Annotated in this window: 93 protein-coding genes and 2 tRNA genes (1 of these 95 running past the window's edge); 18 read left to right on the top strand and 77 right to left on the bottom strand. The window is 43.8% G+C overall.

Annotated elements, in window-relative coordinates; translation table 11 throughout:
- Nucleotides 1–8 precede the first annotated feature (8 nt).
- Nucleotides 9–617, top strand: coding sequence for a hypothetical protein (locus QQL66_RS04300; RefSeq protein ID WP_284379169.1), 609 nt, complete (start codon nucleotides 9–11; stop codon nucleotides 615–617).
- 16 nt (nucleotides 618–633) lie between these two features.
- Here QQL66_RS04300 and QQL66_RS04295 read toward each other — a convergent pair whose 3' ends face one another.
- From QQL66_RS04295 to QQL66_RS04260, 8 genes are all read right to left on the bottom strand, one after another.
- Nucleotides 634–780: a hypothetical protein gene (locus QQL66_RS04295; protein WP_284379378.1), complete on the bottom strand. Its 147-nt coding sequence runs from the start codon at nucleotides 778–780 to the stop codon at nucleotides 634–636.
- A gap of 122 nt (nucleotides 781–902) precedes the next feature.
- Nucleotides 903–1508, bottom strand: a complete 606-nt coding sequence (locus QQL66_RS04290) for a DUF4326 domain-containing protein (RefSeq protein WP_431356883.1) — start codon at nucleotides 1506–1508, stop codon at nucleotides 903–905.
- Complete coding sequence (locus tag QQL66_RS04285) at nucleotides 1508–1948, bottom strand: DUF488 domain-containing protein (protein ID WP_284379166.1); 441 nt, start codon at nucleotides 1946–1948, stop codon at nucleotides 1508–1510. Before QQL66_RS04285 ends, QQL66_RS04290 begins: the two co-directional genes overlap by 1 nt.
- An 8-nt stretch (nucleotides 1949–1956) precedes the next feature.
- The gene (locus tag QQL66_RS04280; protein WP_284379164.1) at nucleotides 1957–2571 is read right to left on the bottom strand and encodes a dual OB domain-containing protein; all 615 of its coding nucleotides are present in this window, start codon (nucleotides 2569–2571) and stop codon (nucleotides 1957–1959) included.
- Nucleotides 2572–2803: 232 nt separating this feature from the next.
- Entirely contained in the window at nucleotides 2804–2968 is a 165-nt protein-coding gene (locus QQL66_RS04275; RefSeq protein WP_284379162.1) for a hypothetical protein, read from the bottom strand.
- A gap of 2 nt (nucleotides 2969–2970) precedes the next feature.
- Entirely contained in the window at nucleotides 2971–4356 is a 1386-nt protein-coding gene (locus QQL66_RS04270; RefSeq protein ID WP_284379160.1) for an ammonium transporter, read from the bottom strand.
- 89 nt (nucleotides 4357–4445) lie between these two features.
- Complete coding sequence (gene eutC, locus QQL66_RS04265; RefSeq protein WP_284379156.1) at nucleotides 4446–5459, bottom strand: ethanolamine ammonia-lyase subunit EutC; 1014 nt, start codon at nucleotides 5457–5459, stop codon at nucleotides 4446–4448.
- A gap of 2 nt (nucleotides 5460–5461) precedes the next feature.
- Nucleotides 5462–6922, bottom strand: coding sequence for an ethanolamine ammonia-lyase subunit EutB (locus QQL66_RS04260; RefSeq protein WP_284379153.1), 1461 nt, complete (start codon nucleotides 6920–6922; stop codon nucleotides 5462–5464).
- Nucleotides 6923–7316: 394 nt separating this feature from the next.
- On the opposite strand from QQL66_RS04260, the gene QQL66_RS04255 reads away from it, so the two are divergent.
- Entirely contained in the window at nucleotides 7317–8288 is a 972-nt protein-coding gene (locus QQL66_RS04255) for a helix-turn-helix domain-containing protein (protein WP_284379151.1), read from the top strand.
- A 19-nt stretch (nucleotides 8289–8307) separates the two neighbouring features.
- Here QQL66_RS04255 and QQL66_RS04250 read toward each other — a convergent pair whose 3' ends face one another.
- The 7 genes from QQL66_RS04250 to QQL66_RS04220 are packed head-to-tail and all read right to left on the bottom strand — an operon-like array spanning nucleotide 8308 to nucleotide 19820.
- A complete protein-coding gene (locus QQL66_RS04250; protein WP_284379148.1) occupies nucleotides 8308–10536 on the bottom strand; it encodes a dynamin family protein in 2229 nt (742 codons plus the stop codon).
- Nucleotides 10537–10541: 5 nt separating this feature from the next.
- A complete protein-coding gene (locus tag QQL66_RS04245; protein ID WP_284379145.1) occupies nucleotides 10542–11813 on the bottom strand; it encodes a hypothetical protein in 1272 nt (423 codons plus the stop codon).
- Nucleotides 11810–13063 (bottom strand): TerB family tellurite resistance protein, encoded by a 1254-nt coding sequence (locus QQL66_RS04240; RefSeq protein WP_284379142.1) that lies wholly within the window; start codon nucleotides 13061–13063, stop codon nucleotides 11810–11812. The genes QQL66_RS04245 and QQL66_RS04240 overlap by 4 nt, the downstream gene beginning before the upstream one ends.
- 24 nt (nucleotides 13064–13087) lie before the next feature.
- Nucleotides 13088–14740 carry a dynamin family protein gene (locus tag QQL66_RS04235; RefSeq protein ID WP_284379141.1) on the bottom strand — a complete coding sequence of 551 codons (1653 nt, stop codon included), beginning with the start codon at nucleotides 14738–14740 and terminating at the stop codon, nucleotides 13088–13090.
- Nucleotides 14737–18429: a patatin-like phospholipase family protein gene (locus tag QQL66_RS04230; protein WP_284379139.1), complete on the bottom strand. Its 3693-nt coding sequence runs from the start codon at nucleotides 18427–18429 to the stop codon at nucleotides 14737–14739. The genes QQL66_RS04235 and QQL66_RS04230 overlap by 4 nt, the downstream gene beginning before the upstream one ends.
- 21 nt (nucleotides 18430–18450) lie before the next feature.
- Entirely contained in the window at nucleotides 18451–19356 is a 906-nt protein-coding gene (locus QQL66_RS04225) for a helix-turn-helix transcriptional regulator (protein WP_284379136.1), read from the bottom strand.
- Complete coding sequence (locus QQL66_RS04220) at nucleotides 19353–19820, bottom strand: hypothetical protein (RefSeq protein ID WP_284379134.1); 468 nt, start codon at nucleotides 19818–19820, stop codon at nucleotides 19353–19355. The genes QQL66_RS04225 and QQL66_RS04220 overlap by 4 nt, the downstream gene beginning before the upstream one ends.
- Nucleotides 19821–20264: 444 nt before the next feature.
- Here QQL66_RS04220 and QQL66_RS21220 point away from each other — a divergent pair, with 444 nt between their 5' ends.
- Nucleotides 20265–20660, top strand: coding sequence for a substrate-binding periplasmic protein (locus tag QQL66_RS21220; RefSeq protein WP_431356882.1), 396 nt, complete (start codon nucleotides 20265–20267; stop codon nucleotides 20658–20660).
- Between the two features lie 36 nt (nucleotides 20661–20696).
- Nucleotides 20697–21050, top strand: a complete 354-nt coding sequence (locus QQL66_RS21215; protein ID WP_431356881.1) for a substrate-binding periplasmic protein — start codon at nucleotides 20697–20699, stop codon at nucleotides 21048–21050.
- Between the two features lie 61 nt (nucleotides 21051–21111).
- Here the strand turns inward: QQL66_RS21215 and QQL66_RS04210 are convergent, their stop codons facing one another.
- The 7 genes from QQL66_RS04210 to QQL66_RS04180 all read right to left on the bottom strand — a co-directional run bounded on the left by QQL66_RS04210 (nucleotide 21112) and on the right by QQL66_RS04180 (nucleotide 31035).
- Nucleotides 21112–22890, bottom strand: a complete 1779-nt coding sequence (locus QQL66_RS04210) for a hypothetical protein (RefSeq protein WP_284379132.1) — start codon at nucleotides 22888–22890, stop codon at nucleotides 21112–21114.
- A 9-nt stretch (nucleotides 22891–22899) separates the two neighbouring features.
- A complete protein-coding gene (locus tag QQL66_RS04205) occupies nucleotides 22900–25065 on the bottom strand; it encodes a TonB-dependent receptor (RefSeq protein WP_284379130.1) in 2166 nt (721 codons plus the stop codon).
- Between the two features lie 294 nt (nucleotides 25066–25359).
- Nucleotides 25360–26475 (bottom strand): hypothetical protein, encoded by a 1116-nt coding sequence (locus tag QQL66_RS04200; RefSeq protein ID WP_284379127.1) that lies wholly within the window; start codon nucleotides 26473–26475, stop codon nucleotides 25360–25362.
- A 209-nt stretch (nucleotides 26476–26684) separates the two neighbouring features.
- Entirely contained in the window at nucleotides 26685–27452 is a 768-nt protein-coding gene (locus QQL66_RS04195) for an SGNH/GDSL hydrolase family protein (protein ID WP_284379125.1), read from the bottom strand.
- Between the two features lie 125 nt (nucleotides 27453–27577).
- Complete coding sequence (locus QQL66_RS04190; RefSeq protein ID WP_284379123.1) at nucleotides 27578–29224, bottom strand: cache domain-containing protein; 1647 nt, start codon at nucleotides 29222–29224, stop codon at nucleotides 27578–27580.
- Between the two features lie 16 nt (nucleotides 29225–29240).
- Nucleotides 29241–30476 carry a hypothetical protein gene (locus QQL66_RS04185; protein ID WP_284379122.1) on the bottom strand — a complete coding sequence of 412 codons (1236 nt, stop codon included), beginning with the start codon at nucleotides 30474–30476 and terminating at the stop codon, nucleotides 29241–29243.
- A 43-nt stretch (nucleotides 30477–30519) separates the two neighbouring features.
- Nucleotides 30520–31035 (bottom strand): substrate-binding domain-containing protein, encoded by a 516-nt coding sequence (locus tag QQL66_RS04180; RefSeq protein WP_284379120.1) that lies wholly within the window; start codon nucleotides 31033–31035, stop codon nucleotides 30520–30522.
- A 299-nt stretch (nucleotides 31036–31334) separates the two neighbouring features.
- On the opposite strand from QQL66_RS04180, the gene QQL66_RS04175 reads away from it, so the two are divergent.
- The 3 genes from QQL66_RS04175 to QQL66_RS04165 all read left to right on the top strand — a co-directional run bounded on the left by QQL66_RS04175 (nucleotide 31335) and on the right by QQL66_RS04165 (nucleotide 35932).
- A complete protein-coding gene (locus QQL66_RS04175; RefSeq protein ID WP_284379118.1) occupies nucleotides 31335–32378 on the top strand; it encodes an AraC family transcriptional regulator in 1044 nt (347 codons plus the stop codon).
- Nucleotides 32379–32531: 153 nt separating this feature from the next.
- Entirely contained in the window at nucleotides 32532–34067 is a 1536-nt protein-coding gene (locus tag QQL66_RS04170; RefSeq protein WP_284379116.1) for a M20 family peptidase, read from the top strand.
- A gap of 221 nt (nucleotides 34068–34288) precedes the next feature.
- Nucleotides 34289–35932, top strand: a complete 1644-nt coding sequence (locus QQL66_RS04165) for a GAF domain-containing hybrid sensor histidine kinase/response regulator (RefSeq protein WP_284379114.1) — start codon at nucleotides 34289–34291, stop codon at nucleotides 35930–35932.
- A gap of 81 nt (nucleotides 35933–36013) precedes the next feature.
- Here the strand turns inward: QQL66_RS04165 and QQL66_RS04160 are convergent, their stop codons facing one another.
- The 13 genes from QQL66_RS04160 to QQL66_RS04100 all read right to left on the bottom strand — a co-directional run bounded on the left by QQL66_RS04160 (nucleotide 36014) and on the right by QQL66_RS04100 (nucleotide 50440).
- Nucleotides 36014–36304, bottom strand: coding sequence for a DUF1330 domain-containing protein (locus tag QQL66_RS04160; protein ID WP_284379111.1), 291 nt, complete (start codon nucleotides 36302–36304; stop codon nucleotides 36014–36016).
- A 101-nt stretch (nucleotides 36305–36405) separates the two neighbouring features.
- Nucleotides 36406–36888, bottom strand: a complete 483-nt coding sequence (locus QQL66_RS04155) for a GNAT family N-acetyltransferase (RefSeq protein WP_284379108.1) — start codon at nucleotides 36886–36888, stop codon at nucleotides 36406–36408.
- A 192-nt stretch (nucleotides 36889–37080) separates the two neighbouring features.
- Nucleotides 37081–39132: a methyl-accepting chemotaxis protein gene (locus tag QQL66_RS04150; protein ID WP_284379105.1), complete on the bottom strand. Its 2052-nt coding sequence runs from the start codon at nucleotides 39130–39132 to the stop codon at nucleotides 37081–37083.
- A gap of 533 nt (nucleotides 39133–39665) precedes the next feature.
- Nucleotides 39666–40820, bottom strand: a complete 1155-nt coding sequence (locus tag QQL66_RS04145; protein WP_284379100.1) for a hypothetical protein — start codon at nucleotides 40818–40820, stop codon at nucleotides 39666–39668.
- A 196-nt stretch (nucleotides 40821–41016) separates the two neighbouring features.
- Entirely contained in the window at nucleotides 41017–41892 is an 876-nt protein-coding gene (locus tag QQL66_RS04140; RefSeq protein WP_284379098.1) for an outer membrane lipoprotein-sorting protein, read from the bottom strand.
- Nucleotides 41885–44272: an efflux RND transporter permease subunit gene (locus tag QQL66_RS04135; protein WP_284379096.1), complete on the bottom strand. Its 2388-nt coding sequence runs from the start codon at nucleotides 44270–44272 to the stop codon at nucleotides 41885–41887. Before QQL66_RS04135 ends, QQL66_RS04140 begins: the two co-directional genes overlap by 8 nt.
- A gap of 285 nt (nucleotides 44273–44557) precedes the next feature.
- On the bottom strand, nucleotides 44558–45166 hold the full coding sequence (locus QQL66_RS04130) for a TetR/AcrR family transcriptional regulator (protein WP_284379095.1): 609 nt from the start codon (nucleotides 45164–45166) through the stop codon (nucleotides 44558–44560).
- Between the two features lie 390 nt (nucleotides 45167–45556).
- Complete coding sequence (locus tag QQL66_RS04125) at nucleotides 45557–46408, bottom strand: heme ABC transporter ATP-binding protein (protein WP_284379093.1); 852 nt, start codon at nucleotides 46406–46408, stop codon at nucleotides 45557–45559.
- Nucleotides 46409–47455, bottom strand: coding sequence for a FecCD family ABC transporter permease (locus tag QQL66_RS04120; RefSeq protein ID WP_284379091.1), 1047 nt, complete (start codon nucleotides 47453–47455; stop codon nucleotides 46409–46411). It lies immediately after the preceding gene.
- A gap of 47 nt (nucleotides 47456–47502) precedes the next feature.
- Nucleotides 47503–48441 carry a heme/hemin ABC transporter substrate-binding protein gene (locus tag QQL66_RS04115; RefSeq protein WP_284379090.1) on the bottom strand — a complete coding sequence of 313 codons (939 nt, stop codon included), beginning with the start codon at nucleotides 48439–48441 and terminating at the stop codon, nucleotides 47503–47505.
- A 33-nt stretch (nucleotides 48442–48474) separates the two neighbouring features.
- Nucleotides 48475–48909, bottom strand: coding sequence for an ExbD/TolR family protein (locus QQL66_RS04110; protein WP_284379088.1), 435 nt, complete (start codon nucleotides 48907–48909; stop codon nucleotides 48475–48477).
- Nucleotides 48906–49625 carry a MotA/TolQ/ExbB proton channel family protein gene (locus tag QQL66_RS04105; protein WP_284379085.1) on the bottom strand — a complete coding sequence of 240 codons (720 nt, stop codon included), beginning with the start codon at nucleotides 49623–49625 and terminating at the stop codon, nucleotides 48906–48908. The genes QQL66_RS04110 and QQL66_RS04105 overlap by 4 nt, the downstream gene beginning before the upstream one ends.
- A 38-nt stretch (nucleotides 49626–49663) precedes the next feature.
- A complete protein-coding gene (locus tag QQL66_RS04100; RefSeq protein WP_284379082.1) occupies nucleotides 49664–50440 on the bottom strand; it encodes an energy transducer TonB in 777 nt (258 codons plus the stop codon).
- Between the two features lie 316 nt (nucleotides 50441–50756).
- Here QQL66_RS04100 and QQL66_RS04095 point away from each other — a divergent pair, with 316 nt between their 5' ends.
- From QQL66_RS04095 to QQL66_RS04080, 4 genes are all read left to right on the top strand, one after another.
- Complete coding sequence (locus QQL66_RS04095; RefSeq protein ID WP_284379080.1) at nucleotides 50757–52859, top strand: TonB-dependent hemoglobin/transferrin/lactoferrin family receptor; 2103 nt, start codon at nucleotides 50757–50759, stop codon at nucleotides 52857–52859.
- Nucleotides 52860–52897: 38 nt separating this feature from the next.
- The gene (hutX, locus tag QQL66_RS04090) at nucleotides 52898–53296 is read left to right on the top strand and encodes a heme utilization cystosolic carrier protein HutX (protein ID WP_284379371.1); all 399 of its coding nucleotides are present in this window, start codon (nucleotides 52898–52900) and stop codon (nucleotides 53294–53296) included.
- Nucleotides 53297–53349: 53 nt separating this feature from the next.
- Complete coding sequence (locus QQL66_RS04085; protein WP_284379078.1) at nucleotides 53350–53895, top strand: HugZ family pyridoxamine 5'-phosphate oxidase; 546 nt, start codon at nucleotides 53350–53352, stop codon at nucleotides 53893–53895.
- A gap of 192 nt (nucleotides 53896–54087) precedes the next feature.
- Nucleotides 54088–54753, top strand: a complete 666-nt coding sequence (locus QQL66_RS04080; protein ID WP_284379075.1) for an SDR family oxidoreductase — start codon at nucleotides 54088–54090, stop codon at nucleotides 54751–54753.
- 95 nt (nucleotides 54754–54848) lie between these two features.
- On the opposite strand, the gene QQL66_RS04075 is transcribed toward QQL66_RS04080, so the two are convergent.
- The 10 genes from QQL66_RS04075 to QQL66_RS04030 form a co-directional block, all read right to left on the bottom strand.
- Nucleotides 54849–55565: a hypothetical protein gene (locus QQL66_RS04075; protein ID WP_284379072.1), complete on the bottom strand. Its 717-nt coding sequence runs from the start codon at nucleotides 55563–55565 to the stop codon at nucleotides 54849–54851.
- Nucleotides 55566–55676: 111 nt separating this feature from the next.
- Entirely contained in the window at nucleotides 55677–56771 is a 1095-nt protein-coding gene (locus QQL66_RS04070; protein WP_284379069.1) for a lipase family protein, read from the bottom strand.
- A gap of 193 nt (nucleotides 56772–56964) precedes the next feature.
- Nucleotides 56965–57636: a cupredoxin domain-containing protein gene (locus tag QQL66_RS04065; RefSeq protein ID WP_284379066.1), complete on the bottom strand. Its 672-nt coding sequence runs from the start codon at nucleotides 57634–57636 to the stop codon at nucleotides 56965–56967.
- 96 nt (nucleotides 57637–57732) lie between these two features.
- Nucleotides 57733–60840, bottom strand: coding sequence for an efflux RND transporter permease subunit (locus QQL66_RS04060; protein WP_284379062.1), 3108 nt, complete (start codon nucleotides 60838–60840; stop codon nucleotides 57733–57735).
- 2 nt (nucleotides 60841–60842) lie between these two features.
- The gene (locus QQL66_RS04055) at nucleotides 60843–62513 is read right to left on the bottom strand and encodes an efflux RND transporter periplasmic adaptor subunit (RefSeq protein ID WP_284379060.1); all 1671 of its coding nucleotides are present in this window, start codon (nucleotides 62511–62513) and stop codon (nucleotides 60843–60845) included.
- Between the two features lie 105 nt (nucleotides 62514–62618).
- The gene (locus QQL66_RS04050) at nucleotides 62619–63071 is read right to left on the bottom strand and encodes a hypothetical protein (RefSeq protein ID WP_284379057.1); all 453 of its coding nucleotides are present in this window, start codon (nucleotides 63069–63071) and stop codon (nucleotides 62619–62621) included.
- A 115-nt stretch (nucleotides 63072–63186) separates the two neighbouring features.
- A complete protein-coding gene (locus QQL66_RS04045) occupies nucleotides 63187–63975 on the bottom strand; it encodes a substrate-binding periplasmic protein (RefSeq protein ID WP_284379055.1) in 789 nt (262 codons plus the stop codon).
- Nucleotides 63976–64180: 205 nt separating this feature from the next.
- Complete coding sequence (locus QQL66_RS04040; protein WP_284379052.1) at nucleotides 64181–64558, bottom strand: GFA family protein; 378 nt, start codon at nucleotides 64556–64558, stop codon at nucleotides 64181–64183.
- A 93-nt stretch (nucleotides 64559–64651) separates the two neighbouring features.
- Nucleotides 64652–65986 (bottom strand): tetratricopeptide repeat protein, encoded by a 1335-nt coding sequence (locus QQL66_RS04035; protein WP_284379049.1) that lies wholly within the window; start codon nucleotides 65984–65986, stop codon nucleotides 64652–64654.
- Between the two features lie 200 nt (nucleotides 65987–66186).
- Entirely contained in the window at nucleotides 66187–68466 is a 2280-nt protein-coding gene (locus QQL66_RS04030) for a choice-of-anchor I family protein (RefSeq protein WP_284379047.1), read from the bottom strand.
- 272 nt (nucleotides 68467–68738) lie between these two features.
- Between QQL66_RS04030 and QQL66_RS04025 the strand changes: the two genes are divergently transcribed.
- The gene (locus QQL66_RS04025) at nucleotides 68739–69500 is read left to right on the top strand and encodes a TlyA family RNA methyltransferase (RefSeq protein ID WP_284379046.1); all 762 of its coding nucleotides are present in this window, start codon (nucleotides 68739–68741) and stop codon (nucleotides 69498–69500) included.
- Between the two features lie 3 nt (nucleotides 69501–69503).
- On the opposite strand, the gene QQL66_RS04020 is transcribed toward QQL66_RS04025, so the two are convergent.
- Nucleotides 69504–69977, bottom strand: a complete 474-nt coding sequence (locus QQL66_RS04020) for an Lrp/AsnC family transcriptional regulator (protein ID WP_284379369.1) — start codon at nucleotides 69975–69977, stop codon at nucleotides 69504–69506.
- 389 nt (nucleotides 69978–70366) lie between these two features.
- Here QQL66_RS04020 and leuA point away from each other — a divergent pair, with 389 nt between their 5' ends.
- Nucleotides 70367–72082 (top strand): 2-isopropylmalate synthase, encoded by a 1716-nt coding sequence (gene leuA / locus QQL66_RS04015; RefSeq protein ID WP_284379045.1) that lies wholly within the window; start codon nucleotides 70367–70369, stop codon nucleotides 72080–72082.
- Nucleotides 72083–72170: 88 nt separating this feature from the next.
- On the opposite strand, the gene QQL66_RS04010 is transcribed toward leuA, so the two are convergent.
- The 5 genes from QQL66_RS04010 to QQL66_RS03990 form a co-directional block, all read right to left on the bottom strand.
- Nucleotides 72171–72872, bottom strand: coding sequence for a GGDEF domain-containing protein (locus QQL66_RS04010; protein WP_284379043.1), 702 nt, complete (start codon nucleotides 72870–72872; stop codon nucleotides 72171–72173).
- 339 nt (nucleotides 72873–73211) lie between these two features.
- Nucleotides 73212–73287, bottom strand: a tRNA-Glu gene (locus tag QQL66_RS04005).
- A gap of 30 nt (nucleotides 73288–73317) precedes the next feature.
- A tRNA-Ala gene (locus tag QQL66_RS04000) sits at nucleotides 73318–73393 on the bottom strand.
- Nucleotides 73394–73505: 112 nt separating this feature from the next.
- Nucleotides 73506–75002: a glutamate--tRNA ligase gene (gltX, locus tag QQL66_RS03995; RefSeq protein WP_284379041.1), complete on the bottom strand. Its 1497-nt coding sequence runs from the start codon at nucleotides 75000–75002 to the stop codon at nucleotides 73506–73508.
- A 127-nt stretch (nucleotides 75003–75129) separates the two neighbouring features.
- On the bottom strand, nucleotides 75130–76683 hold the full coding sequence (locus QQL66_RS03990) for a DUF3369 domain-containing protein (protein ID WP_284379039.1): 1554 nt from the start codon (nucleotides 76681–76683) through the stop codon (nucleotides 75130–75132).
- A gap of 215 nt (nucleotides 76684–76898) precedes the next feature.
- Between QQL66_RS03990 and dusA the strand changes: the two genes are divergently transcribed.
- Nucleotides 76899–77888, top strand: coding sequence for a tRNA dihydrouridine(20/20a) synthase DusA (dusA, locus tag QQL66_RS03985; RefSeq protein ID WP_284379037.1), 990 nt, complete (start codon nucleotides 76899–76901; stop codon nucleotides 77886–77888).
- Between the two features lie 90 nt (nucleotides 77889–77978).
- A complete protein-coding gene (gene tal, locus QQL66_RS03980; RefSeq protein WP_284379035.1) occupies nucleotides 77979–78932 on the top strand; it encodes a transaldolase in 954 nt (317 codons plus the stop codon).
- A 63-nt stretch (nucleotides 78933–78995) separates the two neighbouring features.
- Here the strand turns inward: tal and QQL66_RS03975 are convergent, their stop codons facing one another.
- The 12 genes from QQL66_RS03975 to QQL66_RS03920 all read right to left on the bottom strand — a co-directional run bounded on the left by QQL66_RS03975 (nucleotide 78996) and on the right by QQL66_RS03920 (nucleotide 90973).
- Entirely contained in the window at nucleotides 78996–79817 is an 822-nt protein-coding gene (locus QQL66_RS03975; protein WP_284379033.1) for a mechanosensitive ion channel family protein, read from the bottom strand.
- Nucleotides 79818–79920: 103 nt separating this feature from the next.
- Complete coding sequence (locus QQL66_RS03970; protein ID WP_284379030.1) at nucleotides 79921–80196, bottom strand: PA4642 family protein; 276 nt, start codon at nucleotides 80194–80196, stop codon at nucleotides 79921–79923.
- A 224-nt stretch (nucleotides 80197–80420) separates the two neighbouring features.
- On the bottom strand, nucleotides 80421–81815 hold the full coding sequence (gene sthA, locus QQL66_RS03965; RefSeq protein WP_284379028.1) for a Si-specific NAD(P)(+) transhydrogenase: 1395 nt from the start codon (nucleotides 81813–81815) through the stop codon (nucleotides 80421–80423).
- A gap of 89 nt (nucleotides 81816–81904) precedes the next feature.
- A complete protein-coding gene (gene nqrM / locus QQL66_RS03960) occupies nucleotides 81905–82141 on the bottom strand; it encodes a (Na+)-NQR maturation NqrM (protein WP_284379025.1) in 237 nt (78 codons plus the stop codon).
- A 127-nt stretch (nucleotides 82142–82268) separates the two neighbouring features.
- On the bottom strand, nucleotides 82269–83312 hold the full coding sequence (locus QQL66_RS03955) for an FAD:protein FMN transferase (RefSeq protein WP_284379022.1): 1044 nt from the start codon (nucleotides 83310–83312) through the stop codon (nucleotides 82269–82271).
- An 84-nt stretch (nucleotides 83313–83396) separates the two neighbouring features.
- A complete protein-coding gene (nqrF, locus tag QQL66_RS03950) occupies nucleotides 83397–84626 on the bottom strand; it encodes an NADH:ubiquinone reductase (Na(+)-transporting) subunit F (protein ID WP_284379019.1) in 1230 nt (409 codons plus the stop codon).
- Nucleotides 84627–84652: 26 nt separating this feature from the next.
- Nucleotides 84653–85267 (bottom strand): NADH:ubiquinone reductase (Na(+)-transporting) subunit E, encoded by a 615-nt coding sequence (nqrE, locus tag QQL66_RS03945; protein ID WP_284379016.1) that lies wholly within the window; start codon nucleotides 85265–85267, stop codon nucleotides 84653–84655.
- Entirely contained in the window at nucleotides 85267–85926 is a 660-nt protein-coding gene (locus QQL66_RS03940) for an NADH:ubiquinone reductase (Na(+)-transporting) subunit D (protein WP_284379013.1), read from the bottom strand. The genes nqrE and QQL66_RS03940 overlap by 1 nt, the downstream gene beginning before the upstream one ends.
- Before the next feature lie 3 nt (nucleotides 85927–85929).
- Nucleotides 85930–86721, bottom strand: a complete 792-nt coding sequence (locus QQL66_RS03935; RefSeq protein WP_284379010.1) for a Na(+)-translocating NADH-quinone reductase subunit C — start codon at nucleotides 86719–86721, stop codon at nucleotides 85930–85932.
- Nucleotides 86711–87907, bottom strand: a complete 1197-nt coding sequence (locus tag QQL66_RS03930; RefSeq protein WP_284379008.1) for an NADH:ubiquinone reductase (Na(+)-transporting) subunit B — start codon at nucleotides 87905–87907, stop codon at nucleotides 86711–86713. Before QQL66_RS03930 ends, QQL66_RS03935 begins: the two co-directional genes overlap by 11 nt.
- A gap of 2 nt (nucleotides 87908–87909) precedes the next feature.
- Nucleotides 87910–89247, bottom strand: coding sequence for a Na(+)-translocating NADH-quinone reductase subunit A (locus QQL66_RS03925; RefSeq protein WP_284378984.1), 1338 nt, complete (start codon nucleotides 89245–89247; stop codon nucleotides 87910–87912).
- 286 nt (nucleotides 89248–89533) lie between these two features.
- Entirely contained in the window at nucleotides 89534–90973 is a 1440-nt protein-coding gene (locus QQL66_RS03920; protein ID WP_431356885.1) for a glyceraldehyde-3-phosphate dehydrogenase, read from the bottom strand.
- Nucleotides 90974–91405: 432 nt separating this feature from the next.
- On the opposite strand from QQL66_RS03920, the gene mfd reads away from it, so the two are divergent.
- From mfd to QQL66_RS03905, 3 genes are all read left to right on the top strand, one after another.
- On the top strand, nucleotides 91406–94873 hold the full coding sequence (gene mfd, locus QQL66_RS03915; protein ID WP_284378979.1) for a transcription-repair coupling factor: 3468 nt from the start codon (nucleotides 91406–91408) through the stop codon (nucleotides 94871–94873).
- Nucleotides 94874–94876: 3 nt separating this feature from the next.
- A complete protein-coding gene (locus QQL66_RS03910) occupies nucleotides 94877–95983 on the top strand; it encodes a CsiV family protein (RefSeq protein ID WP_284378977.1) in 1107 nt (368 codons plus the stop codon).
- A 98-nt stretch (nucleotides 95984–96081) separates the two neighbouring features.
- Nucleotides 96082–98484: a M48 family metallopeptidase gene (locus QQL66_RS03905; RefSeq protein WP_284378975.1), complete on the top strand. Its 2403-nt coding sequence runs from the start codon at nucleotides 96082–96084 to the stop codon at nucleotides 98482–98484.
- 62 nt (nucleotides 98485–98546) lie between these two features.
- Here QQL66_RS03905 and QQL66_RS03900 read toward each other — a convergent pair whose 3' ends face one another.
- The 14 genes from QQL66_RS03900 to QQL66_RS03835 all read right to left on the bottom strand — a co-directional run.
- Nucleotides 98547–99713 carry a nucleotide sugar dehydrogenase gene (locus QQL66_RS03900; RefSeq protein ID WP_284379367.1) on the bottom strand — a complete coding sequence of 389 codons (1167 nt, stop codon included), beginning with the start codon at nucleotides 99711–99713 and terminating at the stop codon, nucleotides 98547–98549.
- Nucleotides 99714–99803: 90 nt separating this feature from the next.
- A complete protein-coding gene (galU, locus tag QQL66_RS03895) occupies nucleotides 99804–100685 on the bottom strand; it encodes a UTP--glucose-1-phosphate uridylyltransferase GalU (RefSeq protein ID WP_284378972.1) in 882 nt (293 codons plus the stop codon).
- Nucleotides 100686–100725: 40 nt separating this feature from the next.
- Nucleotides 100726–102090, bottom strand: a complete 1365-nt coding sequence (locus QQL66_RS03890) for a phosphohexomutase domain-containing protein (RefSeq protein ID WP_284378970.1) — start codon at nucleotides 102088–102090, stop codon at nucleotides 100726–100728.
- 27 nt (nucleotides 102091–102117) lie between these two features.
- Nucleotides 102118–103566: a mannose-1-phosphate guanylyltransferase/mannose-6-phosphate isomerase gene (locus QQL66_RS03885; RefSeq protein WP_284378968.1), complete on the bottom strand. Its 1449-nt coding sequence runs from the start codon at nucleotides 103564–103566 to the stop codon at nucleotides 102118–102120.
- Between the two features lie 238 nt (nucleotides 103567–103804).
- Nucleotides 103805–105283, bottom strand: coding sequence for an undecaprenyl-phosphate glucose phosphotransferase (locus QQL66_RS03880; RefSeq protein ID WP_284378966.1), 1479 nt, complete (start codon nucleotides 105281–105283; stop codon nucleotides 103805–103807).
- 183 nt (nucleotides 105284–105466) lie between these two features.
- On the bottom strand, nucleotides 105467–106210 hold the full coding sequence (locus tag QQL66_RS03875; protein WP_284378964.1) for a hypothetical protein: 744 nt from the start codon (nucleotides 106208–106210) through the stop codon (nucleotides 105467–105469).
- Between the two features lie 20 nt (nucleotides 106211–106230).
- Nucleotides 106231–106962 (bottom strand): tyrosine-protein phosphatase, encoded by a 732-nt coding sequence (locus QQL66_RS03870; RefSeq protein WP_284378962.1) that lies wholly within the window; start codon nucleotides 106960–106962, stop codon nucleotides 106231–106233.
- Between the two features lie 3 nt (nucleotides 106963–106965).
- Nucleotides 106966–109176 carry a GumC family protein gene (locus tag QQL66_RS03865; protein ID WP_284378960.1) on the bottom strand — a complete coding sequence of 737 codons (2211 nt, stop codon included), beginning with the start codon at nucleotides 109174–109176 and terminating at the stop codon, nucleotides 106966–106968.
- 25 nt (nucleotides 109177–109201) lie between these two features.
- Nucleotides 109202–109816, bottom strand: coding sequence for a polysaccharide biosynthesis/export family protein (locus QQL66_RS03860; protein ID WP_284378958.1), 615 nt, complete (start codon nucleotides 109814–109816; stop codon nucleotides 109202–109204).
- A 37-nt stretch (nucleotides 109817–109853) separates the two neighbouring features.
- Entirely contained in the window at nucleotides 109854–111071 is a 1218-nt protein-coding gene (locus QQL66_RS03855; protein ID WP_284378955.1) for an outer membrane beta-barrel protein, read from the bottom strand.
- Between the two features lie 192 nt (nucleotides 111072–111263).
- On the bottom strand, nucleotides 111264–112922 hold the full coding sequence (locus QQL66_RS03850) for an AMP-binding protein (RefSeq protein ID WP_284378953.1): 1659 nt from the start codon (nucleotides 112920–112922) through the stop codon (nucleotides 111264–111266).
- 12 nt (nucleotides 112923–112934) lie between these two features.
- Nucleotides 112935–113921, bottom strand: coding sequence for an acyltransferase family protein (locus QQL66_RS03845; RefSeq protein ID WP_284378951.1), 987 nt, complete (start codon nucleotides 113919–113921; stop codon nucleotides 112935–112937).
- A gap of 27 nt (nucleotides 113922–113948) precedes the next feature.
- Nucleotides 113949–114956 carry a right-handed parallel beta-helix repeat-containing protein gene (locus QQL66_RS03840; protein WP_284378949.1) on the bottom strand — a complete coding sequence of 336 codons (1008 nt, stop codon included), beginning with the start codon at nucleotides 114954–114956 and terminating at the stop codon, nucleotides 113949–113951.
- On the bottom strand, nucleotides 114953–115343 hold the 3' end of the coding sequence (locus tag QQL66_RS03835) for an oligosaccharide flippase family protein (RefSeq protein WP_284378947.1). It continues 1037 nt past the right edge of the window; 391 of the gene's 1428 nt are visible here — the last part of the coding sequence; its start codon lies off the right edge, out of view; its stop codon occupies nucleotides 114953–114955. Before QQL66_RS03835 ends, QQL66_RS03840 begins: the two co-directional genes overlap by 4 nt.

The following is a 115343-nucleotide window of genomic DNA, read 5'->3' as shown; positions in this document are numbered from 1 at the left end:
AGAGAATAATGAATAAACTACTTAATTGCTTCATTTCTGCATTTGTACTTTTAAGTGCAAATGCAGCTCTTAGCTCAGAGCTTGAATGTGACCTTTCTAGTTTTGAAGGTTATAAGCAATCATCTTTAGCTTACACACCAACCTCTTTTAAAAAAGCAGAAGTTAATTTTCAGGATCAAGCTATTCTTTGGAATATTAAAACCTATCAAATACCTCTAGACTCAGCATCTAGTCTATGGAATGGCAGTAATGATTCTTATGAAAAAAAGCAGGTTATCGATACGGTTTACAGAAACTTCAGGTTTAAAACTCTAGAAGAGCTTCTATTTGTTAAAACCAAGTTGGAGAGTGCTACAGAAGAATCGCACTTTGGTTTAGAAGGTAAAGAATACTTAATATCTACGATATACGATGATAGGCCAGATACAGTAAGTAAATATATGCTTTGGATCTCGTCAGATGAAAGAAACATATATTTTATTTCTGTTGTTGGAGCCCTTTTAGATGAAGAAGGGGGACACAGCATGAAGGACGAACTGCAAAACAACTTTAATAAGTTCATGGATAGCTGTACTGTTAAAACATATAAGCTGCCAAATCCAAAACAATACGACTAATCAAAGGCTCGTCACTTTAAAAATTACCGCCTCGGCGAGGCTCGTAACTCTTGCCTGTTAAGTCATCCAGACCGCAAAGAAAGGCTCGTCGAACACAGCATGAGACACAATGATAGAAAGGCGTGGCATCTAGCGATATTTGCGCTTTGCGTGGCTTAGGCATGAGATTGGCCTTAGATAGTGAAGACATGAAACTGTATATAAATACAGTTAAAAACACTATCGGCCAATCTTCTTACATTGGATGTCCGAGGTTTTGCGTACGAGGTTTTGCGTAAAATCCACTCACTTTCCGTCGTCCCACGAATTTAGAAAATCGGCAAGGACGTCACCATGACAGGCTTGTGGCTTACAAAAGCAGCCCAAACGCTTTCCTGCTAACTTGAATACTTCAGACTTTTCCTTATTTGGGAATTTTTCGAAATCAAAGTCATACTTGTATTTTCGAATAACTTCATCACGATCATCGCCTTCCTCATACATAGAGTAAGGGTTTCCCCAATAGGATCCCCTTCCGATATACTCGTAACTCGGTGTACTTTTATCTGATTGGTATTCCGTTTCGGTTTTAATATTTATAACCCGAGTTATTGAAATCCCAATAACCCTTAATGGCTTCCCACTTTCTTTTAGCTGCGCCGTTTCTTCCATGAACTCCTCACCATCATCAAAAACAATGGCATGAGTTATATCTTTGGTAGTCCAGCCAGCGAACTCCTTATTTGTTATGTATTCAGATGATTCATCACAGAGCCTTGCAATCAAACCGTTTGGATCAGATGGGTACACCAATGTGACAGCGCCAAGACTCGAGGTTATTTTCATAATTTTTCTCGAGAATTTCGAATAGCAGTTAAAGAGCTTCGGATAAAGAACTAGTACGGTAGCCATTAGAATAAATGCTTAACTTTTAAATCTAAGTCTGAATGTTGATTAAGGTATTCCACTACAAGCCTTCTATGGCAGAGGTGTGGTTCATGTTCACTACATAACAAACAACCATGATCAAGCAAGGCTGGCTTTATAGACCGCTCTATATTTCTCTGCCCCATCAAGTTCATAAATTTATCCGTGTACACTTCCCAAGACATATCACCTTTCTTGTAGGCATTTAATATATGTTTAGTTGGGGCTAGTTCAGGTGAGTGCACGTAATCTGCACCGCAAAGTTCATTTAAAAAGAATTTCAAGTCATCCCTTTTAGCAAAACCAGCCAGTTGAGACACGTTATTTAAACGAACATCGATTAGTGTTTTAACATTCGATAACTTTAAAAAATTAAAAAATGTTTCAGCATTTTTTTTTGTAAAACCGATCGTATAGATATCCATGTAAGACCTTAAAAAATTGTGGCTACTAGCTTGTAGCAATATCCTTGATATTCTTCACCTAAGCTAATACAAAGAATACCGTTTAATTCACGCTGCTCCCGCACAATATCGTCAAATCTTGGATCGGTAACAGCTAAATCGTAGCTACTCCCATTGTAGTCAAATGAAGCTCGCCTTTTCCCATCACCATTAGTGTACAAATTGAGATTATCAACCTGTATGAGATAAAGGGATTGATCAATATTGTAAAGACCCATAGTAATCAGACTATGCTGCACTCTATTATCATGGCCCCATAGATCGTCAGGAGTGTCGAGATGAGCCGCTAACTCAGCTTCGCCAATCGAATAGTTTTGGCGCCACAAGTTACCATCGATCAGATAATTTTCTGGTTGATGTGAAAGAGGAACATGCTGCGAAAAACCCATTCTAATCTTTTGAAGAGGCCTAACACCAAAAGTGCCATAGGGGTTTTGATATTTAGCTTGTTCATGGCTTAATTCGGCTCCATTTGCATTAGAAACCGGGCGAATCCAACTACCTGTGTTTGTGCACTTTCCAGCAACGCAATGCTGCCCATGTTTAACAGAGTTTGCGAGTACAATAATTTCTGCTTGAGTCATAGTACATCCTTGTTTCGTGATTAGTGGCGCTTAACAGTTAACCGACGAAAAAACTCCATAATTCAAACACAGAACTAATCCGCCCCTCTACCATCCCAAAAGGTTGGTTTTAAATCGATCCATTCCAACCCAAATAACTTAGATAGTCAATTACCTTGAATAACAGGTAATTAGTGCCCACAAAAAACGGCGCCCGAGGGCGCCGTCATATCAACATCAAAAGCATCCAAACTTACTTATGCTTTTCAAATGCCTCGTTCTCATGCTTAACAATGTAGCTAATCAAGCCCACTACGATGCCTGCTGTGCCAAGGGCAAACAGCACAAGCGCCGCTGGGTTGTCAGCAAAAGTGAAGTAAGCGGAGACGTTTTCCCACGTTGAAATTGATGTACCCATGATTAAGCTCCTTGTGGTGATAGGCCGTCGTGTGATTGACCAGCCAGTTTGTTTGGTACGTCGCTGTCTGCTGTTGCAGGTACGTTTGCTTCCGGGTATGGCTTAGCCAGGATTTCAACTTCATCGATACCGATGTCTTCACACGCTTCCGGTACACGTAGCATGTTCAGTTTTTTCAGTGCGAAGGAGATGCCGTAGCCAGGGATGAAGCCAAGTAGCGCCATAATCACCGCCGCCGTTGCCTGACCCATGAAGGTAATATCAGGTGCGCCGTTTACGTTTGGTGTGCCGCCTGCGAATACGCCCACTAGCGCTACTGCAACTACACCGGTAAAGCCGTGAACCGCTACTGCGCCGACTGCATCGTCGATGCCCATTTTTTCCAGGAATTTCGCAAATTGAACCGCTGCCACACCCATCACAACTGCGATGATAAAGGCCAAGCTTGGGCTGTACAGATCCAGACCAGCCGCCACAGAGATGATGCCAACCAGACCGCCAGACATTGTCCAGAACGGGTCACGGGTCGCTATGTAGCAGCCAATCACGCCACCGGCAAAGCCCATTAGGGTGTTGAATGCGAAGGCAGATAAGTTCGTTGGTGTGTTGTAGATGGTTGTCCAACCGGTTTCACCACCATTAAAGATGATGCAGCCGCCAAGGAAGCCGAAGAAACCAAAGATGATCATCATCAAACCAATCAGCGTCATAGGTAAGCTGTGTGGTGCGATGGTTTGTGCCACGCCATTGATGAATTTACCTTTACGCGCGCCCAGGTTGATCAGCACACCCAAGGTGAAGAAGCCTGCGACTGCGTGAACCACACCCGATGCACCTACGTCATGGTAACCAAGATCAGTCAGCAACCAACCGTCCGGGTGCCAGCCCCAGGCACCGGCCAAAATCCAGATCGCACTGCCTAAGAAGACGGTCAAAATCAGGAAGGCGCTGACTCGGATACGCTCGATCACCGCACCAGACAGAATCGACCCAGTGGTGGCACCAAACAGCGCAAACGCAGCCCAGAAAATACCCGTGCCCATGTCTTGAACATCTGGGCCCATGCTTTGCGACCAAGGCAAGGCCGCTGCGGCATCAACAGGTACAAAGCCATTCGGGAAGGCGTTGTAAATCCACCAGCCGAACAAATAGAAAGTCGGGATAATCACCGCCAACGCCAGGATGTTTTTAATCCCTGCGGCCAGCGCGTTTTTACTTCGGGATGCGCCCATTTCATAGGCTAGGAAGCCTGCGTGGATCATCATCATGATGGCGGTACACCACCAGTAGAACACCTCGACATTCATTGCCTGGTGCATTTCGAAGGTCGCCTGCTGCATTTGCAACGCAGCCTGTAACGACTCCAGGGTTGGAGTTTCTGTAGCCATAAGCTAGTTTCCTCGTGCTAGTTTTTATGTGAAATAGTTGTTTTTTTCTATTGCTCGTAACGATAAAGGTCATCCGTCATCGCCAGTGCTTAATCACTGACTAGGAAGTTCTTTTCGTTGGCGGTCTTAGTGCCGCTTTCCAAGCCTGTCTGTTCTGAGTGTTCTGAGTGTTCTGATTGAGTTATCTGTGTTGATTGAGAATCCAAGATCAGATCGCCCTCTTCCGAGCGGTCTTTTAATTTCACCCCGGACAGTTTCAACTGACGGGATTCCTTCAATAAATACATGGCTTTTCGAACGGCATCTGGGTAATCCAGCCCGGCTTTACGCACGTTTGAAATGCAGTTGCGGGCAGCATCGGTCAACCCTACTTTGGGTGCCCAGGTCAGGTATAAGCCCAAACTGTCGGGTGAGCTAAGCCCTGGGCGTTCACCCACCAAGAGCAAGACGCATCGAGCATGGAGTAACGCCCCTACTTCATCGCCCACGGCCACCCGACCTTGTTGAACGATGGTGATCGGTGCGAGATTCCAGGGCTGCGTATCCGCCTCCAATGCCGCATAGAGTTCGGTTAAAAACGGGGCGGTGTTCTGTTGAATGGCTAATGAAGACAGGCCATCCACCACAACCACCGCCAAATCGTAGGCTTCCTGAGTCGAAGCCGTTGAAAATTGAGAGCCATGTTTGCTTAAAACCGAAATGGAATGTTTGTTTAAAACCGAGGTGGAATGTTCCTTTAAAACCGAAATCGAGTGATCATCCAACCGACGGCCTAAATCCGGGCGCTGCAAATAAACAGAACGATCCTCCGCCTGGCTGTGCAACAACACGGCCTGCTCCGGGCTTTGAAGTACACCACTGGCGCACAATGATTGAGTGAGGTCATCTGTATCCAGAGGCAAATGCACTGCATCCTGAGCTTGCGCGTGCGCTAACTGAAATTCCAATAAGTGCTTGGTGGGAATGCTGACACCGGATCGACCTAAGCCAATGCGCGCGTCGGTAAAGTCCCGTAATTTGCGCCACGGGTTTTCAATGACACTGTTTTTTTCTGAAGCGTTCTCGCCGGTATTTTTAGCCGGGTGATCAATGACGTTTTTCATGCTCATTCTCCCGATGCCTTGTTGTTAGACGCGACATTCAGCAAGGGCTTGGCAAAGGCTGAAGGCAATTCGTCGTTCAGACGGCAACGGTCAACATCAGAGAAGATCTGCATCTCTTCTAACCAACGTTCGAATTCCGGCGCAGGTTTGAGGTTCAGCACCCGACGTGCGTATAAAGCATCGTGAAACGAGGTGGTTTGGTAGTTGAGCATGATGTCGTCAGAACCGGGAATACCCATGATGAAGGTGCAACCTGCAACGCCCAATAAGGTCAGCAGGTTGTCCATGTCGTTTTGATCCGCTTGGGCGTGGTTGGTGTAACACACATCGCACCCCATCGGCACACCGAGTAACTTGCCGCAGAAGTGATCTTCAAGACCGGCTCGAATGATCTCTTTTCCGTCGAACAAGTACTCGGGACCAATGAAGCCCACCACGGTATTGACCAGTAAAGGCTCAAATTTTCTGGCCACCGCGTAGGCGCGCGCTTCGCAGGTCTGTTGATCCAACCCGTGATGCGCATTTGCGGAGAGCGAGCTTCCTTGCCCGGTTTCGAAGTACATGACGTTCTTTCCAATAGCACCGTTGCTTCCAGAGCAAGTGCTATCAGAGCCAACACCAACCGTACCCCGATTCAGTGACAGCGCAGCATCGTGCGCTTCTTGTAAGGTATTGAGGTTAAAGCCAAAGCTGCTATTGGTCGCTTCGGTGCCACCGATGGACTGAAACACCAAGTCGACCGGCGCGCCCTGCTCTATGGCTTCCATCGTATTGGTTACATGGGTTAGAACACAGGATTGCGTAGGAATCTGGTATTTCTGGATCACCTCATCCATCAGATTCATCAGCTTGATGGCTTGCGCCACATTATCGGTGGCCGGATTAATGCCAATCACCGCATCACCGTTGCCATAGAGCAAGCCATCCAACATGCTCGCCGCAATGCCAGTAACATCGTCGGTTGGGTGGTTCGGTTGCAACCGCGTAGAAAAACGCCCTTCCAGTCCTATCGTATTTCTAAATGCGGTCACCACCCGACACTTCTGCGCCACCATGATTAAATCCTGATTACGCATGAGCTTGCTCACCGCCGCCGCCATTTCTGGGGTGATGGCATTACGGACACTGGCAAGCACCTCTGGCGTGGCCTCATCACTCAACAGCCAATTTCGAAAATCGCCAACGGTGAGATGCGAAATTGTGCCAAAGGCTGTTTTATCGTGATCATCCAGAATCAAACGAGTTACTTCGTCCTCTTCGTACGGCACCAAGGCTTCATTTAAGAAAGTTTTCAATGGCACGTCTGCCAACGCCATTTGTGCCATAACACGTTCTTCCGCCGACTCTGCGGCAACACCTGCAAGACGATCTCCCGAACGTGCCTGTGTCGCTTTGGCCATTAACTCTGCCAGGTTCTTAAAGTGAACCGTCTGACTGCCCAGAGTAAACCGATACTGACTCATACCCTTACCTCGTAACCTACTTTCTATTCCTTGATTGGTTCGTTTCCAAAACCACCATAAAACGCGAGATGACATACTTTTATTACAGCGTATGAATCTCACCTTGCTGTGTTTTATGTAACCTGCATTTGAACCTTCCGATGAACGCTGAGTGAAGTTTTCATGGTGAGTGCCTGACCTCACTTCACCCAACGCTTAGAGGAATGGGCAACCTCTGTCATCGGACGTCCAAAAAATCAAACTTCGGAATAGCTTTTGCTCTTTACCAAGGTAACAACAACCGATTTTTTGAGTTAACGAATTTTGGCAAATCTAAAAACTCTTTATTGAACAACCATTTAGTCAAGATATTTGCCAAGATTTGTCATCACGTATGTGACTATGGAGCCACCGAATGAAGCCAGCACACGAGGCATTTGCACCAAATAAGAGCACCCACCCCATACTTACGGAAGCCTACGATGCAGACGAACACGCCCAAAACCTGACTAATTGGCAACAGCAGTACGACCAAGTCAGTGGCGGTGGCTTTTACGGAAGCATCGCTGAACTGGCCTTACCACAACTGCAAGTTTTTAAAGAGCACACCAGCCATGCACTCAGACAAACCTGCAATGTTTGGTCGGATTCCATTTGGTTGGGATTGCCAGAAAACGGTCATAAGGTCAGCCGGATTAATGGCCTTGAGATCAAAGACGAACATGTAATGTGTCGTCCGGGTGATACAGAGTTTGAGCTGATCACGCCAGAAGATTTCAACATCTTTGGCATAGTGATTACTCAACAAGCATTGCAGGCGGTGGCAGACATTCAGGGGCTAGAATTGAACTGGTTAGACTTGGTGCAACACGGACGATTGGCCGTACCAAGAAAAACCCTTTACCACATCCGCTATGTTCTGAATCGGATGCTGAATGAAGATCACAACGCCACACCCAGCAAAGTACTGAATGACATGGTGATGATGTCAGTGCTTGAAGTACTGAAACAGGAAAGCCATGAAACGCCCGTGCTGCCGAGCTTTCAGCGCCGTAAAGCCGTGGTTGATAAAGTGAAAGCCTTTGTGGAATCTCACCCAGACAGCCCAGTAACCGTGACCGAGCTGTGCGAGTTCGCCAACGTCAGCCGCCGAACCCTCCAATACTCCTTTACCTCTGTGTTGGGAATCAGCCCTGTGCAGTTTATTCGAGCGAGTCGTTTGAATGGCGTGCGTCGTGCCCTGCATCAAAATCAGTTCAAGCCAGTAGCTGATCGGGAATCCATCTCTGATATTGCCAGCCAATGGGGCTTCTGGCATTTGAGCCAGTTCGCCAAGGACTACAAGCAATTATTTGGGGAACGCCCTTCGGAGACGCTTCAACGTTAGCTTCAGCAGATTAAAAAATCTAAATCTCTGAAAGATCATTACGTAAAGTGTAGAGTATCTCTTCGTAATTATTTAATCGCGCTTCTTTATCTTTAAGGTCTTCTTCTAGCTGAGCTACTGTCGCTTTCAGGTCTTTGGTTAGGCTCGGAATGAATTGTTCTTCCTCTTTAACCATTTTCTGTAAGATTAAACCAATACTGGTTTCGAGCTCTCTCGCTATGTCTTTCAGTAACACCCCAACCACACGGCTTTGTTCATTGCGTAATTGATTAATCTCATCATCCTCTACTTGAGCAGAAGTGAACTGCTCCCTCACGGTTTGAATATGGTGATCCATATCTAACTGAACAGCGGGGATGGTAATGCGCTCAATGGCATTACTTAAAGGCAATAGAATATTTTCGGGATCAAAAGAATCGTCCGAAAAGTCTAATAACCCTCTAACACACTCTTTAATATCTTTTCTGAATAGCGCTAAGTTGACGGCATTCAAGCTGGCTTTAAACAAAGCCTTAGATGAGTCAATAACAAAAGATTCAAGCTTATCAACTGCTTCATTTACATTGGCATAGCTGTAATTAACCGTTCGATAATGGGTGGTGTATTCAGTTCTAGTCGCGCGCCAAGACCAAGGTTTATACCATGTACTATCACTGACCTCATGAGAGGTCTCATAGCTTTCTTGTCTTGATCCAGTCTGTGATTCAACACGCTTAACACCTTGAGCATCTTGTTGAATCTCTGCTAAAAGTGATCTGAGCTTTTTTTCTGCACTGATACGATATTTCTCAAATGTGGCTTTGACTCTTACCTCGCCCGATTCAAGCTTCTTAATATGCTCTGCTTGTTTTTGTGATAGAGATTCGATATCCCCTTCTTCTAGGAGCTTCTTTTTCTGCTCAACATCTTGTTTTATTTGAGTCAGAAGAGATCGAGCCCCCGTCATAGAGCCTTCGATTAACCCTTCAAGCCGACTGGAAAGAATTTCTTCCTTTTTATCTCGCACTTCATTCACTTGAGTTTCAACACGCGAAATATTAGCCAGCACTTCTAATATTTCAGCAGTGAATTCAAAACCTTCAAATGTACTATTAATCTGCTTAAGAGTATGTGCTTCTTCCTCACTCAGTTCTTCTCCGGCTTTTAGTTTCTTGGAAATATCTAGCCAACGTGCAGAAACAAAGGTAGCCGGTAAAGAGTTTTGCAAAGTTTTCATCAGATGGCTTTGGTTACCGTTTTCCCCATCCTGTTCACAGACTTGGTTAATAGCGCCGACAGCAGCCTCATTGAGCTTCTGTGTTATAGAACGAATAGCAGTGGGTGCATCCTGATACTCATGGCACTCATCCAGTAAAACACTGTCAAAAATTGAACCTATCAGAATGATATTTTCGATGCCTTTATTTGGAATACTCTGAGCTAACAGCCTCATATCGACAACATCAAGGAATTGACCACAATAGCTAACGAACAACACCACATCGCATTGGCCGATGAAATCCTGTGTTCGTCTGCTACGGGAAACAATCGGATCATTCATTCCCGGTGTATCCACCACTTCAATATCTTTTAAGGAATCAATGCTTAATCGTAACTCTGTGCTTTTTACGAAAGCTGTGTATTTACCACTAGAACCCACGTATTCATGTAGTTTGGATACAAGATCAGATGACTGCTTCACACCGCTAATTTGCTTTGACTGACCTAAACAAGCATTAATATCAACATCCGATTGGAGTGCCATTTCTAATAACTCAATAGAAGCCTCTTCTTCATTGCTTAATGTTGGCTTAACCGGTGGACGCACGCCCTTCTCTTTCATCGTCTTCTTTCGTTCAAACTCTTGGCGTTGATGCTGATAATTCTCCATCTTTGCTTTGGCTTGTTCGGCCATCAGTTTGACTTTCTGCCACTCATCTTCGGTATAAAATTCAACCGTCGCTGAAGGCTCCTCTGCATAGCTTATTTTAGTCAGTGCAGCGGTCATAGGGGTCGCGGCTTTGGGCAGGATATCCTGACTATCAAACAATAGGCTATTAAGCAAAGATGATTTACCGCGCTTAACCTGGCCAACAATACCTATTCTTAATAGCCTGTTTTCATTCCGTGCATTTTCGGCATCGCTTAAAAAAGTACTAACCAGACTGTCTAGATTAGATAATGTATCTTGGTTTATTTGTCCTGAAAACTTCTGATACTTCTTATTTAATGATTCTAAATGGTCAAATCTAATGTTAATGCTATCCATGCCCTCTACCTCTTAACCCAACGAATTTTTCCAGAATTTAAAATATCAAAAATCGAACCATCAATTTTAGTTGAGCAAAGATCTAACTCATCGGAAGAAGGTGGACTCTTATTATCTCTATAAAAAGACGTTAGAGTCTCAACCATATTTGCTGGATCAAAACTACGTGATTGTTTTGAACAAGTAGCTCTAAACTCACCACCCGAAACATATATTTCACCCTTACTCATACTCTTCGCCGATCCTTTCAATATTTCACACCCCCAAAGCCAGTCTAAGATCCTATCTAATGACTCAGAAGAATCCAAGAATAAAGCGTCACCCAAAACATGAGAAAGTAAGTCAATAATCAGTCGTTCTACAAGCAATATATCTTTATCCGAAATTTCATATAAATAGAAATATCTCGACTCTTTAGAGTAACCAAAGCCTGAGGCATTCAGATTAAAATATATGCTACCATCTGAGCAATAGACCTTGTCATCACATCCAATTCTTATCTCTTGCCTATCTAGTTTACTTTGCAGAAATGGAAGTAATTCTTCATTAACTATTAGACTTTTTAGATCTAATTTCGGAGCAACCCCTTCGGTTATTTGTCTAAACCCTTTTTTATAGTGAGGAGAACTTTCTGGTAAATCTTTCCAACGAACATCAACTTCAGAGACATCAAGTAGCTTACTAAAGCGTTCTAAATAAAGAGCTTTTCTTAATTCTTGCGTCCGATCTAATAACTCAGAAAGATCAACCTCATAATAATCAAGCAGGTGTTTAAAGTGATCTGGGTTTAACAGGTGCGAGCTGAAATATAATGAGCTTAGCTCCCAATCTTTGTGTTTGATATGACAAAAAAGATCATAAATGTCCTCTTGAGTTGCTTTAGTAATCTCCAAGCCATCGCCAAACTTGCTCAAAAGTAACTTTTCATTCTCATGCTCTTTATCGTCGATGAAGGCCATCATCAAGGCATCAAACAAGAAGACCTGTGCAATTGGCCTTCGTTTAAAAGACGCCCAAAACGCTTCTAGCGTTTTTAGGTCAGGGGCTTTTGCAAAGTCAACAAAATCATCGTAGGTAGATATATCTATATCCAACGAACGAATCATAACTTTGAGATAATCGAGCTCAGACTGGTGAATCTCATCATCCACGTTAATAACCAACGCCAAACCATTTAGATAGAGAATGCGCTCTTCAAATGAAAGCGCTTTAGCAGGGTGGTTATCAAAAGAAAGCGAATTCTCAAGGGATTTTTCGACAATATCGAGGATATTCATTTTTTACCTGTACGCATGAGACGGAAACGACCAGAGTTTAGGACATCAATGATGTTCATATCTAAAGCAGGAGAATCTGATGAAATATATTCTCGACGTTGTGGGTTGTTATAGAATCTACCTGAATGTCCTAGAACTATCTGATTTATATTATTTCCCTGTTTAGATGGAAATTTAATATCAAAATCAGAACTCCCATATTTCCGACCATAAGAAATAACACTACCAAATATAGGTTTAAGAACCTTATTAATATCACTAGGCTTATTTACATCAATATCATTTCCAAAGAGTTTCGTTATATCCTTAATTAATTCTTCTGAATATTTTCTAGATTTACCCTCAGCATCATCACTCCTTTCCTTTAAGATTTCCGGATTGATATACAAAGCCATATTTTCCTGATCGTAAAGTAAATCCAAATCTTTTAAACTGGCATATACATTTGTGCCTGAACCTTGATAAGCAATACCATCTTCTATGCGTAACTCACCCCTATCAAGCTTTGCCTGCATAAGAGATAAATATAACTCTGAGGTAAACAGAGGTTGTTTAAGAAACTCTGTTGTAATCTCGGTTTCTTTAGGATCTAACTTACTCCCATCTAGGTAACTAATTGGTTCCCAACTGTATTGCTCAAGGTTCACTTTCCTTTGAATTGCAGCCTTCAATCTGTCCAGCCGGAACTCTCGAGCACTGGCTAATACTTCATCCATATCCAACCCATGGTAATCCAGCAGGTGCTTAAAATGATCAGGGTTCAATAAGTGGGAGCTGAAATATAAAGCACTCTCTGCCCAGTTTTTGTTTTTGATAAAACAGAACAAGTCGTAAATGTCTTTTTGTGTGCCTTTAAGAATTTCTAGTTGGTCGGCCATTTTATTCACTACGGCCATTTCTTTGTCATGAACTACTTCATCACGACGAGTCATCATCAGTGTATCAAACAAGAAAAGCTGGGCAATTGGCTTGCGACGGTAGGTTTTAAAAAAGGCTTGTATCGTGTCTTTATCAGGTTGATTAGCAAATTCAACAAGGCTTTCTAATGACGATTGGTCCATATCAAAGGATTTAATCAGTATTCGAAGATACTCTTTTTCGTCTTCATGGACTGCGCCATCAGCATTCATCACAAGGGCTAACCCCTGAAGGTATAGAAGCTGGTCTTCCAATGAAAAGTCTTTTATTGGGTGATTTTCAAATGCATCGGCCTCTTTAGTTGCATCTTCGAGAAACTCTAAAATATCCATACCATCATTCCTATTAATTACTTGTTACTGTTCGACACTAACTTTCACGACACACTTTTTGTTGTCTAATATTTGCAGCGATACCGCTGTGCCTACACATAAGCTATTCTCAATTTCCGATTGAGAGAGCACTTTATTTAATTTCTGTTTAAGTATCAGCACACTTATAGAATCGTTGTTATCTAAAGATATTTTCACGCCAACGGCACTGGCTTTCTCAATCGTACCAGGGATATTTTCAACATCGGCCATGGATGAGAGTGTTGAAATATCACCGTCAATCAAAGCATCAAAACGATGGACTTGTTGACTCTTTGATTTATGGCTTTTCTTTTTCAGGCTATTAATACTGTGCTTTTGTGGCTCTGAGGAAATATCCAGGCCTAACAATTCACATAACTCAGTAATACGCTCAATGAAAGCCTCTTGAACTTTGTTCGCTTCCATTTTCGCCCGAGTCAGCTCATCAAGCTGGCCTTTAATTTTGTTTTTAAAGTCAGTCAGGTGTTGTTTTTTCTCTTCTGACACACCCTCTTCAAAGATCAGTTCGTTAATCATGCCTTGAGTAAGTTTTAGACTTTGTTTATCCGACTCAAAGTAGCTTTGATAGTCTGCAAATATCTTTTTTGCCTGCCAATACAGTGTGGTGCTGTGTCCTTTATCACTAACGTCCTGCATAAAAGAAGAAATCACCGAAGCAGACTCCGAATACTCTTTATGCTCTGCCGACGAATAGCCCACTACATCAATATATTCTATGTCGTTGTCTTCAAGGCTTTGCTTGGTTGTTTCAATAACGCTCTGAATCTCTTTTTCCGTTTTCTTATCTGCTTTACTTAAAACACATAAAATGGGTGTATCCATATTGAGATCATAAATGAACTCAATATCTTGCTGTGGAATGGTGCCGTTCTGGATATCAATTAACCAAATAAGAAAATCAGAACACGCGAGATGTTCTTTGGCGATATTGGCATCGGTAGCGTGCTTATCTTGCGCCAGACTGTCAGCTTTACTGTAGCCCGGCGTATCTAAAAAGATTAGATTGGGATATGTGAAGCTTTCACGTTCAACCGAAATCAATTGCAACAAATGGCTAAAAGTAACATTGAAGCGTTTACTGAACGCATGACAGATTGCTTTAAGGGCCTCTTCATCTATTTGAGTTTTTTTCTTATAAAAGTTAAGCGCATAAATCGCATCATGATCACTTTTAGAAATATAAGTAGGAATAGACGTGGTCGGTGTGGTATCTGTAGGCAGCAACGAAGGGCAACCTAATACCGAATTCAAAAAACGAGATTTACCGGCACTGAACGAACCACCTACAGCCACCGTACAAGCTTTTTCAAAGAAGGGAAAACTCACGACTTCCGAGACATGCAGTAGTAATCGATTCAAATCTGCATAGGTTTGGGCGGCGTAGGTGTTATCGCTGTTTTCAGTGTGCTCTAAAAATTTCTCTTGAACTAACTCATCCAGCTCACTAACCAAAGTGGCTGCACGATTCTTTTGATTACCTTTTTCAATTAAGGATGCACAAAGCTCCAACCCTAACTCTGGGTCGGCCAGATACTTATTTTTATCTGACGGCACATGAGATTTACTTTCTGGTACTGACTTTGGCTCTGATGCCGTTTGATGGGCATTCATTAAATCTGAACAGACATTAGTCATGCTATTGCCTCACCTACACATTCTTGATCTTTCATCGCATCTATTGCCTGAAGTTGGTTTCCTGACAACTGTAGCTGATTAATTTCATTTAAGACTTCAGTATATGAGGCCACTTTAGTTTCATAATTCGCCTGATCTTCTTTCATTTGCTTGATCAATAGCTCAAGCTTTTCCTGGTGATGTTTTTGTTCATCTGAGAATGAGTTCATAACGGCTGTACGAAGGTTTTGCGCTGCTTTTCTAAGCTCCCCCTCTACAAATTGAATAACACTGGAAATAATTTGAGGTATTACTCGGTTCAGAATTTCATTGCGAAGCTGTTCTTCTTTTTCTTGAGCGTCATTGCCACCAAAGAACGTATCCCAAAGCCCTTTAAGCAATCCACTGATCACACCACCTAGCGGGCCAGCAACAGCCCAACCAATACCAGCCGCAATCACTGCCCCCTTCACAGAGAAATTACTTTTCTCTTCTTGTGGGATATTGATATTAATTCCTGCATGTCCAGTAAACTCAGCAGATACTTGCTCTAAGCTGGTTTCGAGTTTATTCATTTCTTGCTGTATTAATTCATTCAAACCGTGCTGAAGAATAGGCCTTACTATGTCAGAAACAGCCACACTTACCGTGTTCGTTCTTGCTGCATTAAGCAGCTGAGACTGAGCCTCATTCAGAGCCTGCTGCACTTGCCCAACAATCTGCTCTTTACCTTTCGAGCACAGATTCATTTCCATTTCGGATAAGCCGTTCTCAACGGATTTTTTTAAGCTCTTGAATTGTTCTTCTAACGACTGTTTTTCTTGCTCCAACTCCCCCTGATTGGATGAGGCGTATTGAATTAAACCTTCAATTTCTTTAACTTGCCTTGATTTAAGCTCATCAATGTTGGTTAAGTAGCGTTGGCCAAGTAGCTGATCGAAATTCTTTGCGGCCATATCCAATAAATTTTCAAAGTCCGATATATCAGTCTCAGCCCCTTTACTCTCTACGTGACCAATATCATTTATTTCAATGTTCAATTGAAGGGAATCTCGTAGCTCTTCAGTAAGCGCATTTAACTGGGATGGCGATCTACGGCTAGACTTGGATATCAACACAGAAATGTCTTTTCCATAGTCGTATTCGATTTCAGCCAACTGATTCATAATGGTTGCATCAAAAGGTACATTGGATGGAATCAGGCAAACGAAGCGATCACCACGCTCTAGATAACGGGAAATGGCTTTAGTATGGGCAAGACTGTTTGAGTCAAAGCCAGGCATATCAACCAGCACCGTATCAGACCGATGTTTTAGCTTTGTGTGATTTATATAGAGTTCCGCGAAATACACATCATGATCAAATGATGTTGATCTGAAGCTGTCTAATGACAGTTTGACAGAAGGTATATCCCCCATGAAATGGACAATTGCATACTCAGACTCGGAGTAACGAAGTTCAGTTGCAAAGGCAGTTTCTGGCGTGATTGCACAGCTTAAATAGTCTTTGCCTAAGAAGGCGTTAAGTAAGGTACTCTTACCCGCTGAGAACTTACCAATGATAGGTACTACAACCTTAAATGTTTCAACAGCCTCTTTTAGAAAACTAAGGTCTTTTGCTTGGGATTCATTAACGACCAATCGATCATTTACTTCGATTAGTTTGTTGAGCATAGCCAAGCATTCCGCTTGTTTACCATGGTGTGAGTGCTCCAGTAGCTCATTGTCCTTCAACGTGGTTGTCAAAACCGGTGTACGTCGATCATTCACTTTTAAGCTGTAAAGAAGCTCCAAACCAATATCTTTGGCCTTTAACTCAGTGCCTAAATCAAGAGCATAGTCTTGATTTATCTCTTGAAGCACATCGTCAAGCGCATCTTCTTCTAAAACTTCCTGAATGGCTTTTAGGGTTGGATGGGAACAGGCTTTTTTATTAACAACAGGGAACACGGATTTAACGTCTACTCTGTTAGAAAAAACCGCCAGATTTGTCTTAGACAGTAAATCACTTGGAGTGAGACTCGTATTCTTTATGCCCAAATCATCTAGGGCGTTCACATAGCGCTGTAATTCCGCATGCTGCCAATCACGCCCTGTAGCATTGTAAAAGCTGGTTGTAACTTCCATCAGAAGTTCATCTACAGGAAGTGTCTTTGGTAAGCCTCTTATTTCGTGGTACCAGTTATCAATCCAGTCTGCCCTTTCCAATCTCTCTAGGCGTTGATCATGATATGAGAACTGCTTAGCTGTTTCATCTGCTAAACGCTGAACACCCACCTTCATTAATTGAAGATTACGAATACTCTGGCTTTCCAGCAGCTTTAGATTCGCATTAATGTGGTTTACATGGGTAAACAAATAGTTGGTTTTATTCGAAAGGGACACCATCACTTCCATGGATAGCATCTGCTTTTTATTGAGTTTCTGAATCAACTGTTGATTGGCATAAATGGCTCGATTCAAATCCCAGTTTATGCCTGCTTGCTGTTTAGCTTTTGTGCCTGTAAATACCTCAGTGACTGAACTAAGTAAGCGACCAAAGACGCCTTCTTCATATTGTTCATTGATTCGCCCTTCCGTAGAAGCAAGCGTACTAATGGAAGTGAACGCTTCGTCCAGTAACTCTGAAGATGCATCCTTCATCTCATCAAGAATATCGTCGAGTTTATCATTGATTAAGTCTCTTTCTTGCTCATCCAACGAACATGACAGTTCGTCGATAACGTCCTCATAAGAGAGTTCTTCAATATTTGAGTCACTATCACTCACTCGAAGTTCTTTGGAAAGTTCTATCTGATCTTTAAAGTCGGAATTAGATTGTCCCAATTCAAAGACTGCGTCTAAATAGCGATCTTCATCATCCTGAAACGCTTTAAATTGCTCCAGAATTTTAATGACATCCTGATAACCACAATCAATAAGTTTGGCTGCATTTTCTGAAGTAAATACTAGCGGTGCTGCTAATCCCCCATCAAAGGCTCCGGTCGGAACGATATTCCAGAAGTTTATTCCAGGGTAAGCTTTTTGAACTTCTATAAGATCAGGGGTTCTTGAAAGAAAAACATTGATGATATGCGTGCAGTCATATTCTTCGATCAACACCTTGTAAGGAGTATTATCACTGTACTTACCAGGTAAGACTCCACCGTCATAATAGTTCTTACCGTTAATCTTAACCGCATCAAAAACCACGGGTATCGCCGCACTGGCCAAAAGCCACTTTTTGATAGTGCTAGAACTTTTGTCGTTCAATAAAGGATATTTCAACTCACCTTTTGGAGTACTCAATGCACATACATGAAAGGGTAAACTGTCTTCATGAATACCATCACATGCGTTACTCTCTTCAATCAATTCAGACAGGCCGGACTGATTAAAAAAACCTTCACCATTAGTAATTCTATCTATCGCCAATATGGCTTTTCCAGGAATACCAGGAACCAAAGTTTGAAGGCCCGCCTTGGCAACCTGCTTAGCCAAACTATCTTTGTTTGGTACCATAATTTTTTCAGGTGCAATATTAAGCCAGAGAGATTCAGCGGCGTCATAATCACCATTTACAAACAGTGCACCATTTAACCCACCGACAGATGTACCCGCTACGGCTTCAACATTCTTATCAATACCGAATTCTTTAAGTGCCTTCCATACACCAATCTCGTAGGCACCTTTACCGCCACCGCCTGAAAATGCTAGTCCTAGCTTTGCCATTTTTTGTTTCTTCCTTTAACACTATTCTTCTAAATATCGCTGAATATCAAGTTTTACACTTTTTGAAATCGATCCTGGCCCCACCACCCTCAAATGTGGCATCCAATACTTAATCAGCGGCACAATTTCATTGGGGTGATAAACGGTGGACTTCACTTTCAAATCACCATCTTTTAATTCCTGTTCAATTACTTGATTCGGTAATAAGTCTCTGCGTTTGAAATAATCCGCCACCTTGCTATCAACAAGAACGATCACCTCAATCTGTTGAGAGCTAATCCAAACACCATCCTGTTCCTTAATCTCTTTATTGAAGGCTTCATTCTTTTGGAAGCGACTTTGATGGATAATCAAGCAATCTATTTTGGATATTGAAAAGGACTTGATCTTGCCACCATCTACGGCCATCAAATACCAAATGCCATTGGCGTTTTTGATTTGGTAAGGGTGAATATCTGAGTAGTTTTTTTCTTTGTAGATGAACTTAATAATCTGCTGTTCTTTGATGGCAGAATTTAGTTTTTGGAAAAGAGAGCGGTACTCCTGATTATTTTCGTAGTTATACCCTTCCACGTCATAAACAGTTTCAGAACCTTGATCTAAAAGTTCTTTGATAAAGCGATTTGTTAATTCTGGGTAGAGCCCGCCAATGCCAGCATTGTTTGCTAAGCCACGAAAATCAGAAGTGGTTAGTTTCCCTAAAAGACTCGGAGTGATGTAGTAATTGTTATTAGAATCACGCTCAACATAATTAGATAAGCGTTCATTAAGGTCACGACGAATAGTACGCTGATCGACACCAAATTCTTCTGCTAACTTGGCAGTAGTAAACTTCTGACCCGAAGCCAGTTTAATAATAATTTCGACCAGTCTAGGTGCTAGCTTTTCGCCCCTAGATTCCATTGGACCGATATCCATATCGCTCATATATCTGTCTTTAAATCAGAATTCAATTCCTTTGGGTATCCATAGTTATAGTCAATGAATAGTTGACCTACAAGTTGGATAAGTGTGTTCTTTTGTATCTTCCGTATTTGCCTTTCCAGAACACCACCCTCAGAAGTTTGATTTTTAGAACTCTTCGTCAAAATATGAGTCATTAATGCCTTAGCTTTTTGCTCAGCATGACCATGCACATCGGGGTAATCTCTAAAACAAGCTGAAAACTTGATCAAAATCAAAGCTAAAGACTCTGAGCAAAGATGGATGCTAATTCTCAAGCCAAACGGATCTAGGCCATACGGCCAAGCAGCAGTAATGCATCCTTTTTTAAAGTTTCTTTCAATAGGAATGCCACCAAAAAAGTCAATTTCCCTTATAAGGGAATCAAAGATTTTCTGATGTTTAGCATCTGAACTTAATTCAAATTCTGAGATTTTTTGAAATTCCATAAACTTCGCATCCTTTGCCCCCTGATAACAATCACAGTTTTACTTATCTAGCGGACAGGTTTTGTCCCGGAGAGTTTTCGTTTTAAAAATAATTTAAAGGACAAGACCTGTCCGGCTACTGATTAAGATGTGAAATGAAGTTATAACTTCATCGCAATGTAAAAAAGGAGTACTTATGGCAGTCAAACCACCAGGAAAAAGCAATTGGATGTGCAAGAAGTGCCATCATATTCTAACAACTAAAGAAGCAGCGCTACATTATGCGCCATGGAAGAAGGAACCTCGATGCCCCAAATGCAATGGAGAGCTGACCTATATTGCTTATTGAAAGCACAAACAACCAATACTTTCTTCGTATACAAAGTCATTTTGTGATGAACTATTTTGCAATGAACTATAGTCAAAAAATAACAATTATTAGTTCGCTGTTAGGCCGTTCACAAAATGCGTGTATTACTGGTAGTCCTACTTTCACTCTTATTCTCTTTTGATGCCATCGCTCAACAACCGTCTTCTGAATCACTCTATTCGGGTGCCCTGTCCATCGGGATGGCCGAGTTCCCGCCCTATGAGTTTTCCACTTCCGATCATCAGATTCATGGATTTTCAGCGGAGTTAATCAATTTGACTCTGGCCCACATGAAGATCACCAGCTACCACCATAAATCTTACCCGTGGAAACGCGCATTGGAATCCACCTATGCCGGTAAAATCCACGCGATTCACAGCACATCAAAAAATACAGAACGTGAAGAGCGACTTTGGTTTCCCGATGAGCCTTTAGTGAAATCAGCCAAGGTATTCGTCGTAAAGAACGACAACAAACAGCCCTTAAACTAGCAATCGTTTGATGATTTAAAAGGCCACACCGTAGGGATGATACGTGGCTACAACTTCCCTGATGAGTTCTGGAATTTTCTGAAAAATAACGACATCAAATACTTCGAAGTCACCCATGAAACACAGTTATTTAACATGTTAAAGGCAGGACGCATTGATTTTCTGGCCGGGGAAATCATCGTGATACGAAATATGATTCAAGATCAGGAAGGTGATTTTACCATTCTGGAAGACTACCCCATTCAAGTAAAACCCATGTACTTGGCGTTCAGCAAAGCCTCCGTGGACAAAGGCTTTGTCGAGTCGTTCTCAAAGGCATTGAAGGAAGTGAAACAAACACCCGACTATGCGCCGTTATGCGAAAAATATCGGGTGCTGTGTACCCGGTAACGAGAGGAAAATCTAACGACTCATCACCAAGCATTGTTTTACTACAGCTATGCGATAGCCATCAGGAACTTGCGTTACCAAGATCTGATACATCATCCTCAGAAAGCCCCTCCTCCGCTCGATTTTTTCTCCTCAGTGTCCTGCGAGCCGATTCCCTACGAACTAATGCCATACGAATACCGAAGACAGTGATCAGAGTAAGAAACGCTAAAGTGATCACGATGATGACATCACGTTTAAAGCGACCAGTGAATGGGATTAAGTGATTCCACTTATGAAGCACGGAGAACGACCAACGCTCTGCCCTGTCAACAGATCGGGTCTGATCCACCAAGACATTGGTTGCCGGGTCGACAAAGAGCTGCATTTGGTCTTCATCATCAAAACTGACTTTCCAAACCGGCAAGCGCTTGTTGCGGAAGTCGTAATCCGGACCAAAGTGGCTGACTTTCTCCACCGAGGTTACCGAGTCCTCAGGTAAACCGGCAAACTGAACGGCCAGCGACACCGCACGTTCTTTATCCGATACTGCCACCTCAGATAAAGAAAACGCATCCACGTACACAGAGGTCTTTTCGGATGGATTCCCCTGGTATTTCTTCACCAATTGCTGATGGTGCGAGTGCGGGCCTTCCGCCTCATTGGAATGAGCCTGCGGATCAGCAGGTTCATTGTCTGGACGGTTAGCTACCGACAGGCGATAAACTAACTGCCCTTCCAGATTCATTAAGCTTGCGGACAGGATCGACTTTCCAGAGAGTTCATTAAGGGTCTTTGAGACATCTGAGTTCCCCACTTCAACCAATGACGCAGCCTCCGCAAAGCGACCAAAATCAAACACCGGATTTAGTTTAATGCCAGCCGGGGCATCCACATAAGCCGCTTGGATCAGGTGATAGCCACCGGAAATAGACCAAGCAAACAACGGCAGCCAAATCACATAAGCGATCCGTCGATGCCAACGACGTCCCGTCTGTTTGATCTTTCTTGTTTTGATAAGAATCACCAACCCCAGACCACTGACCGAGACACCAATAAGTAATAGCATGGCTAAAAACAGTACGGTCACCCGGACATTATCTTGCTCATCCAGAAAGTCAAAGGTGTGGAACGCGCGAAAGATTGTCTGCAACGCAAGCCGATTCTGATTCGCCAGCCCCGCTAACTGCAGGGATTCCGTGTGAATATAAGCCGTCAGCGGATCATCACCTACACCGTCTGCATCACTTTTCCCATCAAAACGAATTCTATAAACAGGCAGAAGTCGATTCACCCAAGGGTAGTCGCCATCAAACTCAGTTTGAAACGTCACTTGCTCGATCTCATCCTGAGGTCGTCCGGTGTAGTAACTGGCAAGCCATCTCGCCTGCGATTCATCATACCCTTCCAGTATTGCATCACGGACAACGGCGTCAGTGGTGAGTGCTGCTGGAAGAAGACCAAACGCCGTCGCATTTGGCGGAGCCATCAATGCCATCAGAGGTACATATTGACGGGGTTTCTGTTGATCATAGGTAAGTTGCAGCATCGGGCCATCCGCACTTGGTACGACCTTGGCGATAGAAACGCCTGCCAGATGTGCATCGTCCAGCACCGTGGTCATGGTTTTAAGCGCGGTAGGTGTGATGCCCTGATACAAATTGGAATCCGACACCACATCCAAGGTTAACGCAGGAGGTCGATAGTTCGCTTGTTTCGGCCCGAACCACGACATCATAGGGTGTGTTAATCCAGACAAAGTCCAGATCAACACACAGGCAGCCCCCCACCATAAAAGGGTGTTATGCCATTTAAGATGAGAACGTCTTAATGAAACTTTAAGGGATGAGTTATTAGCCACACGACTTTCCTAGAAATTTAGACGAACACCAACAACGCCGGTCATAGGGTTACCTGGGCGATAGACAGTGTCAGTTTTACCCACCTGAGTTGAGGTGTATGTTGAATATCGCTTATCAAAGAGATTCATTACCCGACCAAAAAGCACAGCATTCTCGGTAAGCTCATACTCACCACGAAGATTAAACAGGTTGTGACCGCTGTATTTTTCAGTGTTGGTTTCGTCTGTGTAGTAATTACCTAAATGCTCCCACTCCAGTTCAAAACTGGCTTGGGGTAAGAAAATTGGCAGGTAGTTTACATGGGCATTGGCCAGTGTGCGAGGCGCTTTGGCGACATCGAAGCCTTCAAAGTTACGAGTTTCTTGAACATAACAACGGCAACCACCGGAGTAGTACCCGTAAACGTATTGGAAGTCTTTGTATTCTTGCTTCGAATAGCTTGCTGCCACGCCATATTTGAATTCTTCGGTTAAATCACCGTTCAGAGAAATCTCTACGCCTTTATGCGTAGTTTCACCGGCGTTCGTTGTTTTACGATCGCTTCCATCAATGTAGGTAACGATGTCGTCTTCCACCGTCATGTGATAAACGGCGATTTCATAGCTGTGCTGAGGGGTGATATTGCCGCGAAACCCGATTTCGTAACTGTCTGATGTGACGGGCTGTAGCTCATCTGTGTTGATCGAAGACCCTGAACGGAACAACTGCCCTACTGACGGAGCACGGAACGCATGTCGATAATTTGCATACGCCATGTGATGTCGGCTGAACTGATAGACCGCCCCCAACTTAGGACTCAGCTCATCAAAATCCACCGATTGGGATTCCGGGCGAAGATGGCGTGCATCGACGGCCTGATCTTCCAGATTATCGTCGTAATCCACATCGAAGTAGTCATAACGCAAACCTGCGGTTAAGCGTACCTGATCGTGTACTTGAAATTCCGTGTGAACATAAGGTGAAACAGACAACTGATCGGCATCGTAGTCATAGTTCAACTGGCCGGTTTTTTGATAATCGGTGTAGATATCACCTTCTTTGGTTACGGTGATTTTGTCTTCTTTAAAAGACGAAGGCGAGTAATCAATATCCACCCCGGCAATGGCCGTTGCTTTACCCTGCCAGAAGTTTTGACGATATTTCGACATCAAACCAAAGGACTGAAATTTTGTCTCACGAATGTTGGGATCGTAGGTCACCATCCAGCTCGGCATCATTTCAGTGGTGTTGTTACGATAGAAAGGGATGACTGAAACCAAGGTGTCTTCGTTGATCTCAACGTTAAATTCATTCGAAAGACGGAAAGCGTTGACCTCACGATAGCCAATATCATCGTGGAAGCGGTTCTTCTTCGGGTTGTTCTTATAATCGTCCTCCTCTAACTCAGAGACACCACTCTGATCCACAAAGGTGTATGACATCACGGTTTTGCTGGTTAATTGATTGGTTAACTGGCTGTCCACGCGTACGGTCGATGAATAGCGCGAGTAATCAGATTCCTGACGATAACCAGAGTTATCCGTGGCATTGAAATCTATTCGAAATCCGGTGTCATCAGACACGGCATTCCCGCCTGACAACAAGGTGCGCTTCCAACCATAAGAGCCTAACTCAACCACGCCAGACGCTTCTGCTTCTTCCGGGCTGGCTTTGGTCATGGAATTGATGATGCCGCCAATCGCCTCACTGCCGTACAACGATGAACCTGGCCCCTTGGTTACTTCCAGTCGGTCACTTTGAGGGATATTCACCTCATACAAGCCGTTGTGATTAAAGAAACCGGTTGGCCTTGTTGGAATGCCATCTTCCAAGAACAGATACACGCCTTTGGTGGTGATCGGTTGGCGGATGGCCGTCATGTGCCCTTCCCCACCCAGGTTGTTGATGTGCACACCGGCGCTACGATTCAGTAGCTCGGCCGGATGCGAAGGTGAGACGCTTTGGTTATCAAACTCATCGAAACTGCTGACGGATTCCGCCACCTTCATTTTGTCCTGGGCTTCACGAGTACCAGTAACCACAAATTGGGAGGTATAAACTACCAATGGTTGTTCGGCTTGTGACGTTTGGTCTTTTTGGGAAGGAAGGTCTGTTTGTAAAGACGGCTCTGCAAATACGGAAGATGCCATTATGGCCGAGGCGATGCCCCAAGCGGTGGCTAAATTATTGTTCATCTCAAATCCTGGCTGCTTGTGCTAATAATTATGCGCGCAGTCTAAACAGCAGAATCGGGTTTGAAAATGCGACCAATTGTCGCAGCTTTTAGAACACCACCAGTAAAACCATCAAAAAAATAACCATAAATTATTCAATGACTTACAGGATAAAGCACAAAAAGAAAACCCCTCTTAACAAGCCTGGCGTCAAGAGGGGTAAATAGATAAATAAGCATCAAATGTAGGGCCAGTGTAAACCACTCTTGGCAGTTTGGGGATGTGACCAATTGTCGCACCTGAAGTAAACATTCGTTAGTTACGGCCAAAGACTCTTGGTCTATCAAATCGATAGAAACCAGATGCCTCTTCCATCGCAATGGTTTTAGCCTCTCGTTCAAACATTTCTTCTCTCAGCGCCTGAAGTTTGGATTCCAGCTCAGCACCTGTGTACTGGCTTTCCAGCGCTTTTCTGGCTGCTGAATATTTGTATCCGGTTTGCCAACGGGCTTCGTTTTTCTGATCCATTGAAGATAAACGTTCTATTTGCTCATCGGTAAAACCAAGTTGTTTACGAACCCGGTTGATTTCCTCCTGACGCTCTTCAGGTGACATTGTTTTCAGGTCATTCTGAACGCTGTCCAAGCCGAAGAATACGCCAGCCATCATGCTTTTATCCATCAGCCCCGACGCCAACGTGGATTGGTATTCTTCTTCGATGGTGGAAGTGAGAATGTACAAGCGCTCATCCATCGTTACCTGATCTGCTTGATTGAGAGACGCCAGAGTCTCCTGTACTTTCGCTTCTTTCTGCTGAGTGCGATTCAGCTCTTCGGCCCAGATTAACTCTGCATCCGTTCCAAATAGGTCAGTACGCTTTTGCCATACCGTCCCTTCTCGGGTTAACGGGTCCATCTCGTTGAGCGCAACTAACTGATCAAGGTGCCACTGGTAATACTCGTCCAGCTTCGCCACCAGGGCGAAAATTTTTCGAGCCTGTTCAGGGAACGCCGCAGTAATGATTTCACGAAACAAAGAGTCCCCCGCATCCGGAAAACGCTCTGCAACGTAATCACGAAAATCACGTAAGGTGGCTTGTAGTGCGACATCTGATATTGAACCACCATAGCGCTGTTTCAACTCATGAATCATTTGCTGCTTGAATGCATCGTACTCGCCCAGGTGTCCCGGTGTAGCTGATTCATTCGATGACCGGCTCGATGACAGGTTTGGTGACGTTTGCGATGACAAGCCCGAAGCCAACTCACTGACCTCTGTGGAGTTTGAAGATGACTCTTGTGACCCAACCTGACGCGAAAACTCGGTATCCATCCAACCCAATGACTGCAATTGATTGATAATCGGAATCATGGCTAAACAAACCAACACCACCAACGTGAGTATGCCTTTAACGATTAACTTTTTGCCCATAGCTAAGCCCCTTCTGTTATTTTTGTTCTATTCCCTGACCTGCCAGAAACACCAAAAAGTAAGCTCCTTTCGAAGCTTACTTTCAGTCCAAACACGTATGTCTAACTAAACACGTACGTCCAACTAAACACTATGCCCAACTAAACACGAGCCCAAATAAGTAACGTGTATTAAGTCACTGCATAGTCAGCGCAACTTAAAGCACGTTCTTACAGCACGTTACTCAGTCTTGGCCAAATCAGATCCGCAATTTTGCGTGACCCTGTGGTTGCCGGGTGAATGCCATCGCCAATGATGTCATCCGGTACGATTACAGGACGCGGATCTACGAACTGACAGTTTGCCGTTGTAAACGAACAGGCTTGCTCCAGACGAAGGTCACCATAATCAACCGCTTTGGCAAGGTTCGACTGCATACCCGTGGTGTAGTAGTAACCAAGATAAATGATGTCCTGAACGCCATCGGCATCCATACCATTCAACATATCAACGGCCTGAACATAGATGTCATCCACCAGGTTGCGACAAGAGTTTGAAATATCCCAACGCCACCAATGAGTTTTACACCCGTATGGGTCAAACAAGAACGCTGGGATCAAAATGTCATTACCGCCACCGTCCATCACGATGGTATCGATGTTAGGATTGGCCGCTTTGGCCGCCGCATACTGATCAACAACAGAAGCCGCTAATGAGCCACCTTGTAACTCAGCCCCGGATTGGGTGTAGTTACGGAAGGTCTGTCCGGCTTCTTCTTCGAGGAACAACTGGATTTCACCAGACAAGTCGAAGATAGAATCCCCCAAGGTGATCACATCATCACGATCTGCATCATGCACGTATGGATTACCTGCGGTACACCCCACCACTGTCGAAAGAAGGAATAAGCCACCCACCAATTTCAGAGTGTCTTTGGATTGAGTCATTAACATAGAAGCAAGCTGTTGGCTTGCCTGTTTCAGAGATTTAAAAGTCATGTGTCTTCCAACCTTTATTGTTTTTATGTTTGGAAAACTTACTCTAGCTTAGTGCTTACGGTTTCATCGACGCCTCAAGCGCCCAAAACACTCAGTCCGGTTCGCTTTTGATCAACTACTCAATATTAATGACTCAACACCTGACCAATGCTGAGTAAACAACGGCGATTACTGGCGCTGTCTGTTAACGCTTGATGGGTCCAGCGAATCTCAACCGAAGTCTGGGCGTTATCCTGCATTGAGGTTGAGTGTTGAAATTCACTGATCACACCGGACAAGACATCGTCTAACCGCTCTTTTAACCAACGACCGCCTTGTTCTGAAAGAAAAAGATCCGTGAACTGATGTGCCACCAGCTGGGTCGAGCTTAATCTCAACAAACGACGCACCGAAGAATTTGCTTCAACAATCTTGTACTCGTCATTCAAGGTAAGCACACAGTCATCAACCGACGACAGCAAAAGATCATGAACCTGAGTCAAACCATCTAATCTGTGAGCCGTGGTCGCCAATGCATGTGAACGCAGCGAAAGGTCGTATTCCAGCTGCCTTAGATCCTCAGCCTTGTGCCGTAAATCTTCTGCCATGCATAGCGCGGTGCGTTTTAGGACACTGGTTTCATCTTCAAAGAACCTTTGACTTGATGACTGACTGAGGGATTGGATTACATCCTGATAGCGTTTTTCTTCTACCAAAGGTAAAAGCTGTGTGCCAGGAGAAGCAGCCCTGAACGGACGCCACAAAAACAACAGCAAGCCAACTTCTCCCACAATCAAAGCAACCAAGGCAAGAGACACAATGGTGTTTTTATATTCCCGTAAACTGGTGATCTCATCGGTGATATCTTCAATCACCACCAGATTGCGGTTTTCCAAAGGCTCCGCACGAAATTCATAGACACGCCCATCGACATCAATGATGTGTGGGTGACGGTTCAACTCTTGCCAACTATAGCTTTCGGCCATCTGCTTGATCACGGGTTTTAACGACTGGGGGTTAGTGATCATTTCAAGATTTCGCCCCCACGAAGGAATGAACCGGGGTAAATCCGATTCATTACTTTCGGTACTTTTTTTCTCTCGACTCAATAATCCTGTATTGATCTCTGTGGTCTCTTGAAACCTCAACATCACATTGCTCAACGGCTGACTAATCAAGAGCACACCAATCACCTGCCCCTGATGCAAAATCGGACCCGCCGCATTCAGTAAACACACTGACTGACAATCCATTTGCCACTGTATTGCTTCAGACACTAATACAGACTGAGACAAGCCATTGTTGATCACGGCTCCGGTTTGACTCTGTACGGTGTTCTGCCGATCCAATAGCTGAATCCCTTCCACTCCCACATCTAATTGCAGGTTCCAATAAAGATCACCCACAATTTGCTCAAGTCGAGGGCCATCCTTTGCCAGTAAAGCTTGTCGAAATTCAGACTGTGACGAAGTAACACTGGCCAAACTGATCATGTCTTCCGCAGAGCTTTCAATTAAACGCGATAGCAGCTCCGCCGATTGGTTATGAGTCTGAGCGCGCTCTAACTTGAAATGTTCTGTGGTAACGGAAGAAAACAGGTAGAGAAAAGCAATAACGGAAGCGATCCCTACCAGACTCAGTAAACTGAAGGCTTTCCAACGAACACTCAAGAACGGCAGTTTAGTAGAGAACGGCAGCATAGCAGAAAACAGGCTGCCCGCTGATGAGGAATGATCCGAAGAAGCGAGCATTGCTGACGAATGCGAAGATGAAGAAAGCGTTTGTTTTACCATATGCCCCCCTTAGGAATCACCACTTATACGCCACTTGAGCCAACACAGCATTCCAGTACTCAGTGCGCTGGTCTGTGTTGTCTCGAATCAAGAGCGTTCCCGTACCTTCAATATAATGAGCTTCCGCTCTTAACAGCCAGTGATCGTCGGGCTTGAAGGTCACGCCCAGAGAAGTGTCGTAGGCATAACTGAGCGACGTTCGTTCGCCACGGCCTTTGGAGTTGTCATGACGAAGGTAGCTTTCCCAGTGTTCGTTGAAGCGCCACACGAACTGAGCGTAGTAGGTTTCCGCATACCCAGGATCTTCAAACCACGCGGTCGCCATGCCACCCGGTTTAACACCAATTACTTTATTTTTCAGACGCAAGTATTCGGTGGTAAAACTCCATTGGTACTGGTTATATTCAAAAGACGTGACGATGGATTCAGAATAGAGTTTTCCGTCCGACACCAGGATAGCTGGCGAGACATCAAAGCTGTACTGAGGACGATAATAGGTAATCGCAAACCGGGGTCCATCAAACTCTTTCCCAAAACCGACCTTAGCCAGAATGGCGTGATCCCCTTCCAGCTTACGAACGGGTTGCAGCGTTTCCCGAGCTTCATCTTCATCCGCCACCGGACGACTCACAAAGAACTGATAGGACAAGCGATAATCTGAAAAATCATGAAACGCATAAAGCTCCACACCATCGGCGGAATAAAAGGAGTTTCTCGTTTTATCAAAATAGATGGACTGCGGCATCGCCACACTGGTACGTGAGTGCGGCAGATCTCTGGTTTCGTTATAAAAACCGAAGGAAGAACGAATCCGGCCTAACCGTGCACCAAGGGTGGTATCCGCCTGTTGGTACAAAGGCAAGGTCAAAAAAGCATAGCCGACCCTAAAATCTTCATCGCTGGATTCACTGACTTTCCGCCCTAATAATTGCCCTGAAAAACGTATCTCGTTTGCAACCGACGCGTTGAATAGGAACCCCGCCTCCCAATTATCAAAGGACACAGTATCGTCAGAACTCGCCAGAAAATTGTTGTCGCTGGTATAAATCATGTTTTGACTGACGAAGGCGTCCCACTGAATATCCGACGCCCACTGAACAAACGGACTGGTTTGTGATTGAGCAAGCGATTCAACTTCATCACCGTAAACGGGGGTATTAATAACGCAAAGAAGCGCAAGCTCGGCACACGCTGCCAACCGAGCAAATCGGCCAAATCGGCCAAATCGAGCCACACTCGCAAACGGTGCCACCCTCACAAGCCGTGCGAACCCGACCCGCCAAGGCCACGTTAAACTAACGGATTTGCAGTATTTTCGTGTTCTTCTCATCACGATGAATCTCTGGATTATTATTGTTATCAGATTGAGGTCGTTCCACATAGCCAATAGCCCCTGGCGTGCTGGCTATTCGATGAAGCATGTCAGTCACAGTATTCACTCGCACAGGTGCTTGCCCGGTGCCGGTATAGACCATTCGATACCAGACCTTTTCCAGTTGAGCAGGAAAGATATTGAGTTGCTGTTTGCAGAATTCTTTATGAACGGCGTGATCATTGGGCAAGACAAATACTTTGACGGATTGGGAAGGATGCCCTGACGCGTCCCAGATACGCTTCTTCATCGTAAAAATAGAGCGGAGCTCATTCAGAGAGATAGCATTCACAGGCACAGACGCGTTAGCAATAATAACGATTTCAGAAGCCACTGCGATTTCAGAAACACGATCAGAGTTTGGTTCGTCGCCATAGGCCCAGCCAGAGAGCCACATCAAACAAAGCGCGAACACCAGAGAAAAGAAATTACGAATCACACTTAACCAACTATAACGAGCAATGCTTACAACCCTCGTTCCTTAATCAACTTCACACGCAAGCGTTTTATTCTGTTTATAGGTTGCTTGCTGGAGACTACTTTATCACGTTGCTCTTTTTTAAAGAGATCCAAAAGCGAACCATTTACCCAGAAAGGTTCGCATTTGGTATTTACCGTTACACATTTGAAAGTAACCCACGTAGGATACGATCTTGACAATAATAAAAATGCACGACCTTTGAGCTTTTCGATTTAACGATCACACAACGTTTATGAAAAGGCGTTTTTGAGAAGACGATGTTGGGTCTAAGTGCCGATGCCCTGATTATTATGCTTGATGAAATTTATTTGCGGTTATTTCTTGAAGTCATTCCGAGCGATCTCAAGCTCAATTGTATTGACGTTCAGCGATTAATCTCAGACTACAATCAGGGGAAACACTCTCACCGGCTCTACGGTGAACTAATCAAACAGGTCTACCAGAACAACCCCAATTCAACCATTGGCTTTGATTACGGTCAGTACCTGATGCCCTCAACCTTGTGTGATTTTTCTCGCACCTTAATGACCTGTGCCACACTGCAGGAGGTCTTTGATACCGTTGAGCGATATCACTATTTGTTAGGCACCAGTTACTACCCTTGTTTCAGATATCGAAATGGCCGGGTGTCCATCAGTTTTCTGTTTCCCTTTAAGCGGCGTCCTTCTATGCATCAAAGGCGTTTCTGTGTAGAAGCCATTCTCAGCTACATACTCAATGCCATTAAGGAAACCACCGGCGAATCTCCGGCTCCTTTGGCCGTGTATCTGGATTATTCGGCTCCGACCTATGAAGCGCTTTATCACAAAGAGTTGAATGTCATACCAACCTTTGATTCGCCACTGAATCTGATTGAGTTTGATGCCGACATTCTCAAGCTGCCTTTACGAAGCCATAAGCCGGTATTGCATCAGATGTATCTCAATAAATGCATTGACGCCTGGCGTGCCAGCGAACGATTACAGGAATTCGAATACCGTGTCATCAGCTACATGATGCTTCACCACCCCAGTGCCTATCTCTCTCAGAACCTGGCAAACAAACTGAATATTTCGGTTCGAGGGCTTCAAAAACGACTCAACAAACAAGGCGGCTCTTTCTCACATCTGGCCAATCTAAGCCGAGCCGAACTGGCAAAAATGTACTTATTTCAGGAACAACAAAGCATCGATTTCATTGCCGAACAATTGGGTTTTCAAACACTCTCCGGTTTTCGACGTTTCTTCAAAACCGAATTCAACCAGACACCGCTGGAATTTATTAGCCAGATGAGCCAACACTCTGAGTCTAAAGCGAGCTAATCCTCCTTCGCTTATAGTGAGTACCGCATAATTAATTGAGTCCTGCATAATTAATTGAGTCCCTCAACAAGTAACGGTAGGATGCTGCGATCAAAAATAATCATAATTAATACTCTTTAAATGGATTAAAGAGCCTAGGATGGAACAAACTTAATGGACTCCCTATCGTCTTTCTCTCACCCGAAAAGAAAGCCACGCTGGTTACTCGTAAAATGGTTACTTATCGGCGTGTTGATTCTGATCACCGTATTGTTGATCAATACCTACCGATTTACTGCGCCTGAAACCGTCACCCGTCATAAACCAACTGAGACAAACATCCATCCGCTAGCCACATACTCAGTCACAGATGAAGAAGCCGTTGCCATCACCGAGCGACTGTCCAAAGCCATTCAGTTCCCAACGGTTTCTGTTCGAAATCATCCGGAAGCCAACAAGGAAGCCTTTGCAGGGTTTACCCAATTTCTTGAACAAAGCTACCCTCAAGTTTTCCAATCCTTATCCCTTACTCGCATCAATGAGCATGGTCTGTTATTCCATTGGCAAGGCAGCAACCCGTCATTAAAACCTGTACTCTTTCTGTCGCACAGTGATGTGGTGCCCGTACCGGAATCACAACGTTCCCAATGGACTTACCCACCCTTTGCAGGCGTGATAGATCAGGGATTCATTCACGGACGTGGCGCATTGGATGACAAAGCGAGCTTGATGGGCTGGTTAGAAGCACTGAACACCGCATTAACCGCGAATCTACAGCCGGCACGTAGCATCTATTTTGCATTCGGTCAGGATGAAGAAGTGGGTGGTCAATACGGTGCGATCTCAATCGCTAAACATCTAGCAGACCAAGGCATTACCTTTGAATTCATTTTGGATGAAGGCAGCTACATTACAGAAGGCATGGTGCCAAACATCAAAGAACGAGTCGCCCTCATCGGCCCCGGTGAAAAAGGATACTTGAGCCTGAAACTCACGGCTAAAAGTGACGCAGGCCATTCCTCAAAACCACCCAAACTCACCACCGCCGGACGCATCGCCAAAGCTGTTGCCAACATTCAGGCAAATCCGTTTCCTGTGGATCTCACTTACACCGCTACATTTGTGAAAGGGCTTGGAGATGAAGCTCCATTTGTACAACGAATGGTGATGGCCAATCGCTGGCTATTTGAACCCATTGCGGATTATGTGATTCCTGCAATTCCGGAATTACAGGCCACCATGCGAACCACCATCGCCCCCACCATGTTGCAAGGCAGTGATGTCGATAACGTCTTGCCCGGTCTGTCCAGCGCCATCATTAACTTCCGAATTCTTCCCGGCGACTCAATACAAAAGGTCATAGACCGGACCCGTACTCTCATTGATGACCCTGAAGTCACCATTGAAATTTACGGTAACGCCAGTGAGCCTTCCAGAATTTCCAGCACAGAATCGTCTGGTTATCAGATCCTCGCGCAAAGTATTCGGGAAACACTGAACGATGACACCATTAAGATCGCCCCGATGATTATGATTGGTGCCACCGATGCACGTCACTACGAACACCTGACAGAGCAAAGCTATCGATTTATCGGACTGACCTTAACCAAAGAAACCGTAAACGGGTTTCATGGTGTGAACGAGAAAATCGGGGTTGAAAGCTACCTTGAAAGCATTCGGTTTTACCAGCGTCTGCTAAGTAAACTATGACGTTTAGGCAAGGACTCATACATCAGCAAAAGCGTTTGGGCTGAAGCGATATCACATCTGCGGTATCACACATAAACGGGAAGAACAAAGAAAATTTCTGAACTGTTGACGTGTCACAGTTAAACGGTGGTATTTTTAGGATTAAATGATAGATCTGTTAATGGCGCTTCCCCCCATTAACGTTTAGGATAAAAGATAAGCAATCTCATTTGGATATATTCATGGTAAACATTTCAGAAAGTGAGCGACTCATTCGGCGAATTTATCAAATTACCAATGAGTACAAGAAAGGCTTCGACTACCAGATCCAAGAGCTGCTTAAACTGGGCCTTGAACGTTTCAATCTCGACATTGCGATCCTATCCAACATTGAAGACGGTAATTACACCGTAATGCATTGTGTAACGCCGGAAGGTGTGGAACTCAATCCGGGGGATAATTTCGATCTGGGGATTACCTATTGCCAGATCACCTGCACGGCCAGAGAACCGGTCGCCATTGAGCATATGGGTGAAGACGACAAGTACTCCTCCCATCCTGCCTACGCAGCCTTCCAACTGGAGTCATACATTGGCGTTCCCATCCGGGTTAATGATCGTTTATACGGTACACTCAATTTCTCCAGCCCTACTCCGTATCCAAGACAATTTCGGGACGTTGATATCGACGCTTTGAAATTGATGGCATCCTGGATTGAAGTGGAATTACTTCGGCTTGAGCAAGAGAAAAAGCTCAAGAAGGCTAACCAATACAAAACGGATTTCCTGTCTAATATGAGCCATGAAATCCGCACACCAATGAACGGCATCGTCGGTGCGTTAAAGCTACTGGCGGATTCAGAACTGACCCAAAAGCAACATAAACTGGTCAGTCTGGCATTAAGCAGTTCCTCGACACTTGGGGACATTCTCAACGACATTCTCGACATTTCGAAAATCGAAGCGGGTAAGATCGAGTTATCTGAAACACCGTTTGAGCTGGATGAATTAATCGATGAAGTTGTTAATACCCAAGCACTCAAACTGACTGACAGCCCGATCAAGCTGGAATATCACTTCGAAAGTATCAGTCACTATCACTTACTGGGTGACAGTCTTCGGTTAAAGCAGATCTTAAACAACCTGGTGGGGAATGCGCTTAAGTTTACCAAGGAAGGCCAGGTAACGGTCAATATCACTGAAACCAGTCACGATATTGTAAATAACCGAAGCACGGGTTGTTTCAGGTTTGAGGTGACAGACACCGGCATTGGCCTCTCGAAAGAACAAGCCGCCAAGCTTTTTCAACGTTTTCATCAGGCCGACAAATCCACCACCCGTCAATACGGAGGCACAGGATTGGGGTTGTCGATCTCCAAGTCTCTGGTTGAATTAATGGGCGGCCATATTGGTGTGAACAGCACCTTGGGCAAAGGCTCCACGTTTTTGTTCACACTGCCCTTTACGCACTTAAAAGCGAAAGAAAATACGCTTACCAACAACGCTAACGACAACTCAACATTAAGTGGTCATGTGCTATTGGTGGAAGATAATTTAATTAATCAGCAAATTGCTCAAGGCTTCCTGGAAAATCTTGGCATCAGTTATGACGTTGCTGAAAATGGCAAAATAGCTCTTGAGAAGATTGAGGCCAATGATTACAACCTCATTCTCATGGATTGCCTGATGCCAGTGATGGACGGTTATCAGGCAACCGAGATCATTCGTACCCTGAACTCACCGAAGAACAAGCTACCTGTTCTTGCATTAACGGCCAATGCCCTGTCCTCTGACATTGAGAAGTGTCGTAGTGCCGGCATGGACGATCACATAGGGAAGCCGATTAATCCAAAAGATCTGGAGCAAAAACTGAAAAAATGGCTCTAGGGAGGCACTCAACAACGCCTTCCCCAGATATGAAAAAGCCCAACCAAGTGGTTGTCTTAATTAACTGTTTTCGTTGTTGTCTTAACTATTCAGGTACTCAGGAACGAACACAACAAACCCTTCTGTAATCTGATGCCTGAGTTCAGACAACGCCTTGCTTTCCTCTGATTCATAGAAAGCCCTTGCCTGTTCACTGCTATCAAACTTATAAACCACCATATGTGTGTATGGCGAGCCTTCGAGGCGAGTTACTGAAGACCCTACAACCAATTCGCCACCATATTTTTCTACAATAGGTAAGGACAAGGGTCCCAGCTCGTTGATTCGTTCATAATCGAGAATATTGTAGTGATAAATTATGTAGCCACTCATACAAACCTCCTTGTTTTATTTGACGGTAGTTTCAGCTAGCGCGTTTTAGCTTTTCTTCGAAACTACGTTTAGAGCATCCATATCTTAGATTGACAGCGTGTTTAGAAGAGTGATTTTTCCCAAAACAACGCCTTGCCCATCTTGGGGTCTAGCTCATACCCTTCAAAGCCCACTTTTCGATAAGCTTTCTGTGCCACGATATTACCTTCAAGAACCTCCAAGGTAATTTTGCAACAACCTTTATCTCTGGCGATCACTTCGATTTTATCCAACAACTGCTGGCTGACGCCGCTTCCCCGGTAATCGCTCTCGACGTAAATATCATGAATATTGATCAGTGGCAGACACTTAAAAGTTGAAAATCCTTCAAAACAGTTTGCCAGGCCCACAGGGCGATCACCGTCATATGCAAGAAGAGAAAACGCATAGGGCCGTTTGCCGAGTTCATCTATCAGATGAGTCGACGTTGATTCCTTTAACGACGAACCGCCCCCCATTGGATGACAAGCGTATTGGTTAAGTAAAAAGACAAGATCTTGCGCGTGCTGGGCGTTTTGATAATCCGCCAAGAGAATCTGAATCATGTACAACCTGTTTCAAACAATGACCGTAAAAAGACTCTCAGAAATACCGCATGTTTTGGTAAGGGTCAAACACTTAAGGAACCACTCCGACATTTAGTAGCAGCCATAAAAAAGAGAGTCACTTGGACTCTCTTCCGATCAACACCCTAACGCCTAACCGCAAGTTTGAACAACGAACCCTGGCGATACTGGCTACACCAACTCAGGTTCAACAGCCTGGCGATAGGTTTTAAGGGTTCGAACCTCACTGGACGTATCCGACACCAGAGAAACAGGATTATCCATCGAGGTGAATGACAGCAAGTCATCGTCTCGTTGACCCTGATAATGCCTGAGCAGCTCATATAGATTGCCTGACAAGTCAGAGAGCCGATTCATTGCACTGGACGCCAAACCAGCTCCCTCACTGGTTTCTTCGGCCACTTTACGAATCTGCCAGACGTTTCTGCTGACTTCTTCCGCGACACAACTTTGCTCTTCAGCGGCGGAGGCGATCTGGTGATTCATGTCCTTCATGTTTGAAACCGCTTCGGCAATTTGGTTCAAAGATGACAGAGCTTCCTTCGCCTTCGAAACACTTTCCTCTGCCTGGGCTCGACTCGCCTGCATGATCGACACCGACGCTCGTGCACCACTGCATAAGGAATCAATCATAGTAGAAATTTCCTGTGTAGATTCATGCGTCCGGGTTGCCAGGGTACGAACTTCAACCGCCACCACAGCAAACCCTCGCCCTTGCTCCCCAGCCCTTGCAGCTTCAATGGCCGCATTCAGCGCAAGCAGATTGGTTTGCTCGGCAATGCCCCGGATTACATCCACTACCGTGCTGATATGCTCTGTTGATTTTTCAAGCTGATTAATGGTCTCAGTGGCACGGAAAACTTCATCCGCCAACACGTTAATGGTTTGCATGGTTTCATTGACGACTTTTAAACCATCTTTGGTTTGCTGATCAGTCTGTTGAGTGATCTCAGCCGCTTCACTGGCATTTCGCGCAACTTCGCTGACGGTTGCAGTCATCTCATCCATTGCAGTTGCTACCGAGTCGGTTCTTGCCCGTTGATCAGCTACCCCAGAGAGGGTTTGTTGCGACACTGTGGCCAGCTCTTCGGAAGTGAAACTCAGTTGTTCACCGGCACTGGTCACCTGTTGAATGAAACTCCGTAAGGCATCCTGCATGGATTCTAAGGAGTGCAATAACCGACCGACTTCATCATTGTTATTGTTGGTGTAATCAATTTTGTTATCTAACTTCCCTTCTGCTATGCGCTCAGCGGTATTCATCGCCAACTGAATGGGTACAATCACCAAACGGTGGATCGCCGTGCCCAATGCAAACACCAACAAAGCAGAGATCACTACCGCTCCGATGACAATCATGCTCACTTTTTGCCAAATCAACCCTGATATATCACTGCTGGGATAAGCGGCAATGATTTGATAATTCCAGGCTGGGAAATCCACTCGGGTGACCTCCCAACCGGATTCCGAACCATCCACCACTCTGCTCGCTAATAAGTCATCTTGTGAAGAATGAAAGCGCAGCCGCTGCATGTCATCGACCAGCCCTACAAACCCGCTATCGAGAATCCTACTGTTGGTCACCGCCGCTTGCAGTTCTTTCAGGTCAGCCTTGTAACCAACGTACCAAATACCCACTACTTGGCCGCTGACGTCGAAAATGGGTTCATATCCTGTGACATAAGGTGTGCCTAGAATGTCCACTTGCCCATAGTAAGGTTGTTTCTTGTTAATTAACTTGATGACCTTTCCATCAGGTGCCAACAAGGTGCCAATGGCCCGCTTACCCTGTTTCATAACATTGGTTGAGACTCGAACAAAATTGCTACCGTCCCGAACGAACAAGGTGGCGGTTCCCCCCATCAGTTGCGTCACGCCGTCCACCAAATTAAACCGATTGGCTTGCGATGCCCCACCTAACACCAAATCCCTGGTCTCTCGTCCGTTAACCAACACCGAGTTACCGATCACAGCGTCCCCCAGTGCTTGTCCTCGCTGTTTGAGCAACGCCATCGAAGACGCCACTCGATCCTTCATGATCGAATCCGTGATGGTCATTAGTTTGAGAGAAGCCGAGATTTTGGTCTCAATTTCAGCTTGTGTCTGATTGAAAATACTTCGAGTCTCCACCCAGGAAACCACCACAGAAACTGCAATCAACATCACCGCCAAAACAGCCAGCAGGGTAAACCGTATTTTGGTTTGCAATGAGTTAAAGGCCATAGCAACGTCCTTGTCGAGAGTCTCCAGTTCAAAGACACCTTAAAACCCGCTGATCATGGCTTTCGATAGATCAGATCTATCAGTAAGTGACCACGACTCACTGGCCAGTACTATTTATAAACAGTACAAACAGACAACAACTATGGCCATTGATCATCGGGCTTGTTCTTGATTTGGTGATTCAACCCAGCCCCTCAATAGAGCGACTGTCCCAATGGGTTGCAGATCCAATATCAATCACAAATTAAGGTGATAAAAATGAAATATAGCGGTAAACAGCAAAGGCAAATTGGAGAAAGAGACTCAATAGAAATCGTTGTAAAACACAACAACAGAGAATGAGAATTAATAACTTTAAGAATTTCATCTGGTTAGCATCTACCTCAGAATTTTTATACAGAAGTAAGAGTAAGCATCTGATGTCCTGTGTTTAGAATGTACTAGCCAAACTCAGGACATTAGATTACTAACCAAATGGACAATTCTTTGTTAGGCAGAGCAACGACTATGAATGTGTTGCGCTGATTGGGCGTTTAAAAGAACCAACTAAACCGCACCTGACCATAATCGTCGTTTCTGATGGCATACAGCGCGTCGTCAGACGCTACATCAGAGAAGGTGCGCATTCTTAGTTCCAGACTGAAGTTTTCACCGATTCTTCTCTCAGCTTCAAGATTGAAGCCAAAGGACTGATTCTCCAGATCCCAACTCGCCCCGACTAACACACTGGTGTCTTGCGTATCATTCAGAGTTAAACGAGTTCCGACGAACACATCATTTTGATACGGAGCCACAGTAATATCCTGATCACGGTCATCAGAGAGATATTCAAGCAACAGTCCAAGATCTGCATCTGACGCCTGGATTTGATAATAGGTGTACTCAAAACCACCCACCATTGCCCAGAAATTGTCCGCATCGGTCTGCCGGGTAATGGCTTCCAGCTTCCATAACCAGGCATCTATAGTGTATTGCAGCTCTAAACCCTGCTGAGACATTTGATCATATACCGGGATGAGGTACTGACCTTCATCCGATAACTCGAAGCGCGCTTCACGGTTTGTGCCCTCAAACCAGTAAACACCTATGTCCAGATCCCCAAAATAATGGCTGTAACGTAGCGCCAGATCCACATGGTTCTGCTCATCTCCGGACTGATAGCGAGCCTCATCCGCCTTTACGGGTAGCGGCCCTCGAAACCGGCCGCTATCACCCGCATAAGTAGCTTCCCTGAAATAGGGTAAAACAAAGAGGCCGATCCTCCCCCACTCCCTTTGAGTATTCAGGTTCAGCATGGGTTGACCGAGCTTATCTTCCTGATCAATGTCTTCGACACCATCGGTTTGATTGATCACGTCCACCAAATGACGGGATTCAGTCACGCCCCAGAAGACCTTATTGATGCCCAGAGTCATCCCCCACTCATCCCACTCGTAAGCCCAATACAATTCCCGAACATCGCCATGACTGCGTTCGCTGTCCTGCTCATCAGCGCGAACAAAGCCGACAAAACTGACCTTAGAACGACGATCGTCACTCTCCCACCTCAGTTCGGGTTGAAAAGAAGCCGACGGTTCCTGACCGTCGCCCTGCCCTTGATACAAGGCGTCTTGCCAGAAATAGCGGGATTCCAGCGAGACACTGCCTGACGCATCCCACTCGCCAGCGTTTGAAAAAACACTGATCATTAACCCCACCAAAGCAAATAAAACTGAGAGATAGCCATAGCGCTTTCGCTTGTGCTTCTCTCTATTCAAACGCACTCTATTTAGACACGCTCCACTCAAACACACGTGATTCATTAATTTCTGTCTCATATTTTCTTCAAAACCTGCTGTTACCAGCAGGTTTGTCTGTCTTTTTGCATAAGTTATCTTCCGCTGTTTACCTCAAACGAGAGAGACGCCCTTTTACGAAGTCTGTTTCCTTCAACCCCACATTGAACTTATATTCGCCGTACACCAAATCCGTACTTTTGTTGGTTTGATGATTCACCATACGAACGGTATGAGCGCGCCAATAACCGTTGTAATTTAAATACCCCTCTAGCGTCAGAGTCTTTAACAATGCGTCTCTGCGGTTGTAAAAATCGATTTTACGAACTTGAAAATACTGCTGGTCAATCCAGACAATCTGTTTGGTGTAACCAGAGTTTTCATATCGTGGGTAACGCACGACCACATCACACTTCAACTCACCACAGGCTTCTTCCCGCAAATACTCATAGTCGTATTTATTGAGCTCAACCGACGTAAAGTCTTCAAACGCAAACTCAGATCCCACAAAGGGGCCGGACTTATTGCGCGACGAAATGCGTTTCACGCGTTTCAATGACGGCAGGAACAACCATTGATTATCAGGGTCGAGAATTTTTGCATGAGATAACAGTGCCGTACCTTCGATGTCTCTCGGTGTTTCAAAAAGAATCAGACTTTTATCGCCTTCATTTTCATCCGGCACTTCCAGTGTGGTAATCACCAGCGCACGTCGACTTTCTTCGCCTGCCGCGTTACGAAGTATCATGCTCAGAGTCACTTCATTGTCTTTAAAGCCGCGATCCGAACGATCGGATCGGGCAGCAATTTCAAACCCCTTACGTTGTGCCTCGGTTGATCCTCGAACCGGAGTTTCTCCATCTACAGGACTGTCACTAGATACAGCAGTAGAAAGTACAGCAGCAGAAAGAGCCGCAGACCATAAAATAGCGAGTGCCACCAAAGGCGTAAGCGCCCAAAAGATAGGATTAATGAGTTTACGCATAGTCAATTTCTCCAGATTCGTTAAGTTCTTTCTCACCATCAAGTACATACAGCAGTGCCGGTAGGAAGAGAAAATCGAGGATCAAGGCAAAGCCAATAGCAAGCGCGGTAAGCAGCCCCATATCAGCATTCACTTTGAAAGCGGAGGTGGTTAACACCAGGAAGCCAACAATCAAAATGGCGGTATTCACCAGAATCGCAACACCCACACTTCGGAAGGCATAACGGATCGAATCCGCTGCCGATAGTTGTCGTTCATTTCTGGCCCGCACGTATTTGGATAAGAAGTGGACGGTATCATCGACAATGATGCCCAAAGAAATCGAAGCAACCGTGGCAACGCTGAAGCCGACTTCGCCAACCAGAATTGCCCAGGCACCAAAGGTGGCCAAAATGGGTAAACCATTCGGAACCAGACTTAATAAGCCCAGGCGAAGATCTCGTAGCGCAATCATCATGATCAGTGAAATCACAACAATGGCCGCGATGGTGCCACCGATCATGTTGTTCACATTGCGTTCGGTAATGTAGGTAAACATCACTTGTGCACTGGTAGGCTTCACTTCGCTCATGTAGTCAGGCAGGTTTTGAGCGATCCATTGATCCGTCTTGTCCAAAAAGGCTTTGGTTTCGGCTGTCGTGGCATTAAGTAAGGTTGCGGTCACTCGGGTAGCCGACTTATCAATATTGATACGATCATTCAGATCCAACCCGTATGGCAATGACAACTCATACAACAGCAGGTATTGAGCAGACAATTCGCGATCGTCTGGTGTTCGGTAAAAACTCGAATCATCCCCATGCAGATTCTTGTTCAGACGTTTCATGATGTCGGAAATGGAATACACATGTGCGACTTCCGGCTGCGCTCTAAGAAACTCAGTAAACGCTTCCAGTTTGGTCAGGAACTCCGGTTCGCTAACACCTCCCGGCCCTTTGGCTGGCACTGAGAACTCCACCGGATACAAGCCGAAATGCTCCATGGCACGATCCGAATCATTCCGGAATTCAATACGTTCATCAAAATACTCAACCCACTGATCGTTGAACTCAATACTGGGAATAAAAGCAATTAATACCGCTGTACCCGTACCTATGATCAATAACAGAGACTTTGCATGCTTAATCACAAACGATGAGAGCGTGTCCATGTAGTGATTACCGTCCATGTAGTGATTACTTTCGGAAGAATCATTACTAATCCCCCTCTTACGTCTGCTCTTCACCGTGTAAGGCAGAATCGACATTAATGCAGGTAATAAGGTGATAGATAACAACCAGGCTGCGGTGATCCCCAGTGCAGTGATGTTGCCGAGATGCCAGAACGGGGGGGAATCTGAAAAGTTAAGCGCCAGGAAGCCAACAACGGTAGTTAATGAGGTAATGGTCACAGGCAGAAAATTGAGGCGAACCGCTTCAACAATGCCCTCTGACTTTGTCATACCTTCTTTCATGGCCACGCGTAAGGACATCAGAATGTGAATGGAATCCGCAATGGCCAGCGTTAAAATCACCACAGGCGCAGACCCCGAAATCGGCGTTAACTTCACACCCAGAAGTCCGGCAGTGCCCATTCCCACCATCGCAGACAGCATAATTACCACGACGGTTGTAAAGGTGGCGGTGACAGAACGCAGAATAAGCAGCGTCACTACCATGATCACCAGAAACATCATCGGGATGAGATTCGCCGCATCGTTCATACCAGCTTCCATGAAGGCATTGTTCAACATCGAAACGCCAGTTAACGATACCGTCAGCCCGGGATAATCCGCTTCCAGCTGGGCTTTTAAATCGCGGGCGAACGCAACGGCATCAGGCACTTCGGTGAGGGACTTTTCCGGATACTGCAAAGTGACATTCACTGCCGTCACCTGACCATTTGCATTCACCAGTTGGTTGAGTAACAAAGGTTCCTGTCGTGCAATTTCAGACTTTTCGAGAAGATCTTGTTCTGTCAGTTGCTCTCGATCATAGATCAGGTCTTCAACGACCAAGTCGTCTTCTATTGCATAGGTATGCTGAAAGTTAGAAACAGAATCAACCCGGCTAGAAAACGGAATTTGCCAAGCTTGTTCGGTTAAGTAGGCCACCGCTTTTAACATTTGAGGCGAAAACACAACACCGTCAGCAGGTTCGAGTACAAACAAAAAATTATCGTTCTTGGAATACGTTGCCTGAAGCGACTCAAACGCATTGAGTTCGGGGTTATCCTGAGAAAAGAACACCCGATAGTTGTTCGCAAACTCCAGGAAACGACCGCCAGAACCAATCATCACCGCCGACATGACTGCCAGCAGCACCACTAAATATCGAAACCGTATTGCCATTTCGGTCAACCGAACGGCAAAGCGATCTATGTTTTTGAAGTACCTGTCCACCACTATTCTCCTGAGTAATTGCCCTTGGTGAGTAATAACAATCATCATTTTCAGACCCACTACTTTACCGATCGGTAAAAAAGTAGATGTAAAAAAAAACAAACGTATCCATTCAATCAGCCAGTATTTGACCAATCGGTAATAAATTAATTCAAAAAAACGCGCTCTAAACAAAAGCGCTCAATAAGAGCCTCATGCCCAGACACGCACGCAATGGAAAGCGCGTTCACATAGAATCAGGATGCATCCCGTATCAGGTGAATGACGTTTTCAACCACCCGAATACTAGAGAAGGTCTTTATTGAAACCCAACACAGACAATTGATTTTTTACCACCTGCTGCGCTTGTTCCAACGTAATCATTCCTTTCAAAGTAACGCCCAAACCAGCCATAACCGACATCAACATCATGGCCGTCATTTCCATTGGTTGAACCAGATGAGCACCCTCTTCTTCAACGGCTCGCTGACTTAATTCCATAATCAAGGCAACGATTTTCTGATCCGTTGCTTGCAGTAAAGCCCGAACGTCCGCATCTCTTTCAGCAAACTCGACCATGGCATTCACGGCCATACAGCCAAGTGACCCCGCAGACCCTTCTGCGGCAATTGCCAACATACAGTTCAATGCACGTTGAAGGCCCTCTGTCGCGGTATCGGCTCTACGGCTTTCCGCTGACATGCTCTCGAAAGTACGACGTGTGTATATCTCCAGAGCCGTTTTAAATAGCGTATGTTTATCGCCAAACGACTGATAAAGACTGCCTTTATGAAGACCCGTTGCCGCCACTAAGTCAGACATCGACGTAGCTTCGTACCCTTTCTCACGAAAGAGCAGCAAGGCTTTTTCAAGCACAACATCCGGATCAACTTTTCTAGGTCTACCCATTGCCATATTTAAATCCTATGACTTTATTACCGATCGGTCAACAACATAATTTTCACTGCCCGACAAAAGGACACCAGGCATATAATCAGGGGGACTTCCCTTGCTATGCACAGGATTACTATGTAAAGAACGCTTATGTAAAGAACGCCTATGTAAAAAACGCCTAAGCTAAGAGTTACTGTGCAAAGAACTCCTATGCAAAAGCCCCTCAGAAAGGAGCCATCTGTAAGGTACTTTCTATTAGAGGATGTCTATTAGATGAATATCTAAAAGATGACTGCCCACAAGATGACGCTCTACAAGACCGTAGAGTTTATCACCTCAAAGGACAGTTCGGCATAGGGAATTACTAACCTGGGTAAGGTCTGTCAGGTTTTGTCTAAAAGCGAAGGTAAATCAGGCCAGAACCACATGACCTTGTTCTGTCATGACCAACTCAGGGCGATAACCCCAAACCCGTTCAATGTTGCTTTGTGTGAGGACATTGCTCGGTAGGCCTTGCTCGATCAATCGCCCTTGTTCCAACAACCAAACCTGATCGCAATAACGCAGGGCCTGATTGAGGTCATGCAAAATGGCGATAACCGTCCATTGTTTCTCATGACAGAGTTGTTGTGCTAACCGTAAAATCTGGTGCTGCTGCCCTAAGTCCTGAGCCGATGTAGGTTCATCTAACAGCAATAGTGGCGTTTGTTCTGCCTGAGATAGCTGCACCAACACTCGGGCAAGATGCACTCGTTGCCGCTCACCGCCAGATAGCTGAGTGTAGATACGATCGGCAAAATGCGCTGTGTCCGTTTGCTTCATAGCTTCAGCCACCAGACATTGGCCCTCTGCCCTACTGGCAGTCAGAGGAATCAACCCCAAGCCTACGACTTCTTTTACGGTGAAGGGAAAACTGAGTTGGCTGGCTTGTGGTAACACCCCAAGATGACGAGCCAAAGACTGAGATGGCCAGCCCGAGACAGGTTTGCCATGAAACTCAACACGAGATAGCTGTCGATCATCCGGCTGCACTTCACCAGTGATGCTTTTAAACAAGGTGGATTTACCGGCACCGTTCGCGCCTAACAGAGTAATTAATTGACCCGAACCCGCTGACAAAGAATGAATGTTCAGCAGTTCCTTATCGCCTACGGAAACACCCAAATCGCGAATAGATAACACCTGATCTGTAAACTCCGTGTCTGTTAACGCCGGATCTACATCCATTGAATCAGTAAGAACAGAATCTGAAACCTGAGCCATTTACATCATCCCCTGTCGACGCTGAAACAGCAGTACCATGAAGAAAGGAGCACCTAAGCCAGCGGTCACCAAGCCCACCGGCATCTCTGCCGGACTCATCCAGGTACGAGCGCCTAAGTCAGCTAACAGCAATAATCCTGCACCCAGGATGGCGGATAAAGGCAACAGCACACGATGATCCGGCCCAACCATCATCCGAACCAGATGAGGAACGACCAACCCAACAAAACCAATAACCCCAGAGACAGACACTGCAACACCCACCCCAATGGCCGTAATCAGAATGAATTGCTGTTTGAGCTTTTCCACCTCAATGCCCAAATGTCGGGCTTCGGCTTCCCCTAACAAAAGCGCATTTAATGCATTGGCTTGTTTCTGAAATAACGTCATCACCACCACTAAAACCACTGAAGTCAGCAGCAAATCCCAACCACTGGCAGAGGCTAGTGATCCCATCTGCCAGAGACTCAAATCCCGCAACGCCTGATCGTTTGCGATATAGGTTAAGAAGCCAATGATGGCACCACCAAAGGCCGCAATGGCAACACCCGCTAGTAACAGGATAACAACCGATGTGCCCGATTCATTCTTAGCTAACCCATAGACCAACCAGGTGGTCAGCAAGCCGCCAAGGAATGAACACACAGGCACAGTGACAGACTGATATTCCACAGGAAGTACCACGATGGCGATGGCCGCACCTAAGGCAGCGCCAGAAGCTACACCTATAATCCCCGGGTCAGCCAGCGGATTACGAAAGATCCCCTGCATCACTGCACCACATTGAGCCAGCAAGGCACCCACCAGCAAAGCGAGAATGGTTCTGGGGAGCCTAAGATCCCAAACCACCACTTTCTCGTTTTGTTGAAGCGAACTGAATTCACTGCCAAAGAGTCCATCCCAAAGGGACATCAGGCTTTGCATCAGGGGAAGTTTCATTGGCCCGCTAGCGACCGACCAAGTCACCAAGAGCAATAGGCCCAGCAACATCGGGCCCACTAACATCGGCGCGGTTATGGATTCAGCAGATAATCGACGACTATTCATTGCAGTTCTTTCTTACAGAGCTTCTTTAGAGAGGTTTATGAGAGATGTTAAAGTGCTTCAGAGAGACGAACCGCCTCATCCATCGCTTTCAGGCTGATCCCTGATACCAATGCAGCTGCATCAACAAACAACACTTTGTTATGTTCAACAGCTGGCGTGTGGGATAAGGATGGAAACTGAACCAACAGCGCCTCCGCTGCATTGGGGTTTTGACTACCAATTAGAATAACCTCTGGTTGCAAGGCCATGAGCCCTTCCGCCGAGACAGATCGGTAATTCGAATGGGTCGATACGTTCTCCAAACCTAGCAGCTGGATCATCGCATCGCCGGAAGTGCCTGCGCCGGCCTGCTTTAAACCTCGACCTTCCAGATACAACAGGAATACGGCTTTCGCTGATTGCTTTGGCACCACATTGTCCAACGCTTTGTCCAAGTTTTTATCAAGAATGTGTTGCGCCGTTTGAACCTGTGCCACTAATTGATCACCCGACAGATTCAGTGCTTTCGTGACTTGCAGAATGTTTTCAATCAGCTGTTTTGAGTCCGTCGCGGTAGGTTGCAGAACCAATTGCGTATTAGCATGCTTAAGGGCATTAACGGTTTCTTTCGGGCCAATATGTTCGCTGCCAAAGACAATGGTCGGCGCCAAACTTAACAAACCTTCTGCGGCCAGTTGACGATGATAGCCAACCTTCGCTGGTGTTAAGTTGTCAGGCACTGTGCTGGTCACATCAATCCCCACCAGTGAAGAACCCTGCCCGAGCGCCACCAGGATTTCAGTTGTGCCCGCATCTGTGCTGATGATTCGGACACCATCTGCCGAGGTATTTGCTTGTACAGGGGAAGAAAACGCTCCAAGCAAAACGGCAGTACATACCGCGAGGGCAAATAACACAGGCAGAAGGTGCTCGGTGAATTCTTGCTTTATAAGAGATGCTTTTCTGGCCAATTGAACATCCTCCATATTCATCTTAATTGTCGACATGACATACCCTACCGTGTGAAATAATTGAGCCGATTAATTCGGCTGTTGCATCAAAATTTGTACATTTTTCAACTGGTGTTCGTTCAGAAACGACATCACTTTTACCAGGGACTCCGCCGTTGCTGAGTTATCGGTTGCGATAGAAATGCTGAGAGGATTCAAGGCGCTTTGTTGGCTTTGCATCCGCGCCATAAGCGCTGATTTCAGCTCGTTCCACTCTTCATACGTGTCTTCCCCCAACGCCCAACGGTTTTCATCAGAGGCCACCGTAATGACCAAGGTCTCTTCACTGATCACATCTGCGGATGGATTTTCGGTGGCTTCGGGAATCTGAACCGGCAACTTCAGCAAAGGCGCATTAGCTGTAATCAATAAGAAGACAATGACGATAAAAACAATATCAATCAGAGGCGTGAGCTCTAATGAAGGAACCTCATTATCACTGACAGAAGAAGACGCCTGGATCATGCCGGCACCTCATCCAGAAGAGCACTTGATTGGCGTTTGCACTCAGGCGGCTTAGCCAGGTCTGCAAGCGCTGTATTCGGGCCTGAACAATCCGAGACCGACACACCCTCCAACATCAGATTGAAATGATTCATCACATGCTCGGCATGATGGATCAGACGATCCACCCACATAGCATAACAATGAGCGCCTGCCACCGCCGGCACCGCAATCAGTAACCCTGCCGCCGTGGTATACATGGCTAACCCCAAACCTTCCGCCAACATTGAAGGCTCAATCGCCCCAGTCACTACAGACAAATCATCAAACACCTTAATCAGACCCAGGACGGTTCCGAATAACCCCAGTAGAGGCGCCAATACCGCAATCACTTGTAAAAAACGAAGCCCGGAAGACAGTTTCCGCTTCTTTTGTAGTAGCCAAATCCCGGAGACTTCTTCCCTAATCGGTTTGGTTTGCTCGGTATGCTCCACCAACAATTGGACACCTTCGGCGGTAATCAAGGGCATACGCGCTATTCGCTTAGTAATTCGCTTAGAGGATTCAGCAGAGCGAGCGTCTTTAGAAATCATGGACAGAGGCAATGAAAGGCGACGAAGGCTGGCATGAACCAACACACAAAAGCGTTCAATCAGAATCACGAACACCAACAAAGACAACACCAACATAGGAATCGCCAAAGGGCCAAGCTGTTGTTGAATGATTTCTAAGGACATAAGTCTTGCTCTTACTGTTTTTCTTCTGGAGGTTTTAATTAGTTCAAAACAAAATGCACAGGGATACGAACCCGAGAGGCGATCGTCATGCCTGCTGCATGTTTAGGCACAAACTGCCATTGAGAAACGGCATCTATTGCGGCCTGATCCAGTGAACCTACGCCTGAACTGTCATAGACTTCCAACTTGGTTTGTTCACCCCGGCTGTCCAACCAGACATCCAGCCAAACCACGCCTTCCTGACCCCGCTTACGCGCCAACCTTGGATACACTGGTGGTTGAGGGTCGGACTTAAACTGCGGATCTAGAATAATGTCCTGATGGACACCCGACTGATTCGAAACTTCACTTGCCTGGTTGGCAATAGATTCGGTTTCGGCTTCATTTTTTTCAGAATTAAGCGCATCTGGATCATCCGTTTCAGAATCCTTTAAGTCAGCATCAGCAGTTTTCAGGTCGTCTTTATTCATCGGGCTGTTGGTTTTAGCTATCTCTTTTTCTATAACAGCGGTCTCTATAACAGCTGTTTCTGGTATGTCAGAGACAGGCTCTGTTCTTTGAACGTCTACAACATCCATTGTTTGCCTGTGCACAGGGGCTTCAATAGGCTCTTCAATAGCAATCTGCTTCGGGATACTGGCTTCTGCTCGCTCAATCAAAGGAGAGGAAAAGGAAAAAGATAACGCCAAGGTCGAATTTGATACTTGACCGGAACTCACCTGCTGACGTTCGTACTGATTGAGATAACTGATGAACGCCGCATGAAGCAGCAGCGCCAAACATACAGAAAACAATCGAACAACAAATACCTTCATTTAACTCAACACCCTGCTCGTTTGATTGCTCAGTTTCAGTCGACCTAGCTACTGACATACAAATCAAATAAGAACAATTATCATTTCTATTGACTATATTATTGAGAATAATTAGCATTTGCAACAAATAATAAACGGAACACGGATGACACATGCACAAAGGACACGCGTTTGGATCAATATCCAAAAGCAATGTGTGCACACAACGATTGGGGAACGAACACTCTATTTATGGCCGTTCGTTTCTATTCAGTTCTTTGGAACGCGTTGTTTAGCTTGGAACTTTGATAAAAGATCTATTAGGAATGAATCACTCATGTCAAAAGCTATCACCGCCCTTGCAGTAAGCGGTTTGGGAAGTCTGCTGATCTCAGGCAGTCTGTACGCACAAACTCAGAACGACAGTACCAGCGTAACGGAATCAAAGGACGTTACTGAATTCAAAAAAGTAACGGTCAATGCAACGCGGGTTGCACAAGACTCGGACAACGTTACCCGTTCAGTGGCCGTTGTCGATAAAGAAGCGCTGGACTCGATTCAGGCAAACTCGGTAGCAGAAGCCGTGGCACATCAAACCAACGTGACACTTGCAGGTGGTGCTGTCCCAGGCAACCAAAAAGTAAACATTCGAGGATTAGAAGGCGATAAGGTTCTGCAAGTTATTGATGGAGCACGCTCTAACACCAACTTCTCTCATCGACCGTCTTACTTTCTCGATCCAGAGTTATTGAAATCCGTTGAGGTTCTGAAAGGCCCTTCCAGTAGTTTATGGGGATCAGGCGCCATTGGCGGTGTGGTGGTTCAAAATACCATCGAAGCCGACGACCTTATTCAAGAAGGCAACGACGTGGGCGGGTTTATTAAAAAGGGTTACCAGACTAATGGTGACGTCAGAACTACCTCTGCTGCGTTTGCAACACAATACGAAAACATCGACTGGTTGATTGCTGCAACCCATTACGACAGTAATTATATGAAACAAGGTGAAAATGCCGACTCTCGTTTAACGCTGTATGGAACGGAAGCCAAGAACACCAACTACCTAACCAAGTTTGGCATCGACCTCGATCAATACCAACGAATCCAGGCTCAATATCGCTATGCTGATCTAAATGGGCATCCTCCAACCGTCGGTTCTAGTGACGATGCAGAAAACGGTGAAGATCTGCTCATCGACCGGGAAGTTAAAGATCAACACGCTGCCATTGATTACTCACATAAGGGGTCTTCAGCCTATTTGAATTTCGATGCCAAGCTGTATTTAAACGATACAGAGAATAAAGAAATCAATCTGCTGGAAGGCACCGATCAAAGTGATCTGAAAACCATCGGCATTAACTTATTAAACAACTTCAAGTTTGATCATACCCAAATCCTGGTGGGTATTGATGGCTACCAAGACACCATTGAAACCAAGCGTACAGAAGACCCAGGCACAGGCAACCGCCCTAACCCGCCGTCCAAGGCCGAAAGTGAAGTCTGGGGTGCGTTTACCACCATCACTCATGACCTCACATCAACTCTGCAAGCGGAAGCGAGCATTCGTTACGACAGCTTTGAAACCGAATCTGACGATCTGGACACCAGCGCTGACGAAAGCAATCTTTCCACCTCCGCAGGTATTCGCTGGCAAGCCACCGATTGGATGCGCTGGAGCTTACGATACGATGAAGCCTTCCGAGCACCCTCATCCTATGAGCTGTATATTCAGGGAACGCACTTCAATTATGGTGCGCCAGGTTGGGATAACAACTTCGTAGCCAACCCTGATCTGAAGCCTGAGACCGCTGAAAATATCGAGCTAAGTGTTGATTTGGACTTCAACAACGTCTTCGCAAAAGACAAACTGAGTCTTACCGCAACAGCCTTCCAAAACGACGTTGAAGATTTTATCTATCTGGATGTTGTCACCAACGCCGATTTTGGCCCGCCACCAGCATGTAACTGTATATCAGGGACATCCACGCATACCAATGCCCGCGACGCTGAACTGTGGGGCTATGAAATTGAAGCTAAATATCAGATCGGCGCGTTTAATGCGTTGCTGAGTTATGGCCAGACTCGCGGTACGCACGAAACAACGACCTCTTCAGGTACGACAAAGGATCACCTTCCGAACATTCCTTCGGACAAGTGGGTGGCAGATTTGAGTTATGGTTTCTGGGATATCGACACCAAAGCGGGGATCAGAATACTAAGCGCAGAGAAACAAGATCGCGTCGAAGAAGATCAGCATGTATATGATGGCTACACCACCACAGATATTTACGCCTCCTGGGAACCTTCGGCTCAATCATTGGAAGGTTTAAAAGTAGATATGATTTTAGCCAACATTCAGGATACAAACTACCAGCAAGCCTGGTCGGAAGTGTATGAGCCGGGCCGATCACTGAAAGTCGCGGCCAAATATAATTTCTAACCTTAACCCCTTGATGAGAGTAAGATGAGCTTACTCTCATCGCTAAACCAAACGAGCTAATGACAATGAAAATACCAGGCAATAAAGCCCAAGAACTGTTAGAAGACATCGCAAACTGGGGCAATACCACCACCATCATTTTACACGGTGGTTGCGTCTTCGAATTTAAAGGTCATTTTCCCAAAGGCTCCGTTGCACAAGGGTTCTATAACCTCAAAGGGGAATCAGGGTTTGAAGGGCATTTAAATCTCGAAAAAGTGGATCACATTGCCTTCCAGGACAAACAACACCGAGGCCAACAAAGCTATGCCCTCGTCTTCAACGACAAGGACAACGACTGCATGTTTAAAATTTTTGTAGGCCGAAATACGGAAGGTCAACTACTGGAAAACCAGGTAACGCGTTTTAAAGAACTACAACGTACCTATAGGGCATAGCAATCCCCCAATCGTACAGACAGACTATATTTAGATTTATTAGGATGAGTATTATGAAGAACAAAGGTCTTGAACAACGTTTAGGTGATGAAATCATCGACTTTCTGAACACCCGTAAAACCCTAAACCTTGCAAGCCTGGATGAAGACGGCTATCCATACGCCTCTTATGCGCCGTATGCCACAGGTGATGAGTGCATCTATGTGCTGCTGAGCGACATCGCCATTCACGGTAAAAACTTGAAAAACAACCCGAAGGCTGCGGTCCAAATCGTAGAAGACGAATCTGAAGCCGCAACCATCTTTGCCCGTATCCGAGTCAACTATCAGGTTCAGGCCAAGCATTTGGCGCTGGATTCAGACGAGTACAAGGTGGGTATCGAGCAACTGTTCCAAAAACATGGCGAACGCATTCATAAGCTGGCTGAATTAAGCGATTTCAATCTGTTCCGCCTTACGCCGTTGGGTGGCCGCTATGTGAAAGACTTTGGCCGTGCCTTCGCAATTGCCGGAAACACACTTTGCGGTGAAAGCATTGACCGATTACGTGACGGACACAAAGCCCGAATCATAGTGTCAGAAGAAGCCAAAGCCTCTTAACCTCAGGGGAGCATTGCCTCCCCTTCTTGCTGCGTTCTTTCCTATCTTCTTCAATGTTCCTGCAATTGGCTAGACTTGTTTTGAACCAATTGGCCCCCATAACAGACTCATACTTTATTCGTTTTACGTAATGGGCACTTTCTAGACATTCGTTAAACTCAAATCAGACTTTCAAGATAAAAAGGAACACTTATGAGCAGGACAGTTGTCATTACCGGCGCAAACCGAGGCATAGGACTCGAACTGGCCAAGCATTATCACGCACAAGGCGATGAAGTTATCGGCATCTGTCGTGAAACCTCTGAAGAATTGGATGAACTTGCCTCCATGGTGATTGAAAACGTTGATGTCACGAATCCGGATTCGTTAGAGCAGATTAAGATCCTTTTAAGCACTCAATCCATAGATATTCTGATCAACAATGCAGGGCTGTTTTGCAACGAAACCCTGCCGGACATGAATTTCGATACCATCCAACAGCAAATGGAAGTGAATGCCTACGGCCCACTTCGCGTCACCTTGGCGCTGTTACCGCAATTAAAAGAAGGCTCAAAGATCGCCAACATCACAAGCCGAATGGGGTCAATTGCAGACAACACCTCCGGCGCTTATTACGGCTACCGTGCCTCTAAAGCAGCACTTAACTCATTTGGTAAATCTCTGGCAGAAGACCTTAAACCACAAGGCATTGCCGTAGCACAGCTTCACCCGGGTTTTGTACAAACCCGCATGGTTGGCTTTAACGGAGACATAACACCGGATGTAGCCGCCAAAGGTCTAGCAGACCGTATTGAAGAATTGAATATGGAAAACACCGGCGGTTTCTGGCATTCCAATGGTGAAGCACTGCCTTGGTAAGTTGACGTCGATTCCTCATTAAACTCACTTTAATGAATGAAATCAGAGAATAAAAAGGTGCTTTCGAAGCACCTTTTTTGTTTATTACTTTAATCTTAGAGTCGCTCTTGAACCAACTGATTCAACTCTTTGTATAGCAATTCTGACTGAGCAATCTCTCCATGACTGGGTATTAAGGTAGTTGGCTTGTCTAATTGAAGCTGGTTCAACACCCAGGTTTTAAAAGCGGATCTGTCTTCGATGATGAACCATTTCACCACCTGACTCATTTTCAATCCCGGTGCCGCATCCAATAGTTTTTGAGTAAACCGTGCCACCGGTTGGTTGGAGAGTCGATCGTAATTCAGGAAGCTATCACAGGTGATCCAAAGACAGCCGTTCTGATCTTCTTTCTTAATCCAGGCATCCCCTGCTCTATGTCCCGGTGGCAACAATACTGAATACCCTTCAGGCATCGGAGGTTGTTTATCTTCCAAGGCATAGATGTCACTGGCATTAGCCACTACAGCTTGCTCAACCAAACGAGGAATAGCCTTACGACTGGCGTACAGAGAAAAATTTCTGAATTTCTTCTGCCAATGTTTCACGCCCATGTAGTGATACCCGTTGGGCATGATGATATGCAGTTTGATGTCAGGCCGATTCCACTCTTCAGGCCAGGTGTCCAACAACGGTTTACCAGGGCTGATCACCACAAATTCGTTATCAGACACCTTTATAGCCACTGAGTTGGACACAAAGTTGGGGACTATGTACTGCCCAAATCTCAGTTCAGGGTAGTTTGATACAGGATGCCAGACGTTCTTTTTCATAATCAGATCTTCCGTGAAAATATGACGGTATCCTATCCCATCGGGTTGGCTCTGAAATTAACAAATGTTACTGCTGGCATGCTTTCCTCAAAAACCTTGATCCAACCGCACTCAGTCAGTCACTGGCTGTGGTTCTTTGTCAGAATAGCAAGGTAGTACCGCTTTCAAGATTGGGAAGTAAGTGAGCGGATCGAGAATCCCTTCCAAACCAAGCAAGTTAGGGTAAGCAACAACATGCTGATAAATGGCTTGCTGGAAATACTCCCGACACACATCAGATAGTTCACCCTCAAGATACGGTTGTTGGGCTTGAGGTTGAGTGTAGTCACATAATATGGACGCCAAGGTCGCTTGAGTGACAAATATGTCCACCAGAATATTGGGTTTAGCCACCGGCAAATAGAGATCTCTCATTTCAGCCACGGATTCTTTATTCCAGGCATGAGGCACTATGTCTAAGCTGTTGGAAAGTCGTTTAAGGTGGGCATCATCCAACAGGGAGTCGGAATAATCTGCAAAGGCTTTATTTCCAGCCGTCGCACCCGCGAAAGCATAGACATGAATACTGGCTTTACCTTCCGGGTCCCATTGCTCTTGTACAGGGATGTCCACTTGACCTGAGCTTTGTTTTAGGAAAAGTCCATAGGTGGAAGATAAGGTCGCCCCTAAGCTGTGACCTGTCACCGTAATCTCTAACGGTTTGTCATGCGTTTCCGCTTGAATGCGTAAGAACTGCAACATGGTCGTACCCGCACCAGGCACTCCAACCGGCGCTTCCATTTTCTTCACTTTCTCTATGCCAACATGAGTGCCATAAGAGATCTTAGCCGGACGGTTACCATACACCTGAACAGGATTACACCCTGCTTTCCAAGGCTTTTTCCTAAACACAAAAAAGTCTTCTACGATCCAATTAGATAGTGCAACCGGGTTGGTGCCACGAAAAACCACTGCCAGTTTATGTGGGTGCTTACGGTGCTGAACAATGTAAGCCATGTTGTCATCGAACAGAGAGAACCAAAACTCACTAACGGCTGGTCCCCAAACTAGCTTCCATTCATCTGCTGTTGGCGGCTCTAACGCTAAATGTTCAACCAGCCTTGGTGCAATTTTTTGAGCGTTATTTTTATCAGAGCCTGTAAGCGCATAACCACAGTAAGAAATATAAGAAAGCGTCAGCATTTGCTGCTCGATGGAGTATTTCATAGGAATCCCTGCCTTATAAAAATGAATGACCAATTCAGTATTAATCAGTTCAAGACAACGAACTTCCGAGAAACCGATGAACCTTCTGTAAGCATTACGCCCGAATTAACCGCCGTAAAACAGAAGATCCACCGACTATGTGTAAATTGTTTAGAACAAACAATCTACTTCTGGCTCATAAATACGTTTAGATTTAATCAACAACCGTTTGCTCAGAGGCAGACATATGGTCTTCTGAACTCAACATATGATTTACATTCAATGAATGCATCATGCCCGCTTCCGCATGCCCAGGAATATTACACGCAAAGACCACTTTAGGATCACCGTGGAACTTCCAGATCAGCTCTCGGGTCTGCCCCGGCTTGATCGTGATAGAGTTGCCATCTTCATGAACCATGTCAGGCATTTTACGCATCATTGCTTGGTGAGACTTCTGCTCTTCGGCTGTTCCTACTGAAAACTCATGGTTGATCTGACCTTTATTGGTGATCACAAAACGAACTACATCGCCAGAATTCACATCTGACAGATTTTTAAAATCAAAGCGCATGCTGTCCAATGCTTCTAATTCTATTGTCTTAGTCACCTCAGACGCCTTACCTGGTTCACCACTGGCACTAACGGCTTGATTACCATGAGTATGACCTTGTGAATGCCCTTGTGAATGACCATCTGAATGCCCACTCATCTCCTGAGACATAGCCGAGTGATTCATTTTGGAGTGATCCATGTTCGAATGATCCATTTGGCCCTGATTCATTTGTGAGTGATCCATGTGCTGGTGATTCCCCGAGCCACCCGCATAAGCATTAAGAGAAAGTGCCAACGATAACATCGCAAAAGAGATAGTTTTTGTTTTCATATACATTCCATAATCCAATTTGTATTACTGTTCTTACCCGAGTTGTTTTCTTGCAACTCGGGGTCTGTTTTTTAATTCATACTTGCGTTAGGTTTTTTATGACTTAACGCGATTCAAAATTCGTTGCCAAAGATAGTAAGTCACCGGAATTACCATCAGTGTTAACACGACAGAAGTGACCATGCCACCAACCATTGGCGCGGCAATCCGGCTCATCACTTCCGATCCGGTTCCTGAGCCATACATTACGGGAATCAAACCCACAATGGTGGCAATCGCTGTCATCATTACCGGGCGGACACGTAACACGGCACCTTCCAACACCGCATGTTTGATGTCTAACGCCGTGGCCTTTCGTGGTAACTCTGCACAGCTTTGTTTGAGGTACTGCAACATAATTACCCCCGTTTCGGCAGCAACCCCCGCTAAGGCGATGAAGCCGACACCTACGGCGACGGAGAAGTTAAAGCCTTCCAGATACATCAACAGCACACCTCCCGTCATCGCTAACGGTAAGGTTAAAAGAATCATCATCACCTCAGCTACACTTCGGAAATTCATGTACAGCAGGATAATGATGATAAATACGGTCAACGGCACGATGTAGGTCAGTTTTTCAATGGCTCGTTCCATATACTCATACTGTCCTGCCCAGCTGATCGAATAACCCGCTGGTACATTCAAACGATCCGCCACAATTTGCTTCGCGTTTTGAACGTACGTCCCGATATCAATGCCTTCAATGTCTACAAAGGTCCAACCGTTAAGGCGAGCATTTTCACTCTTAATCATTGGCGGGCCATCTTCCACATAAATACGGGCCACATCCCCCAACGCAATTCGTTGGCCGGTGGGTGTCACCAACGGCAGTAAGGCCATCTTCTCCGGTGTATCACGATACTGTTGAGGGTAACGAAGATTGATCGGATAACGTTCTAATCCTTCAATGGTCTGAGCCACATTCATACCGCCAATTGCCGTAGAGACCACTTGTTGAATGTCCGAAATATTCAAGCCATAGCGAGCAGCTTTCGCACGCTGAATATCAACCTTAATATATCGACCACCCGCTACCCGCTCCGAGTATGCCGATGCCGTCCCTTCAATTTCATTAAGAATGGATTCAAGGTCTTGTCCGATACGTTGAATCGTTTCGAGTTCCGGCCCGGCGATCTTGATTCCCACTGGGGTTTTGATACCGGTCGCCAACATATCGATACGAGTTTTAATTGGCATTACCCAGGCATTAGTCACACCAGGTAATTTAACCAAGCCTTCAAATTCCTTGATCAAATCGTCGGTGGTAATGCCCGCTCGCCATTGCTCTTTGGGTTTCAACTGTATGAAGGTTTCAATCATGGTCAAAGGCGCAGGATCGGTTGCAGTTTCTGCCCGACCAACTTTACCAAAGACAGTTTGAACTTCGGGCACGGAGCTGATCAATTTGTCCGTCTGTTGCAGAAGCTCGCGCGCCTTACCAATGGAAATACCCGGATAGGTCGTTGGCATATACATCAGGTCGCCCTCATCCAGCGGCGGCATAAACTCGCTGCCGATTTTACTGGCGGGATATAAGGATGCGCCGGTAATCAGCAAGGCAAACACCAAGGTTAGAAACGGGTGATTCAGCAATCCACGCAAAATGGGTTGATATCCGGCAATCAATAGTCGGTTGATTGGATTTTTCTTTTCACTGACCACTCGACCGCGAATGAAATACCCCATCAATACCGGTACCAATGTGATTGCTAACGCAGCCGCAGCCGCCATTGCATACGTCTTTGTGTAAGCCAAAGGCGAGAACATCCGCCCTTCTTGTGCTTCCAAAGTAAATACCGGCAAGAAACTGACGGTGATAATCAACAAGCTAAAGAACAACGAAGGGCCAACTTCTGCCGCCGAATCGGCGACGATCTTCCAACGGTTTTGATCCGTCAGAGGCGTCCGCTCCATGTGTTTGTGCATGTTTTCGATTAACACAATAGCGCCATCGATCATGGCACCAATGGCAATGGCGATCCCGCCCAAGGACATAATGTTGGCGTTCAAACCCTGTAAATGCATCACCACAAACGCCGTTAAAATCCCTACCGGCAAGCTGATCATAGCCACCAGCGAGGAACGAACATGCACCAGGAAGATGACACAAACCAACGCCACCATCAGTAGTTCTTCAGCAAGTTTGTCCCAGAGGTTATCGATGGCTTTTTGGATCAAACCAGACCGGTCATATACGGTGACCAGTTCTACGCCTTCTGGTAATCCTTTTTTAAGCTCATCAAGTTTGGCAACGACCCCCTCAATGGTCTTCTGTGCGTTTTCACCAAAACGCATAACCACAACACCACCGACGGTCTCGCCTTCACCGTTCAGTTCGGCAATACCACGACGCATCTGCGGCCCTAGGGCAATGTCCGCGACATCTTTCAATAACAGAGGCGTACCGTTGGCATTAACACCCAATGGAATGTTGGCAAGATCCTGCTGATTTTCGATATAACCGGTCGCACGTACCATGTACTCTGCTTCGGCCATCTCAATAACTGAAGCCCCTACTTCCTGATTGCCTTGTTTAATCGCGGTTTGAATCAGCGATAAGGGAATATCGAAAGCACGAAGTTTGTCCGGATCAACACTCACCTGATACTGCTTTACCATGCCGCCAATGGCCGCTACTTCGGATACCCCAGGCACGGTTTGAAGCTCGTATTTCAAAAACCAATCTTGCAGAGAACGTAATTGGCTGATGTCGTGTTTGCCTGTTTTATCAATCAGAGAGTAGATGTAAACCCAGCCAACCCCGGTAGCATCCGGGCCTAATTGAGGTCTTGCGGTGTCGGGTAGATTGGGTGCAACCTGACTGAGATATTCCAGAACCCGGCTTCTTGCCCAATAAAGATCCGTATCTTCATCAAAAATGACATAAACATAAGAATCACCAAAGAACGAATAGCCCCGAACAGTTTCTGCACCAGGTACAGACAACATGGCTGTTGTTAGCGGATAGGTCACCTGATCTTCCACCACTTGAGGCGCTTGCCCTGGGTAACTGGTCTTGATGATCACCTGCACATCAGACAGATCAGGAATTGCATCCACGGGCGTATTCTTAATGGAATACATACCGGCTCCGATCAAAATAAAGGTCGCCAGTAATACAAAAAATCGATTATGCACCGACCATCGAATTACGGATTCAATCATAACTACTTGGCTCCGTCTTTCATGTCGTGAGCTATGTCATTGGCCGTGTCGCTCTTCATATCAGCATTCATATCAGCATCCATATCGTCAGAAATGCTACTCATGTCATGGCCAGAATGATCCGTGCTGTTCATCGCGTCATCTTGCCCCATTGCCTCCATCATTGCGCCATCAGGAATATGAACGCCACTGATTTCGAAACGATGATCAGGGTACTTGGTGATTTGAATGTGAAGAACCATGCCAACAGCTAACGAAGACAGATCAACCTCCGGAACCACCGGGAAGTCCATATACATTTCAGGCCAGCCCCACTCATCAATGGGTTGATGGGACGCGCCGACCATTGCCATGTCGCCCATCTGCTCGATGCTTTCAATTTTTGCTTCCACCCAAGCGGACTGAGGACCTTCATTGTCAGAGTCGCCCATTACCTCAGCACGCGCTTCCATTCGCAAGAAGTCCGAACTCTTTGACGATTCTGAGTCCAGTAGGAATTGAGCAGAGGTAACAACGCGCTCCCCTTCTTCAACGCCATCCAACACCTGAATATGGGATTGATCAGCCTGACCTAACGTCACCGCAATCGACTTAAACTTGCCATCTCCCAAAGCCAGTACCACACGATTTTGAGTCTCAGTACGAATAACCGCTTCACGAGGAATCATTAACAATTCAGAATCTTCGCTGGCGTTAATCTGGACATTGGCGAACATATTAGGCTTCAACAGTCGGTCTTTATTTTCAAATCGAATACGCACCTTCAGGGTTCTGGTCATTTCATCCAACGACGGGTAGATATAATCGACCTTGCCTTGCCACTCTTTGCCGGGGAAATAATCTAAGGTCATATTGACCTCAACACCCAGCTTCACCAGACCTGCCTGCTTTTCAAAGACCTCAGCCTCTACCCACACTTCGTCTAATGCACCAATCGACATCAGGGTCGTTTCTGGCTTGACGAAAAAACCCTCCCGAATGGATAGATTATCCAGCACACCAGATTGAGGCGCATAGAAGGTAATATGCTCTGCTACCTTACGGGTCTTGAGCAGACGCTGAATGCTTTTCTCCGGCACATACAACAATCTGAGTTTACGAATGGCTGCTCGCTCTAGGCGTGTGCTTTTTTGATTAAGAGCCAATAGAAACTCTTCTTGAGCATTAATGAGTTCAGGAGAATAAATATCATATAAGGCTTGCCCCTTTCTTACCGGGTCGCCCTCGGCACTCACATAAAGCTTCTCAACCCAGCCTTCGATGCGAGGGTGAATATGAATTAACGTATCTTCGTTGTATTGAACATAACCCACGGTTTCGATGCGACTTTCCAGTTTACGCATCTCAGCGGTGCCAGTACGAACACCAAGGTTATTCATGACTTCAGGTGAAATGGAAATGGTTCCCGGACCCGTCTGGCCTTCATCCGGCTCGTCAAAGACCGGAATCAGATCCATGCCCATAGGAGATTTACCCGGTTTGTCCCGACGATAGTTAGGGTCCATCGGAGCAACCCAATACAGAGGTTGCGGCTCACTACTGTCTGAACTTGATTCCGTGGCCATGCCAGCCAAGTACGGAGAAAATGCGGGCTGTTGTGCTAAATATGGGGTAGCCAAAACACCAATTACGGAGCCCAAAGCCACAAAAAATACTATAGAAATTATTTTCATAATAATCGTTCTTTATTACTGCAAAATACCGACACTCAAAGCTACTCATTAAAAGTAAGCCATGAATACTCAACAGAACGTCCACGCTGGACGCACTAAGGGTGTTTAAGCAGAAATAGGAGGACGATACAGAGAAGCAGCCAATCGAACGATTGAATACTGGTGATCAACAAACAGGGGTTGAGACGATGGATCAAACGACTTGATCGACACAGGATTATCAAACAAGTGTGTGGAACAAACACCTATAGCGCACTGACAGACATCAGAACAACAATCGTCTTTGGAGTCGGATGTACTATCAGACAGAGAACCAGAGGAATCATCTGAACCCGACAAATTAGCTTGTGACATTTCAGCCATCCCCATATCCGGGCAATGACCGGACATGCCAGACATGGAAACATCGGTGTCGGATGTCACGGAGGATAAGCCCATGCCTTGGTGTGCTACTGAATGATTTGCCATGGATACGCCCATCAACGCATTCGCATAGCTTTGGCTGACGAAAGCCAGCAAGCTAAAAAGCACAATGCATATCTTCAAGCGTAGGGACATCAAATACTCTCAGGCTATAAAATTCAGGGTTTACCATCGTGGTTTAAGCAAACACAATATTCGTTTGATAATAAACCCATCATTGAGTTCCGAAAAATTCAGAAGAAAGTCTACCTTACTTCGCCTTAAGATCGAACCCATATTTTTTAAGTATTTGTTTATATTCCGGCGACTTTAGGAATTTTTTGAGTGCGTCTGAAAACTCCTCAACAAGCTTAGGAGCATTCGGAGAGGCTTTTGAAAACGCAATGTAATCAGGCGCATAATCTATTTTCGGCTCCAGAAACTTGAATTGATCACTGAGCCCCATAGTGTTAGCAAGCTGTGTCAGTACAGGTTTATTGCCCACGGCGATATCAATACCACCTCGTTTTAACACAGTCAGCAGTTCGGTTGTCGAGCTAAACGCCCGCTTCACGAGCGTTGGGTGATTGGAATAGGCCTCACCGTGCCAATAGCCATTCACATTGCCAAATTTATAGGAAGACAGCTGATTAATATCGCCATTAAATGCAATGTCTCGGCTCTTCAAGGTAATTAATGAACTGGATTCATGGATGTGAGGCACCTCAACATAAAACACATCCTTGGCACGTTCTGGCGTTTTAAAATACAGCATGACCATATCAATTTTTCCTGAGGCCAAGTTATGCTGTACCCGTTTCCAGGGAAAGCGTTTGAACGTTAACTCATACCTTAACTGTTCAGCCAAGGCTGAAACTATCTCGGCCGCAGCCCCGGTTATTTTACCGCCCTCTTCGAAATAAAACGGGTAGTAATCTGTTTCACTGATCCCGACTTTTAATGTTGATCGTTTGATACCAGTAGAAGGAGACGCAGAACTTGCGAAAGAAAAAAAGACGAGGAAGAACAAGGTAATAACAGAAAGGACGTGTCGAGACATCAAAATACCATTGAATCACCAGTTATATTTAAATTTGATATTAGTTCATACGGCCAAAACTTGCTAAGTACAACAAAGGACAAACTATTCGAGACAGGTAAATTCCCTATCAGAAGCGGTACAAAAAACGATACCTGCTTACCTCTGAGTCTCAAACAAAAAGCCCGTATACACGGGCCATTGAAACTATAAACCAGATAAAAAACTATTTACGATCACAAGAATGGTTTTGGCCATCCGTTGTAGGAATAGGCCCCAACTCAAACGGATTAACCCCGTCCAAACACGCCACATTCACGGCATACTGATTAGGGTTTGAACGCCTTTTGTGGTGTGTGTAAATACCACAGGTATCGCAGAAATAGTGCTCAGCTGTTTTGGTATTGAATTGATACAAAGTTAAATGATCTTGCCCTTTCACTAAGGTAAAAGATGAAAGAGGAACAGATGTCACGACCGCACCACGACGTGCGCACATAGAACAATTACAACGAGTTAATTCCTCAAAGCCCTTTGGCAAATCAACGTCAAAAACAACACTGCCACAATGGCAACTCCCCTGTACAACGCCCTTGATTTCCATTGATACATGCTTCCTTAGTTAACGATTTGTTGAGCTATAGATTCTGAACTCAAAGAACTCTTCGCTACTGAGCTAGTATAAAAATTATGAAAGCTACTTATCCAACTTCTCAAGCTCATATTTCAAATTTGTCATGTAGTCGTTTAAACGATAAGGGCCGGCCCAATTGTTCTTAACATTTGCAAACTGTGCAGCTGCAAACTGAATAAAGGCATCCCTGGTTCTTTGCTTCTCAATTGATAACCGATAAATATTCAATCCTATACTAAAAGGGAAATCTCTTAACGATTCATCTAGAGCAGTCATATATTCGTCTGAACCCGGATCTAGACTAGCAAGATAACTTTGAGCATATTTTTCAAGTTTTAATACTTTCCAACCGTGTCGATCAATAGCCTTCAACTTTTCTTTGTTACCTGAAGACGAGTACAAGAAAGCTAATACATCAAAATACTTTCGATCCAACGGGTACTTTTCAGAAAACGCGATTAGCTTATCTTCAAACGTTTTAAGAAACGCATCTGGCGTCGTATGCTTGGTGGAAATTGCACGTCTTAAAGATTCATATATCAATTCTGAAGATTCAGGCAATTCTGAAAAAAATCCTAATTTATTGAGTTCATCCACGTACTGTTGATCAGATATTTTTGAACCGGATTGACATAGTTGTACGTATTTGAATAAAGCTGACGCAGGATCAAGAATACTTTCTGCTAACTTCTGGTCGTACTCCAAGTAGCTTTTCTTTGGTGTATGATTCCACCAATCTATTTCCCAGTTAGAATCCAACGAATGCAGGTCACACAGTCTCAATGGTTCACCTAGTCTAATCTTTGAGATCAACTCCTGCCTATCTGACTCTTGGTTCACTTTGGAAAAAATTGTATACATCGCCTTCTCTACTGCAGTGTGAGTTCGACGAAAATTTACTCCCTTCCATGATTCCAAAGCCTTGTCAGCTTGCCCCAGCATTAAATAAACATGTGTTAAGTATGCATCAGGGATAACGTTTACTTTAGAAGCTCCACTTTTTTGGTATCTCAGGTAGTAATCGAGTGCCTTAGCGTAGTTTCCAAGACGATGCTCATGAATTGCTCTCTCAAAGCTAATTAGAGGATTATCTGGATCTCTCTGCTCTGCTTTAAGCATATAGTTGTAGCTAGCTTCAAAGTCATTTTGAAAGAGCATGTTACCCAGGACAAAATAATCGTATTTTGTTTTCTCGTGGTCTGGCACAAGTGTTTTGAGCTTTTGATTCGCTACACTTGCCTTCCCTTCCACAAATAACTTCTCGATTTCTGGTTGGGTTGAATAGGCGTTATAGATATCAACCTGCTTCATCATCTCTGATTTGAAAGCTGACAGATCAGACGCATTTAAATTTAGACTGAGGAAGAACGTAAGTAGTAAACACTGAACTCGAAACATATTTATCCTTAAATAACGCTTCATGCCACAATAATTGGGCATAGAATCTATGCAGAGGTGATTCAATAAAATAAACCCTAACATCTCTCCAAGAGTCGATACTAGTCTCAATAAATAATTGGCTTACACGAACGTACTACCAGGAACAAAAAAGCCCCGACTCTTTCGAGCCAGGGCTTTTGAATTAAAGTGAAAAAACGTTATTTCACTTCATACACAGAGGTTGATCCAGAAACTTCATTACCCACGATCAACAAGGCGTTGTTTGTAGGGCTGTCTTCTGCAGAAACAAACTTGAAGCCTTCGGGAGCCAGATCGCCTGCGTTTTCCAATGATGCGTCAACATCTACCGAGTAATCACGATTTACAGTGTACTGAACGAACTCCGGATTAGCAGGATCAGTAATCTCATACATCATGATACCGCCAGTACGCTCAAGACCAATGAACGCATAGGTTTTCTCACCCACTTTACCCACGGCCAATGCTTCTGGTTCAGGACCTTTGTCATCGGAGCGATCATCAAAAGCATTTTCGTCGTTGGTAGAATTAAAACCATCCGTACCTAACGCTTGCGCAGTGATCTGTTCAAAGTCATCACCCGAGTCGAAAACCAATGCCCCGGTATCACCATTGAAGATAGAGAAAGAACGCGTGCCGAAGGAATAAAGCGTTTCAAGTGAACCATTTCCGTCAGTATCACCTTCCGTTGAAATAACCTTCAAACGGCCCAAGTTCTTACTGTCAGCAATGCTTTCATCCGTAAATACCTCTTCATTCAAAGATAAATTCAAATCATCCAAGTCCTTCACTCGAATTTCATCAACCCAGGACAAGCAGCCGTCATCTTCATCGTAATCAAGGCCATTGGCTTCAGTACATTCAGCTTCATTCTCTACGTCGAAGAAGTACTCACGCGAGTCACCTTCGTTTGCAGTGACAACATAGTTCACGCCATTAATTTCAACCGATGCAACGCTATCCGGCATGTACAAGCCGCGAAGGTTTGCATAGGTTTTAATATTGATCCCGTCATTTACTTCGTCACACTCTTGGGCTTCAACATCTGCCGCTGAACAGTCATCTTTGTTGGAAGCATCCAAGCCATTCCCGGCTACGCTGTGATCTTTGTAACCAAGCCCGAACAGACGTTCAATGGTTTTGCTTTCCAAATCAATCACGGCAATGGCGTTATTTTCCTGAAGAGAAACAAACGCTTTGGTGTTGTCATCAGAAATAGCCACGTACTCAGGCTCAATGTCTTGAGCAACCGATGCATTCAAACCGGAAATCCGAACACCTTCAATTTCATCAGCACGAGCACCACCTTCATTAAAGGCTTTGAAATCCAACTGTGTACCGTTATCCGCTGGCACGCCGTTGGTAATAGAAACAACCGTTATCGTGCCTTCAGGGTCAGTTTGATAATCACCCGATGGCTCACCTTCGTTGGCTGAAATCGCATAAGCACCATCCGAAGATATTTGAACATTATCTGGCAATGCCCCCGCCGCAACAGATTTTAGGTAGGTTGCAACACCTTCTTCATTCAGGCTGTAAAAAGCAATCACACCGTTTGCCTGTTTGTTATCGTGCTCAACGGCTACAGCCATCAGGTTATTAACCACGGCAACGCTGTTAATACCGCCAGACACAAAACCATTCAGATTTTCATCGGCATCCACATCGGTTCCGACCTCTAATTTAGAACGACGAGTCAGGTTTGACGCTGTTAGAGGAGCTGCGAGTTCTGTGCTGCTCAATTCTTCTGCATTGAGAATATCAACCGTTTTGTCGTTGGCATTAATGACTAAAATACTGTCACTGTTTTTATGGAAGGCAACAATTTCAGCCATGCCTTCATCCAGTTCTTGCGTTTCTGCAAAACGGCCTATCAAACTCAAAGAGGCATGACCTTTTTGAGTGTGCAATGAATCTTCCAAATGCTGAGCCGCTTGATTCGCACTCACCAAGGTTTCATCGGCAAAGACAGTGCCTACTGTCGTTTCAAACGCATCGGTGTCTGACCAGTCTGTGATTTGAGCATTTACTGCAGCGGTATGGCTTGATTGACTGATGGTAATTCCGTTTGATGCGTTGCCATCGGCATCCAAGGTCTGAAGCAGTCGGGCAATATTATTTGCAGCTTCTTCGTATGGATTGTCCGAACCAGTCAAATCAAGAGGTGTAATTAATGCACTTGCGGTTACCGTAGGAAGCTCAATATCACCGATAGAGAAAGTAACCGTCTCACCAGGAAGGTAACTAAATTCACCATCAGCATTAGTCGCCCCGGATTGTGTTGCGGTACGATAATTGATTCCTTCAACTGGCGAATCCACAAAAGCACCTGTTTGAACGCTTGGTGACGATGAAGAATCATCATCGTTGTCACTGCAACCAACCATTACGGCGGAACCCAAAGCAACCGCCAATACCATAGGACTAACTTTGCCAAAACCTTTTGAGGTGAACTTCATTCATATCTCCTGAATTCAATACTTTTTAACCGGTTCGTTCTAATCTAAAAGCGGTTAATTTCTACCCTTGTTTGATGTCAGAAATAAGTCAGAGAAAAGACAGAAAGATGACAGCCGCCTCATTTCAAGTTTCTAGGGCAAGGTTTTTAGGAATTCTGTTAGAATGGCCAGACCATTTTCCTAGCTGCTGTTTATTAGCAGCTATGGATTAGTGGCTATTTAGTGGTTATCACTTATTAATTTCTACAGCACGCAAACTTAAAGCTACTTTTATGAAACGTCTTGATGTTGTCCTTGTTGATCAATCCCTTGCTAATTCTCGTACTCACGCCCAGAAACTCATCGGTTCAGGCCGAGTAAGAGTACAAATCGGTAGTCAATGGAAGGTCATCACCAAACCCAGCTTTAAACTGGAAGGCTCAGAGCCTTTGGAAATCGAAGCGCATGAGGAAGACAAGTACGTTTCGCGTGGTGGATTAAAACTGGAAGGCGCACTCAAAGACAATCACATCGATGTCACCGGCATGATTGGTTTGGATGTTGGTTGCTCCACCGGCGGATTCACCGATTGCTTATTACAAGCAGGTGCCAAACATGTGGTTGGTGTCGAAGTCGGCCACGATCAGCTGGTAGAACAACTCCGCAACGATGACCGAGTCACCTTATATGAGGGCATTAATGCTCGTGAATTAGATCCTGACTTAGTCCTGCCTCATACCACCAACAGAGAAGGATTTGATATCGTCGTGATGGACGTTTCTTTCATTTCCCAAACCAAGATCCTCCCTGCCCTAGCCCCGGTAATGAAATCTGGTGGCCACATGGTTTCTCTGGTGAAACCTCAATTTGAAGTTGGAAAAGAAGGCATTGGTAAAGGCGGTATCGTCCGTGACCCGGCTTTATACAAAGACGTAGAAGAAAACATTTACCAATACTGTGATTCGCTTGGGTTAACCATAAACAGTTATATAGAAAGCCCCATCAAAGGTGGCGACGGAAACCGCGAGTTTTTGATTTGGGCAACCAAAAAATAACCACTACTTCAGGTGATCGAGCGGTATAGAGGTTCGATTAATGACCTTTCTTAATACAAAGCTGGAATGCACTCCGGTAACGCCAGGAATCGTCGTTAGTTTATTCAGCAGAAACTCCTGATATTGAGCCATATCCGTTACTACCACTTCTACCAAGTAATCTGCTGCCTGGCCGGTAATCAGAGAACACGAAACGACCTCCGAACACATTTCTAACGTTCGATCGAAGTTCTCAAATCGATCTGGCGTATGTCTGTCCATACTGACCTGAATAATCGCGGTCAGATTTAGCCCTAGCGTCTCCGCATTCAGTAAAACTGCTTTACCAACAATCACGCCCGTGTCTTCTAGGTGCTTCACTCGCCGAGAACAAGGTGACGGCGATAAGCCCACCTTTTCTGCCAGCTCTAAATTACTTAACGAGCCATCTTTCTGAAGCTCTTCCAATATGCGCTTATCAGTACGATCTAGCGTAATCACAACAAAAACATCCCATAAATCTCAGAGAAAAGAACCACAAAACAATTATTAGCTATATTATATAACAATTTTAGTGATTAATTGCTATTTGTTATTGAATTAATAGCACATTTGCAACCAAACACCCCTAGCTCAGCCGTATACTTCTCTTCGTCAACGCTGTGATCCAGCAGACAGGTCGCCAGGACCGAGGGTACTGAAACGTCAATTCAAAAGATTGACCGAGCGAATGGAAACGCGCTCAGGGTCCTTTCTCAAAAAGAAAGAAGGCCAGAAACAGCTCAAACCAAAGAGACTGTAAGCTCTACCTAACCTGGCAAGAACCCAAAAAATCATATAAAGAAAGACTCGATAACCACCTAATTGATAAAACACTGGAATAGACAATGTCAGGCGCACATACATCAGGTACCACGCATACATCAGGCTTTAGCCATCAAAAGTACCGTCCGTTTGCACCGATTCAACTGAAGAATCGTACTTGGCCGGATCAGGTAATTTCACAAGCACCACACTGGTGTTCTGTTGATCTTCGCGATGGTAACCAGGCCCTGCTCGAGCCTATGACAGTGAGTCAGAAACAAGCCTTGTATCAATTGTTGGTTGAAGTCGGCTTTAAGGAAATCGAAATTGGTTTCCCCGCCGCGTCACAGCCGGACTATGACTTTGTCCGCTGGTTGATTGAAGAAAACCAAATCCCGGAAGACGTTACCGTTCAGGTGTTGGTGCAGGCTCGCGAACACTTAATCGAAAAAACCTTTGAGGCCTTGCAAGGTGTGAAACGTGCCGTTGTACATGTCTACAACTCCACATCCACTGTTCAACGAGAAAAGGTCTTCAAACAAGATAAAGACGGTATTAAAGCCATCGCCGTCCAAGGTGCCAAATGGGTACAAGAATACGCCAGTCGTTATCCTGAAACAGAATGGACATTCGAATACTCACCGGAAAGTTTTACCGGCACTGAGATCGACTATGCCGTTGAAGTTGCGAATGCAGTAATTGACGTTTGGCAACCAACGCCCGAGAACAAAGCCATTATCAACTTGCCATCCACGGTAGAAATGGCGACGCCCAATGTGTTTGCAGACCAGATTGAATGGTTCTGTAACCATGTAGATCGTCGAGACTCGATAAACATCAGTGTGCATACCCATAACGATCGGGGTTGTGCTGTCGCTGCAGCCGAACTTGCAGTCATGGCCGGAGCAGATCGTGTGGAAGGAACCCTGATGGGTAACGGTGAGCGTACCGGCAATATGGACATTATTACCATGGCGATGAACTTATACAGCCAGGGTATTGATCCACAGCTGGACTTGGCCGACATGAATAAGATTGTTCGTGTCTACAAGGAAGCGACTCAGATGCCTGTTCATCCTCGTCACCCGTATGCGGGCGAGTTGGTGTTCACAGCCTTTTCTGGTTCGCATCAGGACGCCATTAAGAAGTGTTTGGATCAGCATAATCCAGCCGATGCATGGGACATTGCCTATTTGCCAATTGATCCTGCGGACTTGGGACGTAACTATCAAGAAGTTATCCGAGTGAACAGCCAATCAGGCAAAGGCGGCGTCGCCTATACTCTGGATTTGGATTACGGAATCCAGCTACCACGTTGGATGCAGATTGGGTTCAGCAGCATTGTTCAAAAGCATGCAGAAAAAACATCCACCGTTGTTGATTCCGCTAAAATCAAAGCACTATTTGATGAGAACTATATGACCTGCTCTTCGCCGTATACCTTGGATAAATATTCTATCCATAGAAGCGAATCAGATGTAGTCACTGCTGAAATCCACGAAGGCCAGGATATTAAAACCATTACTGGTCAGGGGAACGGGGCCGTATCCGCGTTCACTCACGCGTTATCAAGCTTCATCGGTTTGGATATTGATGTTCAAGAGTTCCATGAACATGCGTTGGAACACGGATCTGAATCCAAAGCCATTGCTTATATTCAAACGCAAATTAATGGGCAGATTGTTGAGGCCTCGGCCATCCATCAGGACATTTTGACAGCAAGCCTATCAGCTGTTCTAAACTGCTTGAATAAATATTTGAGCACTAGTGTTCGTGAGCAAACGCAGATAAATAGCTAAAACCCGAGTAATCCGGCATCCATAGAAAAGGCGAAGCACACCATGCTTCGCCTTTTATTTTTCCCAGCTCAATGTCCATGATCTTTAATTACGAAGCAATAACCTGATCTCTTCCTGATCGCTTCGCTTCATACAACGCCATATCAGAGCGCTTCATCAGTTTCTCTACCGTATCCCCTGTTTTCACTTCGGAGACGCCCATACTAACCGTCACATTCAGCCCGTTTACAAACTCAGTTTTCTTAACACGCTCTCTGAGTGATTCCGCCACAACTCTCGCCTGAAACTTATTGGTGGACGGTAATACCAGAATGAACTCCTCACCCCCTACTCGACATAAACGATCTGTATGTCGAATTCGAGCCCGAACAGTAGACACCAGCTGACACAGCACATCGTCTCCAACATCATGACCGTATTGATCATTAATATGCTTAAAGTGATCGATATCGATAGAAATAACTGAAGCAACGTCGAAGGTTCTTCGAAAGACAGAAAGGCACTCCACAAGTTTTTCCATCAAGAATCGACGATTGTAGGCTCCGGTCAGCGGGTCTTTCACAACCTCTCTCGCTAGGTGACTGCATTGGCGCTCAAAGTAATCGCAGTGATAAAAGATCACTACCAGACAGTAACTCACGACCAAGCTGGATACACTTGCTACAGCGTACACCTGATCGTAGTAAAGAATGGTTGATATCGGAGTGAGTCCTGCCAGTAGCATCAGACACACACGAAAATGCAGTTTTGAAATCAGCAACCCATTGAATCGAGTTATTAACGTATTCATTGTTCTTCCAAGTTTTTACCCGTCGTTAAGGGTAAAGATACGTTAAGAATTTGTAGACTCCTTGGAGCAAATTTGAAAGAAATAAGGAAGCACCCACTAGATGTGAAATGGGTCACGATTTTGCTTAGGACAAACGGTAGTAAGCTCCGCCTTACTTAGTTCAACCCTTCGCAAGGTCAAAACTTAAAAGCTGAAATTTGAAAATCGAATGCGGAATAAGAAAAGATGTCAGATAACAGAAACGTAAAACGAGATCGTATAAATCAGAAAAAGCTTCTGAAAAATCGAAATTTAAAAGGATTTTAAAAGTAGGAATGAAAACAAAGCAGAGGGAGAAAGTGGCGTCCCATAGGGGGTTCGAACCCCTGTTACCGCCGTGAAAGGGCGGTGTCCTAGGCCACTAGACGAATGGGACGCAGTAGAATTAACTTTTAAAAAGTTAATTTGGTGGAGCCTAACGGGATCGAACCGTTGACCTCAACGCTGCCAGCGTTGCGCTCTCCCAGCTGAGCTAAGGCCCCACTGCTTTGGACGGGGTGCATATTAGTGATTCCCCCATCCTCAGTCAAGGAAAAATTTCAAAAAAGTTAAATACTTGTTAAAACTTTAGTTAACAAGTATTTAACTGATCAATTATTCCTCAATTTGTGAAAGTATAGACTGGTATTCCTTCTCTACTTTCTTGGTCGCTTTCTTAGAGAAACCTTCAAGCACTTCATTCAACGCATAACGTAAACGTGCGCGTGTCATGTCTGGCCCTAGCATGGCCATTGAATCCATCACGGACCAAGAGTTTGGCGTTCCAGCAATGGCAACAAAGATAGGCTGCATAAAGTCACCCATCTTGATATCCATAATTTTGCTCAACGCTTTAATGTCAGCAAAGATATTCTCTTTTGACCAATGACGCTGCGCCTCTAATTTCCACAAAGTGAACTGAAGGACACGCTTCACAGCGTCTTCATCCAGCTTTTTGTGCTCAAAAGAGGATGCTTCCAGAGGCAACATACCTGAAAACATGAAATTAGCTAGCGGAGCAATATCACTGAAGGCATTAATTCGACCCTGAACAAATGGCAACATCGGCATGATGTTTTTCTCATTGAATGCCCACTTATGGATACGATCGGCAAACTGCTCTACAGAAAGCTCCTCACGAATCCATAGCCCGTTCAACCAGCTTAGTTTTTCAACGTCAAAAATCGGCCCGCCCAAAGAAACACGATTGATATCAAAGTTCTCAATCATTTCAGCCAAGGAGAACTTCTCACGTTCATCAGGCATTGACCAGCCCATACGGCCCAGATAGTTGGTCAACGCTTCCGGCATAAAGCCCATACGCTCATAGAACGTGATAGAGGTAGGATTCTTACGCTTACTTAACTTACTCTTGTCCGGGTTACGCAATAGCGGCATGTGAATCAGCTCTGGCATGTCCCAACCAAAGTACTCATACAGCAACTTATGTTTAGGTGCTGAGTTGATCCACTCTTCCCCACGAATTACGTGAGTAATTTCCATCAAGTGGTCATCTACTACGTTTGCCAAGTGATAAGTCGGCATACCGTCAGACTTTAACAGAATCTGACAATCTACCTGAGACCAATCGATTTCGATGGTGCCACGAAGACGATCTTCAATAACACAAGTACCTTCATTCGGAACCTTCATACGGATCACGTACGGATCACCCGCTTCCAGACGGGCCTTCACTTCTGCCTCAGGCAACTCTAAGTCACCTTTAATACCAGGGTTTAGACCCGCTGCTTTACGCTCCTCACGAATTGCATCCAATTCTTCTGGTGTGCGGAAGCAATAGAACGCATGACCTTTCTCAATCAGTTCTTCGGCATACTGACGGTAGCTGTCTTTACGCTCACTTTGGCGATACGGACCGTGTGGACCACCCACATCCGGACCTTCATCCCAATCCAATCCCATCCAACGCATAGCTTCAAGGATTTGGTCTTCAGATTCCTGTGTACTACGCGTTTGGTCAGTATCTTCAATACGAAGAATAAACTGCCCGCCATGTTGACGTGCAAAACATAAATTAAAAAGTGCAATGTAGGCGGTACCTACGTGCGGGTCGCCTGTTGGAGATGGCGCAATACGCGTACGAACTGTCATCAATCTATCTCAAGGTTAATTGAAAAATAAGGAAATAAAATACGTCGGCAATGATACAGAAATGGAGTTAACCTTGCTATCGGCTAACTCCATTTACTGGTGGAGAATGTTGAGAAACTTTTTTGCTTTATTGATCCGAGATGTTCTCAGGATCAGGCAGCTTTTCTCTTATCTTGATAAATTCATCAAGATGAGTGAGAAGGAGTTCGACTAAATCCGGATCAAAGTGCTTCCCTTTTTGATCTTCAAAATACCGCACAATATCTTCCATTGGCCAAGGCTCACGATAGCTTCGTTTGCAGGCCAACAAATCAAATACATCAGCTATGGCGACAATTCGTCCCATGATATGAATGTCTTCGCCTGCCTTACCATGAGGATAACCACTGCCATCCCATTTTTCATGATGGTCCTGTGCGATACGACCGGCAAGCTTAAGGATTTCCTGATCCGCCTGAGCAAGCATGTCGGCACCACGTTGAGTGTGCGTTCTTACTTTGGTCATTTCTTCGTCGGTCAATGCACCACTTTTATGTAACAGCTCTTCTGGCAACATCAAATTACCAAAATCATGCAGTGGCGCTGCTGTTTTTAACGCAGCAATTTCTTGAGGCGCTAATCCCAGATATTCCCCAAGTTTGGCTGATATAGCCGCCACACGCTGAGTATGTCTACCTACAAATTGATTCCGACACTCAGTTAACTCAGCCAAATAAGCCACCAAATCGTCGGTGCGCTGCTGGTTTTTCTCGTACATTTCTATGTTTTCATACGCAGTTACTACGTTCTTAGTGAAAACATCCAGCAACTCTTTATCCAGGTCAGACAACACGTGATGACCATCGACGTACATTAAGATGGCTCGGCGCTTACCTTCACAGTAAACAACCAAATCATTCTCTCGGAATATGTTCTTTTTTTGAGATATGGCTTCTTTAAAGATACATCGCACATCTTCCGGTAAATCACTTAGACAAAAATCACCACGAGTTGTGAATTTGCCGTGACTGCATAACGATTTCAATCGCGTTGTATCCTTCAGTTCGACGGCCAATCCATCGTAGCTATAAAGCTCTGGCTGGTGATCCAGGAATAATAAGGAAACAAGCTGTTCAAGTGCCCCTTCAACAAACTGGTCCATGGCATGTTTTTCAAAGATACCGCGAGAACATTGAATAACTTTCTCAAGACCTCGTTTATTTTTTTCCAAACAAACAATATCTCGATAAGAGCGTAAACTAGACAGCATCAAGGTATAAAGCTTCTGAGCCGTTAGCTCTGTTTTTGCTTTGTAATCATTAATATCGTAATCACGAACCACCGATTTTTCTGGAGCATGCCCTGGCTGGCCGGTTCTAAGAATGATACGGACACTGGTGTAATTCAGTGTTTCCCTAATGTATTTAGCGACTTTCAATCCTGAGTCTTCGGACTCCATCACCACGTCCAGCAGAATGACCGCGATATCCGGATTCTCAGCCAGAATGGTACGAGCTTCCTGACCGGAATACGCATCCAAAAACAGCAGAGGTTTGTCATCAAAATCAAAACCAGAAAGAGCAAAGCGCGTTACATCATGTACTTCTGCCTCATCATCAACTATAAGAATTTTCCAGGGTACCACTTCATCTTTAGACTCGGTTTCCTCTTCATCCATGAAAAGTAAATCATCTTCGCTCATCTACATCCCCCGAACGACCTTGGTTATAAGACCATTTCTATATGTTTATCATTGGTTTAGATTTTCGATATGTATCCAATAAGAGTAGCACTCTTTATCGGCTTTACTGCTATTTTTGACATTTTTCAGGCCAAATGATTCAGAAAAGCATCGGCTCTAAAAGCAGAAAATGGTAAACTCCCGCCTCTTGTTTTCTGGTTATCTCAAAGAATTCTATGCACGACATTAATCACTCTCGTAAAGTTTCCATTGCGCCCATGCTCGACTGGACAACCAGTCATTACAGAACCTTCATGAGAGGTCTGACACAGCACACGCTCCTCTACACAGAAATGGTCACCACCGGTGCCATATTATTTGGCGATAGAGAGAGGCACCTTAAATTCAATGAGGCAGAACATTTTGTTGCACTTCAGTTGGGTGGATCAGATCCAAAAGCCTTAGCAGAGTGTGCAAAGATCGCAGAGGAACGTGGTTACGATGAAATCAACCTTAATGTAGGTTGCCCAAGTGACCGAGTGCAGAATGGCAGCTTTGGTGCGTGCTTGATGGCCGAGCCTGAATTGGTGGGTGAATGCATAAAAGCAATGCAAGATGTGGTATCCATTCCTGTGACGGTTAAGTCCAGAATTGGTATTGACGATCAGGACAGCTATGAAGAATTTCTTAACTTCGTTGGTACCGTCAATCATATATCCCAATGTGAAACCTTCATTATTCATGCCCGAAAAGCAATTTTGAAAGGTTTGAGCCCAAAAGAGAACCGCGAAATTCCGCCGCTTAAATATGACTATGTCTACCGTTTAAAAGAAGAATTCCCTGACTTCCATATTTCACTGAATGGCGGCGTGAAGACTCTTGAAGAAGTTGAGGAACACCTGACAAAAGTTGATGGCGTGATGATCGGGCGCGAGGCTTATCATAACCCTTATATGTTTTCTGAAGTAGATCAGCGTATCTTTGGAGATGACTCTGCAACCCAGGTCTCTCGTCACGATGCTATTCGAGCATTGTACCCTTACGTAGAAGCTGAATTAGAAAAAGGGACATATCTAAACCATATCGCTCGACACATTCTTGGAATGTTTCAGGCAGTTCCAGGTGCTCGTCGTTTCAGACGCCATATTTCAGAAAATGCTCCTAAGCGTGGTGCAGGTCTGGAAGTGATTATCGATGCTCTAGAGATGGTTCCGGAACAACTTTAAGCAGATATTGATATTCTTCCCTTACCTTTGTAACCAAGTTGTAATATGGTATGGGTAAGAATATTCAAAATTTACTAAAGAAGTTTCGTTATGGAAAACAATAAATTAAACCAGTTAAAAGCAATGACCCAAGTCGTTGCTGACACTGGTGATATTGATGCAATCAAATTATTTAAGCCGGTAGATGCAACCACCAATCCATCGCTAATGCTAAAAGCCTCTGAACTACCGCACTATCAAGACACCCTTAAAAATGCACTAGCTTGGGCAAAAGGCCACGCTTCAGATGCCCAACAACAAGTCGCGCTTGCTTGCGATAAATTCGGGGTTGATCTCGGCTCAGAAATCACAGGCATCATTCCTGGCTACATATCAACAGAAGTAGACGCACGTTTATCTTTCGATACCCAAGCAACCATTGCTAAAGCCAAGCAGATCATTGAGCTATATGAAGCAAATGGCATCGGAAAAGATCGAGTATTAATCAAAATTGCGTCCACATGGGAAGGAATTAAAGCAGCAGAAGCTCTTCAACAGGAAGGCATTAACTGTAATCTGACATTGATCTTCAGTTTCGCTCAGGCTGTTGCAGCAGCAGAGGCAAATGCCTTTTTAATCTCCCCATTCGTAGGTCGAATCCTGGATTGGTACAAAGCCTCTACAGGCGAAGACTATAGCGCCGAAACCGATCCTGGTGTTATTTCAGTAACCAAGATCTACAACTACTTCAAACAGCATGGCCATAAAACCGTTGTTATGGGGGCAAGCTTCCGAAATACAGGAGAGATTGAACAACTCGCCGGCTGTGATCGCCTAACTATTAGCCCGGCATTACTCTCTGAGCTCGAACAAGACACGGCACCTCTTGAGCAGAAACTGTTTGCTGATCAATACGAGCCAATGGAAGCGGTTCACTTCGATGAAGCAAGCTTCCGCTGGGCCATGAATGAAGATGCTATGGCAACTGAAAAACTGGCTGAAGGGATTCGGAACTTTACCAAAGACCAAATCAAGCTTGAGCAAAAGATTGCCTCTCTGGCCTAGATTCCAAAACTTTTATACAAAAAACGCAGCCAAATGGCTGCGTTTTTTTGTTTTACATTCCAACTACTGATCGAGCATTTTAATGTCGCGTCTTGGAAACGGTATCGTAATACCAGCTCTTTTCACTGCATCATAAATACCCTGATTGACTCGATACTTGGTCTCGAAATAACTCTCCATCGGGACCCAAAATCGCACACCGATATTCACTGAAAAATCACCGAAACCTTCAATACCTACTTGGGGCTTCGGTTCATCAGCCACCCCTTCAGCAGCGCTCAAGACTGCAACAATCGCATCAATAGCCGTTTGTGGTTCATCAGCGTAATCTATACCTACAACCACTTCAGCCAACTTATAGCTGAAAGAATTATGAATTACTTCACCAATGATCTTTTTATTAGGGATGGTAATGATCTCTCCATCCTCCGTAGCCAGCTGTGTATTGGCTAACTTTACTTCTTTCACTACGCCAGAATATTCAGTGATGGTCACAGTATCCCCGACCTTAAATGGACGAGAAAGAATAATCGCCAACCCTGCACCGTAGTTTGAAACCGGCCCTTGCAATGCCAAACCAACACCAAAAGTAAGTGCGCCCAAAGCAGCCACAAACGGCGCAATACTGATACCAAACTTTCCTAAACTGATAATGATAAAACAGCCAAAAATTAGGATATGAATGGCATTGGACAGAAACTTACTTAACGTGACATCTATTCCCCTGGAACGGCAGAATTTATCTATCACTCGGGAAATAGATCTCGAAACAAAAAAGCCAACAACCAAAATAACAATGGCCCCTACTACCTGAAATGAGTAGGTCACCAAAAACTCTGTTATTAAGTCATACGCTTTTTCAATCTGTTGTAATTCTTCATCCATTGCTAATGATTCCTACCACTGCTGATTCCTGACACTACTTTAAAACGAAAGGCATAAAAAAAGGAGCATAACGCTCCTTTCTTACGATTAGTGTATCTCAGCCTTACAGAGCTGCAAGATAATCTTCACTATTCGGATGCTCAGACAATAGCTGCTTCATGTTTTTGCCTTCAGGACCAACAGCATCAACATCACGACCCGCCTCTTTGAAGAACGTAACAAGTCGCGCAAAGTCATCTGCAACCATATAACGATAAGCAATGTTCAATACATAGAAATCAGGGTTTTCATCACCATAAGGAGTACGCTCCAAGTATGACTTGATATGGTCATCACTCCAGACATCCTTAAAAACCTTTTGCTTATCTTTCTTTAACATATCTCACTCACCTTAATTATTGCTCGATGACTACTGTTAGTGTTCTATGCCATCGACAAACTTATTCATTCATTGCGGCGCATCATATCATAAACAAAACAAATAATGAGTCGCTTACTTACTCGAAAAACTGATATAAAAAGAAGTAAATCTGATAAGGATTAGCGCATAAAAAAGCCCCTGAGGTTAGTCAGAGGCTTTTAGGAATCGGCATCAATCCGATGTTAGAAAATACGATTAAGACCATTCAAAGCAGCGACTCGATACGCCTCAGCCATCGTTGGATAGTTAAACGTCGTATTTACAAAATACTTTATGCTGTTTAACTCACCCGGTTGATTCATAATCGCCTGCCCAATGTGAACGATCTCAGATGCCTGGTCACCAAAGCAATGAACCCCTAAAATCTCCAGCGTTTCTCTATGGAACAAGATCTTAAGCATCCCAATTGTTTCACCCGTAATCTGAGCCCGGGCCGTATGCTGAAACTGCGCCTGCCCTACTTCATAAGGCACTTTTTTCTCTGTAAGCTGCTGTTCAGTTAATCCCACCGAGCTAATTTCCGGAATGGTATAAATACCTGTTGGAACGTCTGTCACCAAATGGAATTCAGGATCTTCAGCAATATCTTTAGAGGCTGCTCGCCCCTGATCATAAGAAGCACTTGCCAAGCTCGGCCAACCAATTACATCACCCGCTGCATAGACATGCTCAACCGACGTACGATAGTGTTCATCAACTTCCAGCTGACCACGAGAATTGGCTTCCAGACCAATATTCTCAAGCCCCATATTTTCAGTATTGCCTGAACGACCATTACACCAAAGGAACGCATCAGCCTTTAAGCGCTTGCCAGACTGAAGGTTTAAAACAACCCCGTTGTCATAGGTCTCAAGCGATTCAAACTGCTCGTTGTGACGAATCATCACGCCATTGCTTCGCAAATGGTAACCCAGAGCATCGGAAATTTCGTTATCGAGGAAAGATAGCAAAATGTCGGCCGGATTAATCAGATCAACCTTTACGCCTAATCCCATAAAGATAGAAGCATACTCAGAACCAATTACACCCGCACCATAGATAATCAACGTGCGCGGCGTGTGTTGAAGCTCCAGTACAGAATCACTGTCATACACACGAGGGTGATTAAAGTTCACACCTGGTGGTTGCCAAGGTCTGGAACCTGTAGCAATAACAAAGTTCTTTGCGTGAAGACGATCAGCTGTATTGGAACCACCAGTCACCGTAATGGTATTTTGATCGATAAAACGAGCATGACCAAAATGAATATCAATTCGATTACGAGCGTAATGTTCCGTTCTCAGCTTCACCTGCTTTTGCATCACACGAGAAGCGCCTTTCAACACTTTAGGGAAGGAAAACCAACGAGGCTCGCCAATATCACGGAACATTGGGTTAGTGTTAAAAGTTATGATCTGCTTTACCGCATGCCTCAACGCCTTTGAAGGAATCGTACCTTTATGGGTACAGTTCCCGCCCACTTGTTGCTGCATTTCAATAACAGCTACACGCTTTCCACTTTTCGCTGCATTAATCGCAGCACCTTCGCCAGCAGGACCAGAACCAATAACTACAACGTCGTAATATAAATCCGCCATTAATATTTCCCTGTGTTTCCTTATGCCTGAACTTTTTTAGTTCATGCCGTATTTCTATGTATTTGTTTTTCTATGAGCGAAACAACACGTTACTTGGAAGCATCGTAAAACTGCCCGTCTTTACCTTGAGCAGCTTCACGTTGCTTTTTATTTTCTTCTTCACATTTGACAGGATTACCACCGCAAATATCGCAAGCTGTATCCATACCCAATGCAGCCATGCCTCCGCATGACCCTTTAATAGGCTCTCGGCCCATAATCACCCCAATGGCCATACCCGCAACAAGAAGCAGCATGACAACAAAAGCAACAATCATTAATTCCATACACTCACCAATATCACATTCAACGAATTAATATGCTCTGTTTGAGATCAAGACAGTGTGGAAGTTCACACCAACTTTATCTGACTAAGAATTGTACTGCTTATCGGACAGTCCAATCCAGTTTGTATCATTCAATTATATACTGGATAAAAGAATCCGTAGCTTTCACTTCAAAGCCGTGAGGCTCTTTCACTAACAAATACACAGGTAGCTGAAGTTTTTCCGCCAAAGCCATTGCTTTATCTGGCCCCATCACATTCATAGCTGTTGCCATGGCATCAGCATACGCCACCGAATCATGTAAAACACTGATCGAGGCCAAGTTATGCTCAATTGGATATCCGCTTTTTGGATCTATTGTATGAGAGAAACGCTTTCCATCAACCTCGTAGTAATTCCGGTAATCACCTGATGTAGCTATGCCCGAATCTTTTAGCTCAAGAACTTTATGAACTGAACGTCCCATTTCCGCCTGAGGGTTCTCAATAGCTATATGCCAAAGTTCTTTGTTTGGTTTGATGCCTTTCGCCTTTAGCTCACCGCCAATCTCAACCAAATAGGACGTAATACCCAGCTTATCCAGATTTTCAGCAACTAAATCAACGGCATACCCTTTCGCAATGGCAGATAAATCAACATAAACATCTTTCTCTTTACAGGCTAGATTATCGCCTTTAAGAATCACATTATGGAATCCGACTTTAGTCGACTTGAGTTCCTGAATTGATTCATCAGACGGTTTTGTGTGATCACTGTAATCCGGCCCAAATCCCCACAAATTCACCAAAGGCCCTATTGTGACATCGAATGCGCCATTAGTGGTTTCACTAATTTCCATCGCCATTTCGAGCACTTTATAGGTGTCAGGAGGAAACTTATAACAAGCACCAGCCGGTTTCTGATTAAAAATAGATAAGTTCGAGTCCGTTTTATAAGTCGACATTTGATCATTAACTAAATTGATAGCCTGATCAATTCGGGCATGGATGACGCCCTCTTCAACCTGTCCATCAGTCACATACACAACACTATAGGTGGTGCCCATAGCTTGCCCTTGATAACTGCTTTTTGCAGGCCCGGTTTGTTGAACTTCATGATTCTTTTGAAAAATACCAAATGAGAGTATCGCTACGATAAAAATAAAGCCGATTAAGAAATGCTTCTGAGACAAGGTGAACCTACACGACCGGAGAAATTAAATGATCAAATTTGAAAAATTGATAAATAAAAAAGGCCGCAAATGCGGCCCTTTTTCTTAACCACCGAAATCATCAAGCAGAATGTTCTCAGGCTCTACACCCAAGTTTTCTAACATGTTGATCACAGCTGCGTTCATCATTGGAGGCCCACACATGTAGAACTCACAATCTTCTGGCGCAGGATGGTCTTTCAAGTACTGCTCATAAAGAACGTTATGAATGAATCCTGTCAGGCCATCCCAGTTGTCCTCTGGCTGAGGATCGGAAAGAGCCAAGTGCCATTCAAAGTTGTCATTCTCAGCAGCCAGCATGTCGTACTCTTCGTTATAGAAGGACTCACGCATAGAACGCGCACCATACCAGAAGCTGATCTTACGCTTGCTCTTCAAACGCTTCAGCTGATCAAAGATATGTGAACGCATTGGTGCCATACCAGCACCACCACCGATGAATACCATTTCCGCATCAGTATCTTTCGCGAAGAACTCACCAAATGGTCCGTACACAGTGATCTTATCACCAGGCTTCAGACTGAATACGTACGAAGACATGATGCCTGGCGGGTGATCTGTTCCTGGAGGCGGTGTAGCAATACGAATATTGAATTTCACCAAACCACGCTCTTCAGGGTAATTTGCCATTGAGTAAGCACGAATTACTGGCTCTTTAACGATTGACTCGTACTTAAAGATGCCGAAGTGATCCCAGTCACCACGATACTCGTCAGGAATATCGAAGTCGCCGTACTTAACATGGTGCGGAGGACATTCAAGCTGAACATAACCACCTGCACGGAAGTCAACGTTTTCACCTTCAGGAAGGCGAAGCGTAAGTTCTTTAATGAAAGTAGCAACGTTCGGGTTAGACTCAACCGTACATTCCCACTTCTTAACACCAAAGACCTCTTCTTCCACTTCAATCTTCATGTCTTGCTTAACAGCAACCTGACACGCAAGACGCCAGCCTTCTTGAGCCTCACGCTTAGTAAAGTGAGATGCTTCAGTTGGCAGCATGTCACCGCCACCTTCAAACACTTTACACTTACACTGAGCACAAGTACCACCGCCACCACAAGCGGATGACAAGAACACGTTTCCACCGGCCAAAGTTTGAAGCAACTTACCACCAGCTGGGGTAGTCATTGCCTTGTCCGGGTCATCATTGATCAGAATAGTGACATCACCTGAGTTCACAAGCTTAGCACGTGCAGACAGAATAACTGCCACAAGCGCCATCACGATAACCGTGAACATCACTACGCCGAGTATTACTTCAGTTTCTAACATTTATATACCCTCGTTATAGCGACACACTATAGTGAAATACCGCCGAAAGACATGAAACCTAAAGACATCAAACCTACACAGAAGAAAGTGATACCAAGACCACGTAGACCTTCTGGAATGTCGCTGTACTTCAGCTTTTCACGAATACCGGCCAGTGCAGTAATAGCAAGTGCCCAACCAATACCAGCACCCACACCATACACAACACTTTCACCGAACTGATAATCACGCTCCACCATGAAAAGAGAAGCACCCATGATCGCACAGTTCACAGTAATCAAAGGAAGGAACACACCCAAGGAGTTATAAAGTGAAGGAATATATTTATCCAACACCATCTCAAGGATCTGAACCATCGCCGCGATAACGCCAATGTAGCTCAATAAGCCCAGGAAGCTTAGATCTACAGTTGCGTATTCAGGGCTAATCCAAGTTAACGCACCTTCTCGAAGAAGGTTGTTATAAATCAGATTATTCACCGGTACGGTAATTGCCAATACAACAACAACCGCTACACCAAGACCAATAGCCGTCTGAATCTTCTTAGAGATTGCAATAAACGTACACATTCCCAAGAAGAATGCTAACGCCATGTTCTCAACGAAAATAGCTCGAATAAGTAAGCTTAAATAATGTTCCATTAGTAAGCCTCCTTAGTCGTGTTTTTAGCAATCTTATACTCGGCACTTTCTAACTGATCTTTTTGATAAGTACGAAGTACCCAGATAATTCCGCCAATCAGGAAGAACGCACTAGGAGGAAGCAACAATAGACCGTTCGGGTTGTACCAACCACCCTCAGTTACCAAAGGTAGAATTTCGATACCGAACAATTTACCTGCACCGAATAGCTCACGGAAGAACGCAACCAGGATAAGGATTGCAGAATAACCCAATCCATTACCGATACCGTCCAGGAAGCTCATTCCCGGACCATTTTTCATTGCATACGCTTCAGCACGTCCCATTACGATACAGTTCGTAATGATCAAACCAACGAATACCGATAGCTGCTTACTCGTTGAATAAGCAAATGCTTTCAGCATTTGGTCTACCACAATTACTAAAGAAGCAATAATGGTCATCTGAACAATAATACGAATACTGTTCGGGATGTGCATACGAATAACTGAAATAGCTAAGCTAGAACACGCTGTAACCAAGGTTACGGCGACGCTCATAACAAGAGCAACATTCAGAGACGTGGTTACAGCAAGTGCTGAACAGATACCCAGAATTTGAAGTGCAATCGGGTTATTTTTTACGACTGGTTCAGTCAATACCTGTTTAATTTCAGACATTGATTAAGCCTCCCCTGCTTTGTAGTTCTTCAGGAATGATGCGAAACCGTTATCACCCAACCAGAACTTAATCAGATTACTTACACCTTTACTGGTAAGTGTTGCGCCTGAAAGGCCATCAACCTGATGCTGTTTTTCAACGGCGACGTCAGGGTTAACCATGCCTTTTTTAACTTTTGCTGCAACGTTACCGCTCTCATCATAGATTTTCTTACCAATCCACATTTTCTTCCAACGAGGATTGTCTACTTCACCACCCAAACCAGGAGTTTCAGAGTGAGAGTAAAAACCTAGACCAGCAACAGTATTCAGATCTGATTCAAGAGCAACGAAGCCATACAGTGTTGACCATAGGCCATAACCACTCACAGGAAGAATCAAACGCCCTGCACTTTCACCGCTAACCACTTTATAAACAGTAGCGACGTTGGCTTTACGCTTCAAAGAAGAAATATCCTGATCAGCAGGAATTACTTCAGAGAATTTAGGATCTTTTGTTGCCTTTACTTGATCGTAATTAGGGAAAGGAGCATCAGTAAATTTACCTGTATTCAGGTCAACATACTTTTGCTCAATCTGACCAAACAACTCTTCAACTTTAGCTTTAGTCAGGCTTTCACCTGGCTGTGCCAAACCACCAATCGCAAGAATATTACGTTGCATATCCAACGCTTTGTTTGCGACTTGTTCTGGTTTAAGAAGAATTGCAGCACCAGAAACCACAACAGAACACACAATACACAAAAGAAGTGCGACTGTGATAGTTTTACCGATCGTATCGTTATTACTGGACACGCGCTAACCTCCTCTTGATGTTTGCTTGTACGACAAAGTGGTCAATCAACGGTGCGAACAAGTTAGCAAATAGAATCGCCAACATCATGCCTTCTGGGAATGCAGGGTTAACCACACGGATCAACACAACCATAAAGCCAATCAGAGCACCAAAATACCACTTACCTTTATTGGTCATTGACGCAGATACAGGGTCTGTCGCCATGAACAACATACCAATAGCAAAGCCACCCAAAGTAAGGTGCCAATACCAAGGTAATGCAAACATATGGTTAGTTTCAGAACCAACACTGTTCAACATCAACGAAGTAGCGACCATACCGATCATTACACCAGCAACGATTCTCCATGATGCGATACCAGTCAGTAGCAATGCACCACCACCGATTAATAGCATCAGAGTCGAAGTTTCGCCTACAGAACCTTGGATGTTACCGAAGAAAGTATCAACCCAAGTTACGCCGCTTGCCAAAATAGCATCAACACCGCCTGTTGCCGCCAAACCTAGAGGCGTAGCACCAGAGAAACCGTCAACTGCAGTCCAGATTGCATCACCTGACATTTGAGCAGGATAAGCGAAGAACAAGAATGCACGACCAGTTAGTGCTGGGTTCAGGAAGTTTTTACCTGTGCCGCCAAATACTTCTTTACCAATTACCACACCAAAGCTGATGCCCAAAGCAACCTGCCATAGAGGAATTGATGGTGGAAGAATCAACGCAAACAAGATAGAAGTAACAAAGAAACCTTCGTTAACTTCATGACCACGAGTCATTGCAAACAACACTTCCCAGAATCCACCTACAGCGAAAGTCACCAGGTAGATAGGAAGGAAATAAGCAGCACCAAACATGAAGTTATCTAACATGCTGGCAGGATCATGACCAGTAAAGAACAGTGCATGCCAATCAGTAGGCCCAGTACCTGTTCCAGCTGCGATAGCAGTATTTGCTTGAAGACCAATGTTCCACATTCCGTAGAACATCGCAGGCCATAAGCAGAACCATACAGTAATCATCATACGCTTAAGGTCAATACCATCACGTACGTGAGCTGTCGTTTTAGTTGTGCTACCAGGTGAATAGAAAATGGTATCTACCGCTTCAAAAAGCGCATACCACTTCTCGTATTTGCCCCCTTTATGGAATTGAGGCTCGATCTTGTCCAGGAATCCTCTAAGACTCACGATTAGCCCTCCTTCTCAATTCGGGTTAAGTTATCACGCAAGATTGGTCCGTACTCATACTTACCAGGGCAAACAAAAGTACATAGTGCCAAATCTTCTTCGTCCAACTCTAATGCACCTAATAATTGCGCTTGCTCAGTATCACCAACGGCTAAAGCACGAAGTAAATGAGTTGGTAGGATATCCAAAGGCATTACTTTCTCGTAAAGGCCGACTGGAACCATCGCGCGCTCACTACCATTAGTATTGGTGTTGAAATTGAACAGACGGCTTGGAGCCAACTTAGACAGGTAAATATTCAACAACGAGAAACGTTTGCTACCAGGAGACAACCATCCCATGAAGTCACGATTAGTGCCTTCTTCAAGTACAGAAACCTGAGTATGGTAACGACCAAGATAGCTAACAGGACCACGAGTCGCACGACCACCAAATATAGAACCAGAGATCACACGGTTATTTGTACCGTCTAATTCACCAGCCGTCAGGTCGAAAACATTGGCACCAACACGCGTACGAACCAAGCCTGGTTTTTTCACTTGAGGACCAGCAAGAGCAACAACACGCTCAACGTCTAAACGACCCGTTGAGAATAAGTTAGCAATCGCAATGACTTCCTGATAGTTAACCGTCCAGACTGTTTTATTCGCGCCCACTGGGTCAAGGAAGTGAACATGAGTTCCCGGTAAACCTGCAGGGTGAGGACCAGCAAAACTAGCCAACTGTACTTGTGCTGTAGAAGGTACAGGTGTATTTGCACCATCAGCCTGACAAACGAACACTTTGCCGTCAGTCAGTTTAGTAAGTAGTTCCAGGCCAGCTTTAAAGGCGTCTGCTTTTTCCTGAATAACCACCTGTGGATCGGCAGCTAACGGGTTTGTATCCATCGCCTGAACAAAAATAGACGCAGGAACAGAGCCTACTTCTGGCACTTTACTGAATGGACGAGTACGCAATGCTGTCCACATGCCAGAGTTCACAAGATTTTCCCGAACCTGTTCACGGGTTAGGCTTGCAAAATCACTGTATTTCGAAAACTCTACAGAATCGTCACCATCAACTTCGATCACAACGGACTGTAGAACTCGTTTCTCCCCACGGTTGATTTCAACCACTTTGCCGGAAGCGGGTGCAGTGTATAGCACTCCTGGAGTCTTCTTGTCAGAGAAAATTACCTGACCACACTTAACTTGATCACCAACCTGGACGTCCATAGTAGGTTTCATGCCGTTGTAGTCGAAACCAACTACAGCAACTGTGCGGACTGCATTTCCTTGACGAATAGACTGCTCTGGACTTCCAGAGATGGGAAGATCAAGGCCACGTTTTAGCTTTATCATTCGATTGCCAAGTCTCTCATCAAAGCTCGCTAGTACTCATTTCTTACGTGAGTATTTAGCACGCTAGTATACTTTTCGGGGTTTCCCCCACCCAAAAATCTGCGAAATTATAGCGAAAGGAAACCAGCATTACACTACCTCCTTTGACTATTTTTGTTATAAATCAATGGCGAAGATCAGTTTTTAAACAACCAACAAAAAAGGCCATAAGCTGCATCCAGCTTATGGCCTTTAAGACTAGCAGAATATAGGGCTTACACTAACTAAGCCCCTTTCATGCTATTGCTTACTTTTTATCCAACGGATATTCAGGGAATTTGCATCCAGCAACTTGCTCAAGAATGCGAACAACCTGACAGCTGTAACCAAACTCGTTGTCATACCAAACATAAAGAACAGCTTTATCACCATTCACGATCGTTGCTTTACCATCAACGATACCTGCCTTACGAGAACCAACGAAATCAGAAGATACAACTTCAGGAGAATCAACATAGTCAATCTGCTGTTGTAATTCAGAGTACAAAGCAGTACGACGTAGATACGCATTGATCTCTTCAGTCGTTGTCTCTTTCTTAAGAGAAAGATTCAGGATTGCCATAGAAACGTTTGGAGTAGGAACACGAATCGCGTTACCAGTCAGCTTACCAGCCATTTCTGGAAGCGCTTTGGATACTGCTTTCGCTGCACCCGTTTCAGTGATAACCATGTTTAGTGGCGCAGAACGACCACGACGATCAGCACTATGGTAGTTATCAATCAAGTTCTGGTCGTTAGTGTATGAGTGAACAGTCTCAACGTGACCATGCTCAATACCGAACTCATCGTTAATTGCTTTCAGAACAGGTGTAATAGCATTGGTTGTACAAGAAGCCGCAGAGATCAACTTATCAGACTCTTCGATAGAGTCACTGTTGATACCATAAACGATGTTCTTCATGTCACCTTTACCAGGTGCAGTCAGAATCGCCTTAGAAGCGCCTTTTGCCTGAAGGTGCAAAGAAAGACCTTCAACATCACGCCACTTACCAGTGTTGTCCACGATGATCGCGTCTTTGATGCCATACGACTCGTAATCAACTGTATCAGGAGCACTTGAGTAGATTACTTTAATGAAGTTGCCGTTTGCGATGATACCGCAGTTTTCTTCATCAACAGTGATCGTACCTTGGAAAGAACCGTGCACAGAGTCACGACGCAACAAGCTCGCACGCTTCTCAAGGTCATTACCTTTACCTTGACGAACTACGATTGCGCGTAGACGGGTGTTCTCACCGCTGCCTGCCTTTTCGATAAGAATACGAGCCAACAAACGACCAATACGACCGAAACCATAAAGAACAACATCACGACCTTCTTGTTTAACATTAGAAGTATCGCCTAACTCAGACAACTCAGCTTTTACATACTCAACCGCATCAGTGCCTTCAGGTTGCTTGCTCAAACGATAGCCAAGCTTACCAATATCAATACGCGCATTACGGATACCAAGTTCAAGAATTGCTTGAACTACTTTCAAACTGTCCGCAACTGACAACTCAGAAGTCTCAATACGACGAGCTGCACGATGTGCTTTTAAGATATGAATTACAGAACGATTTACTAGAGAGCGACCATAAACCGTAGCAATAACGTTACGATCACGGCTTAATTTACCCACAAGCGGGATCATAGTTTCTGCTATTTCTTCACGATTTTTCCAATCAGAAAAATGAGTTTCTGCGATATCAGTCACGACGGCACCTTTTAAACAAGCGACTTAAGCCTAGAATCAAACCCTTTGAGACCAAGCATTTAGGTAAATGAATCCAATCCATCAGAGCTGCTAATTTAGACTAATTTGAACCAACAAACTCGCCTAATATCTGATCGACCGGTAAAAAATCGCGCCTATTATCTTTTTTTAGGTATCAAAACGCAACTTTGTTGGCCTGAATTGCCCCACCTCTTTCAATTAACTTGCGTCAGAGCAAATAATTACGGAATTTTATGAACGACCAAACACTGGAACCAGCCCCTCAATTAGGTAGAATGCAGCTTCCAATGACATAAAGTCAGTCAATAGTGCATCCATTGATCGGAAAAGTAACATCTAACACAAAGGACAATTCAGCTTTCATCATATACATGCTGAATCCATACAAGGCTTAAAAACTCTATGCTGTTTAACTCTGCAGACTTGATAAAAGAACCTCAATCCTCGGACCACAAACGGTATGGCAACGTAGTTGGGTCATCCGCTGCTTTGCTAATTGCTCAAACACTGCAGAAGGTTAACGGCTTTGGATTGGTGATTACAGACAACAACAGCCAAGCCAATATCCTAAGCCAAGAGTTAGAATTCTTTTCTCAGGGAAATCTTCCGGTCTTGAACTTCCCTGACTGGGAGACCTTGCCCTACGATACGTTTTCACCGCATCAAGACATCATTTCCGAGCGCTTAAAGACACTCAACAATCTAGGGCAGACAACTCAGGGCGTGCTTGTTATTTCTGCTCAAACGCTAATGCAGAAGGTTCCGCCAAACTCTTTCATTGGAAAGTTTGTCTTTTCTATCAATGTCGGCAGCTTATTAAAACTCGACCGCCTTAAAGAACGACTAGCTCACGCAGGCTATCAACACGTCGATACCGTATATGAGCATGGTGAATTTTCCATTCGCGGTTCGATCATCGATCTCTTTCCAATGGGGCATGATCTCCCCTACCGAATCGAGCTGTTTGACGATGAAATCGAAAGCGTTCGAAGCTTTGATCCTGAAAGCCAGAGATCGATTGATAAGTTTGACCAAGTCAATCTACTGCCCGCACGGGAATTCCCTTGCAATGAAGAGAGCCTTTCAGCCTTTCGTAAATTATTCCGAGAAACATTTGAACAATCGCATAAAGCACCCTTACTGAAAGACTTACAAAACAACCTCATTCCGTCAGGCATTGAATATTACCAACCTCTGTTTTTTCAGGCATCCGACAATGCAGAAATGAGTTCTTTGGTAGATTATCTGCCAAAAAACACCTGCATCTTCAGTTTCAGCCAACTGAACGAGCATATTGAAAAATTCTGGAACGACATTGATCAACGTTTCGAAAGTTTGCGTTACGATATTGAGCGTCCGATTTTGCCTCCTGCAGAACTGTACCTAAGACCAGGCGACTTGCTTGCTCAAATCAAGAGCTTCCAACGAATTTCTCTATCCGAAAACCCGATCGAGGAACAGCAAGGGCGAATAAACCTACCTGTTTCAACGGCACCAGATCTAAGTGTTGATCATCGACTGACAGAACCCTACAGCCGCATCATTCAATTCTCCAAGGATTATGATGGCACCGTGGTATTAATTCCTGATTCCCCCGGTCGAAGAGAAACACTCGCAGAATCTCTGAAAGCAGCGGGCGTTTCCACTCAGAATATCGACCACTGGAAAGACCTCTCTTTTACTGAAAAGAAAACTGTACAACTGCTTGTTGCACCTTTGGCAAAAGGCGTGCTTTTTGACACCCAACAGTTGGCCATCATCACCGAACAGGAGCTATTTGGTTTCACAGTCAGTCAACGCCGTCGTACCACCAAGACAGAAGATCACAGCGATCAGGTCATCAAGAACCTTACCGAGCTTAAAATGGACGCACCAGTCGTCCACTTGGATCACGGTGTCGGTCGCTACCGAGGTCTGGAAACCATTGAACTGGACGGCCAAGCCAATGAATTCCTGATATTGGAATACGCCGACAACGCCAAACTGTACGTACCTGTAAACAATCTGCATATGATTGCACGTTATACAGGTGCCGATGACGAACACGCGCCAATCAACAAATTAGGCTCCGAACGCTGGAGCCAAGCCAAACGTAAAGCCGCCGAAAAGGCCAGAGACACTGCCGTTCAACTGCTCGACATTTATGCCCGCCGCGCCGCTAAGAAAGGCTTTATGTTTGAATTGCCCGACGAAAGCTATCGCCAGTTTTCAGCAGGCTTCCCATTTGAAGAAACCCCGGATCAGGCACAAGCTATCAACGCCGTTATTCAGGACATGCACAAGCCAAACCCGATGGACCGACTGGTGTGTGGTGACGTAGGGTTTGGTAAAACTGAAGTGGCCATGCGAGCTGCATTCGTTGCTGTTCAATCAGGAAAACAAGTGGCCGTATTGGTTCCTACGACACTGTTGGCGCAACAGCATTATGAAAGCTTCCGGGATCGCTTTGCGGAATGGCCGGTAAAAGTTGATGTACTATCTCGCTTCAAAACCACAAAAGAACAAAACACCGCCCTCCAACAATTAGAGGAAGGTAAAATCGACATTCTTGTGGGCACCCACAAGATCATTCAGGGTGACGTGAAGTTTAAAGATTTAGGGCTACTCATCATTGATGAAGAACACCGATTTGGCGTTCAACAAAAGGAAAAGCTTAAATCACTACGTTCAGATATTGATATTCTGACGCTTACTGCAACGCCTATCCCAAGAACGCTGAACATGTCTATGTCTGGCATTCGCGATTTATCGATTATCGCCACACCACCAGCAAAACGTCTCTCGGTCAAAACCTTCGTTCGACAGAAAGACGATGTCACCATGAGAGAAGCCCTACTCCGTGAACTACTCCGTGGCGGTCAGGCTTATGTACTCCATAACGAAGTAAAGACCATTGAGAAAGTCACTCAAGACATTCGAGACCTGATGCCAGAAGCCCGAGTAGAATTCGCTCATGGGCAAATGCGAGAATCCGAACTTGAACGCATCATGTCTGACTTCTATCACAGACGATTCAACATTCTTGTTTGTACGACCATTATCGAAACCGGTATTGACGTTCCCAATGCCAACACCATCATTATCGAGCGTGCAGACAAATTCGGACTGGCTCAACTCCACCAACTACGTGGTCGTGTCGGGCGCTCTCACCACCAGGCTTACGCCTATTTGATGACACCACCGCCAAGAAGCATTACGAAAGATGCCGTGAAACGTCTTGAAGCCATCAGCGCTGCTGACACCTTAGGTGCCGGCTTCACATTAGCAACCCATGACCTTGAAATTCGTGGTGCTGGTGAACTGCTTGGTGAAGATCAAAGCGGTCAGATCGAAGGGGTTGGTTTCACCCTTTATATGGAGCTACTGGAAGACGCGGTCAAATCCATCAAAGAAGGTAAAGAACCTAACTTAGACAAACCACTTCAGCAATCCACAGAAGTAAACTTAAAGGTTCCGGCATTAATTCCTAATGAATACCTACCAGATATACATGAACGCCTGATCATCTATAAGCGCATTTCTAATGCCAGCGACAAAGAATCGTTGCATGACCTGAAGGTAGAACTGGTTGATCGTTTTGGTCTATTACCTGACGCCACCAAAAATCTATTCCGTCTGACCGAATTACGATTCAAGGCCGAGTCATTAGGTATTACAAAAATTGAAGCAGGCCCCAAATCTGGAAAAATGAACTTCGCATCAGACACAAGTGTAGACACCTTCAAAATTGTCACTATGATGCAATCTCAACCACAGAAGTATCGTTTACAAGGTGGCAATCAGTTGCAATTTACGTTAGATATGGACAAAACTGAACGCCGTTTCCAGGCAGTGGATGCCCTTTTAAACGAATTAGCACCAAAGGAATAACTTTTGAAACTGAACTCACTCACTTCGTTATGCGTGGCAGCCTGCTTGTCTCTCAGCCTTCAGGTCGCGGCAGAAACGTCGAGTCCCGCTGAAAACGACATCAATGCAGAGGACTTAACTCGCGATCTGCAACGCCAACGCACCAACCCTCAAGCGGCCTCCAGTATTCCGTCTGAACTCGACACACAAAACGACGCCACCGAACAAGCAGAGGATAACGCAGCCCCTTGGTTCAAGGTCGAAATCATTGTCTTCAAACAAACAGTTAATAGTGTTACTGAAGAATTCCCGGACACCACAGACTTCACCCCGCCTGCCCCGTTAATTACACTAAAAGGTTATGACTACCCGGAACAACACTATACTCGCGCTCAACATCACAATTTTGTGTATTCCTCGTCATCCGCTTTTAATCAGATATCTAAGCCAGAAGACCCGACAGACCGAAGTAATGAAGATAACGCGCAGGCCCACATCCCGGAAAGTGCAGCACGAAATGAAGCGCAAAAAAACGAACTTCATATCGCTTACCAACAAGAACCTCTGGAACTACTGACTGACGCGCAAACACGCTTAGAAAAAAGCCAGAACTACCAGATACTGCTTGCTACTGCCTGGAAACAACCGACAGTAACTAAAGAAGACTCCCCTACACTGCATTTAGTGGCCGGCAACTGGTTTGATGATCAGCCTGAATTTGAAGCGTTCCTAAAGGTAAGCAAACAAAGATATCTTCATGCCTATGCAGACCTTTTCCTGAACACCTACAGTTTAAAAACCGATCAACCTTTAAACTTGGATCTTTCATCAGGACTGTTACCTAAGACTGAGCAAGCTGAAACGATGGATGATCAAAATGAAGATACCTCGTTCGAAAACCAAGGTATTCAACCGCATCATTTCAAATTATTTAGCCTAAATATCGACGAGGACATTCTGGATCAGGAAGACCAGCATAGCTCTAGCTATATCACCAATGAGGTCTACCACATTAAAGAAGACCGAATAATGAAACACTCGAAAGATCTTTATTATCTGGACCACCCCAAGTTTGGCATGATCATTAAACTTACACCTATAGAGCAACTCGAAGAGAATAAAGATTCCTAATATCTAAGCCGCGATTAAGCGGCTTTTCTTCTCCTGCATTACACGCGCACACAAAACCTAAAAACTCTTCGAAATGGATATCGAAAAAGAGATTAGTCATGACCCCGAAAGACAGCAGTAAACAAACCAGCACCTACTTAATCGCCTCCTCAGCTCAACTTGCTGACTCCAGTTCAGAAAATGAGGTGATACAGGCTCTATCAGTTAAATTTAAACTATCCCCTACCACCGCCAGAACACTCACTATAAGCCCTAAAATTATCAAGCAAGGGTTAACATTAGATAAAGCAAAACACTTTAAATCCGAGTTTCTAAAATGCGGCCTAATATTAGAAATAATTGAAGAGCACTCAGCAGCCCATAAGCTATTTATTCATAACTCCCAACTCACAGAAAAACAACAACATATAACCAATACTTTACAAGGTGCACCTATAAAGTTCAGGCTTTCATTGGGCTATAAAATTGGCTTATTTACGACGCTATTATTTTCATTAATTGCACCATTACTGTATCTAAGTTTAATTGGACTAAGTACCTACTCGACCTATTGGCTCGCCATTAACCTGACCTCTTTCGGGTGGTTCAAGAGCCTTCCAATAATTTTCCAAATATGGTCATACATTACACCGGTCTTTCTAGGAAGTGTCTTTACACTCTTTCTGATTCGACCAATGCTCTTTAAAAACAAGCGACAAAGAGGCCGGCTACTTTTAGATAAAAAGAAGAGCCCTCTTTTTTTTCATTTGGTTGAAACATTATGCGACCGCTTCCAACAGCCATATCCATCAGAAATATATCTTTCTAACGATATCAATGCCTACGTTGCACCTAAGGCAGGTATAAAGTCCCTATTCAAACGAGAGCTGACTCTAACGATTGGAACACCGTTGATTGCCAGTATGAATAGCAGGCAGATTGTTGGAATACTAAGCCATGAATTTGGCCACTTCACCCAAACATCAGCAATGATGACCAATTACATAATCAATTCGGTCTCTATTTGGTTAGCCACCAGAATTTGGCAAGAAGATCCATTGGAAGAACGACTAAAAGAATGGGAAGAAATGGAAAACGCATTTTCCTTCCTATGCTGGTTTACCCTTCTGTTTATTAAGGCGTCCCGCCTGCTACTAAAGCAGTTCTACAAACTGAATCTATTCATCTGCCGATCAATGTCCAGACACATGGAATATGATGCGGATAAATACGAGTGCTTTATTTCAGGCAGCGCATACTTTGAACAAACAGCGCTTGCTTTATGGAAAACAGATTACGGTCACTTTCTTGCCCATGAGATCAATCAAAACACCTGGAATTCAAACAAACTAATTAACAACCTTCCTGAAACTATTGCAGAGGAAACAAAAAAACTCTCCAATGACGCGCTATCCGACATTCAAAAACGCATGTCCGAACTCACAACTAATTGGTGGGATTCACATCCCGCTGATAACGACCGAATTGAACATGCCAAAAGCCACGAATTCGCTCCTATATGGACAGACGAAGGACCTGCTAAAGAGCTGTTTGGTAACTTTGAACAGTTATGCCACGCAACCACGTCAAATGAGTACCGCCTTCGCGGCTTTAACGACCAAAATACAACTTACATAGACTACGAACAGGCCGTTGGCGAACAACAACTTGAAGATGAAGAGTTGAGTGCGCTAGAAGAGTTTCAGTTTGGATTAGCATCCTATCGATGCCTTTACTTACCAGATAAATTTCCGGCTCCAACCAATATAAGTTCAACAATTGAAGCGCTCAAAAAACACCAAGAACTGTGGGAACAAGCTGATACAGACTATTGGGACGGCAGAAGTACAACCACCACAGCAATTTTAGCAAAGATCTACCTCGAAGCTGACCTTCCTCTTCCTTACGATGAACAAAAGACATTTAAAACAATAGCCGATTGCGACCATGTAATATCAAACGCATCTCAACAATGGTACAACGCAAAACAAAAACTAAAACAAGTGGATGTATGCTTGGCACAGCGAATTGCCAACATCATCCCGATAATGACTACTGAAGAGAAATCGCACCTAAAAAGCCAAGTTAAATTCTTCAAATTTCTGGAACGAACAGAAGACTATTGGCTGGATTTAAGACGCTACACGTGGATTCTCGAACAAATGCTTGAGGAAGATGACATTTACGAGGACGATTTAGCCCCCTTCATACAAAGATACAAAACCTTTATTAAAGAACCCTTGGAAAACATTGTGTCTCTTGCCCCCAGAATCGAAATCGTCATCAACAATCACCAAACACAATCCCTGCTGTGGTGGTATAAAGAATGGGTAGAAGACTTCGACCCAAAAGCAGATTACTCAGCAAGCCACCTACACTACCTTGCCAAAAATACAGGACGACTTCTTTTCTATCTAACAAGTCGAATCTCGGCATCTATGGCCTACAATTGCCTACAAGCGGAAAAACGAGCAACCAAGTCAGACAATGCCGTCCATGAAATAACAGAGCATACGCTATAAAAGTTGAAGTGATATTAAAAGCGAATCCCTGGAGATTCGCTTTATTTGAAGAATATGAAGCTTTAGTCTTTGTTAAATAGATCGCGAGTAAATACCTTGTGAGATACATCAGATAACTCGTCAACCTGACGATTTGATATGATCACATCAGCCATCTTTTTGAATTGCTCAAGATCTGTTATAACATCTGAGTGAAAGAACTCTGGCTCATCCAATGCTGGTTCAAAGACGACAACAGTAATCCCTTTTGCCTTTATTCGTTTCATCACACCCTGGACAGCTGAAGCTCTAAAATTATCCGACCCTGTTTTCATAACTAAACGATAAATCCCAACAACTGAAGGATTCATCGAAATGATTGTGTCAGCAATGAAATCTTTTCGGGTAGAATTTGAATCTACAATAGCTCCAATAATATCACTTGGAACATCTTGATAATTTGCCCGTAGTTGCTTTGTATCTTTTGGAAGACAATAACCACCATAACCAAACGAAGGGTTATTATAATGATTTCCTATTCTAGGATCTAAACAAACTCCCTCAATAATTTGACGAGAATCTAAACCATGAACTTGAGCATAAGTATCCAGTTCATTGAAATATGATACACGCATTGCCAGATACGTATTTGCAAAGAGCTTAACAGCTTCTGCTTCCGTCGACTCCAAAAATAAAGTATCTATATTTTCTTTCAATGCACCCTGTACAAGAAGATCGGCAAAAACCTTTGCTCGTGCAGACTGCTCTCCAACCAAAATTCTTGACGGATACAAATTATCGTAGAGCGCTTTTCCTTCCCTTAGGAACTCAGGTGAAAAAATAATGTTATCACTATTAAACTTTTCCCTGATATTTCTTGTATAACCAACAGGTACCGTAGATTTTATTACCATCGTAGTATCGGGATTTACATCCAGTACCTGCTGAATAACCGCTTCAACTGAAGAGGTGTTGAAATAGTTAGTTACAGGATCATAATCCGTAGGCGTGGCAATAATCACAAAATCGGCGTCTTTGTAGGCAGCCTTAGAGTCCGTTGTAGCCAGCAGATCTAAATCGTGATTAGCTAAAAAATGTTCAATCTCAACATCTGATATTGGAGATATTTTGTCATTAATCATATCTACTCGCTGTTGTACTAAGTCAACAGCAACAACTTCATTATGTTGAGCCAGAAGTACAGCATTTGACAAACCAACATAGCCAATCCCTGCCACAGCAATCTTCATCATCTACTACTCCCTAAATCCAGATAAGAAAAAACAAGCCGAGGTAAAAACCTCGACTTGAATTACAAAGATTCCAAAATCAATGACAATTTACTTAACTGCCTTGTTTAAAAACGCTTTAAATTCACCATTTAAATCTGGGTGTCTCAAGCCATACTCAACATTAGCCATCATATACCCCAATTTACTACCACAATCATGGCTCTTTCCTATGATTCGGTAAGATTCGACTGTTTCGATATCCATTAACATAGCGATAGCATCAGTTAATTGAATTTCGTCACCAGCCCCTAAAGGCGTCTTACGGAGCAAAGGCCAAATAAATTTTGACAACACATAACGACCAACCACAGCTTGATTTGATGGTGCATCTTCAAGTTCTGGCTTCTCAACTATACTGCTCATAGGTTTGCTCTCACCAGGCTCAAGAGACTCTCCCCCCAGATCAACAACACCGTACTTACTCACTAGCTCTTCTGGAACCTCTTCAACCATTATCTGGCTTGACCTAGTTTCATTAAAACGCTTGATCATACCTGCTAAGTTGTCTTTCGTGAGATCACTCGCTGCGTCATCAATTAACACATCAGGAAGAATTACAACCACATCATCATCACCAACTACTGACTGAGCACACAAAATAGCATGTCCCAAGCCCTTAGCTTCATTCTGCCTAACTGAAATAATAGTTACATGAGGCGGACAGATTGCTCGTATCTCTTCAAGAAGTTGACGTTTAACACGACGCTCTAACTGCGTTTCAAGCTCGAAACTAGTATCAAAATGATTCTCAATCGAATTTTTGCTGGAGTGAGTTACTAACACTATTTCATTTACACCAGCCGCAATTGCTTCATTCACTACATATTGAATCAGAGGCTTATCAACTACAGGCAACATTTCTTTAGGAATCGCCTTAGTTGCAGGCAACATACGCGTCCCCAGTCCTGCTACAGGAATAACTGCTTTCATTCTTAATCCTTTTATCCTTTTATCCTTAAAAGAGTGGTTTCTATGATCTCAAAATCTCAAGAATCTCTTTGGTTTTTTCTTCCATTAACAACTGATCTGAACGAGCTTCAACATTCAAGCGAACGACCAGCTCAGTATTTGAAGTTCGTAGATTAAATCGCCAATCATTAAATGAAAGACCAATACCATCTGTATAATCGATATTTACAGCTTCATGCTTGTAGAAGTCTAATACTCTTTCAATCGCTATTTCAGGGGCTTCCAGTTTTGAATTTATTTCTCCAGAGGATGGGAATTTAGCTATCCTCTCTTTAACCATGTCAGATAGCGATATTTTTTTGTTCGATATTAATTCAGAAACCAATAACCATGGAATCATCCCACTGTCACAGTAAGCAAAGTCTCGAAAGTAGTGGTGTGCACTCATCTCACCGCCATAAAGAGCGTCCTCTTTTCGCATTCGCTCTTTGATAAAAGCATGACCCGTTTTCGACATAATAGGGGTCCCCCCATTGGAAGAGACAATTTCTTCAGTATTCCAGGTGAGCCGGGGATCATAGATAATTTTCGCCCCTCTATTTTTTTGTAAAAAGGCCTCTGCCAGCAAGCCAACAATATAATACCCTTCAATAAATTGACCTTTCTCATCAAATAGAAAACAACGATCAAAATCACCATCCCAAGCAATTCCCATATCTGCTTGATGCTCAAGAACAGCTTGCTGAGTAACGCCCCGATTTTCAGGTAATAGCGGATTAGGAATGCCATTAGGGAAAGAGGCATCAGGCTCATGATGAATTTTAATAAATTTAATAGGGATATCTTTTTCGATAAACGCCGCTTCAAGAGCATCAACTACATGACCTGCAGCTCCATTGCCGGCATTGACGACAAGCTTCAACGGCCTAATGGTGGTTAAATCAACATACGTCAAAAGATGTTCGATATACTCTGATAATATTGACTTTTCCACTAATGAGCCTTTTACTGGCACCTCAGAAAACAGATTACCTTCGGCCAATTTCTTGATTTCAAGTAAACCAGTATCCCCCGATATCGGTTTAGCCCCCTTTGTAACCAGCTTCATGCCATTAAAGTCGATAGGATTGTGTGATGCGGTAACCTCAATTCCACCATCAACATCCAAGCTAAATGCAGCAAAATAGATTTCTTCGGTGCCGACCATACCTATATCAATGACATCAACACCCGAATCCATCAAACCCTGAGCGATAGCAAACTTTAAAGCCTCACTGGTTGAACGAACATCGCCCCCTACAACAATCCTTTGTGGCTTTATAAACTCACCATAAGCACGGCCAATACGATAAGCTATATCCTCATTCAGCTCTTCGCCCAAACGGCCTCTAATATCATAGGCTTTGAAACATGTTAACTCTGACATTTCCAGTTACATCCTGTACTTATTGATTTATGATCGGCCATATCTATCTGAAAAACGAACAATATCATCCTCTCCCAAATAGCTTCCTGATTGAACTTCAATAAGTTCCAGAGGAATGCTTCCAGGATTTTCAAGCGCATGTACAGAACCAACAGGAATATAAGTTGATTCATTCTCTGTAACCAAGAAAGAGTCATCAGCCAGTGTTACTTTGGCTGTTCCAGAGACGACAATCCAATGCTCTGCTCGATGATAATGCATTTGTACGCTAAGCTTCGCTCCTGGTTTTACTGTAATTCGTTTAACCTGGTAACGTTCACCACTATCCACGGAGTCATAAATTCCCCACGGACGATAAACCTCTCGACTTTGATACCATTCATTACGCCCCTGATCTTTCAATTCCTGAATGATTGCCTTCACATCCTGCACTGAATCTTTTTGAGCAACGAGTACAGCGTCTTTGGTTTCAACAACCACCAAATTCTGTACGCCCAATGTCGTTACCAACCGCCCTTCAGAATGTATATAACTATCCTCTGTTTTATGAGCTACGACGTCACCATTCAGGACATTTCCACAATCATCTTTTGCTTTTACATCCCACAAAGAAGACCAGGAACCAACATCATTCCATTCTGCATTCATAGGAACAACTACTGCGTGTTTAGTTTTCTCCATGACAGCATAATCAATAGAATCATCAGGACACTGCAGAAAAGCTTCTTTGTTAAGCCTTAGAAAATCTAAATCCTCAGTTGCAGTTCTCAAAGATTCTTCACAACACTCAAGCATTTCAGGGTTAAAACGTTTTAACTCTTCTAAATAACGACTAGCCCGGAACATAAACATACCGCTATTCCAGTAATACTCGCCGCTATCTAGATAAGCCTGTGCCGTTTCTCTGTCAGGCTTTTCTACAAAACGCATCACGGAATAACCCAATGACTCATTATTTCCTTGAGCATCACTTAAGCTATCTCCGCGCTGAATATATCCATAACCAGTTTCAGGCGAACTCGGTTCAATGCCAAAAGTTACCAATTTATCTTCAAGAGCATGAACAAGCGCATTTGCAATGGACTCATGAAACCCTGAAATATTTTGAATTAAGTGATCCGCAGCTAGAATCAATAAAATAGGGTCCTCTCCATTTCTTTGAGCCTGTAGAGCCGCCAATGCAATAGCAGGAGCTGTGTTACGCCCTACTGGCTCCAGGATAATTGATTCAGAATTCAAAGATGCCGCTCTCAGTTGCTCTGCAACTATGAATCTATGCTCTTCATTACAAATCAAGATTGAATCCTTGCAATGAATTGAGTACTCATCCATTCCAGATAGACGGGTCAAAGTCTGCTGAAGCATGGTTTGTTTTCCATCTAAAGATAAGAACTGCTTGGGATATAAAGCACGAGACAAAGGCCAAAGTCTGGTTCCAGACCCTCCAGCCATTACTATAGGAACAATTGCTGTCATTATTACTTATTCTCCATTAGTACCAAATTGTACTGAATATTAGTCTGCGTTCGATTCAGAAGTCTTAATTATGGGCAAGTGATCCATATAAACCCACAGTCTTTCAAAGTACTTAAAATTAGTAACATCTCATTGAAATAATCACAGACAAACAAAAACCAAAGAAACGAGTCTTTTAATGAAACCCTAAATTCAGCCAATAGACATAAATCAAAAAAATACTTAACACTAGAGTCAATTAGTAAGCATTCTTACCGGTAAAGCCTTTAAAAACCGTTTTTATAATAATTTTAACGTCCCACCAAATCGTCCAATGATGTATATAGTGAAGATCATGTTCGATACGTTTTTCCATTTTCTCTAGTGTGTCAGTCTCCCCTCGCCAACCATTAACTTGGGCCCATCCAGTAATTCCCGGCTTAATTTTATGTCGCCGCATGTAACCAGGTATTAAAACTCTATATTCCTCATTATGTGCAACAGCATGAGGCCTTGGTCCTACGATTGACATTCGACCTTGCAGAACGTTTATAAACTGCGGTAACTCATCTAAAGAGGTTTTTCTTAAAAAACCTCCAAACGCTGTAATTCGAGCATCATTTTTACTAGCTTGAGTTACGACATCACTGTTTTCACAAACAGTCATAGATCTAAATTTATATACTTGAATTGGGCGGCCATCCAGGCCATAACGGTGTTGTTTAAAAATCACAGGACCTCGTGACGTCAACTTGACCCCTAATGCGATTAACAACATGGGAATTGCAATTAAACTAAGGATCAACGAGGCTCCGATAATATCTTCAACTCGCTTGACCCAAGAGTTCAAGCCACTCATAGGCTCGCCAATCAATCCAAAAGCAGGTAAACCATTTAAATTAATGGTTCGAGCATGGAGCAACTCAAAAACAAATAAATCAGGCACAACATAAACAGAAGCAGTAGAATTCGATAGACGCTCTAATAACTCTTGAATTCTCTTCTCTGCACGCATTGGTAAAGCAATAAAAATACTATCTAACTCGCCAGACTCAGCTTGCTCAACTAAACAATCAAATCCTCCAACCCGATCATTTATCATTGAGTCAGAACCTGAAGCTCTTCTACATTCTTCATCAATAGGTAAATTCTTATTACGATCATCATAGAAACCTGTAACTCGGTACCCTCCCCAAGTACAGTGCTTAATACGACTTGCGACTTGCTGAGCTAATCCGCCTGTACCAACAATCGCGACACTCCTTGTGTTATAGCCTCTTATACGCAACTGACGAAGAATGATGCGGGTTATCAAGCGCCAAAGAAGCAACATTGAAAGTGTAAATACATACCACTGAAAGAATTGTGGCCAAGAAAATAAAGAAGTTTCTAAAACTGAAAAACGGCCGATACAAAACGCCACAGCAAAACAAGTGGTCCAACACAGTATTACTTGCTTAGCTTCAGCCCATAAACTCTCTGAACGCCAGGAACGAAAGATTTCAGTAAATTCCGCCGAAACCTGATAAATCAGAGCAGCTAGCAAACCAGCTACCCAATATTCAATGGGGGTTTTACCTGATGCTCCAAAATTAATTAGACCAACTAGTCCTAAAGCAATAATAACTATTGATGAATCAAGGGCCCTAGATATAAAAACAAACTTAGAAGCATAAGGCTTAATCATGCCCGCCTTCGTTTGAGAATCCATTGTGTTAGTGCTTTTACTCACAGCCATATGAGTATCTCCTTTTCACAGATCATTCCTGACCCGTAGACTTATCATTCCTCGTTATGTGTACCAGCCACATAATGAATCCATAATCAAAGTTATTTAGAAACCTTTAGAGTTTTTATTCGCGGTTATCTGTAACAACTAATGATCACCAACTTACATAGAGTCGGCTTTATATTTAAGAGTTTAAAGTTTGCAAAGCTTTGTAAAAGAATTTGGTACTTCATCAGTCAGTTTATAAAAGTCACATACGACCTTACTATAAGCAGATTTAGTCAAGACTTTTAATGCTACTCGTTCAATCAAAGGATTTTTCTTAACACTGGCCTTAAGTAAATCGACCGTCTTCTTTTTTAATCGCCAACTAGAAGTTGACCAGTTTCCGAAGCCAATCGCCAATAGATTACGGATTATTTCGGGTTCATTCTTCCCATACTGCAAAGCCTTTCCCCATAACCCAATCACTTTGCTCTCTAAGTGGTTGCGCTCTGTTTGAGATAGTTCTCGCAAAGATAGCCAAACAGATACTAAGCTCGCATATTCACTGTATGCATATGGCCAATAAGGTCGTAACTTTATTGCCTTCTCATAATCAGAAGCTGCTAAATCATAAATATATTTTTGGTACTCATGTATTGCAGAGGCTTCACCCAAAGACCAGATCTTGATTCGACCTGACAACTGAAGAAGATCCGGATTATAAGACTCAAGCGTTAAAGAACGATCTACAAAATCATTTGCTCTTAAGATGGCCTCCTGATCAACCAAGCCATTATTGTTTATCCACCTGTTCTCTATACGTTCTGACTGATGAGACAAAATGTATGAATACGCAGACAAGCCTGACTCTATTAATAGCCCTAAAAATAGAACCGACACAACTAAAATTACATAGTCACGTAAGCCCAGCTCAATTCGATCAACCATCATCTAAATTTAACTATAAGGAACTAAATAACAGTAAACTTGGAAGCAGCAATTTTAAGAGGAGTTTCTTTAACCAAGGTTATTGCCTCTTCTTCACCTACCAACACAGCTGCTGCATCATACCCCTCAAACAAGTTTGGAGGCCTTCTCTTAGTATCGTGAGCATCGCTGGCCAGAATAGTTACTAATCCAGCTAACAACATTCTCTCAGCAATTTCCTGTGCTGCTCGACCAAACTGACCAACTAACGAACCTGCTGTAACTTGAAATAAACATCCTAGCTCTACCAATGGAGCTAATTTTTCATAACGACGTATCACATCCTTATTTCGTTCTGGGTGTGCAATCATGGGAATAATATTCTGTTTTAACAACCATTGAATAATTTGCTCTGTTCCCAACGGGATGTTTTCATGCGGTAACTCCAACAAAAGCACATTTTTGCCATTAAACTCACCGAGAAACGGGATATTACCTTTTGAAATAGCAGACAATATATCTACATCTATCCGAACTTCAGCAGAATAACTCAATGTAAGCGGAATATTTTGGTCTCTAATTCCAGACTGCAAAGAAGCCAAAGCCTTCTGAATAATTTCAGGGGTATTATTCCAACGACCAAAATGAATATGAGGTGTCACAACAGCGTGCGTCACCCCACCTTTCGCCATTTGAGACGCAAGTTCTAAAGCTTCCTTTAGAGTAGATGGACCATCATCAATTCCAGGTAACAGATGACAATGAAGATCAATCATAGGTCAAGCCACATCCTTGCTATCTGCATCCATTAGTCGATCTTCTTCCATACCCTTTTCATAGTTATAGCTGTAGTAGTCATCATAAATAGAGTGCTTATCCATATCGACTTGATTCAAAACAACACCAAGAATAGGTGCATTATGTTCACGGAAACGTTTTAAAACAGATAAAGCATGTGATGCATCAGTAGAGTCAGCCTTGACAACGTAGATAAGTGCATCCGCATAAGAAGCTAATACAAGAGCATCACTAACCGCACTACCCGGTGCAGAATCGATAATAATTCGATCATATTGAGCTGACAGTTCGTTTATCACTTGCGTAAATCGTTTTGAAGATATCAACTCAAGAGGGTTTGGAGGTATAACACCAGAAGGAAGAACATCAATATCAAGAGAATCTATCCTATGAATACATGCACTGGCCTCTTCTGATCCAGCAACCAAATTCGACAACCCGAGGGATCTTCGCTCTAAACCTATACTTGCTGCAACTGTTGGACGTCTCATATCTGCATCGATAATCAAAACCTTTTCCATTTGCCCCATCGCCGCAGCCAAATTCAATGCCACAGTCGACTTACCTTCATTAGGCTGAGTAGATGAAATCACTATTACCTTATGAGGATCGTCAATACCGGATAACATTACACTTGTACGAATAGTTTTCATCGCTTCGGTAAAGCCTGGATGATTTCCAGAACTGAAAGAGTCAATAGCTACTTTAGACTTATTACCTTTAATAAGAGGTAGGGCTCCAATAAAGTTAGCTTTTAACTTTTGCTCGATATCTTCAGATGTCCGAATGCCTTTATCGAGGGCATCCATAACTAGAACCAAAACGACTCCAGATAAGAAACTTAATATCAGAGCAGCTATTAATATTAGTTTTTTCTTAGGCTTTATTGGGAGACGAGGTGCAACGGCTGTATCAATAACCCTTGCATGAGCAGTCTGCAAGCCCTCAGTTTCACCAGTTTCTTTAGCCCTGTTTAAGAAAAGTTCATATAGATGTCGATTACTCTCAACCTCTCTCTGATACTCTCGCATCTTAACTTCTTTTTGATTAACTCTTTGAAGCTCTTTTCTTGCCTCAGCTAACTGCCGACTCAACTCTTCAGAGTTTTTCTTCGCCGTCATATAATCGACTTCAATACCCTTAGTTACCGCTATAACTTGTTTTCTGAGCTGTGACAAAGCAACTGCTTCTTCCGACTGTGCTGCAATCATTTTCGGATGTTTAGGACCGTAGCGTTTACTCAGCTCGGCCAATCTAATGGCTGTTTCAGCATGTTTCTCTTTTAGAGAGTGTATTAAACGATGACGTAAAATATTAGGCTGAGCCATCAACTGCTCAAAGCTTGGAGTGTCCCCCAAAGACTGAACCTGAAGATAAATAGACTCTGCCTCAGACATTGCTTTTCGAGCTTCAATGAATCGGCGGGTAACCTGTTCAACCTCTTCGGTTCGCAAATCTTGAATACCACTAACATCAACCAGGCCTTCTTGAACCAAATACCTTTGAAGAGCATCTTCAGATTGAAGTAATTTGTGCTTAAGGCCATCCAAGCGCTCTGTTAACCAGAAAACAGCTTTCTTATTAGCAAGAAGCCTTGCCTCTAGGTGGCTCTCAATAAATACATCAGCCATAGTGTTTGCTACAAGAGCAGCCATATCAGAATCCGAAGACTCAAAACTAATATGAACCAATTGAGTTTTACGAACAGGCTCTACAGTTAGTGACTTTCTGAACGCCTCCACTACGACTTGAAATACTTCAGCATCATCAGGCTCTTTCAAATCCTGAGCTTCAATTTCAACAGGTAGATAAGCTTTCCAGTCGAACGATTTATCTTGTTGGCGAGGATCAAATAATGGGTGATGATCTAAAGACAATCGTTCGACTACCCTCTCGGCGAGTTCTCTGGATTTCAATATTTCAAATTGTGTGAGGAAATACTCTTTACTCGAAGTATTTAATCCATATACATCCTGTATCGAAAGTACCTTAGACTCTTTATTTTCAATCAGTACAATCGAGGTAGCCTTATAAGTAGGACTAATCGACATGACCAACAATGCCGAAAATAAGGTAATCACAAGAGAAAAACTGAATATTTTCCAAAAATGCCTAGTGATTAACTTATAGTATGCTCGAAGGTCTATTACCCTTGCCTCTATGTTATCCGAAGTATCTTTTAGTTCTGACATAACATCTAATTCCTATCCATCAGCCCTAAAAAAAGCTCTGCTCAACGGTGATAATGTCTCCAGGCTTCAGAGCCTCCCCTAAGGAAACACTGCGAGGAGTTCTCAACACATCATTTTCAGAAATTATAAAAATATTTCTTTTGTTTGCTCGTTCCGTAAAACCGCCAGCCAAAGATACAGCCTTGCGTACAGTTAACCCTGGCTGAAATGAGAATCCACCTGGTTTTTTTACCTCTCCATTAATAAAGAATTGGCGATACTCAAGAATTGACACAGTAACCCTAGGATCAACCAAATAATCTCCTCGTAACCCATCTGAGATACGCGTCTGAAGCTGATTTACAGTCATACCAAGCACTTTAAATTCGCCAAGAAACGGAAAGGACAGGGTTCCTGCATCTCTTATACGAGTCTCAACAGTTAAATCTTCTTCACCATAAACCAAGATTTTAATGAGGTCGCCTGAACCTAATGTATACTCCGAGAAACCTCTTGTGCTGCTGGCTTCCTGACTTTCGGCATGAGCAGGCGACATAAAAAGGCTCATCACTACCAATACAAACAAGACAACACAAAACAAAGCATATTTCATATCTTGAGCAGCTTCAGCATCCTGATAGAAAGATAGTAATCGTTTCATAAATACTCCGAACGACAAAAAAAGGTTAGATTACTACTCACAAAGATACTTCTGCATTTAAGGCAATAACATTACGGTCATAGTCTTTGCTAGACTGATTAGAATTTCTGGTCTCGTGAAGGTAAGACGCACCCAATGTCAACCAACGTCGCATTTCATAATTTGCACTAAATTCCATATCAAACAGATTATCTTCTTGATCACTTGGATCACCTTTATAATCTTCATTGGAATAATTAATGGCTAATTGAGTACTAAAACGCTCTTTCCAATCATGTTTCCAAGCAACACCTATATCTTTACCGTCAATGTAATCTCCTGAACCATAAGCCTCATCCTGTCGGCGCCCCATAGTAAAAGTAACTACAGAATATGACTTTGGAAGCCAAGTAACTGAAGCTTCCCAACTCAAACCACTAAAGTCATCACGATCTCTATCATCGAACGCTTTATCTGCATAACCAATTTTCACTGTCCCTTCAGTTTTACCTGATAACTCCCAAGTAGCACCTGTGTATGCTTTTATCACCCTGCTATCTAAAGAACCTTCAGCAGATCCAGAAGAAGGATCGTTATCATAATCAACATCTACATAAACAAGCTCAAACAAAGCATCTGTAGATCCACTCACAGCCCAGAAAAAAGTTTCTCCCAACGAGATATCAACACGATCCCTACCAACAGTTAGATCACGATGATTGGTATAACGTTTATCATAATACTCAAGCTCAGTTTCTAAACGGCCTTTAGTTTTTATACCGCCAAAGGTATACACCCCAGATAGAGTAGTCTCTACATACTTATCAGGAGAATCAGACGTCAATGCGCCTCCACCTTGACTGAAGCCAGTCCCTCGATCTTCATGAGTTGAAAAGAGTGAGAATTCTGCTGCTAACTGGTGAGTCTGATTAAGGAACCAGTCACCTTGTGCAAATAGAGAATGATCTAAGTAATTATCGTCGGTACTGTTCTCGTACCAACCTGCATCAAAGCTATAGCCTAATGTATACTTTTGAAAACCGTCGTCCGCGACAGCTTCTACACTTGGATTTAGAATGGAGACTAACGAAGCCTTTTCCTTAGACTCCTGAGAAAAAATATTATCATCATACATGCTCTCTAGCGTAGCCTGAGGAGTCACGGTGAAAATACCAGCATTAAACGTAGCTGGTTCGGCGGCTTGAACGTCAAGAGCTAAAAGTAAGCTCAATGAAAGAGGGGCACGAGAAAATTTTACATTGCTAAATGTAGGCATAAATCAATCCCTTGATTAGAGTAGTCATTTTTCAGGGATTATATGGGAACAATTGTAACAAATCACTATCTAGTCGAAAATAAAACAAAAAACAAGCCTTAGCTCACACTATTTCATGAACACAGCTTCCCAAAAATAACACAAACAGTAACAACCTATCTCTTTGCCCCCCTAGCTATGTATCACAATATCTCAGCTACTGCTTAATCTTCTATCATTATAAAGGCGGTTCAACTCAGCAACTGAAACATCCTTCCAGCTTTCTGGAAGTAGATCCTCTAGACATCTTTCAAGTTCAACTGAAAGAAAAACAAAAGAAAGAGAGTCGCACTCCATTTCTGAAAGACTTAGTGAAGAATCAATACGATCAACACCCAAAGCTTCACAGAACAAACATTCGATACTTTCCCATTGATTTTCGTTCAACCCAAGAGCGGTAAAACAATAATCTAAAAAACGTTTAAACAATGATTTTTTAGATTCATCCTGCTCCTCAAGAAGCACCTTGTAATTGTATTTCCCGCTAGGTAGAAGCGGTAATGAGTCAACCTGCTTGCAGTGAATTTTTGATTGAGGAATAGAATACACAGTAGAAATCTGTTCTCTTATATTTTTACAACACGCTTTTTTGTTAGTCTCAACAGCAATCAAAAGGTACTGATCCGTACCAGTAACTACACTATTAGGCTCAATAGTTTTTACAAAGCTTTGAATCTCATCAAGATTCAACCTTAATCCAAACAACTTCACAAAGCGCTTGGCTCGACCAGTAATATAAAACAAGTCATTTTCAGTTTTACACGCAATATCACCCGTAAACAAAACATCAGGAGATTTATCTTCTATAAAGTCACCCGGTTGCTCCGCATACCCCATCATTACATTATCGCCACAATATGCTAGCTCACCGGGCTCATCATAACCTGTAATTTCGATACCGTTTTCATCAACAAGAAATAGAGTTCCTCCTGGGATAGCCTTCCCGATAGAGTGAGGGTAAAGAGACACAAGATCAGGAGGTAGATACGATATCCTTGGAGCAGCCTCAGTTTGACCATACATAACGTAGAACTCAATATTTAAAGGCGCTGCCAAGTTAGCAAATGCCTCTACTAACGAGGCATCAAGCTTTCCTCCAGCCTGAGTAATGTATCTAAGTGAAGGGTATGTAGAAAGGTCAAAGCCCTGTTTGAACATCATCTCAAAAGTGTATGGAACTCCAGAAAAACTCGTGGCAGAAAACTTCCTTAAAGACGACCAAAACTGTGAATCAAGCACACCAAAACAGGTATAAGATATTGTTGCACCTACCTCTAGATGTGAGTGTAAAATAGAAAGCCCGTACGAATAATGCAATTTCAAATAAGATAAAGCATTATCTATCGAAGACAACTTGAGATATTCAGCTATAGACTCCGCATTACTCTGTATATTCTTCTTACTTAATTTAACAAACTTAGGAGATCCAGTACTTCCAGAAGTCGATAACAAAAGCGCCAAATCAGTATGAAAGTTCATATCATCTGAAGAAAGCCTTTTAACCGAACCATCCTGGATGATAAGGTTTGGCTTATAGAGCTCACATAAAAATAAACTCTTATCATCATCCAAACTCTCAAGAAGATATACGACTTTATCAGACCTAAGTGCTGCCAGGTAATATACCGTCGATACGATATCATTTTTTGCTACTATAAAAACAAGTTCACGCTTACTACCAAGTAAACATACGGCCTCTTGAACTCGTTCTTCCAATTCCGAATAAGTTAAGTGCTCTCCAGACTCACAATCAATAAGTGCCAACTGATTATCAAAGCAAGAGAAGTCTTCAAAGAAAAAACGTTTACCCATAGTAGCTATTTCCTAGGCACCGATAAAAGTTTTAGTCTTATTTTTTAGGAGTAACTTTAAAAAAACAAAAACCGATAACGATAAAAAAACAGTTACTAAGAAAGCAAACAAAACCAATAAAACTTCAAATCCGGAGTAATCAATTTTTTTGTATCCAGCCCTAAACAGCCCAGAGAAGTAGCCATGTATAAAAAAAATAAAAAAGCTTAATCTAGCAAATAGATCAAGCCATCTTAGCCGATAATTATAATATCGATAAAAAACAGCTAAAAGCAGAAACGAAAATACAACTTGATAAAAAACACTAACATGATTATCTACAACTGAAAAATAAATACTCAGAGCCAGATTCATAAAAAGCACTAAAAACAATAATAAAACACTTTTCTTTGAAAACCAAACCAAAACCTCATGATAATAAAATATTACAAATCCCAATATATAAGCAGGTAAAAAATATAAAAAAGAAAGAAAAGGGCTATTATCAAACTGGGGACGCCCAATAATAAATGAAACAATAACAGAAAAAACAAATACAGGTAACACTAGACTTTTATTGCATATTTCAAAAAATACAGGGCTAAATAAATAAAACATAACCATCATAGGAATAAACCACAATGGCCCAAGATGAGCACCCGTCATCAACAAATATGTGTACTGCTCAATACTACTAAGCGAACCAAACCAGGACATATCCATCCATGTATGCGAAGACTTGAAACCTAAGACATAGATCATGGCAGCAGGAAACGACAAAACAACATAAGGCACGAGAACGAATGCCAGCTTATCTTTAAGATAACTAAAATACTTAAATCCATCAGAGAATCTGGCAAAAAAATAGCCAGATATCATAACAAATAAGAAGGTTGCACCACTTAAGGTTTTGGACAATACAGAAAGAAAAAGAGAATCACCTATAGAAATAGTTGATATTGAGTGTATAAATAATATAGCTAATATCGCGCCTCCTCTGAAGTTATTTAGATATTGCAAGGGAACCTCTTATCCTAAAAAACTGACTTAGCAACAAATATTTGAATATGTTATTCCGCCAGACAGCGAATTTGATTCGATGACAACTCGATCAAAGCTATTAGAAAGTAGTGACTTATAATACTTAACAAAAAGCCCATCTTTATTAATCACTACATTCCCACTGATCAATGCGCTGCCGTTACCAACTGCAACTGCAACAGCTTTGTATCCATTCCTATTAGAAAAATTCGAAATCCTATTTGAAATAACTTGATAACGACCATCCACCTTTGGAAAATCCGAGGTTGATAAAGTTATAACTCCATTAAAAGCCAAGTCAACATCAGAAATATCATTATTCTTAATCAAAACATCGCTAACATTATACTTAATGTCAATAGCTTCGTTTGTTGTATGCGAAATAGAATTACCTTCGATTGCAACGTTTTTTACTCCGCAGTTTGACTCCTTACCTGAACCTACATAGATTCCCTCTCCATATTGAGAATTTTTTCTTCCGGTACTCAAAATTTTGTTCTTAGCAATAAGATAGTTTTCACTTGAACTTCGACACCGATCAACAGTCAGTAATATCCCTTCTTGCCCTACACTCTCTATCCAGTTATTTCGTATAAACAAGTCATGACTATCAACACTTCGTATTCCATAAAGCCCCCCTGATATCATAAATCCTTCAATCACAACAAAACTACTTTCGCGAATACCTATACCTGTACCTTTAAAATCAGAAAGTTCAATATGAGCCTCCCTCTCTGTTATTGATTTCAAAACAATTGGCTTCAATTTAGTTCCGTTGACCCCCTTCAAGTGTACACTTGAGTATTCACCCGACTCAAAGCAAACAACATCACCCGGATTTAAAGATTCCTTAACATCTTCAAACGAAAGAAATTCATTAAGAAATGGAATATAAGGAAAAAATGATGAGCTAACATGATGCGTGCACTCAGAAACGCCTTTTGAATGAGCAACAACAAAAAACGTCGAAAGGGAAACGCAAAAGCAGAGAAAGGGAAACAATAGACGCTTCATCCAAAAAGCCTTTTGCTAAGAAAGAAAAAAATCATGGAGAAAACTAGAGAGACTAAGGATATCAATGAGACATCAAAAAGTGACTCAATAACACTTTCTGAGAATACACTTGAGATAGTAAAAAATAATAAATTAGTGTACGGAATCAAACATAACACCAAAAGAAACAAGAACTTAACCAACTGAAAATCAGTAAATACAGATTTTCGCATCTGCCAAAAACATTGAATAAAATTTAATATAAAAGCGCTTATTAGCAAATAGCATAACCAAAGAACATCATCCAACATCACGCCGAAAATAATGGCAGAGACATTAATAAAGGAAGAGAATACGCCACAGAAAAATAAACTCTTAGTATCGCCAAATGCCTGGTATATCCCACCT

This window comes from Litoribrevibacter albus, from assembly GCF_030159995.1.
Lineage (GTDB): Bacteria > Pseudomonadota > Gammaproteobacteria > Pseudomonadales > Litoribrevibacteraceae > Litoribrevibacter > Litoribrevibacter albus.
The sequence above is the reverse complement of the archived record's forward strand: the minus strand, read 5'-3'. Positions and strand labels throughout refer to the sequence as shown.

Bases quoted from the DNA above. Each gene is read 5' to 3' on its own strand.
- QQL66_RS04300 (WP_284379169.1), top strand. From the start codon at position 9: ATGAATAAACTACTTAATTGCTTCATTTCTGCATTTGTACTTTTAAGT.
- QQL66_RS04295 (WP_284379378.1), bottom strand. From the start codon at position 780: ATGCCTAAGCCACGCAAAGCGCAAATATCGCTAGATGCCACGCCTTTC.
- QQL66_RS04290 (WP_431356883.1), bottom strand. From the start codon at position 1,508: ATGGCTACCGTACTAGTTCTTTATCCGAAGCTCTTTAACTGCTATTCG.
- QQL66_RS04285 (WP_284379166.1), bottom strand. From the start codon at position 1,948: ATGGATATCTATACGATCGGTTTTACAAAAAAAAATGCTGAAACATTT.
- QQL66_RS04280 (WP_284379164.1), bottom strand. From the start codon at position 2,571: ATGACTCAAGCAGAAATTATTGTACTCGCAAACTCTGTTAAACATGGG.
- QQL66_RS04275 (WP_284379162.1), bottom strand. From the start codon at position 2,968: ATGGGTACATCAATTTCAACGTGGGAAAACGTCTCCGCTTACTTCACT.
- QQL66_RS04270 (WP_284379160.1), bottom strand. From the start codon at position 4,356: ATGGCTACAGAAACTCCAACCCTGGAGTCGTTACAGGCTGCGTTGCAA.
- eutC (WP_284379156.1), bottom strand. From the start codon at position 5,459: ATGAAAAACGTCATTGATCACCCGGCTAAAAATACCGGCGAGAACGCT.
- QQL66_RS04260 (WP_284379153.1), bottom strand. From the start codon at position 6,922: ATGAGTCAGTATCGGTTTACTCTGGGCAGTCAGACGGTTCACTTTAAG.
- QQL66_RS04255 (WP_284379151.1), top strand. From the start codon at position 7,317: ATGAAGCCAGCACACGAGGCATTTGCACCAAATAAGAGCACCCACCCC.
- QQL66_RS04250 (WP_284379148.1), bottom strand. From the start codon at position 10,536: ATGGATAGCATTAACATTAGATTTGACCATTTAGAATCATTAAATAAG.
- QQL66_RS04245 (WP_284379145.1), bottom strand. From the start codon at position 11,813: ATGAATATCCTCGATATTGTCGAAAAATCCCTTGAGAATTCGCTTTCT.
- QQL66_RS04240 (WP_284379142.1), bottom strand. From the start codon at position 13,063: ATGGATATTTTAGAGTTTCTCGAAGATGCAACTAAAGAGGCCGATGCA.
- QQL66_RS04235 (WP_284379141.1), bottom strand. From the start codon at position 14,740: ATGACTAATGTCTGTTCAGATTTAATGAATGCCCATCAAACGGCATCA.
- QQL66_RS04230 (WP_284379139.1), bottom strand. From the start codon at position 18,429: ATGGCAAAGCTAGGACTAGCATTTTCAGGCGGTGGCGGTAAAGGTGCC.
- QQL66_RS04225 (WP_284379136.1), bottom strand. From the start codon at position 19,356: ATGAGCGATATGGATATCGGTCCAATGGAATCTAGGGGCGAAAAGCTA.
- QQL66_RS04220 (WP_284379134.1), bottom strand. From the start codon at position 19,820: ATGGAATTTCAAAAAATCTCAGAATTTGAATTAAGTTCAGATGCTAAA.
- QQL66_RS21220 (WP_431356882.1), top strand. From the start codon at position 20,265: ATGCGTGTATTACTGGTAGTCCTACTTTCACTCTTATTCTCTTTTGAT.
- QQL66_RS21215 (WP_431356881.1), top strand. From the start codon at position 20,697: ATGATACGTGGCTACAACTTCCCTGATGAGTTCTGGAATTTTCTGAAA.
- QQL66_RS04205 (WP_284379130.1), bottom strand. From the start codon at position 25,065: ATGAACAATAATTTAGCCACCGCTTGGGGCATCGCCTCGGCCATAATG.
- QQL66_RS04200 (WP_284379127.1), bottom strand. From the start codon at position 26,475: ATGGGCAAAAAGTTAATCGTTAAAGGCATACTCACGTTGGTGGTGTTG.
- QQL66_RS04195 (WP_284379125.1), bottom strand. From the start codon at position 27,452: ATGACTTTTAAATCTCTGAAACAGGCAAGCCAACAGCTTGCTTCTATG.
- QQL66_RS04190 (WP_284379123.1), bottom strand. From the start codon at position 29,224: ATGGTAAAACAAACGCTTTCTTCATCTTCGCATTCGTCAGCAATGCTC.
- QQL66_RS04175 (WP_284379118.1), top strand. From the start codon at position 31,335: ATGTTGGGTCTAAGTGCCGATGCCCTGATTATTATGCTTGATGAAATT.
- QQL66_RS04170 (WP_284379116.1), top strand. From the start codon at position 32,532: ATGGACTCCCTATCGTCTTTCTCTCACCCGAAAAGAAAGCCACGCTGG.
- QQL66_RS04165 (WP_284379114.1), top strand. From the start codon at position 34,289: ATGGTAAACATTTCAGAAAGTGAGCGACTCATTCGGCGAATTTATCAA.
- QQL66_RS04160 (WP_284379111.1), bottom strand. From the start codon at position 36,304: ATGAGTGGCTACATAATTTATCACTACAATATTCTCGATTATGAACGA.
- QQL66_RS04155 (WP_284379108.1), bottom strand. From the start codon at position 36,888: ATGATTCAGATTCTCTTGGCGGATTATCAAAACGCCCAGCACGCGCAA.
- QQL66_RS04150 (WP_284379105.1), bottom strand. From the start codon at position 39,132: ATGGCCTTTAACTCATTGCAAACCAAAATACGGTTTACCCTGCTGGCT.
- QQL66_RS04145 (WP_284379100.1), bottom strand. From the start codon at position 40,820: ATGATCAGTGTTTTTTCAAACGCTGGCGAGTGGGATGCGTCAGGCAGT.
- QQL66_RS04140 (WP_284379098.1), bottom strand. From the start codon at position 41,892: ATGCGTAAACTCATTAATCCTATCTTTTGGGCGCTTACGCCTTTGGTG.
- QQL66_RS04130 (WP_284379095.1), bottom strand. From the start codon at position 45,166: ATGGCAATGGGTAGACCTAGAAAAGTTGATCCGGATGTTGTGCTTGAA.
- QQL66_RS04125 (WP_284379093.1), bottom strand. From the start codon at position 46,408: ATGGCTCAGGTTTCAGATTCTGTTCTTACTGATTCAATGGATGTAGAT.
- QQL66_RS04120 (WP_284379091.1), bottom strand. From the start codon at position 47,455: ATGAATAGTCGTCGATTATCTGCTGAATCCATAACCGCGCCGATGTTA.
- QQL66_RS04115 (WP_284379090.1), bottom strand. From the start codon at position 48,441: ATGTCGACAATTAAGATGAATATGGAGGATGTTCAATTGGCCAGAAAA.
- QQL66_RS04110 (WP_284379088.1), bottom strand. From the start codon at position 48,909: ATGATCCAGGCGTCTTCTTCTGTCAGTGATAATGAGGTTCCTTCATTA.
- QQL66_RS04105 (WP_284379085.1), bottom strand. From the start codon at position 49,625: ATGTCCTTAGAAATCATTCAACAACAGCTTGGCCCTTTGGCGATTCCT.
- QQL66_RS04100 (WP_284379082.1), bottom strand. From the start codon at position 50,440: ATGAAGGTATTTGTTGTTCGATTGTTTTCTGTATGTTTGGCGCTGCTG.
- QQL66_RS04095 (WP_284379080.1), top strand. From the start codon at position 50,757: ATGTCAAAAGCTATCACCGCCCTTGCAGTAAGCGGTTTGGGAAGTCTG.
- QQL66_RS04085 (WP_284379078.1), top strand. From the start codon at position 53,350: ATGAAGAACAAAGGTCTTGAACAACGTTTAGGTGATGAAATCATCGAC.
- QQL66_RS04080 (WP_284379075.1), top strand. From the start codon at position 54,088: ATGAGCAGGACAGTTGTCATTACCGGCGCAAACCGAGGCATAGGACTC.
- QQL66_RS04075 (WP_284379072.1), bottom strand. From the start codon at position 55,565: ATGAAAAAGAACGTCTGGCATCCTGTATCAAACTACCCTGAACTGAGA.
- QQL66_RS04070 (WP_284379069.1), bottom strand. From the start codon at position 56,771: ATGAAATACTCCATCGAGCAGCAAATGCTGACGCTTTCTTATATTTCT.
- QQL66_RS04065 (WP_284379066.1), bottom strand. From the start codon at position 57,636: ATGAAAACAAAAACTATCTCTTTTGCGATGTTATCGTTGGCACTTTCT.
- QQL66_RS04060 (WP_284379062.1), bottom strand. From the start codon at position 60,840: ATGATTGAATCCGTAATTCGATGGTCGGTGCATAATCGATTTTTTGTA.
- QQL66_RS04055 (WP_284379060.1), bottom strand. From the start codon at position 62,513: ATGAAAATAATTTCTATAGTATTTTTTGTGGCTTTGGGCTCCGTAATT.
- QQL66_RS04050 (WP_284379057.1), bottom strand. From the start codon at position 63,071: ATGTCCCTACGCTTGAAGATATGCATTGTGCTTTTTAGCTTGCTGGCT.
- QQL66_RS04045 (WP_284379055.1), bottom strand. From the start codon at position 63,975: ATGTCTCGACACGTCCTTTCTGTTATTACCTTGTTCTTCCTCGTCTTT.
- QQL66_RS04040 (WP_284379052.1), bottom strand. From the start codon at position 64,558: ATGGAAATCAAGGGCGTTGTACAGGGGAGTTGCCATTGTGGCAGTGTT.
- QQL66_RS04035 (WP_284379049.1), bottom strand. From the start codon at position 65,986: ATGTTTCGAGTTCAGTGTTTACTACTTACGTTCTTCCTCAGTCTAAAT.
- QQL66_RS04030 (WP_284379047.1), bottom strand. From the start codon at position 68,466: ATGAAGTTCACCTCAAAAGGTTTTGGCAAAGTTAGTCCTATGGTATTG.
- QQL66_RS04025 (WP_284379046.1), top strand. From the start codon at position 68,739: ATGAAACGTCTTGATGTTGTCCTTGTTGATCAATCCCTTGCTAATTCT.
- leuA (WP_284379045.1), top strand. From the start codon at position 70,367: ATGTCAGGCGCACATACATCAGGTACCACGCATACATCAGGCTTTAGC.
- QQL66_RS04010 (WP_284379043.1), bottom strand. From the start codon at position 72,872: ATGAATACGTTAATAACTCGATTCAATGGGTTGCTGATTTCAAAACTG.
- gltX (WP_284379041.1), bottom strand. From the start codon at position 75,002: ATGACAGTTCGTACGCGTATTGCGCCATCTCCAACAGGCGACCCGCAC.
- QQL66_RS03990 (WP_284379039.1), bottom strand. From the start codon at position 76,683: ATGAGCGAAGATGATTTACTTTTCATGGATGAAGAGGAAACCGAGTCT.
- dusA (WP_284379037.1), top strand. From the start codon at position 76,899: ATGCACGACATTAATCACTCTCGTAAAGTTTCCATTGCGCCCATGCTC.
- tal (WP_284379035.1), top strand. From the start codon at position 77,979: ATGGAAAACAATAAATTAAACCAGTTAAAAGCAATGACCCAAGTCGTT.
- QQL66_RS03975 (WP_284379033.1), bottom strand. From the start codon at position 79,817: ATGGATGAAGAATTACAACAGATTGAAAAAGCGTATGACTTAATAACA.
- QQL66_RS03970 (WP_284379030.1), bottom strand. From the start codon at position 80,196: ATGTTAAAGAAAGATAAGCAAAAGGTTTTTAAGGATGTCTGGAGTGAT.
- sthA (WP_284379028.1), bottom strand. From the start codon at position 81,815: ATGGCGGATTTATATTACGACGTTGTAGTTATTGGTTCTGGTCCTGCT.
- nqrM (WP_284379025.1), bottom strand. From the start codon at position 82,141: ATGGAATTAATGATTGTTGCTTTTGTTGTCATGCTGCTTCTTGTTGCG.
- nqrF (WP_284379019.1), bottom strand. From the start codon at position 84,626: ATGTTAGAAACTGAAGTAATACTCGGCGTAGTGATGTTCACGGTTATC.
- nqrE (WP_284379016.1), bottom strand. From the start codon at position 85,267: ATGGAACATTATTTAAGCTTACTTATTCGAGCTATTTTCGTTGAGAAC.
- QQL66_RS03940 (WP_284379013.1), bottom strand. From the start codon at position 85,926: ATGTCTGAAATTAAACAGGTATTGACTGAACCAGTCGTAAAAAATAAC.
- QQL66_RS03925 (WP_284378984.1), bottom strand. From the start codon at position 89,247: ATGATAAAGCTAAAACGTGGCCTTGATCTTCCCATCTCTGGAAGTCCA.
- mfd (WP_284378979.1), top strand. From the start codon at position 91,406: ATGCTGTTTAACTCTGCAGACTTGATAAAAGAACCTCAATCCTCGGAC.
- QQL66_RS03905 (WP_284378975.1), top strand. From the start codon at position 96,082: ATGACCCCGAAAGACAGCAGTAAACAAACCAGCACCTACTTAATCGCC.
- QQL66_RS03900 (WP_284379367.1), bottom strand. From the start codon at position 99,713: ATGAAGATTGCTGTGGCAGGGATTGGCTATGTTGGTTTGTCAAATGCT.
- galU (WP_284378972.1), bottom strand. From the start codon at position 100,685: ATGAAAGCAGTTATTCCTGTAGCAGGACTGGGGACGCGTATGTTGCCT.
- QQL66_RS03890 (WP_284378970.1), bottom strand. From the start codon at position 102,090: ATGTCAGAGTTAACATGTTTCAAAGCCTATGATATTAGAGGCCGTTTG.
- QQL66_RS03885 (WP_284378968.1), bottom strand. From the start codon at position 103,566: ATGACAGCAATTGTTCCTATAGTAATGGCTGGAGGGTCTGGAACCAGA.
- QQL66_RS03880 (WP_284378966.1), bottom strand. From the start codon at position 105,283: ATGGCTGTGAGTAAAAGCACTAACACAATGGATTCTCAAACGAAGGCG.
- QQL66_RS03875 (WP_284378964.1), bottom strand. From the start codon at position 106,210: ATGATGGTTGATCGAATTGAGCTGGGCTTACGTGACTATGTAATTTTA.
- QQL66_RS03870 (WP_284378962.1), bottom strand. From the start codon at position 106,962: ATGATTGATCTTCATTGTCATCTGTTACCTGGAATTGATGATGGTCCA.
- QQL66_RS03865 (WP_284378960.1), bottom strand. From the start codon at position 109,176: ATGTCAGAACTAAAAGATACTTCGGATAACATAGAGGCAAGGGTAATA.
- QQL66_RS03860 (WP_284378958.1), bottom strand. From the start codon at position 109,816: ATGAAACGATTACTATCTTTCTATCAGGATGCTGAAGCTGCTCAAGAT.
- QQL66_RS03855 (WP_284378955.1), bottom strand. From the start codon at position 111,071: ATGCCTACATTTAGCAATGTAAAATTTTCTCGTGCCCCTCTTTCATTG.
- QQL66_RS03850 (WP_284378953.1), bottom strand. From the start codon at position 112,922: ATGGGTAAACGTTTTTTCTTTGAAGACTTCTCTTGCTTTGATAATCAG.
- QQL66_RS03840 (WP_284378949.1), bottom strand. From the start codon at position 114,956: ATGAAGCGTCTATTGTTTCCCTTTCTCTGCTTTTGCGTTTCCCTTTCG.